Raw genomic sequence first — 114,943 nt, forward strand, 5'->3', positions numbered from 1 at the left:
TGCCGATGTTGCAGTGCGGCTTGTTCCGCTCAAATTTAGCCTTCGCCATGGTCCTTAGTCTCCATATCTATCTTCGTCACCGCCAGTTGCACTCGAGAGTCTTACGCCAACTTGGCGCGGACCTCATCGGCGATGGCCTGCGGCACCGGTTCGTAGTGGTCAAATTGCATCGCATGATGCGCGCGGCCCTGGCTGATGGACCGCAGGGTATTCACATAGCCGAACAACTTCGCCAGCGGCGCCATGGCGGTCAGGACCGCCGCATTGCCCCGCTGGTCCATCGCCTCGATCCGTCCGCGCCGGCTCCGCAGGTCGTTGACGACGCTACCCGAGAAGTCCTCGGGGGTAACGACTTCGACGCTCATGATCGGTTCCAGCAGGACGGGCCGGGCCTTTACCAGACCTTCCCGAAACGCGGAAGCAGCCGCCAGCTCGAAAGCCTGCGCCGTGCTGTCTACGTCGTGGGCATCGCCATCCACCAGGGCTACCGTCAGGTCGGTAACCGGAAACCCTGCCAGCGCCCCGGTCTCCCGAGCCGCCTCGATGCCCGCGGAAACCGCCTGGACGAAGTCCTTGGACAGGACGCCGGCGGCAAGGCGGTTTTCGAACTTCAGCCCCGCACCGGAGCCGAGGGGCTCGAGCGCGAGCTTCACCCGGGCGAACTGGCTAGCGGAACCAACCTGCTTCCGGTGCGTGTAATCGACTTCGACCGGCTGCCCGATGGTTTCCCGGTAAGCCACGCGCGGAGCGCCGAACTTGGCATCGACCCGAAACTCGCGCTTCAGGCGATCCGCAAGGATCTCCAGCTGAAGCTCACCGATACCCTTGATCACGGTAGGGCTGGCATCTCCGGCCACGACGACGCGGAAAGCCGGGTCTTCCTGTCCCATGCGCAGAAGCGCGGAGGCCAGCTTTTCCTGATCGGCCTTGCTTGCCGGCTCGACGGCGATCTCGATCACCGGCTCCGGAAACTCGATCCGCTCCAGCACGATCGGGTTGGCGACGTCGCACAGCGTGTCGCCCGTGGCGGTATGCTTGAGCCCGACGAAGGCGACGATGTCGCCGGCATGGGCCTGCCGGACATCCTCACGGGCGTTGGCCTGCATCTGCAACATCCGGCTGATACGCTCACGCTCGCCCTTGATCGGGTTGAGCACGGTCGCACCGGCCGCCAGTGTCCCCGAGTAGATGCGCCCGAACGAGAGGGAACCGACGACCGGGTCCGACATGACCTTGAAGACCAATGCCGAAAACGGCGCGGTATCCACGGCCGCGCGGGTCGCATCCGCCGGATGATCGCCCTGCTCGCCTACCTCGACCCCGTGAACGTCGCCGACATCTGCCGGAGACGGCAGATAACCGACGATGGCATCCAGCATCGGTTGAATGCCCTTGTTCCGGAAAGCCGAACCGCAAAGCACCGGAACGAAGTTCAGGTTGCAGGTACCCTTGCGGATCAGGCCCCTCAGCGCATCTTCCGACGGCACCGTTCCCGACAGGAAAGCCTCGGTCGCATCGGCGTCCTGCTCGACCGCAGCCTCGATCAGAGCGGCCCGGTACCTGGCCGCCTCATCCGCGACCTCGACCGGAACGTCGGTCTCGGAGAAGACCGCACCCAAACCTTCGTCCTTCCAGACGACAGCCTTGTTCCGTACGAGGTCCACGACACCGGTAAAGGTGCCGTCGCTGCCGATCGGCAACTGGACGATCAGCGGCCGCGCACCGATCCGGTCCGACAGCATGCCGACGATCCGGTGGAAGTCCGCCCCGGGCCGGTCCATCTTGTTGATGAAGCACAGCCGCGGGACATGGTGCTTGTCGGCCTGACGCCACGCCGTTTCCGACTGCGGCTCGACCCCGATCGTCGCATCGAACACCGCGACCGCACCATCGATGACCCGCAGGGCACGCTCGACTTCCACCAGGAAATCGATGTGGCTCGGGGTGTCGATGATGTTGATGAGATGGTCGTTCCAGAAGCAGGCGGTAGCCGCCGACGTAATCGTGATGCCCCGCTCCTCGTCCTCTTCCGACAGATCGGCGAACGCGGAGTCATCGGAGGACTCCGCGGCCTTGCCGCGTCCGGTGTAGAAGAGGATACGCTCGGTCGTGGTCGTGCGACCGGCATCGATGTGAGCCATGATGCCGATGTTGCGATACCGGTCGAGCGGTGTGGAGCGTGACATATTGCTGTTCTCGAACTTCTCTCTGGTCAGGTCGCCGTGGCGCTTACCAGCGGTAGTGCGAGAAGGCCTTGTTGGCCTCCGCCATGCGGTGCGTGTCTTCACGCTTCTTGACCGCCGAGCCGCGCTGGTTTGCGGCGTCGAGCAACTCGCCCGACAGGCGTTCCGTCATCGTGTTTTCAGACCGCGCACGCGCGCTGTTGATCAGCCACCGGATCGCCAGGGCCTGGGCGCGGTCCGAACGGACCTCGACCGGAACCTGATATGTGGCACCACCGACGCGGCGCGACCGAACTTCCAGGTGCGGTTTCACGTTGCCGAGGGCATCGTGGAACACCTGGACCGGGTCCGCCTTGGCACGGCCTTCGACGCGCTCCAGCGCGCCGTAGACGATCGCTTCCGCGACCGACTTCTTGCCGTCCAGCATCAGACAATTCATGAACTTTGTGAGGACGCGGTCGCCATACTTGGCATCCGGCAGAACCTCGCGCTTCTCCGCGCGACGACGACGAGACATCTTTCAGGATCTCCTTACTTCGGACGCTTCGCGCCGTACTTCGACCGGCGCTGCCGACGGTCCTTCACGCCCTGGGTATCGAGCGAGCCGCGGATGATGTGATAGCGCACGCCGGGAAGGTCCTTCACACGGCCGCCGCGGATCATCACCACCGAGTGTTCCTGAAGGTTGTGGCCTTCACCCGGGATGTAGCTGGTAACTTCGAAGCCGTTGGTCAGACGCACGCGGGCAACCTTACGAAGGGCCGAGTTCGGCTTCTTCGGGGTGGTCGTGTACACACGGGTGCAGACACCACGCTTCTGCGGGCACTCTTCCAGTGCCGGCACCTTGTTGCGCGCTGCCACTGGCTGGCGCGGCTTACGGATCAATTGACTGATCGTCGGCATCAGAGCCCTTCTTCCATTCAATCTCGTCGTCGGCAAACCAGATGCCAGACGATGCAAAAACCCGCCGTCGAAGCGTAAACACCGCCTCGTGCGGGTAAATCGTCAAACGCCGTCCGAAAAAGCTCGGGTGCGGCTATGTAGGGTCGGAGCCTTTTAGGCAACAGTGTCTAGTCCGCGAACGGCCTACTACCTGTCCCCCAAAAAGGTTCGCGGATAATATGGATGCGACCCCTCATCGTCAAGCGTCGTATCAGTTATTTTAAACGGTGGTCGTATGACGGACGGCGCTGCGGCGGGCAAGTGCCCGATACGGTTGTCCACGCCAGCCGTCTTTATCCGCCGTCGAGAATGCCGCACCTGCGAAGGCACTCTTTTGCCCTTCCGTGCTGACGATTGGTAAGGAATACGGAGTACCAGAGCATGCGGCATGTCGTTCGCATCGAGCCGAAGGGTACAGCAAGGGGGTAACGCCCACAGCCTGCGGCTTCCCGCCCGATCAACCTCTTGCAGACCTGGATTTATGCCGGAATGACCATGGCGGAACTGTACGTCGAGCGGACATTATTGTTTGGTACGGTCATTCCCCGGCCGTTGGCCCGGCAGAACGGCATGTGGTCCTGAATTCTTGACTGGTGAAAAGGGATGGCGAGGAACATGCGACTTCTCATTGCTGAAGACGATGAGCTCGTCGTCCTGGGTCTTACCCTCGTCATCGAGCAGTTCGGGTATGATGTATGCGGCATCGCCCGGACCGCTTCCGAAGCCGTAAGTCTCGCCGAGATCCACCGCCCGGACCTTGCGCTGATGGATGTAGCCCTTGCCGACGGATCGAGCGGCCTCCTGGCGGCCAGCGAGATCTCGGGCCGGCTCGGCATCCCGGTGGTCGTTTGCAGCGCCCATGCAACCGCCGCCGACGCATACGCGGCCGGAGCGTCGGGTTTCCTGATAAAGCCTTTCGGCATCGATGCCCTAGCCAAGGCGGTGCTTGCCGCTTTCCGGTCCAGCGGGTCCTGCACACCGCTGGCGGCGGCCTGAAGAAGCGGACGCGGCATTCACCGGCTCCACTCCGGCCTTGCTTGCCTCCCCTGCTTCAGACACCACATTGACGTCATCTCCGGCTTCTTCCAAGCTCCGGGTGCCGGACCGCACCGCGCATGCAAGCCAGAGGCACGATGTTCACCCTTCCCCTTTCGGATGACAATCCGACCCGGCAGCTGCCGGTCGTTACCTGGACTGTCATCGCCGGCTGCATCGCTGTCTTCCTTTGGCAAACCTCATTGGGCATCCGCGCGGGGAATGCGATCGTCTACTCGCTCGGCCTGATACCCGCGGTGCTCTTCGGCTCGGCGCAATTGCCGCCGGACTTGCGGCTGGTCCCGGCGCCGGTGAGCATCGTGACCTCGATGTTCCTGCATGGCGGGTGGATGCACCTGCTCGGCAACATGCTCTATCTATGGATCTTTGGGAACAACGTGGAAGACAGCATGGGACGGGGCCGTTTCGTCGTCTTCTACCTGCTGTGCGGGACGGCGGCGGCGCTGGTCCAGTCGTTCACGGCGCCGGGATCGGAGGTTCCGATGATCGGAGCCAGCGGCGCCATTGGGGGCGTTCTGGGCGCGTATCTGGTGCTCCATCCCCGTGCCAATGTCAGAATGCTGTTCGTCATCCTCTTCTTCATAAGGGTCATCAGCGTACCGGCCGCGGTCGTGCTCGGTCTCTGGTTCGTGATGCAGTTCATCAGCGGCGCCACCACGCCGACTTCCGGCGGCGACGGCGGAGTCGCCTTCTGGGCGCATGTCGGCGGTTTCGTCGCCGGTGCCGTTCTGGTTCCCTTTTTCAAAAAGCGGGATGTCAGGCTGTTCGAAGGGCCGCACAGCAGGGCTTTCCAGGTCAGTTCCGCCACCGCGCCCAGGAGGCGAGGCAGCGTTCCCCCATCGGGCCGGCGCTGGTAACGAAAAAACCTGTATTCAAAATCCATCTTCTTGAATGCCGGGAAGGACACCCCATATCAGGTGTCGCCCCCGAAAACCGTTTCCCCAATCAACTCCACTTCAATGCCTTGAAGGATGAGAGCGTGGAAACCTGTCTCTATCGGCGGGGGCACCTAAGGGTTTTGGAGGTTCGCTTTGAGCATTCATACCGACGACGCCGTCACCCCGTTCATCGAAGAGTCCCGCCGCTTTGCAATGCTGGGCGCGGATGAGGAACTGGATCTCGGCCGCCGCTGGCGGGACCATGGAGACCGGGACGCGATGCGTCAGCTGGTCGGCAGCCATCTGCGTCTGGTCATCAAGATGGCGCGGGATTTTGCCGGTTACGGCTTGCCGCTGGCCGACCTGATCGCGGAGGGCAACGTAGGCCTGATGCAGGCCGTCGAAAAATTCGATCCGGAACGCGGTTTCCGGTTCAACACATACGCGCTGTGGTGGATTCGTGCCGCCATGCAGAGCCACGTGCTGCACAACTGGTCGCTCGTCAAGCTGGGCACCACGGCCGCACAGAAGAAGCTTTTCTTCAACCTGCGCCGCGTCAAGCGCGAGATGCAGGAACTGGAGTCGGGCGATCTTTCGCCGGAAACCGTGTCGGCCATCGCTACCAAGCTGGAGGTGAACGAGGCGGACGTGGTGGATATGAACCGGCGCCTTGCGGCTGCCGACAGTTCGCTCAATGCCGTCACCGCGGCCGAAGGCGATATGGAGTGGCAGGACATGCTGGTCGACCAGCGGCCCGATCAGGAGACCATCGTGGTCGAGGCGGACGAATTGGCGTCCCGCCGGCGCCTGCTGGCACTCGGCATGGAAAAGCTCAACGATCGTGAGCGCCGCATCCTGGTCGAGCGCCGCATGAAGGACGAACCGGCGACGCTTGAAGAGCTGAGCAAGCAGTATGCGGTTTCCCGGGAGCGTGTCCGGCAGATCGAGATGCGCGCCTTCGAGAAGCTGCAGAAAGCGATGCTGACGGCGGCACCGGCGGGACGTGAACTGCTGCCGGCCGCCGCTTGATCGGATGGCGGCACGTCAGGCCCGGTGCGACGGAAGCATCGTCGTGAAACAAACATCCCGGCAGGACGCTCAGTTCGGCCGGGATGAAATCGTCTTGTGGATGGGGAACGGGATAACGTCGGCGGTGCGGCCGTGCCGGGCAGACGGCATGGATGTCATCGAAACGCCGATCCTGCCGTTCTTTTCATCGAGCGCGCCAAGATAGGCTTCCATGGAAGAATTGATGCACCTGCACATGGCAAGACTCATTTCCGCGCCACAAGTCCAGAAGGTTGCATAGGCATAGGCCTGATGCGCCATGATCGAAAACAGCAGCATGATTATGTTCGTCCTCCCGACTTACATGCGTCAATTCGCCCTCATGGTTGCTTGAAGGCAGATCCGGCGAGACAGCTTCAGTCCAGTCGCTAACAGCCTATTCTGATCTTCGTTGCCAAATCGGTAATTCCACCCGCGGCCGGACTTTCTTTCGAACAGGCCGCCGAATTGGCGCGAACGCCGTGTCGCCTTTGCGCTTCATTCGCGGGTGCGACACCGCAGTCACCCCTGAATGCCGCCCGGCGTGGGACAGTGAAGCGATCCTTTCCCAACGGCGAGCAAGATCCATGTCCGACGGCCTGTTTCAAACCACCCCGATCGTGACCGGCATTTCCGCCGTCGCGAACGACTACGACGGCTTCGTCATCGACACCGCGGGCGTACTTCATGATGGATCGGCGCTTTATCCCGGTGCGGCCGATGCCTTGCGCCACCTGAAGGCTCGCGGCAAGAAGATTTGCCTCCTGACCAACCAGGCGAGACGCGCCGCATCGGCCGCGAAACTGCTCGACGACATGGGATTGGAGCGGGATCTCTACGACCACCTGCTGACGTCGGGCGAACTCGCTCACCAGTGGCTGCGCCACCGGCCAGAGGAGTGGCTGCGGGACCTTGGCACCGCCTGCCTGCATTTCGGTCCGATCCGCGACGCCGAACTGATCCATGGATTGGACATGGAAGCGGTGGACCAGCCCTATCTGGCGCAGTTCGTCCTTTGCACCGGCTTCAACGAGGTCGAGGACGTCCTTGCCGACTACGAAGAGGTTTTCCGGATCTGCATCTCCAAGGATTTGCCGCTTCTGTGCGCCGATCCGGAGCGTTGGCGCCTTGCCGGCGGCGAGCGGCTTCATGCAGCCGGCGCCATGGCGAGGCGCTATGGCAAACTCGGCGGCGACGTCGAGTACTGCGGCTTGCCCTTCGCGGACTTGTACGAGCGCTGCTTCGACGTCCTGAAGATCGCCGACCGTTCCCGCATCCTCGCGATCGGCGACAACCTGACGACGGACATTGCGGGCGCGGGTGGCGTCGGGATCGACTCCGTACTGGTCACCGGAGGGATCCACCGGGAAGAGTTCGGGACCGTCTGGGGCGAGCCGCCGACGGAGGAGCGGCTGCATTGCATCGTCGCAGCTACGCCGAAGCCCCCCTGCGCGGCTCTCGCCGCATTCGTCTGGTAGAAAACCCGCCTTGCGTCCGGCCTACATCAGGATCAAGGCCGCCAGCCCCAGGAAGGCGAAGAAGCCGACCACGTCGGTAACGGTGGTGAGGAAGACGGTGCTCGCCACCGCCGGATCGATCTTCAGTCTGGCCAGCCCGAGCGGGATCAGCGTGCCGCACAGACCTGCGATGAACAGGTTGACGATCATCGCGATGCCGATGACGATCCCGATCAGGCGGTCTTCGAACCACAGCCCGGCCACGACTCCGACGATCACGGCGAAAAGCGCACCGTTGATCGTCCCGATCAGTGCCTCCTTGGCGACCACGCGCATGGCATTGGCCTCGGACAGCTCGCGCATCGCCAATGCCCTGACCGCAACCGTCAGCGTCTGGGTGCCGGCATTGCCGCCCATGGATGCGACGATGGGCATCAGGACGGCCAGCGCCACGATGTGCTGGATCGTCGTTTCGAACATCGAGATCACGCCCGATGCCAGGATCGCCGTCAGCAGATTGACGAACAGCCAGGAAAAGCGGGAGCGGGTCGTATCCAGGACGGCCCGGTAGATATCGGTATCGGGAACGCCGCTCAGCTTCAGCAGGTCGTCCTCGGCTTCCTCGTCGATCACGTCCACCACGTCGTCGACGGTGATCACGCCCAGCAGCCGACCGGCGGAATCCACGACGGGAGCAGATACCAGCCCGTACTGACGGAACAGGAAAGCCACTTCCTCCTGGTCGGTGATCGCCTGGACCGTCCGGATGTCCTCCGTCAGGATGTCAGCCAGCCGGACCGACCGCTTCTGGCGCATGACCCGGCTGACCGGCACCGCCCCCACCACGCGCCGCATCGAATCGACGATGAAGACGTCGTAGAAGTCTTCCGGCAAAGCATCGGCTTCGGTGCGCAGGTAGTCCAGCGTCTTGCCGACGGTCCAAAACTGTGGCACCGACACCAGATCGCGGGACATCAGGCGGCCGGCGCTGTCTTCGGGGAAGGTCAGGCCTTCCTCGACGACCGCGCGGGTTTCGGGCGGCAGGTTGTCCAGGATCTCGCGCTGCTGATGGGCATCGAGATCCTCGATCAGGTCGATCGCGTCGTCGCTTTCCAGTTCGGCGACGGCCGCAGCCAGTTCCTTCGGCTCGAGCTGGTCCAGCACCACTTCGCGAAGCGACTGGCTGAGATAGGCGAAGATCTCGGCATCGAAGGACGGCCGGAGAAGATCGATCAGTGGGCCGCGCAAGTCCGGCCCGATCTGCTCGATCAGGTCGGCAAGGTCGGCGGCATGAAGGCCGGCGATCTTGCCGCCCGCCTCCGAAATCCGCCCCTGGTCGAGGCAGTCGCGCACTTCGGAGACGAGTTCGTGCGAGACGCCGAACTCGTAATCCACCCTGCCGTCCCGGTCGGGTTCGACCGGCGGGGGCCGCCCGATATCAGGAGCCGCTTCGGTCACCCCGCCCTCACCACCCTGCCGCAGGTATGTAATCGCCGGGTAGAATTCCCCGGATCGTCTTTACGCCTTGGCGGCCGCTTCCGAAGCCGAGACCTGAGCGTCCACCGTGGCAAGGGCCGACATGTTGACGATGCCGCGCACCGTGACCGACGGCGTCAGGATGTGCGCCGGCTTGTCGACGCCCAGCAGCACCGGACCGACCGACAACCCGTCGCCCATCACCTTGGTCATGTTGAAGGCGATGTTGGCCGCATCCAGGTCGGGCATGACCAGCAGGTTGGCCTGCCCCTTCAGCCGCGAGTTCGGGAAGATCCGTGCCCGGATCTCCTCCGATAGAGCGCTGTCGGCGTGCATCTCGCCTTCGACTTCCAGATCGGGGCAACGCCGCGTGATCTCGACCAGTGCCTCGCGCATCTTCACGGCCGACGGGCTGTCATGGCTGCCGAAATTGCTGTGCGACAGCAAGGCAACCTTCGGGGTCAGGCCGAATCGCTTGATCTCCTCGGCCGCCAGGGCGGTCATCTCGGAGATCTCCGCGACGGTCGGGTCCGGCGACACATAGGTGTCGCACATGAAGAAGGTGCCCTTGTTCATGATCAGCAGGTTGAGCGCCGCCGGGGTCCGGACGCCGGGGCGAAGTCCGACGACGTTCTTGATGTCGGACAGATGCGTCCGGTACTTGCCGATCGTGCCGCAGATCATGGCGTCGGCATCGCCCCGGCGCACCATCAGCGCACCGATCACCGTGGTGTTGGTGCGCACCACCGTCCGCGCCACATCGGGCGAAATGCCGCTGCGTTCCATCAGGCGGTGGTAGAGCGTCCAGTAGTCGTTGTAGCGGTGGTCGTTCTCGGGATCGACCAGCTCGACGTTGTCGCCCAGGCGTATACGGAGGCCGAGCTTCTCGATGCGGCGGCTCACGACGTCCCGGCGGCCGATCAGGATCGGCTTGGCGAGCCGGTCGTCGAGCACGACCTGGACGGCGCGGAGCACCCGCTCCTCCTCGCCCTCGGCATAGACAACGCGGCGCGGGTCCTGCTTGGCGCGGATGAACACCGGGCGCATGACCAGCCCGGAGCGGAAGACGAACTCGTTCAGCTTGTCGACATAGGCCGGGAAGTCGGTGATCGGACGGGTAGCGACACCGCTGTCCATCGCCGCCTTGGCGACGGCCGGAGCGATCTGGAGGATCAGGCGCGGGTCGAACGGCTTGGGGATCAGGTGATCCGGACCGAAGCCCGAGACCTGATCGCCATAGGCCGACGCCACGATGTCGCTCGCCTCGGCCATCGCCAGGTCGGCGATCGCGCGCACTGCGGCGATCTTCATCGCTTCGTTGATCGTGGTCGCACCGACGTCCAGCGCGCCGCGGAAGATGAAGGGGAAGCAAAGGACGTTGTTGACCTGATTGGGATAGTCCGACCGTCCGGTCGCCAGGATCGCGTCGGGCCGCACCGCTTTCGCCTCTTCCGGCATGATCTCCGGCGTCGGGTTGGCCAGCGCCAGGATCAGCGGGTTGGGAGCCATCTTCTCGACCATGGCGGCCTTCAGGACGCCCGGAGCCGACAGTCCCAGGAAGATATCGGCGCCGGCGATGACCTCGCCCAGGTTTCGGGCATCTGTTTCCTGCGCGAAGCGCTCCTTGCGCGGATCCATCAGTTCGTTGCGGCCCTTGTAGACCACGCCGACGATGTCGGTGACAGTGATGTTGCCGACCGGCATGCCCATGTCGACCAGCAGGTCCAGGCAAGCCAGCGATGCGGCGCCGGCGCCGGACGCGACCAGACGCACGTCCTCGATCTTCTTGCCGACGACCCGCAGGCCGTTCAGGATGGCGGCGCCGACGATGATGGCGGTGCCGTGCTGGTCATCGTGGAAGACGGGGATCTTCATCCGGGCACGAAGCTTCTCTTCGATGTAGAAGCATTCCGGCGCCTTGATGTCTTCCAGGTTGATGCCGCCGAAGGTCGGCTCCATCGCGGCGATAATTTCGACGAGTTTGTCCGGGTCGTTCTGGTCCAGTTCGATGTCGAAGACGTCGATGCCGGCGAACTTCTTGAACAGGACGCCTTTGCCTTCCATTACCGGTTTGGCGGCGAGCGGGCCGATCGATCCCAGTCCCAGAACAGCCGTACCGTTGGTGATGACCGCGACAAGGTTGGCGCGGCTGGTGACGGTGCTGGCTTCGGCCGGGTCGGCGACGATCGCTTCGCAAGCCGCGGCGACTCCCGGCGAATAGGCAAGTGCCAGATCGCGCTGGGTCGCCAGCGGCTTGGTTGGCGCTACGGCTATCTTTCCGGGTGTCGGATGGCGATGGTAATCCAGTGCCGCGTCCCGCAGATTTTCAGCCATAGTTTCCCCCGGCCCCCTTTGAAAATTTAGTACGGCAATATCCGCACCTGATTTCGGGACGGTCTATATGCGATATCCACCGTTGTCCAGAATAGAGTGCATCGCCGGGCGCGGGTCAGATGGCCCTGAAATGAATGGATTTATGACAATCATCCGGCGATGCCGGATCGGTCGCCGAGGATCAGTTCGGCAACTTCCATCGGCAGGCCGCCACGCGCCGCCAGCACCTGTGCCTTGAGCACGGCGGTAACCGTCATCGCATCCGTTATGGTGCCGTCGAGCACATAGTCGAGCACTTGCCCAAAAGGCGTGCGGACCACCGTCAGGGCTTCGGTATCTTCCGGCTCCGACTCCGTATGCTCCAGGTCCCAGGCGAGATAGATGACGCCATGTTCGTCGCAGATGCTGTTGGACGTATGTAGGCGCAGCAGTTCCGACCATCGATGCGCGATGACGCCGGTTTCCTCCCGCAGTTCACGCTTGGCTTCCTCGATCGGTTCGACTTCCAGCCCACCGCCGCCTTCCGGCATTTCCCAGCTGTAGGCATTCAGCGAATACCGGAACTGTCCGACCAGTTGGACGCAGCCGTCCGCGTCGATCGGCAGGACGCCGATGGCTTTGCTCTTCATATGGACGACGCCGTAGATGCCCGGCTTGCCGGCGGGATTGATGACGTCGTGTTCGGTTACCCTGATCCACTTGTTCTCGTACCGGATCTCTCCGGTCAGGGTCTTCCAGGGGCTTTCCTGGGATACGGCGGGCAGTGTCGAGGATATGGGATGCGGCGCCCGCGAGTTGGGCCGGGAAGTCGGCATAATCGCTCCAGAGGGATGCTTGATCGGAACAACTTGAACAACCGGGCCGGAATACCGGAGCAGGCTCGGCTGGAAAATCCGGCCCGGTCAGGCGATCGGCGAAGCCAGGGCCGCCACGATCTTCCCCCACCGCGCCAGGTTGGTGGTGAATTCGGACAGCGGCACAGGTCTGCCGAGCAGGTATCCCTGGATCATGCTGCATTTGCGTTCCCGCAGGAAGGCCAATTGCGCCACCGTCTCGACTCCCTCGGCGACCACGGAATGGCCAAGCTGGGCCGCGAGATTGATGATCGCGGATACCACCGTCGCGCTGTTGCCATCGTGCCCGCAGTGCTGGATGAAGCTGCGGTCGATCTTCAAGGTGTCGATGGGCAGTTTCGTCAGATAGCTCAGGCTGGAATAGCCGGTGCCGAAATCGTCGATCGACAGCGCCACGCCAAGGCGCTTGATCTGGTTGAACGCCTCGATGCTTTGCGTCGCCTCGGTCATGATGATGGTTTCGGTCAGCTCCAGTTCCAGCCATTCCGGCGCCAGTCCTGTTTCGGCAAGGATGCCGGCGATCCGGGCGACCAGGTCGGGATCGCGGAACTGCTGCATTGACAGGTTGACCGACAGGTGGAGCCGCTGCCCGGCGGCATGCAGACCCATGGCATCCCGGCATGCCGTCCGCAGGACCCATTCGCCGATCGGCACGATCATGCCGATCTCCTCCGCCAGCGGGATGAACTCGTCCGGCGGGACCATCCCGCGGATCGGGTGGCGCCAGCGCAGCAGCGCTTCCATGCCGTATATGTCGCCAGCGGTGATATCGGCCTTCGGCTGGTAATAGACCTCCAGTTCGGCATGATCGATCGAGCGGCGCAGATCGCTCTCCAACTCCAGCCGGCGCATCATCTTGTGCGTCATGTCGGCGGTGAAGAAGCTGATGGTGTTCCGGCTCCGCCGCTTCGATTCGTACATCGCTATGTCGGCGTGCTTGAGCAGCGTTTCGGCGTCGCCGCCGTCCTCGGGAAACTGGCTGATGCCGATGCTGCCCGTGACCACTTCGACCTCGGGCTCGCTGAAATGCTGCCGGAGGCTTTTCAGTATACGATGGCAGACGTGAGAAACGCTCTCCGGCAGGCTGGTGTCTCCGATCACGATTATGAATTCGTCGCCACCCAGCCGGGCCACCGTGTCGGAATCTCGCACGCAGGACTTCAGCCGCCGCGCCACCTCGATCAGCAGCTTGTCGCCCATGTCGTGGCCGAAACAGTCGTTGATCGTCTTGAAGTGGTCGAGATCGATGAACAGCAGGGCAATGCCGTGGCCGTTCCGCCGGGCGACGGCGATGGCCTGCTCGATGCGCTTGGACAGCAGCAGGCGGTTGGGCAATCCGGTCAATGCGTCGTGATAGGCCTGATGCTTGATCTGCTCGTCCTTGCGGTGAAGATCGGTGATGTCGTTGAAGATCGCCACATAGCGGCTGGGCCGCCCCTGGGCATCGAGAACCTGGGTGATCGTCGCCCATTCAAGGAATATCTCGCCGTTCTTGCGCCGGTTCCAGATCTGGCCCTGCCAGCTTCCCTCCTTCTTGAGGCTTTCCCATAGGATTCCCGGAAAATCGTCGCCTTGCAGGCCGGACCGCAGCAGGCGCGGCGACTGGCCGACGGCTTCCTGCTCGTCGTAGCCGGTGATCCGGGTGAAGGCGGGATTGACCGAGACGATGATGCCCCGTGCGTCGGTGACGAAGATACCCTCGACCGTGTGCCGGAAGACGCTGGCGGCCATTTCGAGTTCCGCCTGGTTTCGCTCCCGTTCGGTGACGTCTTCCGACAGGCAGGCGATCTCTCCGGTCGGCAGCCGGATGAAATGCGTGTTCCGGCAATCGAGCGCCTTGCCGCCCTCGTCATGCTGGATGCTGAACCGCGATTCCGGCCTGCCGGTCCGCCAGACGCGCCGGACCGCATCCAGCGTCGCGAGCGCGGTCTCCGTGGAGACGGGACCGGCCGTGGCGAGCGGCGCCGCCGATGCCGCATCCCGCAACGGCTTGCCGACCATCTGGTCCCGATCCGTGAGGCACGCTGCCTCCGCCGCGGGATTCATGTCGGCGACGACGAATTCGGTGCCCTCGTCTTGCGGCTGGAGGATGACGACGCTGTCGCTCATCGTTTCGAACAGGTCGCGGAAACGTCGCTCGCTTGCAAGGAATGCCATTTCCGCGAGCTTCCGGTCGGTGACGTCCTGAAGCGTTTCGACCGCGCCGACGATAGTGCCGTTCTTGTCGAACAGGGGGGCCGCGGTGAAGAACAGCCAGTGTGGACCGCCCTGAAAAACCGGAAAGAGGTCCTCGGCTTCGTATGCGCCGCTGATCAGGGCCGACTTGCGGTATTTTCCGCCGTAGTATCGCTCATAGGCCTCTTCCCCGGCCTGATCGACAATCAAGTCGGCCAGGCAGGGCCGGTCCTTGCCGTAGAAGATTTCACGTTGCCTGCGTGTCCCTATTATGGTTGCCGCCGGAACGGAAAATATCGCCTCGCATGCCCGGTTCCAGTGGGTAACGACATGGTTCTCGTCGATGACGAAGGTGGGTACGGGGCTGCCCTCGATGATTTGTGACAAACAGTCGCGCTCGCTGCCGTGCTCCACCTTGATCCGACGGCGTTCGGTCAACGCATCGCACTCCCGGTGGTCACGTCTGTTGGCCGGAGCCGCGCTGCGACCGTTATCGGTCATTATTGTAGCTCCCCCCTTCGGATGCGAAGGGAAACAGATCTTCCCCGGCGCAAGCCATGTCTGACGTACCCAATTTACGTGCACGGACGACTTATGCATTTTAAACGATTTTGAACTTTGATCGGGATGATCCATATCAAAACCGGATATCGATTCTCGATGGATTTTTGCCTTTGGTTTCAACCGTCGAGCATACTCTTATATTAGGAGCGAAAGCTTCCTGATTTGCTCGCAATAGGCATTGTCTCATGCTATATCCCCCGCCGCCTGAGAACCGTTCCGCATGGATGCGCGTTCTTCAGGGTGCACTGGCCCGATGGTGTTTGATTCCGATTCTCTAAATTTGCCGTGACGCCAATCCAAAGAAGCTGCCGGCAAGAGGAAGATTTTGATGTGGTCAATGCTCAGAAGTACCTGGGCTTTTCGGTACTTCATCGTTTCGTCGATCAAAACTGAGTTTATGAGCCGTTTCATCAGAAGCCGGATCGGCGGTATCTGGATGATCATCAATCCGTTGGTCCAAGTTTGTATCTATGCCCTGATATTATCATCCCTGCTATCGGCCCGACTTCCGGAACTGGCCGATCAGACCTACGGATATGCGATCTACCTGACGGCGGGCATCCTGTGCTGGTCCCTTTTCTCCGATGTCGTCACACGCTGCCTGACGATCTTCATCGAGAACGGCAACATCCTGAAGAAGATGGTTTTTCCCAAGATCTGCCTGCCGCTGATCACGACCGGGACCGCTCTCGTCAACAATGGGTTGCTGCTGCTGGCGATCATCGCGGTCTTCGCCGTGCTGGGTCACGGCGTGTCCCCGTCGATCCTGCTGCTGCCCGTCCTCACGGCACTTACCCTGGCGCTGGCGCTCGGTTTCGGGATCGTGCTCGGCATCCTCAACGTGTTCATCCGGGACATCGGACAAGTCATTCCCCTGGTGCTTCAGATCGGCTTCTGGTTCACCCCGGTGGTCTATGTCCCCAGCGTCCTCCCCGACGGACTGCGGGCGATGCTGTTCCTCAACCCGCTCTATCCGCTGGTCTCGGCCTATCACGAGGTGCTGGTATTCGGCAGGACGCCGGATCTCTCGGCGCTGACCGGCACAGCCCTGCTGGCTTTCGGGTTGATGGCTGCCGGCATGTTCATGTTCCGGCGTGCCGGCGCCGAGATGGTCGACGTGCTATGACCGCGACCGTTCTGCATGTCGACGGATTGGGCAAGGCGTTCCGCACCTATCGGAGCGAATGGTCCCGGGTGCTCTCCTGGTTCGGCGGAAAGCCCGATATCCTCAAGGAACAGTGGGTGCTGCGAAACATCGGCTTTCGCGTGGCTCCGGGAGAAGCGATCGGTCTGGTCGGTCAGAACGGCGCCGGCAAGAGCACGCTGCTGAAGCTGATCACCGGAACCCTTCGCCCGACCGCGGGCCGAGTGGATGTCCACGGCCGGATCGCCGCGATCCTGGAACTCGGCATGGGCATGAACCCGGAGTTCACCGGCCGCCAGAACGTCTACAACGTCGCCGGCCTGATGGGTTTCACCCGCGATCGGATCGACACGCTGATGCCCGAAATCAAGGACTTCGCCGAGATCGGCGACTACTTCGACCAGCCCTTGCGGATCTATTCGAGCGGCATGCAGATGCGGGTCGCGTTCAGCGTCGCGACGGCGGTAAAGCCCGACATCCTGATCGTGGACGAGGCGCTGTCGGTCGGCGACGCCTATTTCCAGCACAAGAGCTTCGACCGCATCCGCGAATTCCGCGAGCACGGCACGACGCTGCTGATCGTTTCGCACGACCGATCCGCCATCCAGACGCTGTGCGACAGGGCGATCCTGCTGGAGCGTGGCGCACAGATCAAGGACGGCACCCCGGAAGAGGTCATGGACCTCTACAACGCCCTGCTGGCGGAGCGGCAGGAGCAGACGGTCGAGGTAAGGCGGCACGATACCGGCAGGACGCAGACCGTTTCCGGCACTTTGGAAGCTGTGGTCCAGGATATCGGGCTGTTCAACGGCCGCGACGAACCCGTGGAGTTCGTGAATGTCGGCGATCCCGTGACATTGCGCATCCGGGTTCGGATCGATCGGTCCCTGCCGCGTCTGGTCCTCGGCTACATGATAAAGGACCGGCTGGGACAGACGATGTTCGGGACCAACACCTTCCACACCGAACAGATACTGGAAGACTTGGAAGCCGGCAGTGTCGTCACCTACACCGCTGCGTTCCACGCAAACCTTGGGCCGGGCAGCTATTCGATCGCGACCGCTCTGGTCAGTTCCGACACGCACCTGATCAACAACTATGAATGGCGAGACTTGGCGCTGATGTTCACCGTCAGCAACCATGACAAGCCTTACTTCATTGGAACCGCCTGGGTCCCGCCCTCCATCAGGATCGAGCGCTGATGCCGTTCATCTCCTTTGCCCAAAATCTGGAAGATGTCGTTCTCCATCGAGCCCTATGCGATGTTACGCAAGGATTCTACGTGGATGTCGGCGCAAATAGTCCGGATGAGCAATCCGTCACGAGGGCGTTCTATGAACGGGGGTGGCGGGGCATCAACATCGAACCGGCGCAGGGCTTCCACGATGAACTCGTGGCGGCGCGGCCCCATGACATAAATCTGGCCGTCGCCGCCGGTGACAGCATAGGTACCGTCACCTTCTACGACATCCCCGGCAGCGAGCTATCGACCGGCGACCCGGACCTGGCCCGGCGCCATCAATATTCAGGATTGAATGCGGTCCAGCGCCAGGTGCCGCTGGATACGCTAGACAACATCTTCGAAACTCACGGGGTGACGGTCGTCCATTTCCTGAAGATCGATGTCGAGGGCATGGAAACGGCGGTGCTTCGCGGCCTGTCGTTGCGTACGATACGGCCGTGGATCATCCTGGTCGAAGCGACGGTCGCCCGGACTCAGATCCCCAACCATCAGGACTGGGATCCGCTCCTTACCGGCCGGGGCTATCGTTTCGCCCATTTCGACGGGTTGAACCGCTTCTACGTCGCCGAAGAGAAAACAGAGCTGATCCCCCGCCTCGAGATCCAGCCGAATATCTTCGACGATTGGTTCCGTGCCCACGATTGGGTCGCCCGCCAGCAGGCAGCCGCCTTGAGCAGGCAGATCGCGAACGATCACGCGTGGCTGGATACCGAGCGGGAGGTGCGGCGCGCCGAAGCCGAAGCCCGTACGCACGAAGCCGAAGCACGCAGACAGGAACTCGAAACCCGCAGGCACGAAGCCGGGGTTCGGACCCGTGAAACGGATATTCGGACAGAAGAGGCCGAAGCACGCATAGAGGAAGCCGAACTCAGGGCGCGCGAGATCGAAGCCCGGGCCGATGAAGCCGCCATCCGCCGATTGGAAGCCGCTACGCGCCATCAGGAGCTCGGAATCCGCCAGGAAGAAGCCGACCTGCGCGAGCGAGAGGCCGAACTCCGACGTGAAGAGTTGCAGGTGCACGACCACGAGATCGCGCAAAGGCAGGCCGAGCTGGCGGCATGGCGGGCAGACGTCGATGCCCGTCTGGCGGAGTGGCAGCGCGTCGGACATGAGAACGCGGCGCTGCACCAGCACATCGCCGAACAGCAAGCCATGATCGCCTCGCTGAACGGGTACATCGAGGCTGTCCGGGTCAGCGTCTCGTGGCGGCTGACCTCTCCGGTCCGGGCACTGAAGCGGGCGATCGTGGCGGCCAGATCGGTGACTATCATGACACTGGCCCGCAAGGCCCGCCCGCCCGCCGTGCGGGCCGCGCGGAAGGCAGCCCGCTGGGCAGCCGACCGGCCGCTCATCAAGAAGGCAGCGTTGCCGATCCTACTCCGTCATCCATGGCTGGAGCGTAAGGCGCGTGCACTGCTCGCCCGCCCGGTGTTTGCGCCGGAAGCGGCGGCCCCTCAAGTGCAGGCCGTCGGGGCCGTGGAAGCCTTGCCGGCCCCGGCTGTCGCGCATGGCGGCATCCCGGGCGCGGGCTTCCTGGATGCCCAACCCCTTATCAGCCGGCAAATGTCGGCCACAGAACGCAATTTCGAGGCGACGCTCAGGCGCGCACTCGCGCGGACACGCTGAGCAGGAGATTTTCCATGCGTATCGTCCTGGACCTCCAGGCCTGCCAGTCGCCCAGCAGGCTACGTGGGATCGGCCGCTATTCCCTGGAACTGGCGAAGGCCATGGCGTGCCGACCGCGCGGCCACGAGATCGTCGTCACGATGAACGGTGCGCTGAGCGACACCGTCGAACCGATACGAACCGCTTTCGACGGACTGGTTCCGTGGGAGAATATGGTGGTTTGGTCGCAGCCGGCCGGTGTCAGCTTCCTGACCGGCGAGAGCTGGTGGCGCATACAGGCGGCCGAAGCTGTCCGGGAGCGTTTCCTGCAAGGCCTGCGTCCCGACATCGTCCATGTGACGAGCCTGTTCGAGGGAATGTACCATGACGTGACGACCTCGGTCGGCGCCACCGTGAGCAGCCTGCCTACCGCCATCACCCTTTACGATCTGATCCCTCTGGCCAACCCCGAGGTTCTGCCGGAAGATCCGCGCAGCCTGGAGTGGTACTCGCGCAAGCTGCTTTCGTTGCGCCGTGCCAATCTGCTGCTGGCGATCTCGGATCACTCGGCCCGGGAAGCGCTCCAGATGCTCGACCTTGGCGGCGATCATGTCAGGACGATCTATTCCGCAGCCGACCCCAAGTTCTGTCCCGCCGATCTGTCGCGACCCGAAAACGATGCCGCAAGGTCGCTGAAGAAGCGACTCGGCATCACACGCCCCTTCGTGCTGTTCGTCGGGACGGTAGACGCCCACAAGAACCTCGCCGGCATGCTGGAGGCCTATGCCAGATTGCCGCGCGACATGAGGAAGAGCCATCAGCTCGTCCTGGTCTGCGTTGTCAACCCGCCCGACCGCGTCCGGGTGCCGATCATGGCGCGAGAAGCCGGCCTGTCCGAGAACGATTACGTGCTGACGGGTCAAGTCCCCGATACCGATCTTGTGGAACTCTACCGCCAATGCCGCCTGTTCGTCTGCCCGTCGCTCCGCGAGGGCTTTGGGCTGCCGGCCCTTGAGGCAATGGCTTGCGGAACGCCGGCCATCACGTCGGACACTACAAGCTTCCCCGAGGTGGTCGGCCGCGCAGACGCGATGTTCGATCCTCGCTCCGCGGAGGCGATCTCCTCCAGGATGACCAAGGTGCTGGGCGATCCGGGGCTGCTGGCGGAGCTGTCGCGGCATGGTCTGGAGCGCGCCAAGCATTACAGTTGGGAAGCTACCGCCAGCAAGACGCTGGATGCCTTCGAGGAACTGCACGAGCGCCGCAACCGAGCAGCTACGGGCAACAGGGTGCAGGCCATACTGCCGACGAGACGTCCCCGTCTTGCTCTGGTAGGGCAGCTGCCGCCCGCGCCTTCTCGCGTCGCCGAATGGTCCGCAACTATGCTGGCCGATCTGGTCCGGCACTACGACGTCGAATGCGTTACGCCCCAGCAAACCATCCTTCGTCCGTCCGGCGGCGGCGGCACGCCGGTCAGGACGCCGGAATGGCTCGTCATGAACGCTTCGGCCTTCGATCGTGTGGTCTACGCGTTGGGAGACGATGCGACCTGCCTGCCCTGGATGCTCGACACGCTACAGCGGGTTCCGGGAACCGTCGTTCTGCATGACAGAGGCATCGCACGATCGCTGGCGACGCTGGAGGCCGAAACCGGCGAACCGCTCCTGCTGCGACAGGTATATCTTTCCTACGGCTGGACCGCGGCAGCGGAGGCGGCGCGCTCGGGCGACATCTTGGCCACGGCGGAAAAGTACGCGTGCCTGACCGGGATCGCCGCGATCGCCACCGGAGTCATCCGCCTTTCCGACGGAGCGCGGCAGAAGCCGGACCAGGACATCGCCGACCTGATCGAACTGGAACGAGCAGCCACCGCGGCCGTGATCGTCGAAGCGATCGAGAGACAATCACAGAACGCACGGCTGTCGATCCTGCAACGCCTGAGCGAGGACATCGTCGCCATCGAAGCCCCCGAGGTTCCCGGCGGAGCGGATTGGGAAACGATCGTGCGCTGTGGCGCCGAGAACCTGCCCGGTGTCGGCCGACTGCGCCAGATCCTGGTCGACGTTTCGGAGGTCAGCCTGCGCGATGCCGGAACCGGCATCCAGCGCGTTGCCAAGAATATCCTGATCGAGCTTATCAAAAAGCCACCCGTCGGCTTCAGGGTCGAGCCCGTGATGGACGACGGCAGCGGAACGCTGCGCTATACCCGCGCCTTCGCGGCCCGAATCATGGGCATACCCGACCTGGGGCTGCCCGAGGATCTGGTGGATACACGAGTCGGCGATATCTTTGTCGGCCTCGACCTTGCCTCCCACCTGATCGAGGGGCGGACGGCGCTGAATCGGAGTCTGCTGCTGCGCGGCATCCGCAGCTATTTCGTCGTCTACGACCTGCTGCCGCTGATCCAGCCGGACTGGTTCGTCCCCTTCCACCATTTCCGCATTTGGGTGGAACAGATCGCGACGCATTGCGAAGGCTTGCTCTGCATCTCGCGCTCGGTTGCCGACCAGCTTTTCGACTGGTTGCCGAACCTCGACGTTCAGCGTTCGACCCCGCTCCGGATCGGACATTTCCATCTCGGCGCCGATATCGGAAACGCCTCTCCTCATGCCGAAGCGGAGGAACCCGGAGCCGACGTGACGCGGGTGTTGCGCAGCCGCCATCCGGTATTCCTGACTGTCGGCACCATAGAACCGCGCAAGGGTCATGCCCAGGCGCTTGCCGCATTCGAACAGCTCTGGTCGGACGGATGCGAAGCCGAACTCGTTATCATCGGCAAACAGGGCTGGAAGGTCGAAAAACTCGTCGAACGGATAAGTAGCCATCCACAACTCGGAAAGCGGCTTCACTGGTTCGCTCGGGCGTCGGACGCCGACCTCAATGCGCTCTACGACGGATGCACGGCTCTGTTGGCGGTGTCGCTGGATGAAGGTTTCGGCCTGCCGCTGATCGAGGCGGCGAAGCACGGGCAGGCCATCCTTGCTCGGGACATCCCAGTGTTCCACGAGATAGCCGGTAAACACGCGACATATTTCTCCGGCACCAGCGGGCGAGATCTGGCCGACGCGCTCCGTCTGTGGATGCGCCGCGATGCCGAAGGCGGCACACCGACCACCGCCGACATGCCATGGCTTACTTGGGAGCAATCGGCGGCGCGTTTTACCGAAGTAATCTTCGACGGCCGCTGGGACGCGGCATATCACGCCGACCGGCAAGGTTCCGACCGGAAGCAGCTACCTGCATCGTCCAAACCTGCAGGATCCGAGATAAAAATGAATGAAACGAAGGTCGCGGAGGAAGTAGATTAAATTGGAGCGATATACACATAAGGAATATGTCATAACCCCAATGAACCTATAACTGCCCATCTCCATCACAGAGATCAAAAGCGTAATCGCCTTAACCCCATGAACCGGCGCAACCGTATCGTGTTTATGGCACTGTCGCGCCGATTCGGTTTTTTGCGAACGCTTCTGTGAGAGAGTCATTGACGGCCCAAGTTGATAGTTACCGTCTGCCGCGTACAGCAATGAGGATCCTCCGCGGTCCCTTCATGAAGAATGTCGCGGTTCTGGCGTCTGGCACCGCCATGGCCCAGGTTCTGACGGTCCTGGCCTATCCAATTCTGATGCGCCTGTACAATCCGGACGACTTCGGCCTGTTCGCGCTGTTCGGCGCACTCAACATGACCTTCGTCGCCGTCGCCAGCGGCCGCTACGAGCTTGCCATCGTCATGGCGAAGACGGAGGAGGATGCCGCCAACCTTCTGGCGCTGACCCTGGCCATCGTCGGAGTGGTCAGCGTCGCCTCCGGCTTCGCGGTATGGGGTTTCGGCGACGATATGCTCGCCCTGATGGGCTACCAGGAGTTGGGTGCGCTGCTGTGGTTCCTGCCGCTGATGATCCTGACGACGACGATCGCCCAGGTGCTGAGCGTCTGGGCGACGCGCCATAAAGCCTACAAACGAATCTCGATGTCCACCATCAGCCGGTCGGTCGGGGTGGCGGCGGCACAGATCGCCGCCGGCCTCGTCGGCATGGGTGTCGACGGGCTGGTGCTCGGCATGATCTTCGGCACGGTGGTCAGTGCCGTCATTGTCGCGTGGCAGCTCATCCGGTACGACCTGCCGTCGCTCCGGCTGGTAATCAACTGGCCGGCCATGAAGCGGCTGGCGAAGACGCATTTGGATTTTCCGCTCTACAGCATGCCGCAGGCGCTGCTGTCCACCACGACGGTAACCGTGCCGTCGATCCTGCTGACGGCCCTGTTCAATCCCTACGTGGCGGGCCTCTACTGGTTCACCTATCGCCTGTTCGAGATGCCGATCACCCTGCTGGGCGACGCGACCCGCCGGGTCTTCTATCAGCGGGCGGCCGAGATGTACCACAAGGGCGAGGACCTGACGGATATCTTCATCCGGACCACCGGCGGACTGGCGGCCATGGTCGCCTTGCCGGTTGTCATCATGTTCGTGGCCGGCCCCTGGATCTACGCGGTGGCGTTCGGCGACGCTTGGCGGGAGGCCGGTGTCTTCGCGCAGTGGATCGTGATCTGGTGGGCCATGCGCTTCATCAGCCTGCCCGCCCTGATGCTGGTGCCTGTCCTGAACATCCAGCGCAAGTTCCTGATCCTGGAGGTCGTGACGCTGGTGCCCCGCTTCCTGGTGCTGCCGGCAGCAGCCTGGGTTTCCAACGTCGATGTCGCCATCGCCGCCTATTCCATAGTGGGCTTCCTGTTCCACTTCTTCTCGGTGATGCTGGTCTGGCGGGCGGTCAGGGATCACCGCGCCGCCCTGGTACAAGCCGCGACCTCCTGACGAGACTTCCTGACTGGGGATGCCCGGGCCGTCCGCGACCCGGGCGCTCATCCAACTTCAGGAAATTCGACTTTCGGAAATCCAATTTTCGGAAACTTGGGCATAAAAAAAGCGCCGCAACGTTGAGGTCGTTGCAGCGCTTTTTTTCGTATGGCCGTTACCTGATGGAGGGATGGTGCGGTCGAGAAGACTCGAACTTCCACGGGGGTTAGCCCACAGCGACCTCAACGCTGCGCGTCTACCAATTCCGCCACGACCGCATGTCTCATCCGCTTCCACAAGCCGGGGCTTGCTTCAGGCGTGCGGGGGGAATACCAAATCCCGGTGCCCCGATCAAGCGAATGAAGCAGCTTTTTCTAAGAAAACAGGATCACCCATGACAGCCTCCCTTCACCCGGCCCGGTTGCCGGAGGGAACAGCCCCAGATAGCCGCCCGTCCGATCGCCTCCCTGTCGAGTGGCGGATCAGCGACGAACCCGTCCCCTATCCGGAGGCGGTCGCCGAGATGGAAGCGCGGGCCACGGCGATCCGGGAGGGCACGGCGCCGGAACTGGTCTGGCTGCTGGAGCACCCACCCCTCTACACGGCGGGCACCAGCGCGCGCCCGGCGGATCTCCTGGAGCCGGAGCGGTTCCCGACCTACCAGTCGGGCCGGGGTGGCCAGTACACCTACCACGGGCCGGGCCAGCGGGTGGCCTATGTGATGATCGATCTGAAACGTCCCCGGCGGGGACTGGAGGGGCCGGATATCCGCGCCTACGTCAACCGGCTGGAGGAGTGGCTGATCCAGACTTTGGCCCAGTTCAACGTCAAGGGCGAGCGGCGCGACGGTCGGGTCGGCATCTGGGTCGATCGCGGGCCGTATGGGGGGATCAAAGGGCACGAGGACAAGATCGCGGCGCTGGGCGTGCGGGTCCGCCGCTGGGTGACGCTGCACGGCGTCGCGCTGAACGTCGATCCGGATCTGAGTCATTTCGCAGGCATCGTACCCTGCGGCATTAGCGAGCACGGCGTCACCAGCCTGCATGCGCTGGGGCATCTCGTCACGCTGCCCGAAGTCGATCTGGCGCTTCGGGCGGCGTGGGAGGACGTCTTCGGGGAGTGATCCTCCCCGGTCTTTCTGTCGGACTCAGTCGCGGAACGGGTCGGTCACCAGAATGGTGTCGTCGCGCTCGGGGCTGGTCGAGACCATCGCCACCGGCGCTTCGATCAGTTCCTCGATGCGGCGAATGTACTTGACCGCCGTGGCCGGCAGATCGGCCCAGCTCCGGGCGCCCTGGGTGCTCTCGTTCCAGCCTGGCATCGTCTCGTAGACCGGCTCGACACCGGCTTGCGCGGACTGGCCGGCGGGGAAGTGGCTCAGCTCCCGCCCTTCGTAGCGGTAGCCGACGCACACCTTCAGCTCGGAGAAGCCGTCCAGCACGTCCAGCTTAGTCAGGGCGATGCCGTTGATGCCGCCGACCTTGACCGCCTGCCGGACCATCACGGCGTCGAACCAGCCGCAGCGGCGCTTGCGCCCCGTCACGGTGCCGAACTCGCGGCCCCGTTCGCCCAGCCGCTCGCCATCGGCATTGAGCTGCTCGGACGGGAACGGGCCGGAGCCGACGCGGGTGGTGTACGCCTTGGTGATCCCCAGCACGTACCCCACGGCTCCCGGCCCCATACCCGAACCGGTCGCGGCGTTGCCGGACACGGTGTTGGAAGAGGTGACGTACGGGTATGTGCCGTGATCAACGTCGAGCATGGCGCCCTGAGCGCCTTCGAACAGGATGCGTTTGCCAGCGCGCCGCAGCTCGTCCAGCTTTTCCCACACGACGGCGGCATAGGGGCGGACCAGAGGGGCGACTTCACGCAGGCTGTCCAGCAGCTGGGTGCGGCCGACCTCTTCCGAGCCCAGGCCGCGCAGCAGCGCGTTGTGGTGGAACAGCAGCTTGTCGACCTTCTCCTCCAGCACGGCCTCGTCCGCCAGATCGCACAGGCGGATCGCCCGGCGGGCGACCTTGTCCTCATAAGCCGGGCCGATGCCGCGACCCGTCGTTCCGATCTTGAGGGTGCCGAGCGCCTCTTCCCGCGCGCGGTCGACGGCGCCGTGGATCGGGAGGATCAGCGTGGCGTTCTCGGCGATCAGCAGGTTCTCGGGCGAGATCTCGACGCCCTTCTGCCGGATCGCGTCGATCTCGCGCAGCAGCGCCCAGGGATCGACCACCACGCCGTTGCCGATGACCGACAGCTTGCCCGGCCGCACCACGCCCGACGGCAGCAGGCTCAACTTGTACTCGATGCCGTTGATCACCAGCGTGTGGCCGGCATTATGGCCGCCCTGGTAGCGCACCACCACATCGGCCCGGCTGGACAGCCAGTCGACGATCTTGCCCTTGCCTTCGTCGCCCCACTGGGAGCCGACCACCGCTACGTTTGCCATCGTGTCTCTCCACGCGTATCAGCGGAGAAGGCGCAAGACCTCCTCCGGCATCCCGGCCGGGCGGCGTGAGCCGCCTCCCGGCCACCTAAACTACATCAAGCGGCCGGAAGAATCCCGCCGCCGGTGAAAATATGGGTGCAGTGCAGCCGGCGCGCCTCGGCCGCCGGTTCGTCGAAGCTTTCCAGAGCACGGACCGTCACCCAGCCTTCCGACCGCAGCCTTGCGCCGTCGGATTCCTGCGTGTCGAGCGGCAGGAAGACCCTCGGGCTTGGCGCCGGATCGGGGACGGCGCGCAGGACGGTGTCCAGATACAGGGTGAAGCCGGTCGCCGGTTCGCCCTGGGAACCCGGCTTCCGGGCACCCGCGCGATAACGTCCGCCGCGCCCCAGTTCACCGCTGACCCCGCGCGAGAACAGGGTGAAGCTGATGCCGGTCTGGTACTCGAAGCCCCGGTGCTCGACCGGATCGACCGTCAGCATCAGGCGGGGAGCACCGGCGCGGATCAGCCGGACGACCTCGGTCAGCCTTTGCCGGTCGCCTTCGGCGGCCTCCGGCAGGTCGAGTGCCGCCAGCAGTTCCACCGCCCGGTCGGCGGGACCGGAGGCCCGCATCAGGCTTGCCAACAGGTCGGCCGCCTTGCCGCCGACGGCCGCGACTTCGGCCGCATCCTTGCGGTCGAGGGCTTGGCGCAGCCGGGCCGTCTCGTCGTCCGGCAGGTCGAGCGCGCGGCAGACCGCCGGCACCAGGGTCGGCACGTTGAGATCGACCGAGATGTTGTTGACACCGACGGCGTCGAGGGCGCGGTAGGCCAGCAGCACCACTTCGGCGTCGGCGGTCGGAAGCAGGGTCCCGATCAGCTCGACGCCGACCTGACCGAACTGCCGCTCGGGACGAAGCTGCGACCCTTTGACCCGGAGCACCTGTCCGCCATAGCTCAGCCGCAGGGGACGCGGCTCGTTGGCGAGCCTCGTCGTCGCGATGCGCGCCACCTGGAGCGTCATGTCGGGGCGAAGCGCCAGCATGCGCTGGGACACCGGGTCCATCAGCCGGAAGGTCTGGGTCGCCATCGCGGCGCCCGGTCCCGACAGCAGGCTGGCTTCGAATTCGATAAGCGGCGGCTTGACCCGGTCGAAACCGTTCAGCGCGAATTCCGCCATCAGTTTTTCCACGATGGTAGCCTCGAACGCGGCTTCACGCGGAAGCACGTCATGGAGGCCGGCGGGCAGCAGCGCTCTGTTGATCGGGTCGGTCATGCCGGTTACGGGGTCCTGGGGTCCTGATTGAGATTTGGACATACCGGGGCCGCTAAGTATCGGAATCGGTCCCGCCGGGCAAACGGAAAAGGGTCGCGGCAGCCATGGCCTCCGCGCGGCACCGCTCGGACTCCAGCCGCGGGATCGCGTGAACCATTGGACAAGTGAGGCACTTCGTCCTAAGACTCCGGCGCTTCAATGAGGCATTGTCCTTCCAGGGGCAAGGTCCAGCCCGCATCCCGCATAATCCCGCTTCGCCGCAGGCCTGCCGGTCATGCGCTCCATCACGAGGACGAAGTGACATCGCCGGAAATGGTTCGGCCGGTTTTCCATATAATCGGCATATTGCTGGCTGTGCTGGGAGTCGGCATGCTCGTCCCGGCACTCTTGGACAGCGCGATCGGACATTCCGACTGGATCGTCTTCGTGACTTCCAGCGCCATCACCATCGGCGCGGCAGGCGCCTTGTACCTGGGCACCAGCGGACCGATCGAGCGCTTCGGAGTCAAGCAGACATTCCTGCTGACCACCATGGCCTGGGTCGTCCTTGCGGTATTCGGCGCACTGCCTTTCATGATGTCCACGACGCAGCTCGATTTCACCGACGCCTTCTATGAAGCGATGTCAGGGCTGAGCACGACCGGGGGCACCGTGATCGTCGGGCTGGACAACGCGCCGCCGGGCGTCCTGCTCTGGCGGGCCCTGCTCAACTGGTTCGGCGGCATCGGCATCATCGTGATGGCCATCGCGATCCTGCCGGTCCTGCGGGTCGGCGGCATGCAGCTCTTCCGCACCGAGTCGTCGGATCGCGGCGACAAGCCGTTCGCCACGGTCAGGGACACCGCCAACGGCATCACGCTGACGTATCTGGGCCTGACGGTGTTCTCGACCGTTCTGTTCAATCTCGCCGGGATGGACTGGTTCGACGCCGTCTGCCACGCGATGGCGGCGGTCTCGACAGGCGGCTTTTCGACCAAGGACGCGTCCCTGGGATACTTCGAGTCGATCCCGATCCTGTGGGTCGCAGTCGTCAGCATGATTTCCGGCGCGGTGCCGCTCACCTACTATATCAGGCTGCTGCGCAATTTCGGCGGTGCCGCGCTGGCGGACAGCCAGGTATGGACGCTGATGGGCATCCTGGTCGTATCGGTCGGCGCCATGACCGGCTGGGCCTATTTCGAAGTCGGATTGGAGTTCGTTCCGGCGCTCAGTCACAGCGCCGTCAACGTGGTATCGATCATCACCGACACGGGCTTCGTTTCGACCGACTACAGCACCTGGGGCGGTTTCCCCATGGTCACCTTCTTTTTCTTCTTCTTCATCGGCGGCTGCACCGGATCGACCTCCGGCTCGATCAAGATCTTCCGCTGGCAGATCCTGTTCGGGTCGATGCAGGCGCAGATGATCCGGATGCTTCAGCCGCACCGGGTCGTCGTGCGCACCTATAACGGCAAGCCCGTGCAGCCGGACGTGGTCGACGGCGTCATCAACTTCGTCTTCGCCTATATTCTCTCCTACGTGATCCTGACGCTGATGATCGCCGCGACGGGATTGGACATGCTGACGGCCTCAAGCTCCGTCGCCTCGGCACTGGCCGGTGCCGGACCCGGCCTGGGCCCCGTCGTCGGACCGGCGGGCACCTTCGCGCCGCTGCCCGACGCAGCCAAATGGGTGCTGTGCCTCGCGATGCTGCTGGGTCGGCTGGAGGTCTTCACCGTGATCGTCCTGTTCACCCGCACCTTCTGGAGAAGCTGACCTCTTCGCGAAACGCACTGTTTGTGCTTCATGGGGTCGCAGCCCCCCCAAGACCCTGAAGAAGGCTCTCACTGATGTCCAAGGCACCGACCATCGCAGCACTGGCCGCCGATCTGGCCGGCGGCCGCACCACCAGCGTCGCCCTGACCGAAGCGGCGCTCGACCGGATCGCCGACCCGGCCGGCGAGGGCGTCAGGACCTTCACCCATGTGGACAGGGCGACGTCACTGGCTCAGGCCGAGGCCAGCGACCGCCTCCGCGCCCATGGGATCGTCCCCTCGCCGCTCGCCGGCCTTCCGGTCTCGGTCAAGGACCTGTTCGACCTCGCCGGTCAGGTCACGACCGCCGGTTCGGTCGTCCTCAAGGACAGCGCCCCGGCAAAAGTGGACGCGCCGGCCATGGCACGCCTGCGGGCCGCGGGAGCGGTGCTGATCGGGCGCACCAACATGACCGAGTTCGCGTTTTCCGGGTTGGGGATCAATCCGCATTACGGCACCCCCGGCAACCCGTTCGACCGCAAGCGCATCCCCGGCGGATCGTCGTCCGGTGCCGCCGTTTCGGTCGCCGACGGCATGGCGGTCGCCGCGATCGGTTCGGACACCGGCGGATCGGTCCGCATTCCTGCCGCCCTGTGCGGCCTTGCCGGGTTCAAGCCGACCCAGTCGCGGGTGCCGCGCGACGGTGCGGTCCCGCTGTCATGGACGCTCGACAGCATCGGTCCGCTTGCCGCCTCGATCGCCTGCTGCGCCGTGGTCGATGCCGTGATGGCCGGTGAACCGGCCCATGCTCCCGAAGCGCTGCCGCTGGCCGGCTTGAGGATCGGCGTTCCGGAGCAGATCGTGCTGGATGGCCTGGACGCCACGGTTTCCGCCGCCTTCTCCCGCACGCTGACCCGCCTGTCGCAGGCCGGCGCCCATTTGAGCGACCTGGACATGCCGGCCCTGATCCGGATCGCCGAGGTCGGCGGCAGGGGCGGTTTCGCCGCCCCCGAGGCACTCGCCTGGCACAAGAGCCTGCTGGAGCACCGCGGCTCGGAATACGATCCGCGCGTATCGGTCCGCATCCGGCGCGGCGCCGAGCAGTCGGCCGTGGACTACATCGAACTACTGGCGGCCCGTAAGGCGATCATGGCGGAAGCGGTCGAGCAGACCCGCGACTTCGACGCCCTGCTGCTGCCGACGACCCCTATCGTCGCACCCCGGTTCGACGAAGTGGCCGACGATGCCGGATACACCAGGCTCAACATCATGGTGCTCCGCAACCCGTCGCTCTTCAACTTCCTCGACCGGCCGGCGGTCACCCTGCCCTGCACCACCGACGGCTTGCCGGTCGGCGCGATGCTGGTCGGCAAGCGCCACCACGACCGGCGCCTGCTGGCCATCGCCCGCGCGGTGGAGCCGGTGATCGCCGGTTGACCATCGGAAGGGCGCGGCGGTCATATCAACGTCCGCCGCGCCCTTCCGCCGACGACTCAGGCCGGGATTACCTTATCCCGCTTCAAACGATCGAACAGGTCGGTGAAGCTGTCCGGTGTGCTCTGATAGTCGAGGAAGCCGGCCTTGCGGCTCTTGGTCATGTCGGTGACGACTTCCATCGGCCGGCCGAGGTCGGCGTCGGTGTGCCACCAGGACGCCAGCCGGCCCAGGTCGCTCTCGATCAGCCCATGGCGCTCGGCGATCTTCTTCCAGACCGGTGCCGTATCCGCCATCGTCCGCTCCAGCGGCTGGGCGCTTCCGCCATAGGGCGCGGGTTCGACGCCGAAATAGCCCGCGATCCGGGGCCACAGCCATTTCCAGCGGAAGACGTCGCCGTTGACGACGTTGAAGTCCTGGTTGCGGCCGGCCTCATTTGTCGTCGCCCATTCCAAATGACGGGCGAGCAGCCGCGCGTCGGTGATGTCGGTCAGGGCGTTCCACTGGGTCGGCGAACCGGGGAAGGCGAAGGGGATGCCGGTCTCCCGGCAGATATTGGCATAGACCGCCAGCGTCACGCCCATGTTCATCGCGTTCCCGAGGGCATAGCCGATGATGGTATGGGGGCGATGGACGCTCCAGGTGAAGCCCCGCCGCGAAGAGGCGGCGAACACTTCGTCTTCCTGGGTGTAGTAGAAGTTCTCGACGTCCTGGCGCCCCTGCTCCTCGCGGAACGGAGTTTCCGGCACGGCGCCAGCGCCATAGGCCTCGAACGGGCCGAGATAGTGCTTCAACCCGGTCACCAGGGCGACGTGCGACAGGCTCGGCGCGTTCCCGACGGCATCCAGCAGGTTGCGCACCATCCCGCCGTTGACCCGGCAGTTCTCCGCTTCGGTCGCTTGGCGCGCCCAGGCGGAGATGAAGACATGGCTGACGTCCAACCCGTCCAGGGCCGTCCTGGTCGCCTCGGCGTCGGTCAGGTCGGCCGCGATCGGCTTGAGGTCGGCTTGGCGGAACGAGGGCCGCCGGGCCAGACCGTGGACGGTCCAGCCCTGCGCCAGCAGGCGTTCGGCCAAGTTGCCGCCGACGATACCGCCAGCGCCGACGATGAGTGCCGCCTTGGACATGGAATTCACTCCAACTTACTTCGGTATGGATATTGATCGTGATCTGGGGATCGGGTTTTCGGCCTGCGTTCAAAGGCTCGTTGACGGGAGAACACGCGCCGGTCGCTTAGGTGCCGGAATGGCAGCCATTCAGCCAAGACCGCGAAGAACCGTTTCTTGCGGGTCGATGGCGGAGTGACGCTGGCCATTGCGTAAAGCCTAGCCGTGTAAAGCCACGCTTTCTCTTCATGGCTGATCAACCACAGCATGAGGAAACCTAGCAGCCTCGGTATCGTTACCGGAACGACATCAGAAGGTCCCCCTCCGAAGACTCCGAGGTGACAACATGCGTGGCAAGCGGCGGCGTCCCATCCTAATCATGACGGGATTGCTCAATCTCCTCATGGGCTTGGCCCTGGCTGTCGGAGGCGTCTGGCTGATCGCCCTGGGCGGCTCCTGGTACTATGCGATCGCGGCAGCGGCCTTCCTGCTGACCGGTTTCCTGCTGATAAAGGGCCGCCCGGCGGCGCTCCTCGTCTACGCCCTGCTCGGCATCGGGACGCTGGCCTGGTCCGTGTGGGAGGTCGGTCTGGATTGGTGGCCGCTGGCGGCGCGCGGCGCCGTGATCTTCGTCGTCGGCCTGTGGCTCCTGACCCCCTGGGTCACCCGCGCGCTCGACGCCGGCCAAGGCCGCGTCTCGGCGTTGCGCGGTGCGGGACTGCCGCTGACGGCGACCATCGCCGTCGCGGTGGTGCTGGCGGTCGTTTCCTGGTTCGGCGAACCTCACCGGATCGAGGGCAACGCTCCCGGCATCCGCGCCGAGGTGCCGGCCGATCCGTCCGATGTTCCGCCCGGCGAATGGCATGCCTACGGACGGACCGGCCATGCCCAGCGCTACTCGCCGCTGGACCAGATCACGCCGGAGAACGTCTCCAAGCTCGACGTCGCCTGGACCTATCATACCGGAGACGTCAGGGGCCGCCCTGGCGATCCGGAGGAGACGACCTTCGAGGTCACGCCACTCAAGATCGGCAACCGGCTGTTCCTGTGCACGCCGCACCAGAACGTCATCGCGCTGGATGCCACGACCGGGTCCGAGATCTGGCGCTACGACCCGAAGATCCGCAGCGAGCTGGCGCTCCAGCACCTGACCTGCCGGGGCCTGTCCTATCACGCCGCCGCTCCCGCCGCCGCCGCAGGAAGGGATGGTGCCGAGCCTGCCCCCGAGACGGCGGAACAGACGGCGCCGGGAACGACGGCGGCGCCTGGAGGCTCGACCGTCCTGGACCTGCCGGTCGCATCAGCCGAAGCCGCGACGGCGGACGATTGCCCGGCGAGGCTTTTCATGCCGACGGCCGACGGCCGCATCATCGCCCTGAACCCGGAAAACGGCGCGGTCTGCACCGGTTTCGGCGGTGGGACCGGCCAGATCAACCTCTGGCGGAACATGCCGAACGTCAATCCGGGCTCTTATTACTCCACCTCGCCGGTGGTTGTGACCAAGGACCTCATCGTCGTCGGCGGCACGGTGCTTGACAACGTTTCGACCAACGAGACGTCGGGCGTGATCCGGGCCTTCGACGTCGATACCGGAGACCTCGTCTGGAACTGGGATTCTGGCAATCCGGACGAGACGGCCCCGATCGGCCCTGACCAGAGCTACACACCGAACTCGCCGAACAGCTGGTCGATCCTGAGCGTCGATGAAAATCTGGGCATGGTCTATATCCCACTCGGCAACCAGCCGCCGGACCAGTGGGGCGGGAACCGCAGCCCCGCCGTCGAGAAGTTTTCGTCCTCGGTCGTCGCGCTCGACCTTGCCACCGGTCAGGTGCGCTGGAACTTCCAGACCGTCCATCACGACCTCTGGGACTACGACGTGCCGGCGCAGCCGAGCCTGATCGACCTGACCGTGGACGGGCAGACCGTCCCGGCATTGGTCCAGCCGACCAAGCAGGGCGAGCTCTTCGTCCTTGACCGCCGGACCGGCGACCCGGTCCTGCCGGTCACCGAGAAGCCGGCTCCGCAAGGGGCGGCGGAAGGCGACCACACTGCGCCGACGCAGCCGGTCTCCGCCCTGTCCTACGACCCGCCGCCGCTCGCGGGACGGGACATGTGGGGCGCCACGATGTTCGACCAGCTGGCGTGCCGGATCTCGCTGAAGAAGTTGCGGTACGAAGGCCGCTTCACGCCACCCTCGACGCAGGGCTCCCTCATCTATCCCGGCAATTTCGGCGTCTTCAACTGGGGCAGCGTCGCGGTCGATCCGAGACGGCAGATCGCCTTCACGACCCCCACTTATCTCGCCTTCGTCTCCCAGCTCATCCCCCGCGCGGACGACAAGACGCTGTACGTCCAGGGAGAGAACCGTCCGGAACAGAGCCTGCCCGCCCTCAACGAGAACTTCGGCGCGCCGTTCGCGATCAAGCTGGGACCGTTCGTCTCGGTGCTGGGACTGCCGTGCCAAGCTCCCCCCTGGGGCTATGTCGCTGCGGCGGACCTGACGACCGGCAAGGTGGTCTGGCAGCATAAGAACGGCACCGTCCGCGACGCCTCGCCGCTTCCGCTGCCGTTCACGATGGGCGTGCCCAACCTCGGCGGACCGATCATGACAGCGGGCGGCGTGGCGTTCCTGTCCGGCACGATCGACTACTATGTGCGGGGATACGACGTCACGACCGGCGAGCAACTGTGGGAGAGCCGCCTGCCGGCCGGCGGTCAGGCGACGCCGATGACCTATCTGGGAGAAGACGGCCGCCAGTTCGTGTTGGTGGCGGCCGGCGGTCACGGCTCTCTCGGCACCAAGGCCGGCGACGCCGTCATCGCCTATGCCCTGCCGAAGCAGTAGCAGTCCCATGTACCCGCTGGGTGCGATCGCACCCAGCGGGCCTGAGCGGTCAAAGCGGCTTCAGGTTCGCCTCGATCTGCTTGCGCCGTCCTTCCAGGAACGGCGGCAGCGAAAGCTTCTCGCCCAGCGCATCCATCGCCTCGTCGGTCGCGAAACCGGGACCGTCGGTGGCGATCTCGAACAGGACGCCGTTCGGCTCCCTGAAGTAGAGGCTGCGGAAGTAGAACCGGTCGACCGGACCGCTGGACGGCAGCCGGACCTGGTTCAGCCGGTCGGCCCAGGCCTCGTAGTCGGCATCGGGGATGCGGAACGCCACGTGATGGACGGCGCCCGCCCCCTGACCCGCCGGCTCCAGGTCCGGCTGAACCGCGACGTGAAGCTCGGCCGCGGCACCGCCCTGTCCCATCTGGTAAACGACGGTCCGCGAGTCGGCGGTATCGGGCGTCCGGTATTCCCGCACCTGTTCCATGTTCAGCACCCGGCGCACGACCAGATCGGTCGGCTTCAGGTCGGGAACGCTCATGGTGATCGGTCCGAGGCCCCGGATCTGGTATTCCGCCGGGATCGGGCTGCGGTCCCACGGATGCGCCGCACCGGCGCCGCCGTCGTCCACCAGACTGAGCCGTTGGCCTTCGAAGTCTTCGAAGTCGAGCACCAGCCTGGTGTCGCGCTCGACGATGTCGGCGTGCCGGACGCCTTCTGCCTCGAAGCGCTTCTTCCACCATTCCAGGGTGCCATCGCCGGCGACCCGCAGCGCCGTGCGGGTGATGCTGTGGGTGCCCCGCCGCTCGCGTCCGACCGGCCAGTCGAAGAAGGTGATGTCGCTGCCGGGAGAAGCCAGGGCATCGGCGTAGAACAGATGGTAGGCGCTGACGTCGTCCTGGTTGACCGTCTTCTTGACCAGACGCATGCCCAGCGTCTTCGTGTAGAAGGCATGGTTGCCCGAGGCATCGGCGGAAACGGCGGTCAGGTGATGGATGCCGGTGAGTTGCATGATCAGATTTCCTTCGCTGAATTACTGTCGAGCCATGCCTTGGCGAGCGTCACGTCCGCCTGGGACAAGCCATGGCCGACCGGCAAGATCCTATGTTCCACGGCGGCTCCGGCCCCTTTCAGGATGGCAGCCAGCCGCCCGGCGTTCTCGGTGGGCACGATGGGGTCGCCGGAGCCCGAGAGCAGCAGCACGCCCTTGCCGGCAAGGTCCGCCGCCGGTGGTTCGCTCAGCGGCACCATCGCCCGCAGCAGCACGGCCCCGGCCAGCGCTTCGGGCCGCAGCATCAGGACGGCGGCCGCGATATTCGCCCCGTTGGAGAAACCGACGGCTATGGGTGCTGCCAGTCCATAGGCTTCGCGGGCCTCGGTGATGAAGTCGGCAAGCTCGTGAGCGCGGCGCCGCACGTCGGCCTCGTCGAAGACGCCCTCCGCCAGCCGGCGGAAGAACCGGGGCATGCCGCCTTCCAGGACCTTGCCGCGCGGCGACAGTAGGGCCGAGCCTTCCGCTATCATGCGGCCGAGCGGCAGCAGGTCGTTCTCGTCGCCGCCGGTGCCGTGAAGCAGCAGGAGCGGCGGACGGCCGGCGCCGGGCGCCGGCTCGAACCGATGGACGAAGGACAGGCGGGTGTCAGTCATATCAAGTCTCCAGTCGGCCGGTTCCCTGGCCGGAAAAGCTCAGGAAGAGACGGCTCAAGCGAGGGCGGGCAGAACCGCCTCGATCTCTTCGCGCCGACGCTCAAGGAACTTCGGCAGTTTCAGATCCCGTCCCAGCGACGCCTGCGGCTCGTCGACCGCGAAGCCGGGCTCGTCGGTGGCGATCTCGAACAGGATGCCGCCCGGCTCCCGGAAATAGACGGACCGGAAGTAGTTGCGGTCCTTCTGCTCCGTGGGTTGGATACCGTGGTTCTCGCGCAGCTTCTTGACCATTTCCGCCTGAGCCCGATCGTCGGCGGCGCGGAAGGCCACGTGATGGACCGATCCCTTGCCCATCCGGGCCGGCAGGAAGCCGCCAGCGCTCCGGATATCGACGATCCCGCCGATGGTGGTATCTGCGACCTTGTAGCGGGTAACGCCATTCTCGGTAGCGCCCTGCGTGAACCCGAAGACATCGGTCAGGATCGCACCGGTGCGTTCGCCGTTCTCCAGCAGCAGGCTGATGCCCTGGAAGCCCCGGATCGCGTTCTCCACCGGGATCTCGCCGGCCGTCCAGGCGGCTTCGCCCTCGATGCCGGGAGACGCCACCAGAGCCAGCCTCATGCCGTCCGGATCGCGGAAGGGAAGCACGGTTTCGCCGAACCGCTTTTCCGGAGTCTCGTGGCGGACGCCCTTCTCAAGGAAACGATGGGTCCAGTAGCCGAGCGAGCCGGCCGGGACGCGGAACACCGTTTCCTGCGTTTCTCCGATGCCGAGCCGGCCGGGCGCCGCATGTTCCCACGGGAAGAAGGTCAGGATCGTGCCGGGGCTGCCCGCCTCGTCGCCATAGTACAGGTGATATGTTCCGGGATCGTCGAAGTTGACGGTCTTCTTGACCAGCCGAAGTCCGAGCATACCGGTGTAGAAGTCCAGGTTGCGATGGGTCGAACCCGAAATGGCCGTTACGTGATGGATGCCGTTTCCGCGCATTGTCTTTCCCTCCACGGGGTGGGGAGCGACGGGGCCGCCCCTTGCATGAGTCGAAGATAGGCGCGCGGACGCCGCAAACCTATGGCTTGCCCATTGCACTGGCGCAATGATATCTATGCGATTATGCTATAAGCGTTGCATCCAGGGAATTTCGGAAGAGGAAACGCGTGGGAGAGCCGTTCAAGGATCTGGCCTGGGACGACTTCAGGCTGGTCAAGGCCATCGCCGACGCCAAGGGTCTGCCGGCTGCCGCCGCGCGCCTGGGCATCAACCACTCGACCGTTTTCCGCCGCCTGCGCCAGATAGAGGCGGCGCTTGGCGTCGCCCTTTTCGAACGGCACCGGCTGGGCTATGTCGCGACCGCGGCAGGCGAGGAGATGGTCGCCCTGGCGGACCGGCTGGACGAGGACATTACCGCCTTCACCCGCAAGGTCTCGGGACGGGAGCTATCGCCGGCGGGCGAATTGAGGGTGACGACCAACGACACGCTGCTGGTCCATCTGCTGACGCCGCTGTTCGCCGCCTTCCTGCGGCAATGTCCGGAGATGCGTCTGGATGTCGTGCTCAGCAACCAACCGCTCAACCTGTCGAAACGCGACGCCGACGTCGCGATTCGGGCGACCGACAATCCGCCGGAAACCCTGGTCGGACGCCGTGCCGCCCGCATCGCATGGGCGCTCTATGGCCGTGCCGCCGACTTCCCCGACCCCGGCGCAATCCCGATCGAGCGCCTGTTCGACCGCCCCTGGGTCGCCCTGGGTGAAGATCTGGCAGCCATGAAAGCCGTCCGCTTCGTCCGCGAACATGTGCCTCCGGAGCGGATCGCGTACCGGACGAACACCGTCCTTGGCCTGGGCGAGGCGGTGGAGGCCGGGATTGGGATCGGCCACCTGCCCTGCTTCATCGCCGATGCCCGCCCCGGTCTGGTCCGCCTTGCCGAACCCGATCCTGAGCTTGCGGCTGATCTATGGCTGCTGACGCACCCCGACCTTCGCCATGCGCCGCGCGTCCGCATCTTCCTCGACTTCCTGGCGGCGGAGATCGCCCGTCAGCGCCGGCTGATCGAAGGCTCGCTCGGCGGATCGTCCGGCCTATCGCTGCCGAGCGTCATTTCACCGGAGCCGTCGGCAGGATAGTCAACTCGTGGACGTCGACATGAGGCGGCTGCGACAACGCGTAGACGACGCTGCGGGCAACGTCTTCTGGCCGTAGCGCATCCGACGGCGGAGCGTCGAAGAAAGGCGTGTCCACCATTCCGGGCTCGATCAGGGTGACCCGAACGCCCGTTCCGCGCAACTCCTCCCGCAGGCCGTAGCCGATGGCGGAAACGGCCCATTTGGTCGCCGCATACATGGAACCGGCCAGCACCCGCCGGCCCGCAACCGAACCGGTGATCACGACATGGCCGCGCGCCGTCTTCAGGTGCTCCAGTGTAACCTGGAGCGTGTAGGCGACTCCCAGGATATTGACGTCAACCATCTTGCGCCAGCTCTCCGGCGCCGCCGCGGAGAAACCGCCGGGCTGACCGCCGGTACCGGCATTCGCGAAGACGGCATCGATCCGGCCGAAGCGCTCGAGGGCGGCTTTTGCCATACGCCGCTGGTCTTCGTAGTCGGTAACGTCGCAGGCGACGGCGACGGCGCGGTCTTCCCCGATCTCCCCGACCAGCGCCTCGAGCTTGTCGGCGGAACGGGCGACGAGAACGAGGTTCCATCCCTCGCCGGACGCCGCGCGGGCCGTAGCGGCGCCGATGCCGCTCGATGCGCCGGTGATGAGCAGAACCTTGGCGTCGGCCATTACGTAAATCCTTAATCTGGTTGTGCCGGCTATTTGGTAATGCCGGGGACGGGAGGCCCCCGACGCCCGGTCGCTGCCGCGGAGCGATCGTCATGGGTCCTCGTTCAGAACGCAGGTCTCGCGCCCCGGTTCCGCTCGAAGCGCCGCGTTGCACATGCTCCAGCGCGATCTTCGCGCTCCGGCCACCGGCGCCACGTCTCTATTGGATATCCTGCTGATAAGTTTGCAGGGAAACGGGTGTACGGAAGACCTAAGATTTTAAATCCAGTGTTATGTCGTTGCGGCGACAAATACGAGTTATTATGACGAACGACTGGCTTTCTGCCAGATGGCAGTAACGATCTCGTTGCACCACCTTCACAAAATATTGATTCTATTGCTTCCTATGATCCACTCCTGACTTCTAGATAAATTACAAACGACGGCAGAGCACAAAGAACAATTTAAACGAGCAAAACAGTGGATGGTAGTGTGACAATTCCAAAAATTCTTCATTATTGTTGGTTCGGGCGATCCCCCCTCAGCGAGCTAAGTGTTAGATGCTTGGAAAGCTGGCGGGAAGTAATGCCCGAGTATTCGATCGTACAATGGAATGAGGACAATCTATATTCCGAAAGCCCCTACGTGAAAGCCGCTTATCAAAAGAAGAGATATGCCTTCGTCGCGGATTATATGCGCCTCTGGGCGCTCTACAACGAGGGTGGGATCTACATGGACACCGATGTCGAGATGGTAAAGCCATTCGACGATCTGCTTGGCGAGAAGATTTTCCTCGGCCGTCAATCGCCGACCAGCGTCGGCGTCGGCGTGATCGGTGCGACCAAGGGGCACCCTTTCCTGAAACGGATCATGGACAGCCTGGACGCGGAAGCGATGTCGGGAAGGATCACCTTCATGCCCCTCCCGGAACTGGTCGATAGTCTTCTGGCATCCTCCGGGAACGAGGACATCACGATCCTTCCGGAAGACTGCTGCTATCCCTACAATCCCTATAGCCCCGAGGTCATCCGGCGGAAGCCCCTGCTGTCCAACATGTCGGACAAGACCATCTGCGTTCACCATTGGGAAGGAAGCTGGCTGGGCGAAATCTCCCTCAAGACCATGCTTCACCTGCGGATCAGGCACACGATCGGCAAGGCAAAGGCAAAGGTCAGGACGCTGTCCTTCCGCCGGTCCACCTGAGATGGTCAGGGCGCGTCCGGGTGCATTCGGCTCTGGCGGATGACGTATACCGTCCCGACGGCGACCATCAGCGCCAAGCCGTACCAGGTGAGCGCGTAGACCAGATGATTATTGTGGAACTTGATGACGGTGAGGCCACCGACCGGCCAACCCGGTCCATCTGATGCGGCATCGGCATCGATGAAATACGGCGCTACATCGGTCAGGCCCCGTGCGGCGGCGATGGCCTCGACGTCGCGCGAAAACCAACGTTCGGCGGCGGGGTCGTTTGACCGAAGCAGCATTCCGCCCGGCTCGGTTATCCGGAGCAGGCCGGTGACCGTCGTTTCGCCAGCGACCATTGCCGCCTGACGGGACGCCGGCTCGCGCCGGTCGGGCGGGACGAAGCCGCGATTCACCAGCACGATAGATCCGTCATCCAGCCGCAGCGGGGTCAGTACCCAGAAGCCGGGGCCGAGTTCCGTCGAAGCCGTCACCAGCGTTTCGCGGTCGTTCAGGAAAGTCCCGCTGACGCTGACGTGCCGGTACTCGTGGTCGGCAGCGGTAACCCCAGTCCATTCCTCCCGGCCCGGCGCCGCGACCGGCGGTGCATGAACGCGCGTTTCGATCCGCTGGATCAGGTCGAGCTTCCATGACCGCCGCTCCACCTGCCATGTCCCCAGCGAAACCAGCACGCAGAAGACCAAGACCGCGGCGACGCCGAGGCGGATCAACGACGCTTTGGAGGGCCGGCGGTCCCCGGCGGCATCCGGCCCGAAATCGTCGAGGTCTGCCGGTTTCCTTGCCGGTTGCATGGAGGACCGCCGCGCGGACGTGCTACGGATGTCCGCCCGTCAGGGCATGCTGCGCATATGCGCAGGCGACATCGGCATCATGTTGGCATCCAGGTGCGACATCACCCACAGCGAACCGGCCAGGGTGATGACGACGAGAATGGAGGTGAAGATCAGCGCCAGCACCGTCCAGCCGCCCTCCGACTTCGAGTTCAGGTGCAGGAAGTAGACCATGTGGACCACGATCTGCACGAAGGCGAAGATCAGGATGACGACCGCGCCGACCATGGGGTTCCGGAAGACGTCGTAGATCACGATCCAGAACGGGATCGCGGTCAGGACAGCCGACAGAAAGAAGCCGATCAGGTAATCCTTGAACGAACCATGATGGGCACCGGCATCGTCGTGGTCGTCCGTGTCGTGATGCTCCACGGTATTCTGCCGCTCGCTCTGCGCGCTCATGCGAGAAGGACTCCCATCAGGTAAACGAAGGTGAACACGCCGATCCAGATCACGTCCAGGAAGTGCCAGAACATGCCCAGGCACAGCAGCCTCCGGCGGTTCTCCGGGATGAACCCGCGTTTCGGCAACTGGAACATCAGCGTGACCAGCCAGATGATGCCGAACGTCACGTGCAGCCCGTGGGTGCCCACAAGGGCGAAGAAGGCGGACAGGAAGGCGCTCCGTTGCGGTCCTGCGCCCTGTTCGATCAGGTGGTGGAACTCATAGAGTTCGATGCCAAGAAAGCCGAGGCCGAAAAGGCCGGTGACGCCGAGCCAGAACAGCGTCAGCCCCATCCGCCGCTTTTCCACTTCCAGCATCGCCACGCCATAGGTGATCGAGGAGAACAGGAGCAGCGCCGTGTTGAGCGCGATCAACGGGAGGTCGAACAGATCAGCCGGCGACGGGCCGGCGGCATAGTTTCGGCCGAGGACGCCATAGGTCGCGAACAGGACCGCGAAGATGAGCGCATCGCTCATGAGGTAGATCCAGAAGCCGAGCATCGTGCTGCTTTCGGCATGATGCTCTTTGGTCTCGTAAAAGACCGGGGCTTCCGTGCCGCCTGCCGAGGCGTGTGCGGGGACGTCTTGCGGCACGATTTTGGCCGCAGTGTCCGCGGTTCCGGGATGGGCTGTCATGTTCGTCCGCCTACTCCGCCGCGAGCGCTTGGTTGCGCCTGTTTTCGGACCTCATGACCTCCTCGGCCGGAATGTAGAAGTCGCGCTTGTAGTTGAAGGTATGGGCGATCGCGACCACCAGCAGACCGATGAAGGAGGCGGCGGCCAGCCACCAGATGTACCAGATCAACGCGAAGGCGAGCACGGTGCTGAGGCCGGACAGGAAAATCCCCGTGCTGGTGTTCTTCGGCATATGGATGGGTCGGTAGCCCTCGGTCGGCCGGCTGTGGCCCCGCCGCTTCATGTCCCACCAGGCATCCAGGTCGTGAATGACCGGCGTGAACGCGAAGTTGTAGTCGGGCGGCGGCGACGACGTGGACCATTCCAGCGTCCGCCCCTGCCAGGGATCGCCGGTGACGTCGCGCAGTTCGTGCCGCCTCATGAAGCTGACCACCATCTGGATGATGAAGGTGGCGATGCCCAGTGCTATCAGGCAGGCGCCGAAGGTCGAGATCATGAACCAGATCTGAAGCGACGGATCGTCGAAGTGGTTCAGCCGGCGTGTCACGCCCATCAGCCCCAGCACGTACATAGGCATGAAGGTGAAGTAGAAGCCGGTCAACCAGAACCAGAACGACGTGGCTCCCCAGAAATGGTCGAGCTTGTAGCCGAAGGCTTTCGGCCACCAGTAATTGATGCCAGCCATCAGGCCGAACACGACACCGCCGATTATGACGTTGTGGAAGTGGGCGATCAGGAACAGGCCGTTGTGCAGCACGAAGTCGGCCGGAGGCACGGCCAGCAGCACGCCGGTCATTCCACCGATCACGAAGGTCACCATGAAGCCAATCGTCCACAGCATCGGGACCTCGTACCGGATGCGCCCGCGATACATCGTGAACAGCCAGTTGAAGATCTTGGCGCCGGTCGGGATCGAGATGATCATCGTCGTGATGCCGAAGAAGGCGTTCACGCTGGCGCCGGACCCCATCGTGAAGAAGTGGTGCAGCCAGACCAGATACGACAGGATGGTGATGACCACGGTCGCGTAGACCATGGACGCGTAGCCGAACAGACGCTTGCCGCAGAAGGTGGAAACGACTTCCGAAAAGATGCCGAAGGCGGGCAGGATCAGGATGTAGACTTCCGGGTGGCCCCAGATCCAGATCAGGTTGATGTACATCATCGGATTGCCGCCGAGATCGTTCGTGAAGAAATGGGTCCCCACGTAACGGTCGAGCGTCAGCAAAGTCAGGGTGGCGGTCAGCACCGGGAATGCGGCGACGATCAGGATGTTGGTGCAGAGCGTCGTCCAGGTGAACACGGGCAGCTTCATCATCGTCATGCCCGGCGCCCGCATCTTCACGATCGTCGCGATCAGGTTGATGCCCGACAGCGTCGTGCCGACGCCGGCCACCTGCAATCCCCAGATGTAGTAATCGACCCCCACTCCGGGACTGTACGCCGCCCCCGACAGCGGCGGATAAGCCAGCCAGCCGGTCCGGGCGAACTCGCCGACGAACAGGGACAGCATGGTGATCGCGGCGCCGCCGGCGGTCATCCAGAAACTGAAATTGTTCAGGAACGGGAAAGCGACGTCGCGCGCACCGATCTGCAACGGCATGACGAAGTTCATCACGGCCGTCACGAGCGGCATCGCGAAGAAGAAGATCATGATCACGCCGTGGGCGGTGAACACCTGATCGAAATGGTGCGGCGGCAGGTAGCCCTCGTTCGGGCCGAACGCGATGGCTTTCTGCGTCAGCATCATGATCGCGTCGGCAAAGCCGCGCAGCAGCATCACGATCGCCAGGATGCCGTACATGATGCCGATCTTCTTATGATCGACGCTGGTGAACCACTCGTTCCAGAGATAGCCCCATTTGCCGAAATACGTCACGGCACCCAGCAGGGCGATGCCGCCCAATGCCACCGCGACGAAAGTCATCAGCAGAATGGGGTCGTGATAAGGGATCGCCTCCCAGGTCAGCCGTCCGAAGATGAACTGCTGGACATCAGGATCTGAGAACATTCAATCTGCCCATTCCGATTACTGCGAGACCAAGTTTTGCAAGGCTAAGTGTTGTAGGGCCGCTTTCTTGCGGCTTCTCTTGGTTGAGCTTGTCGTTAGTTAGGCTTGTCGTTCAACTGCGCCGGAGCCGGAGTATCGGGCGAGCCCGGAACGCCGTGTCCCTGGTGCGCGTCCGGTTCGGACTGCGGCTGGTTTGCCTCGGGAGCCACCGCATCGGGCTTCATGCCTTCCGGCTGGACGTCGCCGCTGCGGGGAGGACGTCCGGATGCCGGAAACGTCGCACCCGACGCTTCGTCGCCGTGCTCCGCCCGGTGGTTGTCATATTGCAGCCGCTCCCGGTTCTCGTGGCTTTCCGTGCCGGCGCCGCCCATGGCGTCGATGTGATGCATCTCGCTCATGCACATCTTGCCGGGAGCGACGCACATGTTCAGGACAGCGTCGTAGAGGCCGTTTTCCACGGTGGCGAAGTACTGCACCGGCGCCTGCTCGCTCGGCTTTTCGAGCCACATGAAAGCGGCGCGGTCGAGGTTCTTACCCTCCCTCTTGACCTTCGCCACCCACTGGTCGAAGCCTTCCTGCGACATCCCGTGGAATGCGAAGTTCATGCGGGAAAAACCGGAGCCGCTGTAGTTGGCCGAAAAGCCGTTGTAGACGCCTTCCTCGTTGATCACGGCATGCAGCTGCGTCTGCATACCCGCCATGGCGTATACCTGACCTGCAAGAGCCGGAATGAAGAAGGAGTTCATGACGGTCGCCGACGTGATCTTGAATGAGACCGGCACGTCCACGGGCGCCGCCAGTTCGTTGACCGACGCGATGCCCAGTTCCGGGTAGAAGAACAGCCATTTCCAGTCGAGCGCCACAACCTGGATGTCGAGGTGCTTCGCATCCGCCGGGAGCGCCTGTTCGCCGTCGATCCGGGTCAGCGGCCGATACGGGTCGAGCGTGTGGGTGGCGAGCCAGGTGATGGCGCCGAGGGCGATGATGATCAGCAGCGGAGCCGTCCAGATCACCACTTCCAGCTGGGTCGAATGGTGCCAGTCCGGATCGTAGACGGCGTCCTTGTTGTCGGCGCGGTAGCGCCGGGCAAAGATCAACGTAAGGGCTATGACGGGTACGATGATCAGAAGCATCAGTATCGTCGATACGATGATCAGGTTGCGCTGCTGAAGTGCGACGTACCCCGATGGGTTCAGGATGACGGTGTCACACCCTGCAAGGATAACAGCGAAAAGCAGTACTCCGCCCGTTCGTAGTATATTCGACAGGCGCCGTGATGGCGGCGCTGGCGTCCTTGGTAGTTTCCCATAAGAATTCACGGCAGGGCTTCCAACGATCGATCCTTGACACATTGCGCAGTATTGGGGCACCTGGACCGCTCCACGTGCGTTTCGTTTCCATCAGTCGAAGGCGGAGGAACCTTTGAGACACTTAATCTGACAGAAAGCGGTGATCGTCCTCTCACGTCTTCGCGCGGCATCTTGATGGGCTTTGTTGAGGGAGGCAAGTGTGTTATCGTACTATCATATGCAGAGCTGGTGCCCGGGGCGCCCCCGGCACCAGGCGACGGGCGGAGCAAAGCATCCTCTATGAGTGTTAATGATAGTGTGTCGACTTCGACGCAGCTTGAGCGCGATGCGCGGCTGGTGTCGACCGATCATAAAGTAGCGCCGGAAGAAATCGCGCTCGGCGTTGTGATCGGACGCAGTGCGGAGTTCTTCGATTTCTTCGTCTATGGAATCGGTTCCGTTCTGGTATTCCCTCATGTGTTCTTTCCTTTTGTCGACCCACTGACGGGAACACTTTATTCCTTTATGGTCTTTTCGCTTGCGTTCATCGCGCGGCCAATCGGATCGATGATTTTCATGACCGTGGACCGCCTGTACGGGCGCGGCGTCAAGCTGACGGCAGCCATGCTGCTGCTGGGCTTCTCCACGGCGGTCATCAGTTTCCTGCCCGGATACGAGCAGATCGGTGCGGCCAGCATCTTCCTGCTGGGCGTATGCCGCGTAAGCCAGGGCTTGGCGCTCGGCGGTGCCTGGGACGGTCTGGCGTCGCTGCTGTCGCTGAACGCTCCGCGCAACCGTCGCGGCTGGTATGCGATGATGCCGCAGCTCGGCGCACCGTTCGGCTTCCTCCTGGCGAACGGTCTGTTCGCATATTTCGTGATCAACCTGTCGGAAGAGGATTTCCTGAGCTGGGGCTGGCGTTTCCCCTTCTACGTCGCGTTCACCATCAACGTCGTGGCGCTGTTCGCCAGGCTTCGGCTGGTCGTTACGGACGAGTTCGTCAAGCAGCTCGAAACCCGTGAACTGGAGCCGACCAGCGTCGCCGACATGTTCGCGGCGCAGGGCAAGTTCGTGCTGATCGGCGCCTTCGTGCCGCTCGCCAGCTTCGCGCTGTTCCATCTGGTCACGATCTTCCCGCTGAGCTGGGTGACCCTGTTCTCCGACCGGTCGGCCGGTAGCTTCCTGCTGGTCCAATGCGCCGGAGCCGTCGTGGGCGCCGTGGCGATCGTCCTGTCCGGCCTGATCGCCGACCGAATCGGCCGCCGGCCCTTGCTGGCGATCTCCGCGGGGCTGATCGCCCTGTTCAGCGCCGTGACGCCGTTCCTGCTGGGCGGCAACTCTTTCGGGCAGACGGCGTTCATCGTGTTGGGCTTCGGTCTGCTGGGCCTGTCGTTCGGCCAAGCGGCCGGCGCCGTCTCGTCCAATTTCGCCAGCCAGTACCGTTACACGGGTGCCGCCCTCAGTTCGGACTTGTCATGGCTGACCGGCGCCGGTTTCGCGCCGCTCGTGGCGCTCGGACTTTCCAGCAATTTCGGACTGGGCTGGGTCAGCGTGTACCTTCTGTCGGGCGCCGTCTGCACCCTGGCGGCGCTCCTGTTCAACAAGCTGGAGATCCATGAAGGGTCTTCCAAACCTCCGGCGCCGGTAGCCGGTAGTGGATCGCGCGCCGGTGCGCCGGTGCATCGCTGATCTCAGCGCGGCTCGACAGGGATGGCCGGGCGGAACACCCGGCCATTGCCATGATCGGGGCATCGGATTGCTGCCGGCAATGGCTTGAGGCTTTTCCCTTCACGAAGCTCGACTACCGCGACGCCAACGCGACATAGGCCGGGGCAAGCTCGGCCTGCTGGCCGCCATTCGGCTGCATGTACTGGATTTAGCCGGACGGATAGGTTTTCAGTACATCCTTTCGCCGTTCCTCGATCCACCGAAGTAGAGCGAACAGTAAATCTACCTCGACTTTGCGAGATTGCAGGTCGAGGATGCGCTGCAACATAAAAGATTCTGTAGATGGGAACCACAATCTCCTCTTGAAACCATTCCGGAAACCATGTTTAGCTTTAGTACGAAAACAATCGGAATGTGGCACGTCGAGAATGCGCAACGATTGATACAGCGTCTTTTCGCTTCATCCCGTAACGATTGTCGTTGTCCCAGGTCAGATTCCTAGCTCTGGAGGGGACGTTGGCAGCACATGGTATCGTTCGACCGGGTGGATCGAGATCCCCCTTCTCACTGCTTCATAGCCTGAACGGCTCCGTCGGGCCGCCTTTCCCCTATCCGTGACGCATCTCAGGCCGATCGCCAGATGCAAATCGGTTTCGTTCGTTCGCCCAAGTAGTTCTTTGCATCGAAATGCCGGAGTACTTCCTGCATGGCTGGGTACGGCCATGTCCAGCGTCGATCGATGAAGAGCAGGCGTGGACGAATTCTTGAAAAATATTGCATGCATACCGGAAACGGCGGCGCAGAAAGCACCGCCGCTGCAAGACCGACTCTAAAAAACGGGCCGCAGAGCCCTTTGGGGAGGAAACATGAACAGGCTTAAAGGGGCTGCTTGGCGCATGGCGCCGGCAGCGATGACTCTTGCCGTGACCCTGGCTTTGGGAACCAGCCTCGTTCCGGTACAGGCCCTGGCCGGCGACGTCACGCAGGAACGTCTGCTCAAGGCGCGGGACGCGGAGCCGCAGAACTGGCTTCACCACCATGAGTCCTACAACGGCCAGCGTTTCTCGAAGCTGGACGAGATCAATCTCGGCAACGTCAAGAACATGAAGGTCGCCTGGACCTTCGCGCTTGGCGGCATCGAGAAAGGCGGCATCTGGCCCCATGGCGGCCTGGAAGGCACGCCCATCGTCGAAGACGGCATGATGTATGTCACCGACGGATGGGGCAGCGTCTACAAACTGGACGTGCATGGCGGGGCCGGCAAGCTGATCTGGCGCATGGATCCCAAGACCGACAAGGAATGGTCCGGCGCCGTCGCCTGCTGCGGCGTCAACAATCGGGGCGTGGCGCTCTGGAAGGACAAGGTGATCTCGCACACCCTGGACGGACGCCTGATCGCCACGAACAAGGAAACCGGCGAAATCGCCTGGGAACGCAAGGTCGCCGATCCCGGCATTGCCGAAACGATCACGGGTGCGCCGCTGATCGTCAAGGACATGGCCATCACCGGGGTCGGCGGAGCCGAATACGGCATCCGCGGCTGGATCGCGGCGACCAACCTCAGCGACGGCAAGGAAGTCTGGCGCCGCCACACCATTCCCGCCCCCGGCGAACCCGGCCACGACACCTGGAAGGACGATTACGAAGCCTGGAAGACGGGCGGCGGCTCGACCTGGGTGACCGGCACGTACGACCCGCAGCTCGACGTCATCTACTGGGGAGTCGGCAATCCCGGACCGGACTGGGACAACCAGTACCGTCCCGGCGATAACCTCTACACCAACAGCGCGGTGGCGCTGGACCCCGCTACCGGCCAGATCAAGTGGCACTACCAGTACACCCCCAACGACCCGTACGACTACGACGCCGTCGCCGAGCACGTGCTGGTCGACGAGACGGTCCGTGGCAAGGCGCGTAAGCTTGCGCTCCACGCCAACCGCAACGGCTTCGGCTACGCGCTCGACCGCGAGAACGGCGATTTCGTCTGGGGGACCCAGTTCGTCGACAAGCTGACCTGGACGCCGGGCCTGGACGAGGAAACCGGCAGGCCGGTCAACTACGATCCCAACACTCAGGTCCAGCTCTACGCCGAGGGCACAGCACCCAGCCGCGACAACCCGGTCGGCACCTCCTGCCCCGGCAACATGGGCGGCAAGAACTGGCCGCCGACAGCTTACAACCCGCAGCTCAAGCTCTGGTACATACCGGTCATCGAGAGCTGCAACCAGATGGTCAACGAGGAAATGACTCCCGGCGACAGCTATAAGCCGAGAGAATGGTTCACCGGCGGCGGTCCCCGCCAGCACGAGCAAATCACCGGCAGCGTGACCGCCATCGACGTCACGACCGGGAAGATCGCCGGCAAGTTCAAGACGCATTACCCACTGCTCGGCGGGATGCTCGCCACGGCCGGCGGCGTCGTCTTCACCGGACATCCCTCCGGCGAAATCTACGGACTCGACGCCAAGACCCTCGAACCGCTGTGGACGTTCAACACGGGGTCCGGCGTCAACGCCCCGCCGATGACCTACTCGGTGGACGGCAAGCAGTACGTCGCCATCCTCGTCGGGCTGGGCGGCGCCTGGCCGAAATGGTTCGTCGATGGGACCAAGGGCCTGGAGAAGGTCCAGCCGAGCAGCATGCTCTACGTCTTCTCCCTGTAGAAACCTCCGGGCGGCGTTCCTGCGCCGCCCGTCTCTTATGGGAATGCCTCGGCATTCCGGTTCGTCGCGGAAAATCACTCAAGATGCATATGAGAATCTTCAAGGGCGCAGTTCTGAGTTCCCTGACCGCCGCCGTCCTGACGCTGCCGCTATTGGGCGGCCCGGCATGGGGAGCGGAGGACGGCAAGGCGATCTACGAGAGAGCCAATTGCGTCGGGTGCCACAAGTGGCACGGCGGCGGCGGCGGCGGGTATGGCGGTGCCGCCCTGTCGCTGCGCGACACGCACATGGACCGCGACCAGCTCATCGAAGTGGTCCGGTGCGGCAGGCCTGGGACCCGCATGCCGTTCCACGACAAGAATGCCTGGTCGACCGTCCAGTGCTACGGCGTGGACGCGAAGGCCGGCAGCGCCGAGGCGGCGCCCCAGGCGGCGGAGTTTCTGACCGCGAGCGAAATAGCGACCGTCGCCGATTACGTCATGGGCAACCTCAAGGGCAAGGGAAAGCCTGACCGGGCGGACTGCGTCGCCTTCTGGGGAGAAGGAGCCAAGCAATGCCTGACTTACAAGTGATGCGCTCTCGGATGGTGCGCTGTTCGTTCCTGCTGGCGGCCTGCGTCGCAGTCGCCTTGCCGGCGGCGGCGCAGGCCGCCGACTTGCGGCAAAGCGACATCCGGCAGATCCGGGTCGGCCTGCCGCTTGACGAGAAATCCGCCGCCGGCCTGAAAGGGTTCGCCTGCGCCGGCCCGGATGCCCCAGCGATCTCCGGCTGGTCCGACTACCGGCAATGCCCGGCCAATGCCGCCGGTCTGCGGGACATCCGGTTCGAGTTCGAGGAAGACAAGCAGCTTGTCCAGTTCGCCGACCGCTGGGAAGGCACCAAGATAGCCGGACACCCCGTCGTCCTGACGATGGCGGTGACCGACGACGGCACGATCGACGCCTTGCGCATCGTGACCGACGCCGAAGCCAGCCCCTACCTCAAGAAGAAGGCCTATCTGCTGTCCTTGCGCGTCCGGGAACACTACGGGACGGAAGGCTGGACCTGCGCCGACCTGCCGCGCGATCCGGGAGAAAGCGAGATCGGCGGCATGTTCGTCAAGCAGCAATGCAGCAAGACGATCGAGGGCCGCAGCCTGAAGATGCTGACGAAGCTCTTCAGGGGCGCCGGGCAGGAAGGCAAGACTTACGAGGATTCGGTGAGCGTCGTGGTGACGCGGGCATCGGCGTCATGACGGGGCCGGGAAGATCCTGGACGTGCGCGGCGTCCTTGGGAGCGGTAGCGGCGCTCCTCCTGTCCGGTCAGGCTGTCCTGGCCCATAACAATCCTCAGTTCGAGGAAACCCTGATCCAGACCGTGGCGGTCGAAGCGCCCGCCGCCGCGGAAACCGCCAACAGCCGGCCCTTTGAACTCAGCTATCCACCGCGCACCGCCGAACTGGTCTGGAAAATCTCGGGCGACAAGGCGGACGCCGTCCGGTTCGCCGTCGAGGCCGACGGCAAGACGGTCGCGGCGGATGTTCACCATGGGCAGGTGACTCCCCGTGTCAAGGCGGGACAGTTCCGCCTCGTCGACATCAAGGGCGCGAGCTTTCCCCTGACGGTCGAGGTGTTCGCGAACGTGATAGCGAAGAAATAACCGCCGGCTTCACGGGAGTTTGGAGGCCGGCTCCGATCGCTTCTGCTTAGCGCAACCAGAACAATAAAGGAGACGCTCCATGGCGGTTACCCTCACCGTGAACGGGAAACAGCATCAGGTGGATGTCCCGCCGGACACGCCGCTGCTCTGGGTCATCCGCGACGTGATCGGATTGACCGGCACCAAGTTCGGCTGCGGCATCGCGGCCTGCGGCGCCTGCACCGTCCATGTCGGCGGACAGGCCGTGCGGTCCTGCATCACGTCGGTCGGCGATGTCGGCGACCCGGTCACCACGATCGAAGGGCTCGACCCCGACGGCAACCACCCGGTCCAGCGGGCCTGGCGCGATGCCAACGTGCCCCAATGCGGCTTCTGTCAGTCAGGACAGATCATGCAGGCGGCGGCCTTCGTGGCATCGACCCGCAACCCGGACGACCGGCAGATCACGGAAGCGATGTCCGGCAACATCTGCCGGTGCGGCTGCTACCAGAGAATCCACGCCGCCGTCAAAGCAGCCAGCACCGGAGCCTGACGCCATGTCCGCACACGCTCTTATCCAGAACGTCAGCCGCCGCAATTTCCTCAAGGGGGCCGGTTCGGCCGCCGGCCTCGTCGTGGCCCTGCAATTCATGCCCGCTGGCAAGGCATTGGCGGCGGTCGGCTACGCCACCGGCGCCGGCGAAATGCCGCACGGCACAGTCAACGACCCCCATGTCTTCATAACCATCGATCCGTCGGGCGCGGTCACCATCGTCACCCACCGCTCGGAGATGGGAACGGGCATTCGCACCAGCCTGCCCATGGTGATCGCCGACGAAATGGAAGCCGACTGGTCGCGGGTCAAGCTGGTCCAGGCCCCCGCCGACGAACCGCGCTACGGCAACCAGGACACCGACGGCTCACGCAGCATGCGGCACTTCCTCCAGCCGATGCGCCAGTGCGGCGCCGCGATGCGGCAGATGCTGGAGCAGGCCGCCGCCAAGCAGTGGAACGTCCCGGCCGGCGAGGTCCGTGCCCTGAACCACGAGGTCGTCCATCAGGCCTCCGGCCGCAAGCTGGGCTACGGCGACCTTGCGACGGCGGCCAGGGATATCCCCGTGCCTCCGGTCGAGCAGCTCAATCTCAAGAAGGACGCCGACTTCCGCTACATGGGGAAGGGAAACGTCCAGATCTTCGACCTGCACGATATCACGACGGGTAAGGCGCAGTACGGTCAGGACATCGCGCGGCCGGGCATGAAGTTCGCGGTGATCGCAAGGCCGCCGGTGGTCGGCGGCCGGGTGAAGTCGTTCGACCCGGCGGAAACGCTGAAAGTCCCCGGCGTCGAACGGATCGTCGAGATCCCGACCCAGCCCGACCGGACCAAGTACACGCCGCTGGGCGGCATCGCCGTCATCGCCACCAATACCCACGCCGCGATCAAGGGGCGCGAAGCCCTCAAGATCGAGTGGGAAGACGGACCCAACGCCTCCTACGACAGCAAGGCCTATAAGGCGCAGATGGAAGAAGCGGGCCGCAACGCCGCCAAGATCGTCCGCAACGAGGGCGATCCGGAAAAGGCTTTCGCCGGCGCCGCCCGCAAGTTGTCGGCGGAATACTATGTCCCGCATCTCGCCTGCGCACCGATGGAGCCGATGGTCGCGACCGCCGTGGTGGCCGACGGCCAGTGCGAGGTCTGGGCGCCGTTGCAGTATCCCTACGGTGCCCGCGAGGACATCGCCAAGATGCTCGGCCTGCCGATCGAGAAGGTCACGGTCCACGTGACGCTGCTGGGCGGCGGTTTCGGCCGCAAGTCGCAGTCCGATTACGCCCAGGAAGCCGTCATCGTGTCCAAGGCCCTGGGCGGAACGCCGGTCAAGGTGTCCTGGACCCGCGAGGACGACATCCGGCACAGCTTCTATCACACCGTCTGCTTCAACCGCCTGGAAGCCGCCCTCGACAAGGACGGCAAGGTGACGGGCTGGCTCCATCGCACGGTGGCGCCCAGCCTGATGTCGACCTTCATGCCCGACCCGAAGCACGAGCATTCGCTGGAACTCGCCATGGGCGTGGTCGACATGCCCTTCGCGATCCCGAACGTCCGGTGCGAGAACGGCGAGGCGGCGGCGCATACTCGGATCGGGTGGTTCCGCTCCGTCTCCAACATCCCGCACGCTTTCGCGATCCAGTCCTTCGTAGCCGAGATCGCGCATGAACTGGGCCGGGACCCCAAGGACTACCTGCTGGAACTGATCGGTCCGGCCCGGAAGATCGACATCTCCAAGGCCGGCGTCGTGGATGCGTTCTGGAACTACGGGGACCCCTATGAAACCTATCCGATCGACACGGGGCGACTTTCCAACGTCCTCAACGTCGCGGCGGAAAAGATCGAGTGGGGCCGCAAGCTGCCCAAGGGGCACGGCCTGGGCATCGCCGTCCACCGGAGCTTCCTGACCTATGTGGCGACCGCGATCGAAGTCGCTGTCGACGACCAGGGCAACCTGACGATCCCGCGCGTCGATACCGCGATCGACTGCGGCTTCGCGGTCAACCCGGAACGCATCCGGTCGCAGATGGAGGGAGCCGCCGTGATGGGCATGAGTTCCACCATGTTCAGCGAGATCACTTTCGAGAAAGGCCGGGCGGTCCAGGGCAACTACGACACCTTCGAAGTGGCGCACATGGATACGTCGCCGCTGAACGTCCGGACCCACATCGTCCCGCACGGCTACGACGTGCCGGCCAGCGGCGTGGGCGAACCGGGCGTACCGCCGTTCGCGCCGGCGCTGTGCAACGCGATCTTCGCGGCGACCGGCAAGCGCATCCGGACCTTGCCGATCGGCCGTCAGGACTTGCGGCCGGCTTGACCGATCCGGTGACCATCCAGGCATCTCCAGCAAACCGATGCCCGCCGTCCGGCGGGCATCGGACATGGCCTCATAGCTTGGCCCCATGACAAGGAACCATCATGTCGCACCGTCCGGGCTTGCTTCCGTCCACCGTCGCACTTGCTCTGGCGATCAGCGCCGGATCGGCGGCCGCGCAGACCCAACCCACCACGATGACCGACAAGGATGCGCAGCCGATCACGGTTCAGGGCGAGATCGCCAGCATCGAGTCCAACCACATCACCGTCAAGACCAGCAAGGGCGAAACCAAGCTGATGCTCGGTCCCGATGCGAAGATCCTCAGCCTCGCTCCGTCCAACGCCGAAGCGGTAGCGTCCGAGGCTTTCATCGGCGCCGCTGGATCGGCGGAGAAGGAGGAAACGATCAAGGCTACGGTAGTCGTCATATACCCGAAAAGCTCGTCCGCCAGCAAAGAGAGCGAGGACTACCTGACCTGGGACCTGAAGCCCGACAGCAAGATGCGGAACGGCACGGTGAGGAGCATCGAAAACGGACCCGACGGGCGGATCGTCGGGCTGTCCTATCCGCAGGGAGGCTCCACCGTCGTCATTCCCCCCGGCGCCGCCGTCATGGCCGCGACCCCGGCCGACCAGAAGATGCTTAAGAAAGGTGCGCACATCTTCGTACCCTCGGCGGAGAAAGCCGATGACGGCTCCCTGACGGCCGACATGGTGGCGGTCGGCGCCGACGGTTTCGATCCGCCGCTTTGATCTCCGGCAGTGTTGGGCCACGGCCCAACCTACGAAGCAGGAGCCTGTAGGTTGGGCCGTGGCCCAACGAACACTGTCCACACGGGTCGATGTCTTCGACTCCTGGTATCAGTCCGGCGGACGGCCATGAAAGGCGTTCTCGATCAGCCTCCGGATGTCGGAACGGTCGAAGCTGCGCGGGTTCCAGTACGGGTTGGCGACCGCAAGGTCCGCCGCCTGGTCGATCCCGTTCTCCGGCATGCCGATGTCCTTGAGCGCCATCGGCGCTCCGATGGACGCGGCATAGCCATGCAGCCCCTGCCCGGCCCGTTCCGTGCCGAGCGCCTGCGCCAGGGGCTTGAGCAGGTCCGGCACCGCCGCCTCGTTGAAGGCGACCGCGTGGGGCAGGATCACGGCATGGGTTTCGGCATGAGGCAGATCGAAGGTGCCGCCGAGGACGTGACAGAGCTTGTGATGAAGCGCCATGCCGACCGACCCCAGCACCGTCCCGCATAGCCACGCGCCGTAGAGCGCGCCGGAGCGCCCCTCCGGATCGGCGGGCTCGTCGCGCAGCACGGGCAGGGCCGCGACCAGGACGCGGAGGCCTTCCGCCGCCATCAGCGACGAGATCGGATTGCGGTCGCGGGCATACAGGGCCTCGGCTGCATGGGCCATGGCGTTGAGCGCGCTCGTCACGGTCAGGCCGGCGGGGAGACCATAGGTCAGCTCGGGATCGTAGATCACGACCTCCGGCAGGATCCTGGCGTCGGACACCGTGGTCTTCCGCCCGCCTTCCGTCTGCCCCAGGATCGGCGTGACCTCCGATCCCGCATAGGTCGTGGGGATCGCGATCTGCGGCACGTCCGTGCGGTAGGCCAGCGCCTTGCCCAGCCCGGTCGTAGACCCGCCCCCAAAGGCGACGGTGCAATCGGCCCCCGTCGCGCGCAGGACAGCCAGCGCCTTTTCGGTCACGTCGACCGGCGTGTGCATCGTGGCTCCGGTGAAAACCCCGGCCGCGAGGTCTCCAAGGCCGGCGGCGAGGGTCTCGGCTGCGCCCTTCTGATTCGGCGTCGACAGGACGAGTGCTCGGGAGCAGCCGAGTTCGCGGATCATATCGCCGGTCCGCCCGAGCGTGCCCGGTCCGAAGACGATCCGCGCCGGGCTCACCTTGAGTTCGAACGATTTCATTGCAGTCCTCAACTTTACTTCAGGGCCGGGCGTCTCGGTCCGTCACCGGACTTCTCCGCCATCGTCGCCTGAAACCGGCCCCGTCTCTATCACCATCCCAGCGAATCCGGCGCGTCGGGCTTGTCTTGACCTTGCACGCGCTGGCGGCGACGATCCGGGCAGGGTTTCCAGCTTGCCGGCGGGAGTGACCTGCATCTGACATTACCGACTTGCGAGCCCTTCAGGATGAATATCGTTACCGCATGGTTCCGCCGGAACTTCGCCAACCCCCAGGTGGTGCTGCTCGCCATCCTTCTGATAGCCGGCTTCGGCATCCTCGCGGTCGCCGCCGACACCCTGGCGCCGCTGATCGCCAGCATCGTCATCGCCTATCTCCTGGACGGCGCGATCACCCTGCTGGAGCGCTGCCGGGTACCGCGCGGACTGGCGGTCGGCCTGATCTTCTCGCTGTTCGTCGCCGCCTTGCTGGCGATCTTCCTGATCCTGTTGCCCCTGCTGCTGACCCAGATCGCCCAGCTCGTCCAGCAGCTCCCGGCGATCCTCACCCTGACGCAGGACCTGATCCTGGAACTGCCCGAGCGGTATCCCGACCTGTTCGAAGACCAGCAGATCCGCGAGTTCCTGGCGTCGTTCCGCAACGACCTGATCCTGATGGGGCAGCGGATCCTCAGCGCGTCGGTCGCGTGGCTGCCGGCCGTGGTCAACGTGGTCGTCTATCTGGTCCTGATGCCGATGCTGGTCTTCTTCTTCCTGAAGGACAAGGACCTGATCCTGAACTGGGTCCTCAAGTTCCTGCCGCCGGAGCGGCCTCTGGCCGATCAGGTCTGGCGGGAAGTGGACGCGGAGATCGGCGGCTATGTCCGGGGCAAGATCTACGAGTTCCTGATCGTCGCGGCGGTGACATATCTGGCGTTCGTGCTGCTGGACCTTCAGTTCAGCGCCTTGCTGGCGATCGTGACCGGCGTGTCGACCTTCATCCCCTATATCGGCGTGGCGCTCGCCGCCTTGCCGGTCGCGGTGATCGCCTACGCGCAATGGGGAATGGGGCCGGATTTCCTCTGGGTGATGGGCGCCTATGCGGTGATCCAGCTGATCGACGGCAACGTCCTGGCCCCGCTCCTGCTGTCGGAGGTCGTCAACCTGCACCCGACCGCCGTCATCGTGGCATTGCTGGTGTTCGGCAGCATCTGGGGGTTCTGGGGCATCTTCTTCGCCATCCCGCTGGCGACACTCGTCCATGCGGTTCTCAACGCATGGCCGCGGGGAAAATGACGGGACCGCACGAAAGGGCAAGATGGTGGGGAAGGCCGAAGCCCTCCCTCAGTCGCTCCGGATCTCGCCCGAGACGGGATCTATCCTGATTTCGCGATCGCCGCCGTTCCGGGTCCGGTATTCGACTTCGTAGTAACCGTCATCGTCCCAGTCGACATCCTCGATATAGGCCACGTCGTCGTTCTGCTCGACGATGGCGATCAGTTGGGACAGCGGCCGGGCGTTCTGGGGCGGCGCGTCGGCCAGTGCCGGTATGGCCGCACACATCGTCCCGGCGGCCAGGATCGCGGCAAGTCCTCTCGACATCGACTACTCCTGCGGTTTGCGTCACGACATCTTCGTCTTCAGGGATCAGTTGGAGTCCCGGCGCGCCTGACCGGCCTTGACGGCCTGTGACACCCGGCCGATCTCGCGGGGATCGACGCTGACCGTCGGTTCCGGGTTCTCGACCATCGTCATGGATCGATTGGCGGTCCGCCCCGAACTGGGGTGATGGCGCACCCGGTTTTCGCGTTTCAATTCCAGCGCACGGCGGGCGTAGTCACCCTGACCATTGGGTTTTTCCGCTTTCCTGATCCGCGCCAACTCCCGGTTGACGCGCTTCAACGCACCGGAAAGGATCTCGCCCTTGCGCTCGGTGCCGGTGTTGTCGCTGGCGGCGACCGTTCCGCGAGGTTCGGCCTTGCCGCGCATCTCGCGGCGCTGCTGCTGGGCACGATCCCGCGCCTTCCTGCGGTATTCGCGGAGCAATTTAAGACTGTCGCTCAAAGCTTCCCTGGAGAGCTCGCAAATCGCCGGATAGTGGGTTTGCTCGACGACCTCGAACTCCTTTGCGGTCAGCGCCCGCTTTTCAGTAGAGATGGGTACACTCATGAACATCCTCCCTGGTCTTCCGATCGGTGTCCTCAGTTAGACTCTCGTCAGGATTTTTCAGGTCTTGATTTCCATGTTTTTTAACTCAGATCTTCCGCCGACCCGTCCTCTCGAACCCAATACCAAGTGCCTTGATGCGGGATGAAAGTGTCGTCGGCCGCATGCCCAGCAGATCCGCGGCCCCTCCTGCGCCCGACACCTTTCCGCCGGCTGCATCCAGCGCCGCGAGGATGCTCGCGCGCTCCCGCTCGCGAAGGTCGTTTCGCGTTTCGATCTGCCGCGTCCCGATCCGCGATACGGCTCCCTCCTCCGCATCGGCGCGAGGCTCCTCCGTCCGGACCGGAGGCGCCGGCAGGTCGATGTGGATGCGGCCCTGCCGTGCCAGGATCGCGGCCCGCTCGATCACGTTCTGAAGCTCGCGGACATTGCCGGGCCAAGTGTAGGCCATCAGCCTGCGGACATCGCCTTCGCTCAGCGTCAGGTCGCCCGAGTTCAGCTTGCCGCTGACGTCGCGCAGGAAATGCGTGGCCAATATCGGAATGTCCTCGGCCCGGCTGCGCAACGACGGAGATTCGATCGGGAAGACGTTCAGGCGGAAATACAGGTCCTGCCGGAAACGCCCCTGCTCGACCTCGGCGCGCAGATCCCGGTTGGTCGCGGCGACGATGCGGACATCGACCTTCCGCGTCCTCTCCTCCCCGACCCGCTCGAACTGCCCTTCCTGGAGCACACGCAGCAGCTTGCCTTGGAGCGCCAGCGGGATCTCGCCGACTTCGTCCAGGAACAGCGTGCCGCCGTCGGCCAGCTCGAACCGCCCGACCCGGTCGCGCATCGCCCCGGTGAAGGCGCCGCGCGCATGGCCGAAGAACTCGCTCTCGAACAGCTCACGCGGGATGGCAGCACAGTTCACCCGTATCAGCGGACGCTCGCTGCGCCGGCTCGCGTCGTGGATCGCCCGCGCGATCAGTTCCTTGCCGGTTCCGGACTCGCCTGTCACCAGCACGCTGGCATCGGTCGGGGCGACCAGTTCGACCTGCCGGAGGATGTGCTGGATGGCGCCGCTCCGGCCGATGATGCCCCGGTGCTTGCCGGTGATCCGGATTTCTTCCTGGAGATAGGCGTTCTCCAGTTCGAGCCGCTCGCGCAGCCGGTCGACCTCGGCCAGGGCCGCGCGCAGGCGCTCGTCGGCCTCCCGCCGCTGCGTTATGTCACGGAACACCACGACCGCTCCGATGACCCGCGCGCCACTGCGGATCGGCGTGCTGGTGTACTCGACCCAGACCGGCCGGCCATCGCGCCGCCAGAACACCTCGTCGGACACCCGCCGGACGCGCCCCTCACGGAACGCCATGTAGATCGGGCAGTCTTCCTCCGGATAGTGCGTGCCGTCGGGCCGGTGGTGGTGGACGATCGCGTGGACGTTCTGTCCGAGCAGGTCTTCCGCGGACCATCCCAGGATGCGTTCCGCCGCCGGGTTGACGAAGGTCGTCTTGCCCTCCGCGTCGATGCCGTAGATCCCCTCGCCCGCGGCCTGGAGGATGAGCTGGCTTTCCCGCTCGATGTTCTGGAACACCCGCTGGACACGCCGCCATTCGCCGATGCCGTCGCGCATGTAAAGCTCGGCCTCGGCATCGATCTCGCGCCGCCGGTGACCGTCCAGATCGTACAGCGTCAGCAGGATCGCCGGCCCTTCCTGGCCACCCTCGGCCAGCAGCACCCCGGAATACTCCAGCCGCAGTTCGGCTTCCCCCGCATGGAGGGGCGCCAGCCCGCGCGACCAGTAGGAGCCCCGGTTCAGCACCGCCTCGGTGAAGACGACGAGTTGCGCCTCCTGCCCCCGGTGCAGATCCGTGACCGGCGTGACGCGCAACCGCTGGCGATCCTGACCGAGCAGGCGGCAAGCGGCGGGATTGGCGTCCAGGATGCGGCCGGAGGCCGGATCGACGATCAGCGTCGCCTCGATCCCACAGTCGAACGCAACGCCCCAATTGACGAAATCTCGTGAATCCATCCACGAGTTTTCGTCATTCACGAGTTCTCGTCAACTCCTCTTCCTCACGAAAGGGCGGAATTCCGCCGATTTTCCGCAAAAGACAGATTGGTACACCGCTTGCTGAACACCTCCACAGGCGCCCGACAACGTTCCGATTCCGCCACTTAAAGGAAGATCCGCCATGAAGCGCGAAGCCGTCACCGAAAAGATCCTCAGTAAGAAGCGCCTCAAGGGCCTGTCCTGGGCCGAGATCAACGGCCGTATCGGCGGCTGCTCGCCGGTGCTGATCACCGCGGCCCTGCTGGGCCAGATGAAGCTGACCCGGGAGCAGGCAGCCGTCGCCGCAGACATCTTCGAACTCGACGACGAGGAAACCCTGCTCCTCCAGGAGATCCCCTATCGCGGTTCCCTGCCGACCGCCGTCCCGACCGATCCGCTGATCTACCGTTTCTACGAGCTCGTGTCGGTCTATGGAACGACCTGGAAGGAGTTGATCCAGGAGGAATACGGCGACGGCATCATGAGTGCCATCGACTTCGACATGGTGATGGAGCGGAAGCCGGATCCCAAGGGCGACCGTGTCCAGATCACGATGTCGGGCAAGTTCCTGCCTTACAAGTCCTACTGAGAAGGTATCGGGCGATGGCCGCCCGATCGAGGAACCATGCGCCTGTCACGAGAACCATATCGCCATGCGGTTCCCGTACGAGCACCGGCACGCCATCGGCGCATGGTTCCGGATCTGGCTAACCTTCGTTCAATGCGCTGAAATTTTTGGCAAGTCATGCTTTTAAAACGAGCATTCTTGCACAAGAAATTCTTTCACCTTCAGAGAGTCTGGATTGGCATTTGCTCTTCTTTCACTAATACAGACGGTTCTGATCAGCGGAGCGATTTATCTCTTGATCGCAAACTCAGTTTCGGAGTAGAAGAATTTTGTCAGAATTTACTTCGATCCAGAGAGCTTTCTCCTGGGATAACAGAAGTAATGATGCCGCAACGGCGCGGCGCATCCTGACATCATCGCCCATCGGGCGGACAGCAACGGTGCTGTGTGATCGCGACACTGCTTCCTTGGGAAGCGGGATCGCGGGAACGCGGCGCCATGCCTCGTTCCACAGCACGACCATCGAAGAAGGCGCTCCTCGCGGGGCGCCCAGCATTCCGCGTGCCCTGTTCTGCGGGTGAGCGGTACCGACCGAACCTTATCCGATCTCCGCCGGATACGATCCTCCAGGAAGGACCAAGCAATGTCTTATCTCGCCCCCGCCGAATTCGTCACCAAGATGGTGGACGCCGGTGAGTCCAAGATCTTCATGTCGACCCGCGACACGCTGATCCGCGCCTATATGGCCGGAGCGATCCTGGCGCTCGCCGCGGTCTTCGCGGTGACGGTGGCCGTGCAGACCGGCATTCCGATCGTCGGCGCGATCCTGTTTCCGGTCGGTTTCTGCATGCTCTACCTGCTGGGCTTCGACCTGCTGACGGGCGTCTTCACCCTGACGCCGCTGGCCCTTCTCGACAAGCGGCCGGGTGTCACCGTGGCCGGCGTGCTGCGCAACTGGGGGCTCGTGTTCGTCGGCAACTTCGCCGGTGCGCTGACCGTGGCGCTGATGATGGCGATCGTCTTCACCAACGGCTTCACGACGGCGCCGGACGCCGTCGGCCAGAAGATCGGATCGATCGGCGAATCCCGCACCGTCGGCTACGCCGCCCATGGCGCCGCCGGCATGCTCACGCTCTTCATCCGCGGCGTGCTGTGCAACTGGATGGTCTCGACCGGTGTCGTGGGGGCCATGCTATCGACCTCCGTTCCCGGCAAGGTCATCGCGATGTGGATGCCCATCATGCTGTTCTTCGGCATGGCCTTCGAGCACTCGGTCGTCAACATGTTCCTGTTCCCGTCGGGCCTGATGCTGGGCGGCAACTTCTCGATCATGGACTACATGATCTGGAACGAGATCCCGACCGTCCTGGGCAACTTGGTCGGCGGACTGGCCTTCGTCGGCCTCACCCTCTATTCCACCCATATCAAGACGGGCGCCAAGCGCACCGTCGACCGGCGCCCGCTGCGCGTAGCGGCCGAGTAGGTCCAGTCGCTCGGATGTCCGGCCCAACTGGGCCGGGCTTCCGCCATGGGGTGCGCATGTCAGGCAAACTGGCCGTTTCGATCGGGCAGCATTCCGATCCGGGCCGCAAGGACCGGAACCAGGACTTCCACGGGGCACTGCTCCCGGAAGGACGCGTCCTCGCGTCCAAAGGCATCGCGCTGGCGCTCGCCGACGGCATCTCCTCCAGCGCGGTCGGCGGGATCGCCTCGGAATCGGCGGTCAAGAGTTTCCTCACCGACTACTACTGCACATCAGACGCCTGGTCGGTCAAGACGTCGGCCCAACGCGTCATCGATGCGGCCAATTCCTGGCTCCATGCGGAAACCAGGCGCGGCCGGCATGCCCATGACCCCGACCGGGGCTATGTCTGCACGCTGAGCGCCCTGGTGCTGAAGTCGCGCAGCGCGCACCTCTTCCACATCGGCGACTGCCGGGTCTTCCGCGTCGTGGGCGAGACGCTCGAGCAGCTGACCGAGGATCACCGGGTCGTGATTTCCTCGCAGGAAAACTATCTCGGGCGGGCGCTGGGCGCGGCGCCTAGCGTCGAGATCGACTACCGCCTCCTCGACCTCAGTCCGGGCGACGTATTCGTGCTCGCCACCGACGGCGTCTACGAGCATGTCCCGCCGCGCAGCATCACGCAGGCCATCGCGGCATCCAGCGGCGATCTCGACCTTGCCGCCCGGCGGGTCGTCGAAGAAGCGCTGGCCCGGGGCAGCCCCGACAACCTCACGATCCAGATCGCGCGCATCGACACCCTGCCGGACGGAGACGTCGGCGATCTGCTCGGCCGCACCGATACCCTCCCCGCCTCACCCTTGCCGGAAGCACCCGGCGACTTCGACGGCTACCGCCTCCTGCGGCAGCTCCATTCCAGCAGTCGCAGCCACATCTTCCTGGCGACCAACGGGGAAACGGGCGGGGAAACGGGCGGGGAAACCGGCGAGAAGGTCGCGCTCAAGCTTCCCTCGATCGACCTGCGTGAAAACGAAGCCTATCTCCGGCGCTTCATGATGGAGGAGTGGATAGCGCGGCGCATCGGCAGTCCGCACGTGCTCAAGGCCGCGGCCCCCGGACGCCGGCAAAACTTCCTCTACACGGCTACCGAATACGTCGAAGGCCGGACCTTGCGGCAATGGATGTTCGACAATCCCCATCCCGATCTCGAGACGGTGCGCGGCATCGTCGAGCAGATCGGCAAAGGTCTGCGGGCTTTCCATCGTCTGGAAATGGTTCACCAGGACCTGCGCCCCGAGAACATCATGATCGACCGCGACGGCGCCGTGAAGATCATCGATTTCGGCTCGACCACGGTAGCCGGCGTCCGCGAAGCAGCACCCGAGTTCGACGATGACGAGATACTCGGGACGGTACAGTACGCAGCACCCGAATATTTCCTGGGCCATCCGGGAACGGAGCGGTCCGACCTCTTCTCGCTCGGGGTCGTGACCTACGAGATGCTGACCGGCAGGCTCCCCTACGGCGCGGAGGTCGCGAAGGCCCGCAGCCGCAAGGCACAGGGCCGGCTCCGCTATGCGACGGCGCGGAACGGGTCACGCCGCATTCCCGACTGGCTGGACGATGCCCTGCGCCGCGCGGTCCATCCCGATCCGCTGAAGCGCCACGAAGCGGTCTCCGAGTTCATCGCCGACCTGCGCCGGCCGAACCCGGACTACCTGCCGGACCGCAGCGCTCCCCTGATCGAGCGCGACCCACTGGCATTCTGGCAGACGCTGTCGCTGATCCTCGCTGTCGTCATCGTCTTCCTCGTCGTCAGGCGATAACTGAGGAATGACAGGCTTCTGGGCGAGATCCACCGGCCGTGACGGACGGCCGGCGTCTCATGCCGCGTCAGGACTGCCGGACGGTTACTGCGTCGGCCAGGGCATCGCCGCATTGACCGTCGTAACGGCGCCGACCCCCTTGTTGACGAACTTTTGCAGGCGTTTCCCGGTATAGGTCTCGGTCGTGTAGATGTTCCCCTTGCTGTCCGTGGCGATGCTGTGGACGCCCAGGAACATGCCGGGCTGGCGGCCGCCATAGCCGAAGTTGTACAGCTCTTCCATGGACTGCCGGTCGAACACCCGGACGTGCTCGTTCACGCCGTCGGCGATGTAGAGATACTTCTGCTCCGGGTCCTTCGAGAAGTCGATGTCCCAGACCGATCCATCCGCCAGAGTATCCTTGGCGACGAAGATCTCTTTGACGAAGGCGCCGTCCGACTTGAATATCTGGACGCGGTCGTTGGGCCGGTCGCAGACATAGACGAAGCCGTCGTTCGACAGCATCGCGCAGTGGACGGGGTTGCGGAACTGCTGTGCTACCGGAGCGGCCGGATCGTAGGGCGGCAGGACTTCGTCGGTCGGCGGCTTGCCGTAGGCGCCCCACATGCGCTTGATCTTGCCGGTGTCGAGATCGATCACTGCGACGCGGTGGTTCAGGTATCCGTCGGCGACGTAGCCTTCGTTGGCCTTGGGATCGATCATGATCTTGGCGACGCGGCCGAAGTTGTTCATGTCGGTGCTGTCGGCCTTGAACGCCGGCTTGTCAGCCGGAGATGAGGCGTCCTTGCGCGCATCGGCCTTGCCGTACTGGGCGACGAACTTGCCGTCGCGGGTGAACTTCAGGATTTGGGCGTCGCCGGGTCCATTGCCCCCAATCCAGACGAAGCCCTTGTGATCGACGACGATGCTGTGATTGGACGCCGGCCACTCGTACTCGCCGGTCTTGGACGGGCCGCCCCAGGCGTTGGCGACGTTACCCGCCGGATCGAACTCCAGAACAGCCGGAGCGGGATTGCAGCATTCGCCGACGCGCAGCCCGTTGCGTGCGGGTGGGAATGCCAGTTCGGTGTTGTCGAGAGCACCGGGGTCGCTGCCGCGATGGACGATCCAGACGTGATCGCGTTCATCGACGCTGACGCCGATCGCCTGCCCCAGCACCCAGTTGTTGGGCATCGGCTTCGGCCAGTACGGATCGACTTCGAAACGCGGAGCCTGCTTCCCCTGGGCTACGGCTTCCTGCAAATACAACTGGGCGCCGCCGAGTGCCATCATGACCGCCAGTAGACTGGCACCGACATACGCCTTGCGATTCTTTAAAAGTCGCTTCATCGTTGTCCCTCCCCAGCTAACCGCGCGGGCGCTTTCTGCGCTCTTGACTGCGGCTGACTGCCTATTGGAGCCTACTACTGCTCCCTTGCCGAGTCGAGGCCTCATGATGTGCGTTAGATACTTGATGCTTATTGCACTTAGTGCGGCATCGATTTTGGGCTGGGCGATCGGTTCGAAAGCTCATGAGGTCCCGGATCAGGTCACGGTCCTCACCTTCCTGAAACCGGAGGGGAAGACCCTGACCCTGCTGGTGCGGGCGCCGATGAAGTCGCTGCGCGACGTGGACGTTCCCCTCAAGGCGAACGGGTTCCTGGACCTGTCGCGCGTGGACGCACCCCTGGAACATGCGGCACAGCTTTGGATCAGCGACTTCGTCGAGCTGTACGAGAACGACGCTCGCCTTGCCAAGCCGCGCCTGCTGGGTGCGCGGGTATCCCTGCCGTCCGACCGCTCCTTCGCCGAATACGATCAGGCGCTTGCCCATATCGGGAGCGGGCCGCTGCCGGCGGATACCGAGATCTACTGGGAGCAGGGCCTGCTCGATGTCGCCTATGAGTACCCGATCGCGTCAGATGGATCGAGTTTCGCGATCCGGCCGGGGCTGACGCGCCTCGGGCTTCAGGTCAATGTCTCGATGCGGTTCCTGCCTCCCGGCGGCGCCGAGCGGGCCTTCGACGTCCATGCCGACGTCGGCGTCGTCCATCTCGATCCGAGCTGGCGGCAAGCCTTCGGCTTGTTCGCATGGCAAGGTTTCCTGCACATCCTCGACGGGATCGATCACCTGCTTTTCCTGTTCGCCCTGGTCATTCCCTTCCGCAGGCTCAAGCCGCTGGTCGGTATCGTCACCGCCTTCACCGTCGCGCATTCGATCACGCTGATCGCATCGGCCTATGGGCTGGCGCCGGATGCCTTGTGGTTCCCGCCGTTGATCGAGACGCTGATAGCGGTGTCGATCCTCTACATGGCGCTGGAGAACATCGTAGGCGCCCGCTTCGAGCAGCGTTGGGCCGTCACATTCGCCTTCGGTCTGGTACACGGCTTCGGCTTCTCGTTCCTGCTCAGCGAACGGCTGCAATTCGCCGGATCGCACCTCGTCACGTCGCTCCTGGCTTTCAATATCGGGGTCGAGCTTGGCCAGCTTCTGGTCCTGATCGTTGCCCTTCCGGCCTTGGGCTTTCTCTTCAGGCATATCGTGGAGAAGCGGATCGGGACGATCATCCTGTCGGCGCTGGTGGCGCATACCGCATGGCATTGGATGGTCGATCGTGGCGGGCAGCTCAGCCAATACCCATGGCCGAAGATGGATGCCATCGCACTGTCTGCCGCGCTCTGGTGGGCAATGGCGGCCGTTGCCCTGGCGGGGCTGATCTGGCTTCTCTCCGGCTTCATCGCCCGATGGGAGCGAACCGGGCTTGACGCAAGCGAGCCTTCGCTACCTCACACGCCCCTGCTCTCGAAACGCTGCGCCAGTCGCTGGAACATGGGGCGGGCCCGCAGGAAAGCGATATAGGCCCGTTCCAGCCCCGCCAGCACATATCCGTTGCGGGCGGCGAGGCCCAGCGGACGTAGCAGCGGGATCGCGCGCCACATCGCGGCGAAGGCGGCGGCGCCGGACAGCAGCCGGCCGTCTTCCCGTGCGTGGAAGCGGGCAAGCAGTGCGGCGCGATCGATCGGACATGACGCGTCGTCGCTGGCGGCATCGATGAAGCGGATGGCGCCCCGCCGGTCCAGCCGGCGCATCAAGGCGATCTCGCGCCGGCAGAGCGGACAGGCGCCATCGTGCCAGACGGTCAGTTCAGCCATGGTTCGATCACCTGGTTCCTTCATGCTTCAATCGGCGTCCTGATCCCCGGGCGCTGGCCGCAATGGCAAGACCGAGGCGCCGTTCCTGCGCCATCGGACCACCGTGATCAACACGCCGGTCAGTCCCATGACCGCCGAGAGCGCAAGGATAACGCCGCCGGCGCCGGACAGTCCGGCGAAGACCCCGACAAGCAACCCCGCCAGCGGCTGCGACAGGTTGTTCAGCATGACGATCAAGCCGGTGGTCTTGCCGTAGTCCTGGCGGGGAATGATCCTTTGGCGGAGGCTCCGGATATAGACGTTGAACATCTTGTCGAAGCCGACGACCACGACGAAACCAGTCGCGTAGAGGAACGGCCCCGTCCCCGCTCCGGTCATGACCGCACCCAGGAAGATCATCGTGAAGGAGACGGAGCCCAGGACACCGAGCGGCACGGTCGTCTGAGCGATCCCGAACAGGATGACGACGGTGGCGACCGCGCCGGCCGCCTGGAGGACGGCGTAGAAGAACTCGGTCTGGCCGTGGATTCCCGTGACCATGGCGGCGGATGTCGCCAGCGTGACGCCGATGATCAGGTTGACGGCGGCGGCAAGGACGACCACGTCGATCAGTCCGGGAAGCCGGACGATGTGCCGGGCAGCCGTGACGAGCGACGCCGCCCAATGGCCGCTGGCCGCCTCCGGTTCCGCCAGTCGCGGCCGGGCGGCACGCTCCCACAGGATGACGGCGGCATCGGCGGCCAGAAAGAGTGCCGCCGCAAGCAGGACGACGTATTCCCAGGGCCAGATGCTTAGAAGGAAACCGGCGACCAGCGGTCCGAGCACCATGCCCAACTGGTCGGCGATCTGGGTATAGGACAGCACCTTTTCGAATCGCTGGCCGCTGAAGACCTGCGGCAGCATGACTTCGCGCGCCATGATCCCCTGGGACGTCAGGACGCCGCAGACTGCCGAAATGGCGATCAGCCAGAAGATCCCGCCCAGCGCGGCATAAGCCGCCATCCCGGCGAAGCAGGCGGCCGCCCTGCACACCTGACTGGTGTGCAGGAGCCGCAGGGGCGATATCCGGTCGCACAAGGCGCCGCAGATCGGGAACGAGGCGTAGCGCGGCAGAGTCTCAAGGAAGAACGCCACGCCTGACCAGCCCACGCTCCCGGTGATCTGGAAGATCACGAGCGGGACCAGGAACAGGAGGATCTGGTCGGCCAGCCGCGAGATGAAGAGAGACTGGAAGAACGCCTGATGCTCCAACTTCATCCATCGGCGCCCATGCGATTTCTCCACCAAGTTACATTAGAACCTGAAATTTCCGGCCTGTCGTACGACTTTCCCTCATGGCAGAGGTGTTGGGCCACGGGCCAACCTACGAAGCAGGAGCTTGTAGGTTGGCCCGTGGCCCAACACCAACGCGCTGACAAGTCGGAACTTTCCAGTTCTGGTATTACAGCAAGTCTCATGCGGGATCGGTGCCGTCAAAGGCTCGCTTCAGCGCTGCGATATCCAGCTTGACCATGCCCATCACCGCCTGCATGGCTCGGGCGGCACGGGTCCGGTCGGGGTCACCCAGCATGGCGCCGATCCCGCTCGGCATGATCTGCCACGCGATGCCGTAGCGATCCCGCAGCCAGCCGCACTGTTCCTCGGTGCCGCCTGCCAGAAGAGCGTCCCAGACACGGTCCAGTTCCTCCTGATCGTCGCACTCGTAGGCGAGCGAGATGGCGTGGCCGAACTCCTGACGCATGCCGCCGTTCAGGGCCGCCACACGCTGGCCCGCGAGGGTGAACTCGACCACCGCCACGCTGCCGGCCGGTCCACCGGGGGTATCCGTCGGGTAATCGACCACGCGGTCGATCCGGGAGTCGGGCAGGATCGAGACATAGTATTCGGCTGCTTCAAGCGCCTCGTGGGCAAACCACAGCCAAGGAGTGAGTTTCGCCATTCTCATTTTCTCCGTCTCGGGGGAACGATGAGTCAGCCTTCGAACAGGATGTCGAAGCCGCCATAGATCATCCGCTTCCCGTCGAAGGGCATGTCGGCGCCGGTCTGCATGCGGGGATCCTTCACGACCTCCGGGTGGCCCGCGTCGCGGACCGCTTTCGACGGCCATACGATCCACGAGAAGACCACCGTCTCGCCCGCCTCGGCCTTCACGGCGCCCTTGAAGTCGGTGACCTTGCCGTCGGGTACGTCGTCGCCCCAGCATTCGACCAGCTTGATCGCGCCATGCTCCTTGAATACTTCAGCAGCCCTGGCGCACATTTCCCGGTATTCTTCCTTCTTGTGGGTCGGCACCGGAACGACGAATCCGTCGATGTAGCTCATGGCTCTTCTCCCTTGATGTCCTGGTTTTGCTTACGCGCCGGTGGCTCCGCCGCCCATCGCTTCCGCAGCGGCGGCGACGTCCATCCACATGATTTCCCAGATGTGGCCGTCCGGGTCCTCGAAGCTGCGTCCGTACATGAAGCCATAATCCTGCTTCGGACCGGGATCGACGACGCCTCCCGCAGCGCCCGCCTTGTTCGTCATGTCGTCGACCGCCTCGCGGCTGTCGGCGGAAAGGCAGATCAGCACCTCGCTGGTCGTCTTCGCATCGGCGATCGCCTTGGGCGTGAACTGGCGGAACTTGTCGTGTGTCAGCAGCATCACGCTGATGGTTTCCGAAAACACCATGCAGGTGGCGGTGTGGTCGCTGAACTGCTCGTTCTTGCGGGCACCGATGGCTTCGTAGAAGGCGTTGGAGCGCGCCAGATCGGCGACGGGCAGATTGACGAAGATCAGCCTGGACATTGGATCGTCCTCCCGGTTGGCTGGTTGTCGGTTGATTGTTTGACCATCATGCACGGTTCTGTTATAAAAATGAACTATGAAGTTAGAAAAAATAACTGAACCGTCGGAGACCCGGCAGCGCCGTACCTATGACGACGCCTGCGCCGCCGCACACGCGCTCGACCTCGTCGGGGAACGCTGGGCGCTGCTGGTGATGCGCGAGCTGATGATGGGGCCGAAGCGGTTCAGCGACCTGCGCGCCAGCCTTCCCGGCATCAGCGCCAATGTCCTGACCCAGCGGCTCGAAGGGCTGGAGACAGCCGGCGTCCTGACTAAGCGAAAGCTGCCGCCGCCCGCCTCCGCCCAGGTCTACGAACTGACGCCCTGGGGCTACGAGAGCGAGCCGATCTTCCAGGCGCTCGGCCGCTGGGCGGCGCGCTCGCCGTCCCATGACCCGACCCTGCCCTTCAGCGCCGCGTCCCTGCTGCTGTCGCTCCGCACGATGCTCGACCCGATACGCGCGGCTGATATCGACGCCAGGATCGGGCTGATCCTCGGCGAGGAGACGTTCGTCGGCCATCTGGCCGGCGGCGAAATAGAGATCGCACGGGCGGACCCCGCCGGCGCCGACGTGATCTTCGAGGGAGAGCCGCGCGTCATCGCCGGGGCGATCTATGGCGGCCAGCCGTTGGACGTTCTGGAAACCGCCAACGTGCTGCGGGTCTCCGGCGACCGGGAATTTGCCGAACGGTTCGTCACCCTGTTTCCGCTGCCGCCGAAAGCCGGGACGTGACAAGGCCGCTCAGGGCGGGATGCCGATGCGGGGACCGGTCCGGCGGATGAGATCGGCCACCGATGGCCGCAGCGTGCGGAACGCCAGGAGGAAGTCGGCGCAGCGGTAGGAGGGGGTCGTCTGCCTGATCCTGTGGGCATAGGCCCGCGCTTCGTCCTGCCGGTCCGCCAGCGCGTCGCAGAAGGCGGCGATGGCGTGGATATGGACATGGGCGTTGGGGCGGCCGGCTGCCCGCTCGCCCCACACCGCCGCCTGAGCATATTCCCCCAGGTTGAGGCATGCCAGAGCCCGCACGCCCAGCATGCCGAACAGCAGCGGATCGATCGGGCTCAGCCTCTGCGCCAGATCGACGGCGCGGAGCGCCGTGGGGGTGTCGCCACCCTGTGCCTGGACGAAGGCGATCGTGTAGTGGCCGAGCGCGAAGTTAGGGTTGAAATCGACCGCGAGGTTAAGTTCCTCGACCGCGTCTTCCTGCCGCTTCAGAAGCCACAGCGCGCGTCCCAGGACCCAGTGAGCCGTCGGGTCCCGTTCGTCCAGGGCGACGCTTTGCTCGGCGAAGCGGTAGGCGCGGTCTGTTTCGACCGCATGGTCGGCGGTGCGGTGAAGGAAGGCGTCCTGGAAATGGGTGAACGACAGGCCGGCGTGCGCCCGAGCACAGAGCGGGTCGAGACCGACCGCCTGCTGGAAGAAACCGCGCGCCGTCTCGTTGTCGTCGCGGGTGAAGCGGAACATGTGCCAGAGGCCGCGATGGTAGGCTCCCCAGGCGTCGAGCGAGGCGGGCTGGCGCATCAGGGCGCGCCGGATCTCCGCCGTCTCGATCTCAGCCTCCAGCGAGGCGGCGACGCGTGCGGTCAATTCATCCTGGATTGCGAAGACGTCGTCAAGCCTCCTGTCAAGCACGTCGCTCCAGACCACGGCCTCGGTCTCGGCCTCCACCAGTTCCACCGTCAGCCGAAGCCGCCCGTATTGGGTGCGGACCGTGCCGGTCACCAGATAGCGGACGCCGAGCGTGCGTCCGATCGTGCGGGGATCGGCGGACGCATCCCTGAAGCGGAAGGACGAACCGTGGGAAATCACGAACAGCGAGCGCAGCCGCGCCAACCGCAGCAGGATGTCGTGAGCGAGAGCGTCGGCTAAGCCGCCACCCTCGGCCGGACCCTCCAGGATACCGAAGGGCAACACGGCAAGCGACGGTCTGGCGGGCACCGCCCGCGTTTCCGGCTCCCGGACGTTGCCGACCATCGCAGCAGGGGGTACGGCACCGTCGCTGTTGCGGATGCGGCGCAAAAGAGCCTTGGTTTCCTCCTCCGGTTCCGCATCGAGGTGGCGGCGCACGGCTTCCGCACAGTTCCGGTACTGGCGGAGGGCGTCCGAGCGCCGCCCCGTGCTGATGTGGGCGCGCATCAAGGCGCGGTGCGCCTCCTCGCAGGCTGGATCGAAGGTCAGCCAGCGCTCGGCGGCCGAACCGACGCCGCCCCAGTCGCCTTGCGCCTCGCACATTGCCGTCAGGCGGGAAAAGACGTTGGCGGCGATCCGGGCGAAGCGCGCTCGCTCTCCGGCAAGCCACGTGTCGAAATCCTCCAGGCCAGCTTCCGCCTCAGGCAGCACCATGCCTGAGCACATCTCGGTGGCGGCGCGAAGGCTGCCGGGTGTAGCCTCGTGAGCCAGACGCTGGACCGTCAAGGCGTCCACGCATCCGGGTGGGAGCGCGAGCGCCACCGCCTCCCTGTCCGAATGGAGCAGGTCGCCCCCTGCCCGCTCACCAAGGCGGCGCAGTTCCAGCAGGCATTGACGCAGGGAGTGAAGTGCCTGCCGATCGCCGCCGTCGCCCCACAACAGGCCCGCCAATCGCTCGCGGGACACCGGCCGGGGAGCATTCAACGCAACGAAGGCCAGAAGCATCCGCGCCTTGCGGCTCGGCAATTCCAGCACCTGCCCGTCCGCGCGGGCAAGTTCGAAGCCGCCCAGCACGCGAAGCGTCGGTCCGTTCATCTCGCGCCGAAGAGAAGGGTGCATGGCACGCGGATCATAGCAGAGCCGGCGTCGGTTGTCAGACGCCCTTCGGCCTGAGGGAGGTAACTCCGAAAGAGAGGGACGGCGTTTTGACGCCCCAATGACGCGCCGACCGACACCGGGTTGACGGTCCCCGGCGATCCTCTGCGCCGGAAACCGGCAAGGACCGGATCTTTCTTCGAGCAAGGAGAACGTTATGGACGACCAGATCAGCACTGCGCAGATCAGCACCATGCCTGCCATCCAGCCGCACAACGAGCGCGCGGCATTGGTGTGGAGTTCGGGCGGGCGGGACTACGAGGAAATCATTCGCGGGGTCTATGACGGCATCGACACGACCGTCGCCCGGCTGAACCCCCATCCGGGCGAGCGCATCCTGGATGTCGCGACTGGCACCGGTATTACGGCGCGGGCCTGTGCCCGGCGCGGCGCGGATGTCACCGCGATGGACATTGCCGCCGGCCTGCTCGATGCCGCGCGCGAACTATCCGGCAGCCTCGCCATCGACTACCGCTTGGGCGATGCGGAAGCACTGCCCGTAGCGGATGCCAGCTTCGATGCCGTGGTCTCGACGTTCGGTGTCATGTTCGTCAGCCGCCCGGAGGCGGCGGCGGCCGAACTCGCCCGCGTCTGCAAACCCGGCGGCAGGCTGGGCCTTGCCACCTGGACGCCCGACGGCACCATTGCCGAAATGTTCGGCGTGATGCGCCCGTACATGGCCGCACCGCCGGCGGTATCGCCGTTCGACTGGGGTCGCCGCGAACGGCTGGAGGCCTTGCTGGGCGAGGCGTTCGACCTGACGATCACGACGGAGACCAGCCACTATGTCGAGACCGGAGGCGAAGCGGCCTGGAACACCTTCGTCAACGGCTACGGTCCGACCCGCATGCTGGCCGCCAGCCTGGACGACGACCGGCGAGCGGCGCTGAAACGGGACTTCGTCGCCTTCCACGAGCGGTTCCGCGAAGGTCAGGGCATCCATGTGCCGCGTACCTACGTGGTTACAACAGGCACCCGCCGATAGTAGCCCAAGCTTGGGGAACGGAAAGCCATCCGGCGCGGTTGAGCGGAGGGTCCGCTTGAAACCACCGGAGGCTTTCCATATCTGCGTCGATTTCCGTAGGCGCTAACGGGGATCGCGGATGTCCCATTATCGCCGCTTCGGGAGGAAGTTTTACAGTGACGGGAGTCACTTTAGCCCCGCAATCCACACATGCGTCCTCGTCAAACGCCCCGCTGCTTGACCATTGGCACTGGGCACCCCTACATTTCAGTAGACACCAGGGTGCCGCTTGCCGTCCATGACGGACAACAGGCCGCCGCACCAGTTATGATGATGAGGTAACATGAGCACCACCAAGATCACCGACGCCAGCTTCGACGCAGACGTTCTCAAGGCGACTGGCCCGGTTCTGGTCGATTTCTGGGCTGAATGGTGCGGACCCTGCAAGCAGATCGCACCGGCCCTGGAAGACCTCGCCACCGAGTTCGGTGAGAAGGTCACCGTTGCGAAGCTGAACATCGACGAAAATCCCAAGATACCCGGCCAGTTCGGCGTGCGTGGCATTCCCACGCTGATGCTGTTCAAGGACGGCAAGGTCGCGGCCACCAAGATCGGCGCTCTGCCGAAGGGCGCGCTGTTTCAGTGGGTCGAATCGGTCCTGTAAGATCGGGACATAGTTGTCGCGCCATGGCCCGGAGGCATCAGCCATTCCGGGCCAGGACGGCTCCCGCGAGATAAAGCGAGCCGCAGATCATCACGCGAGTCGGGCTTGGATCGCGCCGGATCAGGGCATCCAGCGCCGTATCCACGTTTTCCACCGCTTCGGCATCCTCGAATCCGACTGCCTGCGCGGCAGACGCCGCATTGTCCGGCGACAGCGACGCTTCCTCGCCGGGGATCGCGACGGCGCGTAACGTCGAGGCGAAGCCGCTCAGCGGGCGGAGGAAGTCCCTCGGCTCCTTGGTCGCCAGCATCCCGAAGATCAGCTTGAGCGGCAATCCATCGGCTTCGCGCCAACGCGCCGCCTGTGCGCCCAGCACTTCACCGGCGGAGTCGTTATGCCCGCCGTCCAGCCACAGATCCCAGCCCGGCGGCAGCCGGTCCACCAGCGGACCGCGCGTCAGCCGTTGCAGGCGGCCGGGCCAGCGGACTTCGACCAACCCCTTGCGGACAGCTTCATCCGAAACCGCGATTCCCGGCAGATGGTCCAGGCAGGCCAGCGCCACACCCGCATTGACGATCTGGTGAGCGCCGGGCAGAGCCGGCAGCGGCAGGTCAACGTTCCGCAACGGGCTTTCGAAGCGAAAGCCCTCCCCGTTCGCAAACGAGCGCCATGCTTCGCCCGCTTCGAACAGCGGTGCTCCGATGGCGGCGGCGCGCTCTCGGAACGCTGCGGTCACTTCAGCCGACGACTGCGGCGCGACGACGGATGGAACGCCCAGCCGCATGATGCCGGCCTTCTCTCCCGCGATCGCCGTCAGCGTCTCGCCTAGGAACTGCATATGGTCGTAAGAAATCCGCGTCAGGGCAGTGACGGCCGGGCGCTCGATCACGTTGGTGCTGTCCAGCCGTCCGCCCAGCCCGGTTTCCAGTAAAACCACGTCGGCGGGCGTGCGCGAGAACGCCAGCAAGGCGGCAACGGTTGTGATCTCGAAATATGTGATCGGCTCGCCCCGGTTCGCCTGCTCGCACTCCTCCAGGATTTCCGCCAGATAATCGTCGTCGATCAGATCTCCGGCTAAGCGGATGCGCTCGTGGAAGCGGACCAGATGGGGAGAAGTGTAGACGTGGACTCGCTTACCCGCCGCCTCCAGGAAGGCGCGCAGGAAGGCGATGGTCGATCCCTTGCCGTTGGTGCCCGCGACATGGACGACCGGCGGCAGCCTGGTGTGCGGGCTACCGACGGCTTCCAGCATCCGGAAGGTGCGGCCAAGGGAAAGATCGATGACCTTGGGATGAAGGTGTTTCAGCCGGTCCAGGACCGGATCGGCACGGTCAGCGGTCGGGACGGTCGCCGGCAGGCTCAAGGGGTTCACCGCTTTGTGTCTGTGCGGAAGTCGGGGTGACAGTCTCGTCCGCGTCCGGATCGATCAGGTCGGCCTCGGACGGCGGCGTCACGGTTTCCGGCTCGGCGGTCGGAAGAGTCACGATCTCGGCGGACGGGTTCGGCCGGCCCAGCAGGTCGAGAACCCGGATCAGGGTGGCGCGCAGGTCCTTGCGGTGGATGACCATGTCCACCATGCCGTGCTCCATCAGGTATTCGGAGCGCTGGAAGCCTTCCGGCAGGGTCTCGCGGATGGTGTCCTCGATCACGCGGGCGCCGGCGAAGCCGATCTGAGCACCCTTCTCCGCGATATGCAGGTCGCCCAGCATCGCGAAGGACGCCGTGACTCCCCCCGTGGTCGGGTCGGTCAGGACGACGATGTAGGGCAACCCAGCTTCCTTGACCATCTGCACGGCGATCGTGCTGCGCGGCATCTGCATCAGCGACAGGATGCCTTCCTGCATGCGGGCGCCGCCGGAAGACGGCACCACGATCAGCGGCGCTTCCTGAAGCACGGCCAGTCGGGCTGCGGCCAGCAGCCCCTCTCCCACCGCGATGCCCATGGAACCGCCCATGAAGCCGAAGTCGAACGCGGCGATGACGGTCTGCATGCCGCCCATCTTGCCGTGGGCGACGCGGATCGCATCGTTCTTGCCGGTCTTGGTCTGAGCTTCCTTCAGGCGATCGCTGTAGCGCTTCTGGTCACGGAACTTCAGCGGATCGACCGGCACCTTGGGCAGTTCGATGACCTGGAACTCGTCCTCGTCGAACAGCATCTTCAGCCGGCTTTCGGCATCAAGGCGCATATGGAAGCCGCAGTGCTGGCAAACGCGCAGGTTGTCTTCCATGTCGCGGTGGAAGATCATCGCCTCGCAATTGGGGCACTTATGCCAAAGATTGTCCGGCACTTCCTTCTTGGTGTAGAGGGCGCGGATCTTGGGCCGGACAAAATTGGTGAGCCAGTTCATGGGGGCGGGTCTTCGTCGATGTCTTGAGTTCAGCCGCGCGCGGCGCGCACGCCGTCGGCCAGGGTGCGCACGAAGGCCAGCACGTCGTCAACCAACCCAGCGCTGGCCAAGCCATTTTCGTCCAGGTTGGCGGCGATGCGGTTGACGATGGCGGAGCCGACCACGGCGGCATCGGCCAGACGCGCCACCGCTGCGGCGGCATCCGGAGTCGTGATGCCGAAGCCGACGGCGACCGGCAGATCGGTATGCCGGCGAAGCCGCTCGACCGCGAAGCTGATCGCGTCCTCGGTCGCGGAGCCTGCCCCGGTGATGCCGGCGACGGAGACGTAATAGACGAAGCCGCTGGTGTTCTGAAGCACCGTCGGCATGCGCTTGTCGTCGGTCGTCGGCGTCGCCAGCCGGATGAAGTTGACGCCGGCGTTCAGCGCCGGGACGCACAGCTCGACATCCTCTTCCGGCGGCAGATCGACCACGATCAGCCCATCGACCCCGGCAGCCTTGGCGTCGGTCAGGAACCGCTCGACGCCGTAGGAATAGATCGGGTTGTAATAGCCCATCAGGATGACCGGGGTCGTGGCGTCGGTCGCCCGGAATTCCTGGACGAGCTGGATCGTCCGGCGCAGCGACATGCCCGATTTCAGCGCCCGCAGCGACGATGCCTGGATCGACGGGCCGTCGGCCATCGGATCGGTAAACGGCATGCCGATCTCGATCACGTCGGCGCCGGCAGCCGGCAGGCCTTGGATCAGCTTCAGCGAGGTCGCGTAGTCGGGATCGCCAGCGGAGACGAAGGTCACCAGACCGCCCCGCCCTTCCTGCTTCAGCGCACCGAACTTGGCGGCCAACCGGCCGCTGTCGGCGGCGCGGGCGGCCTGCCCGGCTTCAAAACCTTCGTGGACCCCGGACTGAACGGCGGCTGCACTCATATTTGCACTCCAAGGGCTTCCGCCACGGTGAAGATGTCCTTGTCGCCACGGCCGCACAGGTTCATGACCAGCAGGTGGTCCTTGGGCAGGCTCGGCGCGATCCGGATGACGCCGGCCAGCGCGTGCGCCGGTTCCAGCGCCGGGATGATGCCCTCCATCCGGGAGCACATCTGGAAGGCGTCCAGGGCCTCGTTGTCGGTGGCGGAGATGTATTCGACCCGGCCGACATCGTGCAGCCAGGAGTGCTCCGGCCCGATGCCGGGATAGTCCAGCCCGGCGGAGATCGAGTGACCCTCGGTGATCTGGCCGTCGTCGTCCTGGAGCAGATAGGTCCGGTTGCCGTGGAGCACGCCGGGCCGTCCGCCGGTCAGGGACGCCGCATGGGCGCCGGTCTCGATGCCGTGCCCTGCCGCTTCCACCGCGACCATCTTGACGGAGGGTTCGTCCAGGAACGGGTAGAACAGGCCGATTGCGTTGGAGCCGCCGCCGATGCAGGCGACGAGGCTGTCGGGCAGACGCCCTTCCGCCGCGATCATCTGCTCCCGCACTTCCTCGCCGATCACGGACTGAAAGTCGCGGACCATGGCGGGATAGGGGTGCGGGCCGGCGGCCGTGCCGATGATGTAGAAGGTGTCCTCGACATTGGTCACCCAGTCGCGCAACGCCTCGTTCATGGCGTCCTTGAGGGTGCGCGAGCCGGACTTGACCGGCTTGACCTCGGCGCCCAGCAACTTCATGCGGAAGACGTTGGGCTTCTGCCGCTCGATGTCGGTCTCGCCCATGTAGATCGTGCAGGGCAGGTCGAACAGCGCGCAGACGGTCGCGGTGGCGACGCCGTGCTGGCCGGCCCCCGTCTCCGCGATGATGCGGCGCTTGCCCATCCGTCGGGCCAGCAGGATCTGGCCGATGCAGTTGTTGATCTTGTGGGCGCCGGTGTGGTTCAGCTCGTCCCGCTTGAAGTAGATCTTGGCGCCGCCGAGGTTCGCCGTCAGCCGTTCCGCGTGGTAGAGCGGACTGGGCCGGCCGACGTAATGCGTCAGGTAGTGGCGCAGTTCGGCCTTGAAGGCGGGATCGACCTTGGCGGCGTTGTACGCCTGCTCGACCTCAAGGATGAGCGGCATCAGCGTCTCGGCGACGAAACGTCCGCCATAGATGCCGAAGTGCCCCTGCTCGTCGGGACCCGAGCGGTAGGTATTGAGCTGCTGCATGATGCTCTGCGGCATATCGCCGGGTGCCCTGTTCGTGGTCGGAGATGTCACTGTGCCAACTCTCGTGCCTTCCGGAAGGGGCCAACATAGCGGCCGGTGAGTCGATTTTAAAGGACGATACGCATGAAATCCCGTCGATGCAGGGCAGCCTTGCCCTTGGGCGCCGGATTTCCCACATATGGGCATGGCGGCGCCGGAAGGGGCCGCCGCCACGGGCGCCGGGTTCGGGCCCATGTCGCTACTCGCCCAGACTGCTACTCGCTCAGTGGAGGAGGATGCCGCGTGACCACGAGATTGTCTTTGTTCAATAGCCCGCTACTTTTAGGCTTCGATCAGTTCGAGCGCACACTCGACCGGATCTCGAAGAACTCGGCCGAAGGGTACCCGCCGTACAATATCGAACAGATAGGGGAAGATGGTCTGCGGATCACACTTGCGGTAGCCGGCTTCACGATGGATGATCTGACGGTGCAGACCGAAGACAACCAGCTGGTGATCCGTGGCCGCCAAGTCGACGACAAGACCAGGATATATTTGCATCGCGGTATCGCCGCCCGTCAGTTCCAGCGCAGCTTCGTTCTGGCGGAAGGGATCGAAGTGGTCGGAGCGACGTTGGATAATGGATTGCTCCACGTGGACCTGAAGCGCCCGATCCCGGAGCCGAAGGTGCGCACCATCGCAATCCAGCAGCCGGCAGGCGGCCCGGATGGGGCTGACGCCCGCACGATCGACGTAACGCCGGAGATCGGCGGCTGATGCCGGCGGATTTCCACCGGGATCCCGGTCTTTAGCCTCGGTTCCAAAGCGCCGGTCCGGAAACGTACCGCTATTCGTTACAGAAAGACTGAGATCATGAACACCAGCCAGAACACATTGCGGCAGATTTCCAGCCAGGACTTCGTGGCCTTCGGCGTGAACGACCTTGCCTATATCAAGGTCGTCGATGTGGACGGCTCGACCGGCTACGCCATCCACGCCGCCGACGGCACTCCCCTGACGGTGATGCAGGAACGCGAAGCCGCCTTCGCGGCGGTGCGCCAGCACGAGCTGGAGCCGGTCAGCGTCCACTGAGACGCCTTTCCGACGACTGCGAGACGGTGTCCGTCACCTCCTGTTGAGATGACCATCCAACCGGAGGTGACCCATGCCAGAAAACGACAAGAACGATCGGAAGCCGCAGGCCGGAACCGACGACAAGCGGGATAAGACGCTGACGGAAAAAGAGGAAGACCAGGCCGGTGGCGAGAACAAGAAGACGCCAGGCCCGGTCCACGACGTCTGAACCGGGAATCCACCACTCCGGAATCGGCCCGGCGGTCGAAGTAACATCAAAGGGTTCCAGCCTTGAGCCGGGACCCTTGATTTTTTCGGTCCCCGGTTTTGGCCTTCAGGTCTTGACTGCTATCGGGTCGATGCTGCCGCAGGCAGAGAAGCCCGCGCCGGCTGCGCCGCCTTCGACCTCTTGAAGAAGCGCAGCAGCGGAAGTTCGACCAGATAATACACCGTGATGCCGACGACGACGCTGACGGCGATCGAGGCCACAAGATAGACGCAAGCGGAGTCGAGTTCTCGCTCTACCAGTCCCAGCCGGCTCCAGACCGTACGCACCACGCCCAGCGTGAGGATATGCGTCAGGTAGATGGAGTACGAAGCGTCCCCCATCAGCTTCAGAAACCTGTTGGAGGCGAACCGGCCGCGCAGGTCCAGCGACAGCGACGCCGTCACGATCAGAATGGCCGGCACGCCCCATACCAGCATCCGGGTCTCGGGAGCCTCGAAGGGAGCCAGGACGACCAGCGCCGCGACCGCCACGGGGATGACGGCCAGCGCCGGCAGCGTCGGCATCTTGAGGCGCCCATGGAGCCAGAAATGCCCGAGCATCATCCCGGCGACGAACTCCAGGATCAGGGACTCGGTGTAGAACAATCCTGCCGCGCTGTCGAAATCGAAGATGAAGCCGGCGGCTACCGCGGTGACGAACAGGCTCGCGATCAGGGGGATCATCAAGCGGCGCGGCAACAGCAAGGCCACGGCGAACACCAGGTAAAAGACCATCTCGTAGTTCAGCGTCCAGCCCGGCAGCAGGAGCGGCCAGATGCGCGTCGGCAGACCGGGGTAGAAACTGGGGATGAAGAACAGCGATTTGACGACATGCTCAGGGGTCAACATTACGCCCCGGAACAGGTGCGGCGCCAACAGGCAAGCACCCGCCACCGTCAGCGTGAGCAGCCAGTAGAGCGGTACGATGCGCACGATCCGGTTGGTCATGAACCGAAGCGGCGTAGTCCGCCGTTTATGCGTCGTCACCCACATGATGAAGCCGCTGATCACGAAGAAGATATCGACGCCGGCCTGGCCGAACTGCCAGATCTCTCCATGGAAAAAGACTTCGAATTCCGGGATCTGGTAGCGGGCATGATGGAAGACCACAAGCAGAGCCGCAAAAGCCCTGAGTATTTGAATCGAAATAATTGTGAATTTCATTGCAGGCTTTGATGCTTTTTCGGATGTGGATCTACGGATTATAACATCCGGCACGCTGCCACGTTACTTTTCTGGCCGGTGGCGTTAACACTAATCCATTTGAACGGCCAATTCGACAACGGGCTAATCAGGCATATGTCAGCTAAGCCAACCTGTAGCGTTGCAGACCAAGGTCCGGATTTATTCCGGTTCCCCTGGACAACGCGCGGCGCGGCCATTAACAGGTTAACCGGACCGGCAGCAGGCAGGTTCGCGCAGGTTGCAAAAGCCCCTTGCAGAAGGCAAAGAGCAAATTCACATGGCAAAAGACTACCGGCCGGTTTCCGCGGAAGCACAGGTCGAAGCCCTGCGTACGCTGGTCGCCGCCGTCACCGCGACCCGCGAGGGCGCTTCCCCGGAAGAAAACCTGGCGCCCGGCCTGCTCGATGTCCTGGACGGGCTGGAACCGCGTGAGTCAGCACTGGTGTCCGAACTGCTGATGAGCATCGCCTTCCGCGCCGGCAGTCAGGTATCGGAACGCTACCCCTTCATCGAATTCGCCATCCATCTCGGCCGCGCCGCCCTGGGCGACGACGAAGCAGGCAGCGACCCCTCCGGCTTCCTGAAGGACCGCCTGCCCGCTTGGGACGTCATGGAACCGGCACTCCGCACCATGCGCCGCCACGGCCGCCGCTGGTGGCAACGCAACTCCGATGGCGACCCGGTCGAACTCCTCCAGGCCTACGCCCTGGGAGCAGCCCAACTCGCCTGCCTCAGCCACGCCGACCAGGAAGAAGGCCGCCTGACCGCATCAGGGCTGCTGTTCACAGCGGCGGCGCAGATACTGACGCTGCGCAAGATCGAGGATTTGTCGGGGAGCGACGACGCCCCTTAACGCACAAGCCGCAAGTTTGGCTGTTCTAAGCCATCAAGAATTCGGCCTGCAGCTAGCATGCTGCTGGGTTTTCGGTCGAGCCAGAGCTAACGCCAGCCGAAGACGGCATAGCCTGACTCAACCGACAACATGTAAGTAAAGGCTAAGGTTAAGATTTCGCCAAATGACTTTCCAGTCGCCGCAGACGTTCAGCCGAAAGCCTTGACCCTACGCTTCTGTTTTTTTCCGTAGGTTCTTGCACCTATTCTAGCCTTACCAAACGTGTTCTTTTCCTTTTTCTGAACACCTTCAGCAGCCAACTCATGAGCTTCGACTTGGATAGCTTTAAGTGCACCAATGAGCGGCGCAAAGTACATCCGCGGAGTCTGCCAAGCGGCTAAGCGAAACTCTTTCAGGAAGCTGGTCACTTCAGCATCTCCTTAACAGCTTTAATGCCGGTTATAAACAAATCTACCACAAAAAGGGTCGCATCAAAGATCAGAATGACGTACTCCACCGCTGTGATGACCGTTATGGAAAAAGCTGAAACGTTAAGGCTTTCAAGGTAGTGCACCAGGAGCGACAACGAAACCGATGCCCCGGCAATGATGACAAAAATCATCGTACCGACCACCGTTTGGGCCAAAAAATGAACGATCGGGCTCCACCAGGGCTTGCTTAAACTGCTCAACCTCTGCCCCCCTCAAACCTTCTACACAGGGGTTCTATAGTTTCACATGATTATGACATATGATATATGTCAAAAAGCAGATAGCTTGTCTCTGTCATTCGATGGATCGAGTTAATGCAATGCGTCGAACTCCTCAGAGGAAGCACCAACTGCTCGCATGAACAACTCCTGCCAGCCTCTCACTCGGAGCGGGCACTGTAGAACAACCAAGCATCGCACTTCAATCGGTCCACTCCAATCAAGTTAATGCAGGATCTCCAGAACCAGAAATTTACCAGAAGGATTTCCAATGCAGCAAATGCGAAGATATAGAGGTGTGCATTTACTGCGTCGGATCTGGCAGATTATGCCTTGTCTGGCAGAAGATACCAAAAATCAAACATCGATGTCCTGGACGAACTTGGCGTTTTCCTGGATGAACTGGAAGCGCAGTTCCGGCTTGCGGCCCATCAGGCTTTCGACCAGTGACTTCGTCTCCTCCACCTGACCGCGCATTTCCGGGTCGTGGGTGTCGGGCACGACGACGCGGAGCAGGGTCCGCTTGGTCGGGTCCATGGTGGTTTCCTTGAGCTGCGCCGGCTGCATCTCGCCCAGGCCTTTGAAGCGGCTCAGCTCGACCTTCTTGCCGGCGAAGACTGTTTTGATCAGTTCGTCCTTGTGGGCATCGTCGCGGGCGTAGATCGATTTGCCGCCGTGGGTGACGCGGTAGAGCGGCGGCAGGGCCAGATACAGGTGGCCGTTCTGGATCAACCCGGCCATCTCACGATAGAAGAACGTCATCAGCAGCGAAGCGATGTGGGCGCCGTCCACGTCGGCGTCGGTCATGATGATGACGCGCTCGTAGCGCAGCTTTTCCGACGAGAACTCGCGGCCGGTGCCGCAGCCGAGCGCCTGGATCAGGTCGCTCAGTTCCTGGTTCCCACGCATCTTGTCGGCGCTGGCGCTCGCGACGTTCAGGATCTTGCCGCGCAGCGGCAGGATCGCCTGGGTCTCGCGGCTGCGGGCCTGCTTGGCGGAGCCGCCGGCGCTGTCGCCCTCGACCAGGAAGATCTCCGTCCCCTCCGGTGTGGTGCGGCTGCAATCGGCAAGCTTGCCGGGCAGACGGAGCCGCCGGGTCGCTGTCTTGCGCGACATCTCCTTGGCCTGGCGCTTACGCTGCCGCTCCTCCGCCTTCTCGATCAGGTAGTCGAGCAGGGCGTTGGCAGAGGCCGGATTGCCGGAAAGCCAGTGGTCGAAGTGGTCCTTGACGGCGGTGTCGACCAGCTTGGCCGCCTCCGCCGTGGCCAGCTTTTCCTTGGTTTGGCCCTGGAAAGACGGGTCGCGAATGAAGATCGACAGCAGGATCGTGGCGCCGCCGAACACGTCGTCGGCCGTGATCTGCCCCGCTCGCTTGTTGCCGACCAACTCGCCGAACGCCTTGATGCCGCGCGTCAGCGCCGTCCGCAGACCCATCTCGTGGCTGCCGCCCTGCGGAGTCGGCACGGTGTTGCAGTAGGAATGGATGAAGCCTTCCTCGTCCTCCGGCCAAGCAATCGCCCATTCCGCCCGCCCGGCATCGCCGGGGAACGGCGCCTCGCCCGCGAATGGGCCGGGAGTGACGCCCTTGCGGTCCTTCAGCGCCGCCGTCAGGTAGTCGTTCAAGCCGCCGGGGAAATGCAGCGTTTCCGAGGCCGGAGTGATCGCGTCGGCGCTCAGCAGTTCGGGATCGCAGGCCCAGCGGATCTCGACACCCTTGTAGAGATAGGCCTTGGAGCGGGCCATGCGGTAGAGCCGCTCCGGCTTGAAGGTCGCCGCCTCGCCGAAGATCATCGCGTCGGGGTGGAACTTGACCGTCGTGCCGCGCCGGTTATGCACCGGCCCCAGCCCGACCAGCCCGCCGACGGCAAGGCCCCGGCTGTAGCTTTGGGTGTAGAGCTGGCGGTCGCGCGCGATCTCCACCGTCAGGCGGTCCGACAGCGCGTTCACCACCGACATGCCGACGCCGTGCAGGCCGCCGGAGGTCGCATAGGCCTTGCCGCTGAATTTGCCGCCGGAGTGCAGCGTCGTCATGATGACTTCGAGCGCCGATTTACCGGGATATTTCGGGTGCTCGTCCACCGGGATGCCGCGCCCGTTGTCGCGAATCGTCACCGTCGAGTCGGCGGCCAGTTCCAGATCGATTCGGCTGGCGTGCCCGGCCACCGCCTCGTCCATGGCGTTGTCGAGAATTTCCGCCACCAGATGATGCAGGGCGCGCTCGTCCACGCCGCCGATATACATCCCGGGCCGGCGGCGCACGGGTTCCAACCCCTCCAGGACCTCGATATCCTGGGCGGAGTAGCTGTCGTCCTTGCGTACGGTATTCTGAAAAAGGTCGGTCATGGCCACTAATATAGGAATTAGATCACCATCCACGCAAGCGCGTGCGGTGTCGCGGGACGAATTGATTACAATATTTGGTATTAGGATTCTCACCTGAACTCAAGAGGAAGCATCGATGGCGGACAACGAACCGGATCTGGAAGGCGGCCCCGCCCTTCGGACGATCGCGATGCCGGCCGATACCAACCCCAACGGCGACATCTTCGGCGGCTGGCTGCTGGCCCAGATGGACGTGGCGGGCGGCATGGTCGCGGCGCGGCGAGCCCATGGCCGCGTCGCCACCGTCGGCATCGAGGCGATGAAGTTCCACCAGCCGGTCCTGATCGGCGACGAGGTGAGCTGCTACTGCACGATCCTGCGGATCGGCCGCACTTCCATGGCGATCAAAGTCGACACCTGGGTCCGGCGCGGCACGGCGAAGGGCGCCGTCAAGGTGACCGAGGGCGTCTTCACCTATGTCGCGATCGGAGACGACAGGCGGTCCAGGCCGGTGCCCGCCGAAGGAGATGCCTGAACCGGCAAAGGCCGAAGCCAAGCCGGAGCTGGAGCTGGAGCCAAAGTTTGTTACGCGTTGCGCCCCCGGTCCTTCGTTATAAGTAATGACGGACACGAGGAAAGTAACGACAATGCCGGAACTCCAGCCTACGGCCTGCGCTTCGCCTCCCTGTTACGCCGGCGAAGTCGATCCTGCCTATAACGGCGCCGTCTCCGACGCCGAGTTGGCGGAACTGCTGAACGCCATGCTGGAAGTCGGCCGGGCCAGCGCCAAGGCGCTGACCGCCGTCGGCGCCGAGTTCGACCAGACGGAGGTAACGGACCTCCTCACCTCCGTCCAGCGCAATCAGGCGCGCTTCTGCGGGGTGCTGACGCGCGTGCTCGTGCAGTTGGGAGCCAGCCCGTCCAACGCCACCAGCACCTTCCATGACGAGGTCGTCGGCCTCGGGGAAGTCGCAGAGCGTCTGGCCCTGCTGAACAGCGGCATGGCCTGGGTAATCGGCCAGTTCGACGCCACGCTGCCGAAGATTGCCGACGATCAGCTTCACGGCGTCCTCTCGGAATGGCGGGAGATCCACCGGAACGACCTGAAGGACTGCTCGGAACTGCTGGACTGGCTGGCCAGGCAGAAAGCAGAGAGGTCCTAAGCCGGAGCCCGGCTCGGCCTTGTCAGGATGTAGACGGCCACGGCCGTTACGATAGCGATATGAACAGCCGGCAGCACCCAGTCGGTCGCGACGAACACGATTACCAGCACGACGCTGCCATACATGCTGACGACCGAGATGAACTTCGCGGTCAGCGGGATCACGCCATGGCGGTTCCAGGCGACCAGCGGCGGTCCGAAATGCGGATGGCTGTAGATCCAGGTATGGAAGCGTTCCGAACTGCGTGAGAACGCCCAGGCGGCCACGATCAGGAAAGGCACGGTCGGCAATACCGGAAGAAAGATCCCCAGCGTGCCCAGGCCGACCATCAGGAAGCCGAGTGCCAGCAGGCAATGGCGGACGACTGGGTTCGCCGGGGCATGGCGGAACTTCTCGAAGGCTGCGGGGTGGCCGGGCGCCTGATCCGCTGGAGTCTGGTCGGGTGGAGTGGCCGTCATGGTGTCCTGAACGGGAGCAATACCAGAGCCGGGAAGTTCCGCCCTGCCGTGCGACTTTTGAAGATGGCGGAGTTGTTGGGCCACCGCCCAACCTACCAAGCAGGAGCCTGTAGGTTGGGCGGTGGCCCAACACCGGCGCGCTGACATGCCAGAACTTTCCAGCTCTCGTATAAGCCCGCACGTTCCATCCATGTAGTGATGGAACGCGGTAAAACCATCCGGCAACCCGTCATCCGGTGACGCCGGGGAACCGGTAATCCCGGAACTGCTCGCGCAGCTTCGTCTTCAAAAGCTTTCCAGTGGCGGTATGGGGCAGTTCATCCACGAAGACGACATCGTCGGGCAGCCACCATTTCGCGATCCGGCCCTCGAAGAAGGCGAGCAGCGCTTCCCGGTCCAGGCCGCTTTCGGGCCGCCGGACGACGACGAGCAAGGGCCGCTCGTCCCATTTCGGGTGCGCTATGCCGATGGCCGCCGCCTCGATTACATCGGGATGGGCGACCGCCGTGTTCTCCAGTTCGATCGAGCTGATCCACTCGCCCCCCGACTTGATCACGTCCTTGCTGCGGTCGGTGATCTGCATGTAGCCGTCGGCATCGATGGTCGCGACGTCGCCGGTTGAAAACCAGCCCTCGTCGTCATGGGCCGGCCCCGGCGGCTCGTTGTAGTATTGCGCGCAGACCCAGGGGCCGGAAACCTTCAGATGCCCGAACGCGACGCCGTCGCGGGGCAGCGGCTTGCCCTCGTCGTCGGCGATGGTCATGCGGACGCCGTAGATCGGCCGGCCCTGCTTGGCCCGGACCACCATCTTTTCGTCATCGGAAAGACCGTCCATGCGCGGCATTAGGCGGGATACCGCCCCGATCGGCGACGTCTCGGTCATTCCCCAGGCATGCACCAGTTCCACGCCGAACTCGTCCTGGAACGTCTCGATCATGGCGCGCGGCGCCGCCGAGCCGCCGACGATGGTGCGGTTAAGGGTGCTGAACCGCTTGCCGTTGTCCTGCATATGGCGGATCAGGCCGGCCCAGATGGTCGGCACGCCGGCGCTGACGGTGACGCCGCCCAGTTCCATCAGCTCATACAGGCTGGCCCCATCCATCTTCGCACCCGGAAAGACCAGCTTGGCTCCGGTCATCGGAGCCGCGTAGGGCAGGCCCCAGGCATTGACATGGAACATCGGAACCACCGGCATCACGGTATCGCGCGACGACAGGCTCAACGCGTCCGGCATGGAGATGCTGAAGCTGTGCAGCACGGTGGAGCGGTGGCAGTAGAGCACGCCCTTGGGGTTGCCGGTCGTGCCCGAGGTGTAGCACAGCGACGATGCCGTCCATTCGTCGAACTCCGGCCACTCGTAGCGGTCGGAATGGCCGTGGACCAGATCCTCGTAGCACAGCAGGTTGGGCAGCTTCGACGGGGGCATGTGGTCCCGGTCGGTTAGCACCACCACGCCCTTGACCTTGGCAAGGCTTTCCCTGATCCCTTCCAGGAGCGGAATGAACGTCAGGTCGACGAACAGATAGGTGTCTTCCGCGTGGTTGATGATGTAGGAGATCTGGGGCGGGAACAGCCGGGGGTTGATCGTATGGCAGACAGCACCCATACCCGAAACCGCGTAGTAGGTCTCGAAATGGCGATAGCCGTTCCACGCAAGCGTCCCGATCCGGTCGCCCGGCCGGACGCCGAGCGAGACCAGGGCGTTGACGAGCTGGCGGGCACGCTTGGCAGCCTCGGCATAGGTGTAGGTGTGGATGGGGCCTTCGACCGTGCGCGAAACGATCTCCGTGGCGCCGTGGTAGTCTTCCGCATGCTGGATCAGGGATGAGATCAGCAGCGGCTTGTCCATCATCAGTCCGCGCATCTGTACGTCGCCTCCCGGGCTGTTTGGTTTTGGGCTGTTTGTCCGGCCGTTCGATTTTTGCTTGGGAGCGATCATACGAAATCGTGGAGGAGTTGGACAGGCCGGCGGTTTCGGCAAGATCCGCTCACACGGTCCGCTCAGCGCGCCGACGGCAGCAGTCCTTCGTCCATGAAACGGTGCCAGACGCCGCCGGAGATCGTCCGGGATGCCGCTTCGATGTCCGGTGCGAAGTAGCGGTCGCGATCGTAGAACGGCACATCACCGCGTACGATGCTCAGCGCGTCGCGCAGGCAGGGTGAGGTTTCCAGCGGGCGGTGGAAGTCGATGCCCTGGCAGGCGGACAGCAGCTCGATCGCGACGATACCCGTCGTGTTCTCCGCCATGTCGCCTAGCCGCCGTGCCGCATGGGTCGCCATGCTGACATGGTCCTCCTGGTTGGCGGAGGTCGGCAGGCTGTCGACGCTGGCGGGATGGGCAAGCAGCTTGTTTTCCGACGCCAATGCCGCCGCCGTCACCTGGACGATCATGAAGCCGGAATTGAGGCCGCCTTCCGCCACAAGGAAGGGCGGCAGCCCGCTGAGATGGGTATCCATCAGCAAGGCGATCCGGCGCTCCGACAGCGCGCCCGTCTCTGCCAGCACCAGCGCCAGCAGGTCCGACGCAAGGGCGACCGGTTCCGCATGGAAGTTGCCGCCGGACAGGATGTCGCCGCTCTCGGGGAAGACCAGCGGGTTGTCGGTGACGGCATTGGCCTCCCGCTCCAGCACTCCGGCAGCGAACCGCAGGTGGTCCAGGCAGGCACCCATCACCTGTGGCTGGCAGCGGAGCGAGTACGGATCCTGGACCCGTTCGTCGCCGGTCAGGTGCGACTGGCGGATGGCGCTGCCCGACAGCAGGCGCCGCAGCAGCCGGGCGATGTCGATCTGACCGGGCTGCCCGCGCAGCTCATGGATGCGGGGGTCGAACGGCACGTCGCTGCCCCGGGCGGCATCGACGGACAGCCCGCCGGCGACCAGGGCCGCCGCCATGCAGTCTTCCGCCGCGAACAATCCCTGGAGCGCCAGTGCCGTCGAGACCTGGGTGCCGTTCAGCAGGGCAAGACCTTCCTTGGCCTCCAGCACCAGGGGCCGAAGGCCGGCGGCAGCCAGTCCTTCCGCTGCCGGAACGGTCCTGCCTCCGGCCGTGACCTCCCCTACCCCGATCAGCGCCGCCGTCAGGTGGGCCAGCGGCGCCAGATCGCCCGAGGCGCCGACGGAGCCCTTGGACGGGATCACCGGCAGAACGCCGTGGTTGACCAGATCCAGCAGCGACTCGATCACGACAGGCCTGACGCCGGAATGGCCGCGCGCCAGGCTGGCCGCCTTGAGGACAAGGATCAGGCGTACCGTGGCTTCGGACAAAGGCGCTCCCGTTCCGGCGGCATGGGAGAGCACCAGGCGCGACTGAAGTTCGCGCAGGCTGTCGTTCGGAATGCGCTTCCGGGCCAGCAGGCCGAATCCGGTATTGATGCCATAGGCGGCGTCGCCGCGCGCGATGACGTCGGCAACGGTCCTCGCCGCCGCTTCGACGGGCTTTTCCCAGCCGGGTTCAAGTACCACCGACAAAGTGGATGAGCGGGCGATGCGCCGCAGGAGGGACAGTGTCAGCCCGGCCGGCCGGATATGCTGAAGTTCGCTCATGCTTCGGTGCTCCCCCAGGATTGAGTCCCGGCCCCGGATCGAGCCCCGGCGCGAGCGGCGGACCGTAGCGGTCAGGCACCCAGGCGGCGGACGGCGAGATCCAGCGCGATGCGCAATTGTACCGCCGAATAAGGCTTCTGCACAAAGCCCAGAGGATACGTGGATGTGATCCGGCTCATGGTCTGGTGATCGGTATAGGCCGAAAGATAGACCGACCGGATGCCGAACTCCGCCCTCAACCGCCGGGCGGTATCTATGCCGTCCGTCGGACCGCGCAGCCGGATATCCATCAAGGCCAGTTCCGGCTTGGTGCGGCCGGCAAGTGCCAGCGCTTCCGGTTCGGACGCGGCCACACCGCAGACTTCGTAGCCCAATTCGTCCAGAGTGCAGCGAATGCCCAACGCCACCAGGGCGTCGTCCTCGACGATCATGATTCGAATCCGCTTGGCTTTCGCAGGTTCCGAATTTTCAATCATCAGGGTCTCGCGTGGCACATTCCTGAATATTCAAAGCCTGAGTAATGCAGGCCTCCATGGTCCGGCATGGATCGGAACCGGTTTCGGTGAGCAGACGCCAATCCGGCATTTCAAACAACATGTCGACCCGCAAGTCGCCGCCTGAGCATAATTTTCCGGTATTTCTTCGGCATATTTCACAGAGTCGCTACGGTGATGAATCATATCGGAAGTGGTTGGGCGGATACCTCGCAACCCGAGATTATAACGAATTTTGAGTGAGGCAAGACGTATCACCATTTCGGCGGGACAGGGCGCGAAATATAAATCCTGGCCGGTAGGATATGACCCTTCATCCTCGGTCTCTCGCCTTTCGATACATTTTAAGTTGCTTGCCAAAGGTCCTATGCTGAGTCTTAACCTTTGGTGGAAGGGCAACGAGCCAAGCCACTGAAATGGAATTCTTAATTTATTAACCAATGGTGCCTAATGGTGGTACAGCAGTGCCCTCCAGGAACCATCATGTTTCGCCGTACAAACATTATGCTCTCGCGCATCACATTGTTCGCAGCGTTCGCCTGCGCCCTGATGTTCTTCACCACGGCGGCGCGCGCCGCGCCGCCCTACGCGGAATTCCTGCTCGACCCCGCCACGGGTGCGGTCCTGCACGCGGTCAACGCCGATTCCCCGACCCAGCCGGCGTCGCTGACCAAGATGATGACCCTGTTCCTGGCATTCGACGCCCTGGACAAGGGCGATCTGGTGCTCGACCAGATGATCCCCGTGTCACGGCGCGCGCAGAACATGGCGCCGTCCAAGCTCGGCCTCGTGGCCGGCACGTCGATCCGGGTCGAGGACGCGATCCTGGGACTGGTCACCCGGTCCGCCAACGATGCCTCGGTCGTCCTGGCCGAAGCGATCGGCGGGACCGAAGAGCAGTTCGCCGAAATGATGACGATGAAGGCGCGGATGCTGGGCATGCGCAATACGAGCTTTCACAATGCTTCCGGCTTGCCCAACAGCCGGCAGATCACGACGGCGCGCGACATCGCGGCGCTTTCCCAGGCGCTCATCAAGGGCCATGCCCGGCACTATCCGTATTTCAGCCGCACCAGCTTCACCTATAATGGCGCTCCGGTTCAGACGCACAACCGCCTGATGAGCCGGTACGACGGCATGGACGGCATCAAGACCGGCTTCGTCAATGCCTCGGGCTTCAATCTGGCGGGAACGGCAGTTCGCAACGGCCGCCGGCTGATCGCCGTCGTGCTGGGCGGCCGGACCTCCAAGGAGCGCGACAACCGTGTCGCCGCCTTGCTCGACCATGGTTTCGGCGTCGCCCCGCTCCGGCCGAACGTCTCCACCATCGAAGTCGCGGCGGCGGTCCCCGCGGTCCGGTCGGCGATCAAGGCCGCGGTGCAGCCGCCGGTCCGTCAACAGGCGCAGAAGCCGCTCCGCGAACAGCCGAAGCCGGTCGCCAAGACCAAGGCGGCACCGGCCAAGCCGGGTTCCTGGACGATCCAGGTGGGCAGCTTCAAGAGCCAGAAGGCCGGACAGGCCGGGCTGGACACGACCGGCAAGGTCATCCCAGCACAGTTGAAGGGTGCGGGCAGCACGGTGGTGAAGGGCAGGAACGGCTCTTTCCAGGCGCGCTTCACGGGCTTGACCAAGACTGCCGCCGAACAGGCGTGTTCCCGCCTGGAAGCCAAAGGTCAGGATTGCCTGGTGCTGGCGCCTCGCAACTGAGCCTTCTCCCCTGACAGGGCCTGCAAAGGGCCGGGTGCCCCAGCGGCACCCGGCCCTTTTTGCGTCACAGCCCGAAGGTACGCGAATCCAGATCCAGGATCCTGGCCACTTCCAGGGCCGCGTCGCGCTCCGGCGGTGTCAGGTCGCCGTCATGGCAGGCGCGGGCGACATGCAGGGCGGCGTTCAGCACGGTGGCTTTCTGATCGTCCGGCGCATCGGACGCAAAATCGGCGAGTACCGCCAGGGCCCGGTCATGGCCGTACTCCGCGTCGCGGTCGAAGTTCGACATATGCAGGCCGACGACGCGATGGATATCGTCGGCCGTAGCCGGATCGCCCATCAGGCATTTCAGCGCCTCGTCGTCGATTTCCTTAAGTTCCTTGGGTTCCACCGCCCCGTCGGCGAAAGCGATCATCGCGCCCGCCGCGATCACCGCCGGCACGAGAGCCGGCAGCGCATCGGCTTCGATATCGATGTCGCCGAGATGGCTCACCAAGCTGTCGATGAATGACATGATCGTTCCCCTGCCCTGAATTACGGTGCCGTCGGCGGCATCCTGACCGCTATCCGCGTCATGCTGCCGGTGATTGCCGGCCACCAGTCATGGTTAGAAGCTCGCGGGCGGTCAATACCACGATCGGCAGTTCATCCCGGCAGGACAGCAGATGCGCGTCAGCGCTTACTACGACGGCACCGGCCGCGGCAGCCAGTGCGGCGAACTTGCGGTCTTCCGGGTCTTCGATCCGGCTGAACCGATCCGGTCTCGTCTCGCCCCGGTATTCCCCCGCGGAGTCGAACAGACCTCGAAACCCTTCCCAGTCAAGGCGCGGGATGCGCCGAAGCACGGCCTCGTTTTCCCGCCGCGTCTCCTCGTTCCAGACCAGACGGAAGTCTCCGCGGCGGACCACCTCGACAAGCCTGCCGGCGGCGCTCGTAGCTCTGAACCCGGCGGCGACGAGGACATTCGTATCGAGGATCACGCGCGGCGGAGCGATGACTTCGGCATCGGTCACCGCGAGCACGGCTCCATCACGGGTTTGCTCTTGTTGTGACCGCTCCCGTGTGGACGGTGGACTCCGGCTCCATGATGAGGACGATCATGATTGTGGTTGTGGCTATGTCCGTGGCCGGCATGATCGTCACTGTGGATCCTGAGCTTGCGTTCCGCCGCCTCCCTGAAGGCATGCTTGACCGACTCCGGCCGCCTGACCCAGGCTACGCCCGTCCGGTCGCTTTCCTCATAAAGCCTTTGCGCCAGTTCCTCGCGCAGCTTGACATCGATTCTCATCGCGTCCGTCTCCTTGCACTTGGCCAACACAGGGGCAACACGTGCCCGATGACGCCGTTGCGTCCCAAGCGGTCACCCATGCGATTTCGAGGCATGTTGTCCCAGTACCGCAGAACCGATCCTTGAAGGATGGTTTCGTCGTCCAGGATACGCCACTGATGTAGGTGCCGGGACATCGGCGATCAGGCTGACCGCGCAATTTCCCAGGCGGTGTGATCGCAGAGTCCCATAAGCGCCCGTTCCATCCGGAGCGGTCGACATATTGACCTTCCAGCCGCGGAAAGGTTTAGCCTCATGCCCGCGCAAGCTCCTTTGCGGCAGTTCCGGAGATCGACGACCATGAAACCACTGGCAAGCATTCCCGTCCTGGCGGCACTCCTTGGATGCACGGTCCTGGCAGGACCGGCTTTCGCCCAGCAGGCTCCCGCGATGGACCATTCGGCTCATGAAATGCCGGCTTCGGGCAATCCGGTGATCGACGAGTTCCGCATGGCCAACGAGAAGATGCACAAGGACATGGGCGTCGCCCTGAGCGGCGATGCGGACCGCGACTTCGCCCTGAGCATGATCCCGCACCATCAGGGCGCCATCGAAATGGCGCGGATCGCGCTGAAGCATGGCAAGGACCCGGAGATCCGAAAACTGGCTGAAGACGTCGTCAGCGCCCAGGAAGGTGAAATCGCGCAGCTCAAGGAATGGCTGGCCCGTCACCCCAAATAGGGCCGGTCAGACCCGGTGCTTCCCCGGGTGTGCCTGCTCCTCCGCTGCCTCCGCGGAGGAAGCGCCAGCGGGCCGTGACAGCAAGCCATCGTCGTCCCAGGCATCGTCGGCATCGTTGTCGTCACGCTGGGCGAACAGCAGTGCGTTGGAATGTGCCGGCGCCTGGAACGGATCGGGTGCCGCGTCCTCGAGCTGTGCGAATCTCTCCTGATCCGCCGCCATGCGCTTGGTCAGCCGGTTGACGACTTCCAGGGCGCTCAAGGCGTGGCCCTGCTTGTCGTGGAACAGGTTCCGGTTGGCGGCGGCGGCCGACGGCAGCACGTCACGGGCGGCGGTGCCCGGCGTCTTTTCGGACGCGCTGATCAGGCGGGCAGCTCCGCTCGGTCCCATGATGTATGCGATCCGCCCTTCTATCGTGGACGCGGGTCGCCCGAGCATCTTGCCCAAGCGCTCCTTGCCTTCGCCGAGATAACGGGCGGCCATGCCCGCGGAAATATTGGGATCTTCCCGCAATGCAAGGATCTGCTTCCGCAACGCCGGATCGCGCACGGTCGGGACGCCCTTCACGACCGTGATCTTCTCGGCCGTATCCCCAAGCCCGAATGCGGAACCATGGCGGCGGACAAGGTCGAGCCAAGTCCGCTCGATGAACTGGAAAGGTCCCGTCGCCGTGCTCTTGCGGTTGCGTGCCTTGACGTCCAGCCCGCTTTCCTGCTGGGCCTGCGACAGAAGCGCCGCGAAGCTGTGACCCGACAGGCCCGCAACGGAGCGAATCGCCCCGATAACGGGCTCCTCCGAAGAGGCGGAAGAAGCGGCGGCCATGGGCTTGCGGCCAGGGACCGGATTGCTCGTCGCCTTCAGCGTCGAGGCGAAATCGGTGCCGGGCTTGCGGTCCGGTACCGGCGGCTGCCAGCTGGCGGCCGGCGTCACGGGCTTCTTGCCGGGAAGCGGCGTCAATCGCGGATCAGCGGCCATCGTTCAGCATCTGTTGGACATCATGTCTGCCAGACTAGTCTAAAGGGGTAAACAGTTCGTGAGAAGCACATTCACGCCCGCCCTGCACCGATCCTCAGGTTTCCGGTTCCATGCGCGCGGCGAATTGGCACATCTAAAGTGGGAGGGCTTCAACCCGTCTGGCTAAAGCACCCGATCCAACATATACCAGCGGTCAGGATTCCTGTTGCATTGCAGCATCGACGCGACGGGAGATCCGACATTTTCCCGACTGGTGAGAATCCCTCATGAATGCTCTCTTTTCCCGCTTCAAGATCGGTTTCCGCATCTACTTCGGATTCGCGCTCGTCCTAGGTTTACTGGGCATCGTGGGAGGCTATGGCATTTACGAGCTGTCGGAGACGAAGAACCATTTCGAGGAATATGGCTCGACGTCGGCCGACACCGGCCGGGTACTGACCATCAGCATGAACTTCGCGGAGCTTCGCCGGGCGGTGCTGCTGCATATCAGCGACGGCGGAGCCGCTTCGTCCAGCTATGCCGAGCATGAGTTGGGGCTGATCGCCAGCGGCCTCGATCACATGCTGTCCGTCACGCAGGATCCCGCCAGCCGGGCGCGCCTCGAAAGGATGCTCCGGCTTGCCAAGGAATATGGCGATGGCTTCGCCAAGGTGAAGCGGGCTCGAAGCACTCGGGAATCGCTGGTCGAACAAAAGCTGAGGCCTGCGGGCGACAAGCTGGTTTCCAACCTGTCCAACCTGATCGCTGGCGCCACCGCCGAAGGCGAACTGGAACTTGCCGGTCTCGCAGGCGTGGCGCAGGAGCATTTCATGTATGCCCGGTTGAGCGCCACCCAGTTCCTGAGCGCTCCCGACACGGCCCTGGTGGAAGCGGTGACCAAGCGGATCGAGGCATTCAAGCCGGCGGCGGAACGGCTCGCCGCGTGGCTGGAGGAGCCGAGGCGGCAAGCCGCCGTCAAGGAAGCGCAGGAGCTTTCTGAAGTCTATCTCGCGACCTTTGCCGAGATGGCGGGCACGGCGCTGGAAATGAACCGCCTCGCCTTCGTTGCGATGCCCGAACTGGCGGCGGAGTTCGATGGCTTGGCGAAGGAGACGGTCCGGATGTGGACCACCACCCTGGAACAGACCGAGCGGGAAACGCTGAACCGCATCGACACGACGATCCAGGGAAGCATGGCGCTCAGCGCATTGTCGCTCATCCTGGGCATGGCCCTCGCCTCGCTGATCGCACGCAGCATCGTGGCCCCCGTCAAGAACATGACCGGCACCATGACCCGCCTGGCCGCAGGCGACCGGAGCGTCGAGGTCGAGGGCCGCACCTTCGCCGACGAGGTCGGCGAGATGGCCCGCGCCGTCCAGATCTTCAAGGACAACGCGATCCGCACCGAAGCCCTTCAGGCGGAGCAGCAGTTTCAGGAACAGCGCTCGGTGGAAGAGCGGCGCAAGGCCATGCTGGATCTGGCCGACGACTTCGAAAACCACGTCAACGGCGTGGTGACACATGTCGCGACGTCGTCGGGCGACATGACGGCCACCGCCACCACCATGTCCTCGGCGGCTCAACAAGCGACCCAGCAGGCCAACGCCGTCGCCAACGCCGCCGACCACGCTTCCTCCAACGTACAGACCGTGGCGGCGGCGGCCGAGGAACTGGCGGCTTCCATCGCGGAGATTGGCCGTCAGGTCGAGCAGTCTTCGCGGACGATCCAGCATGCCGTGGAAAAGGCCCGGCGCACCAACGAGATCGTCGGCAGCCTGTCGGACGCCGCGCAGAAGATCGGCGAAGTCGTGGGCCTGATCAACACGATCGCCGGCCAGACCAACCTGCTGGCGCTGAACGCGACGATCGAGGCGGCGCGCGCCGGCGATGCCGGCAAGGGCTTCGCGGTGGTGGCGAGCGAGGTCAAGAACCTCGCCAACCAGACGGCCAAGGCAACCGACGACATCTCGATGCAGATCGCCGCCGTGCAGGCGGCGACCGGCCAGGCCGTGGACGCGATCCAGGATATCCTGCACACCATCGACGAGGTCAGCAGCACGTCGGCCGCCATCGCCGCATCGGTCGAGCAGCAGCAGTCCGCCACCGGCGAGATCGCCCGCAATGTCGAGCAGGCCGCCGCCGGCACCAGCGAGGTTGCGGCCAACATCGCCGGCGTCACCGCCGCCGCCGACGCCTCGCGCGCAACCGCCGAGCAGGTCCTGCGTGAATCGTCGGAACTGACGCGCCAGTCCGGGGTCCTGCGGCAGGCGGTGGACGAGTTCATCACCAAGGTCCGCGTCGCCTGAACCGGGCGAGATCGGGAGCGGGACGTGAAAATTCCTGAGACTGTGGCGCGCTTCGTCTCCGATGGGGGTTAATCGCGGGAGACGAAGCACGCTTTTCAGGGAGGAACCGCGATGATCGACCTTTACACCTGGACCACGCCCAACGGGCGCAAGGCCTCCATCATGCTGGAGGAAACCGGGCTGCCCTATACGGTCCATCCGATCGATATCACCAAGGACGAGCAGTTCGCCCCCGATTTCCTGAAGATCAGCCCCAACAACAAGATCCCGGCGATCGTCGATCACGACACCGGAGCATCGCTGATGGAATCCGGCGCCATCCTCCTGTACCTCGCGGAGAAGACGGGAAAGTTCATCCCGCAGGACGGACCCGGCCGCTGGAAGGCATGGCAGTGGCTGATGTTCCAGATGGGCGGCGCCGGTCCGATGCTCGGACAGGCTCACTATTTCCTTCAGTTCAATCCCGGCAAGGCACCCCACGCGGAGGAACGGTTCGGGAAGGAAGCCCGACGGCTCTACACAGTCATGGATAAGCGACTGGGCGAGGCGGAATATCTGGCGGGCGACGACTACACGATTGCCGATATCGCGACCTGGCCCTGGGTTTCCCGGTTCGAATGGCAGCGGATCGATCTCACGCAATTCCCAAATGTGAAGCGCTGGTATCTCACAATCGCGGGTCGACCCGGCGTCCAGCGCGGCTATGATGTCCCGAAGAAGGGCCACGAAATCCCGCTGGTCTGACCGTTCGATCGAGCCTATCCCCATCCCATGCCGGTCATGCCGCTGCCTCTGCGCCTGTCGCTGTTCTACACGGCCTATTTCCTGGTTATCGGCATCCAGCTTCCGTTCTGGCCGCTTTGGCTGGAAAGCCGTGGCCTGACGGCGGCGGAGATCGGGCTGATCCTGTCCGTGTCGCTCTGGGTGCGGATCGTGACCATTCCCGTGGCAGGCGTCGTGGTCGACAGGACGGGCAACAGGCGCGGAGCGCTGATCGTGCTCAGCGCCTGTTCGCTGGCGGCATCGCTGATGTATCCGCCCATCGACGGCTTTTGGCCGATCCTGCTGGTGACGGTGCTGGTCAGCGCCTGCTTCAGCCCGGTCATGAACTTAGGCGACAACCTGACCCTGCTGATAGCCAGGGCCAACCGGCTCGACTACGGCAGGATGCGCCTGTGGGGTTCCGTCAGCTTCATCGCCGCCGCCGGCCTGGGCGGGGTGACCGCCGCCGACCAGGGGCCGGAGGCGGTGCTTTACCTGCTGATCGGCGGCATCGCGCTGACCGCCGCGGCGGCCTGCCTGTTGCCGAAGCCTCCGCCGAGGGCGACATCGCCCAGCCCAGCCGGGATCGCTGGACGCGGGCGCGTCACGATACTGATGACGGACCCGGCCTTCCTGCTGTTCCTGGGGGCTACCGCCGCGATCCAGTCGAGCCATGCGGTCTACTATGTCTTCGGCACCCTGCACTGGCGCGAACTGGGGCATTCGGAAGCCGTGATCGGCTGGCTTTGGGCGGAGGGCGTGATCGCCGAGGTCCTGCTGTTCGCCTTCGGCACGGCTCTGGGTGCCCGGCTCAGCCCGGCGCGCCTGCTGATGGTCGCCGGCATCGGAGCGTTGGTGCGCTGGACCGGGACAGCGATGGCGGAGACGGTTCCGGCGCTGGCGGTGCTCCAGGTCCTGCACGCCCTGACCTTCGGCGCCGCCCATCTGGCTGCGATGCAATACATTGCCCGCGCGATCCCGATCGAGCGTTCCGCCACCGCGCAGGCGCTCTACGGTGCGCTGGCGACCGGCATGTGCACGGCGCTGGCGATGATGGTGGCGGGGGCCGCCTATGAAAGGCTGCACGCGGGAGCCTACTTCGCCATGGCGGCGATGGCGCTGGCGGGCACGGGACTGGCGCTGCTGCTGGCAGGCCGGGAGCGAACGGAGCCGTTGCCGGCGGACGCGTAATACCCAGGGGCCGAAGACATTGATCTGTGCGGACAATGTTTGTTGGGCCACGGCCCAACCTACAGGCTCCTGCTTCGTAGGTTTAGCCGTGGCCCATCACTTCCGCAGTTCCTACCGATCCAGGATCGTGCCGGTCACCACGGCTTCGTGAAGGTCGCAGCCGGTCATGTCGGCATTGGTCAGGTCGCAGCCATGCAGGATCGCCTTCCGCAGCCGGGCGCCCGCCATGCGTGCCCTGACCAGCGACGTGCGCAGCAACCGGTCCGCGCCGATCCGAAGCGATGCCAGATTGGCTTCCTCAAGGCAGCCGTCGATCAGGATCGCACGGTCGAGCTTGGCGCCCCGGAGGTCAGCCGACCGCAGGTTGGCCGACCGCAGGTCGGCGCCGTCCAACTGGATCGACTGCATCTGGGCGCCTTCGAGGTTGGCGCCCCGCAGGCGGACGCGCGACGCGATGCCCAGGCTCAGCACTCGGCTCCGGAGGTCGGCGCCGTCCAGGTCCATCCCGACCAGATTGAGCTGAGTGCCGTCCTTGCCGCCGCTCTTCAGCCATTTGACATGGGCGACGAGCATGCCCTCCAGATCGAGCGCCGGAGCCGGCTTGGCTACAGCCTCGGGCTCCATCGGTTCGGCTGGAAGCGGCAGCGGGTTGACCTGCGCCGCCACCGCCTCGGCATCGGTACGGATCGCGGTCCGGAGCACGGTACCCGTCGTCACGGCGCCGGTCATATCCGCGCCGCGCAGATCGGCCCCGGAGAAATCGGCGCCGCTCAGGTTGGCGCCGACGAACTTCGAATTCCGCAGGTCGGTGCGGACGAGCCGGGCATCGGAAAGCTTGCTGTGCGAGAAATCCGCGCCCGACGCGAACGAGCCGGACAGCTTGGCCCTCGCCATGTCGGCCCGCACCAGCACGGTCGAGCACATGTCGGCCGGTCCCGGTTCGAACCCGATCACCTTCAGTTCGCCGTCGCTGCCCTTGTTCGCCATGGCGCCGTCGCGCAGATCTACCTCGATCATGACGGCGTCCTGCATCACGGCGCCGCGCAGGTTGGCTCCCCGCAGGTCGGTCCGGTACAGGTGGCTTTTCGACAGGTTGGCACCACGCAGGTCGGCGCCGAACAGGTCGGCATGGTCGAGAACCGTCTCCATCATCCGCGCATCACGCAGGATGGCCCCCGAGAGATGCGCGCCGGTCAGGTTCTTGCCGGTGAAGTCCAGACCGGAAAGATCGAAGAAAGGCATATTGGCGCGGGAGCCGTTGGGCCGGCCCTCCATGAATCTCTTGTGGCGCTCACAGACACGATCCAACTGCTCCTGAGTCAGTTTGATCTTGGCCTTGCGCTCTTCCTCGATGGCCATGCCTTATCCGAATAGCTTGTCGATATCGTCTTGATTGATCTCCATGCTGCCGTTCATCGCCGGCGGCGGAGGGGGTGGAGCTGCCGGGGGAGGCGGTGGTGCTGGCGGAGGAGGTGCCGGCTGCGCCGCGGCGGGGGCCGGCGAATCGAAGGAGATGCTGTCGAACAGCGCGTCGATGGTCGCCTGATCGACGCCGTCGCCCAAAGCCGGCCCGTTGAGCAGATGGGCATCGGGCCGGTCGTCGTTCATCTTGCGGTGAGAGGTCGAGGCGTCGGCGGAACTCAGGACGTCGCGGTCGACACCCCAGATCTCGATCATCGTGTTCACGCGCTGCTCGATGTAGCGCAGGGTGTTGACCACCTTGGTGGTGCGCTGGCCGGTGATGTCCTGGAACGAGCAGGCGGTCATGATCTCCATGACCTGGATCTCGATGTCGTTGGCGATCTCGCCCAGTTCGACCTGGGTGCCGGCCTTTTCCGCCCGGTGCATCTGGCTGGCGAATTCCTGTATGCGCTCCGCCGCGTTCAGGATCTCCGTGGTGGCCCGCTCGGTCGCTGTCACGATGGCGTCCAATTCGCCGGTCGCCGCCATGATGCGGTTGGCGCCGGCATCGGCCGGCCGCAACGCCGCGATCTCGCTGCGGGTCTGCTGGATATAGCTGCTCATCTCCTGCAATTCCTGGCGGAGGATGCGCAGATGGGTCGGGCGGTCGACGCCCGGAGCGCCGCCGAAATCAGTCGCCGTTTCCACCTGCTGGGCGATGACGGTGACGCCTTCGACGCCGCGCAGCCGGTCCACCTGTTCTTCCAGCCGGCCCGCGATGCGGCGCCAGTCGTCCACCGTCACCACCCGCGTGCGCCGGTCCCTCATGCGCAGGAAGGCGCGTCCCCGCGCCGACGACGACAGGGCTTCCTCCATACTGAGGTAATCGAGTTCGGTGAGGTCGAGCAACTCAGGCACGGTCATCTTCGGACTTCTGACCAATCGGGGTGGTGCGGAATTCAGCGGCTACCTTGCACCATGCCGATATCCCCTTAAGCTACCCCTAACGAATGCCTGGGCCCGTTGACGGTTTTTCAGATATTCGTCGATCTGTCGGCCCACTTCTCAGCTCTCAGGGCATCGTCCCGTGCTTCGCACCAGCCGTTCTCCCAAGCCAGATGCATCACCCGATCACGCTCGTAGGGGTTGGCCTGCAAGCCGATCCCCTGCTGGAACGCGGCGTAGCCCTGGTCGAACTCGATGATGCGGGGGTCGTCGTCGCCCGCATTGTCCTTGGACCCGATCCGCTTCACTGGCCTCCCCGCCTCCGCCTCGATGAAGGCGCGGAATTCCGGGAAGTTCATCAGGACGCTGTCGTCGATTCCGCCGGGATGATCGCTGAGCGCCTGCACCCCTCGGGGCGTGATCGTGAAACGGCCGTCCCCGAGCGGCGCCAGCAGGACGGCATGGACAAGACGGTCCCGTGCACGGGTGAGATATATCTGGAACTCTCGATCCGGAACCGGCGACGACAGCCCGACCGACTCGAGATTGCGCTTCAGCCGTTCGGCGGCGTCATCGATCGTTGCCGGTCCCTCGGTCGCCACCTTCAGCAAGGTCAGCATCAGGTCGACCTCGTGAAGCAGCGGATATTCGGTAAGTTCCATTATCTCCCCCAGCCCTGTGTCGGTTTTCCAACGCCAAGTATGGGCGTGAGGTTCCTGAAAACGACGCAGGTGCAAAAGGATCAACGAAAAAGCCGCTCTTTCGAGCGGCTTTTTCAAGTCCTTAGATCCTTATCGGAACAGGGCGACCGGCTCAGCCGGCGGACCCCACCCGCTGGCGCAAGGTATCGAGCAGGGCTTCGATCTGTCCGCCGCCGCGCTGGATGACGGACGAGAATTCCGATCGCTGGGTGACGCTCATGCTGACGCCCTCGACCGCCACGTCGATCACCTTCTGCTTGCCGTCACGAGTGCGGATACGCCAGTCCACCGCGACCGGCGGAGCGTCCGGCCGGATGATCTGGGAATTCACGATGGAGTCGGTGTCGCCCTCGGGCCGGCTGCCGGTGATCTTCAGGGTTTCGTTGACGTCCAGGTTCTTGCCGGAATACTGGGCGAAGCGGTCGGCGTAGACCTGGACGATCAGCCGCTCGAACAGCGTGCCGTATTCCTGCTGCTGCTGCTGCGTGGCCGTCCGCCAATTCGGGCCCAGGACGAAGCGGCTGATATAGGGCACGTCGAAGCCCTCGTTCAGCAGGACGCGGAAGCGTCTCATCGATTCGTCGCGGGCGAGCTGCGGCTTGACCAGCACGTCGATCGCTCGCGCGCCGAGATCCTGGACGAACTTGGCGGCCGCGTCAGAACGGGCATCGGCGCGGCCGGCGGAGGGAAGCGCTACGGTACCCGCAAAGGCGAGCAGCGCGGCGCAGGCTAAAATAAAACGGCGTCTGTTCATGGCTTGCTGGACTTAGCGGTTCCGTTGGAATTGTCAACGGGCGCCGGTGCGGGTGCGGCATCGTCTTCCGGGAATTCGGGAAACTCCGGATAGGATTCAGAGCCTGCCGGCACTTGGCCGTTGTTGATTTCGGAAATCCGGTTCTGCCGGTACAGGCTGCGCAGCGACGCGTAATAATCCAGCGAGTTGCGGCGCAAGTCGTCGATCGGCTCGATCAGGCCGGACCGCGTGTCGATCCCGCCGACGATGCCCCGAACCACCGGGATCTCGTCGCGGTCGGTGTTGGTCGCCCACAGGTTGATCGGATCGCCATAGGCCTCGCCCGCAACACCGGCGGCATCGCGGAAGTTGGACGGTCCCAGCAGCGGCAGCATTAGAAAGGGACCTTCGGGGACACCCCAGACCGCCAGGGTCTGGCCAAGATCCTCCGAACGGTATGGCAGGCCATTGTCGGCCGCGATGTCCATCACGCCGCCGACGCCGGCGGTCGTGTTGATCAGGAACCGCTTGGTCGCCACCTCCGCCCCGGCCAAGTCGCCCTGGAGCAGGTTGTTGGCGATATCCAGCGGGCTGCGCAGGTTGCGCAGGAAGTTGCGGATGCCGTTACGGACGGGGTTCGGCAGGACGGTGCGGTAGATCTCCGCCGCCGGGCGGAACAGCAGGATGTCGGTGCCTTCGTTGAAGCCGAAGATCGCCCGGTTGAAGCCTTCCAGCGGGTCGTTCGCTTCCTTGTAAGCCGCGAGCGCCGCGGGATCGTCGCGCGGCGGCAGGACACATCCTGAAACGGTGATGGCCGACAGCGACAGGGCAATGGCGGCGGCGGCGCCGCGCGAGCGGAAGAAGCCAGGAAGTTTCATGGATAAGGCGCTCATCCAGCAGAAGAAGTCCGGGAGGCTGGTGCCGCCTCGGTTTGGGCACCGCGATAATCGGACGAAAACCGGGTGCATCGTGTGACGTAACATAAGGAAGCGTTTTTGACCAGATAGCACAAAGCGACTGCGGCATCGGCTGATCGACACTTTTCCGTGAAAAGGCGTTTACCTCGCATAAAGATATGTTTATATATCAATCGGAGAGATGGGCAGCGAACCGCCCCGGTTCGGCTCATGACGAGGATATCAGGGAACGCGGATGGATTTTCTGCTCACGGCACTGAAAGCGGCGGCGGAACCGACACGGTTACGGCTGCTGGCGCTCTGCGCCCACGGTGAGCTGACGGTGAGCGAACTGACCCAAATCCTGGGACAGAGCCAGCCGCGCGTGTCCCGCCATCTCAAGCTGCTGTGCGACGCCGGGCTGCTCGACCGCTTCCGGGAGGGCACCTGGGCCTTCTACCGCCTGGGCGAACGCAGCGCGTTCTCCAGCCTCGCCCGCACCCTGATCGACGCCATCCCCGCCGACGACCAGACCCTGGCGCTCGACCTGGAGCGACTGAACGCGATCAAGCGGGCGCGGGCGGAAGCGGCGTCGGAGTATTTCCGCGAGAACGCCGCCCGCTGGCACGAGATCCGCTCGCTCCACGTGCCGGAACGGGACGTGGAAGCGGCGCTGCTCAAGCTTCTGCCATCTTCCGGCATACAGGACCTGCTCGACCTCGGCACCGGCACCGGCCGCATGCTGGAACTGCTCGGACCGAAGGTCGAACGGGCGCTCGGTGTCGATCTGTCGCGCGAGATGCTGGCCGTCGCACGCTCCAACCTGGAGCGCGCCGGTCTCCGCAACTGTCAGGTCCGTCAGTCCGACATGTACCAGTTGCCGCTGCCCACCGCCTCGTTCGACGCAGTGCTGGTCCATCAGGTGCTCCACTACGCCGAGGAACCCGCCGAGGTGCTGGCGGAAGCCGCCCGCGTGCTGCGCCCCGGCGGCAGTCTGGTGATCGTCGATTTCGCCCGCCACGACCACGAATCGCTGAGGACCGACCATGCCCACCGGCGGCTGGGCTTCGGCGACGAGGAGATCGCGGGCTGGCTACGCGCGTCCGGCATGACCCCCGGTCCCGTCGTCCACCTGCCGGGCGACCCGCTGACCGTCAACCTCTGGCCCGCCGTCCGTGACGGCGCCGCCGATACTATCAATGCCATGCCCAACGCTTCGCAGGTTCCCGCCCCTGCCCTTTCGACTTCGGAGTGACCTGAATGAGCCTCGCCGCACTGGGCCTTGCCCCCGACTCCAGCACGATCGCCCGCACCGGATTGCGGCTCGGCACCCCGCTGCCGGCTGATCTTGCCGTCAGCTTCGAGTTCTTCCCGCCCAAGACCGAGAAGATGGAACAGACGCTGTGGCAGGCGGTCCATAAGCTGGCCCCCCTCCAGCCGGAGTTCGTCTCGGTCACCTATGGCGCTGGAGGCTCGACGCGCGAGCGCACCCACGCGACCGTCTGCCGGCTCCAGAAGGAAACCGGCCTGCGGGCTGCCGCCCACCTGACCTGCGTCGGCGCCACCCGCGACGAGATCGACGCCATCGCCCGGACCTATTGGGACAGCGGCATCCGCCACATCGTGGCGCTGCGCGGCGATCCGCCGACGGGAGTTGGCACCGCGTACGAGCCCTATCCCGGCGGCTACGCCTATGCCGCCGATCTGGTGGAGGGCCTGAAACGCGTCGCCGATTTCGAGATCAGCGTGGCGGCCTATCCGGAAAGCCACCCGCAGGCGACCAGTCCGCAGCACGACCTGGACAATCTGAAGCGCAAGATCGACGCCGGGGCCACCCGCGCGATCAGCCAGTTCTTCTTCGACAGCGAAGCCTATCTGCGCTTCGTCGAGCGCGCCGCCGCCGCCGGCATCACCGTGCCGATCGTGCCCGGCATACTGCCGATCACCAACTTCACCCGCGCTATCGAGTTCTCCGCAAGCTGCGGCGCCAGCATACCAGCCTGGATGGCGGAGCTGTTCTCCGGCCTGGACTCGGACCCCGATACGCGCCATCTGGTGGCGGCGACCGTCGCGGTGGAGCAGTGCCGGCAGCTCCATGCCGAAGGCGTCAAGAACTTCCACTTCTACACGCTCAACCGGGCGGAACTGACTGTCGGCATCTGCCACATGCTGGGCGTCCGCCCGAAGCAGCCGGCCGAAGCCACCGCCGGTTGACGGCTTAACCGGCACCCGGCCATTTCCCGCCGCCCCATCATTTTTTCGAATTTACCGAGATCGAACACACCATGGCCCATCTCCTCGACCTCCTCAAAGAACGCGTGCTGCTGTGCGACGGCGGCATGGGCAGCAGGGTCCAGATGCTCGACCTGGACGTGGAGCGCGACTACTGGGGCATGGAAAACTGCACCGACGTGCTGGTCCTGTCCCGGCCCGATCTCGTCCGCGAGATCCATCGCGGCTACTACGAGGCCGGGGCAGACATGGTGGAGACGAACACGTTCGGCGCGTCGCCGATCACGCTCGGCGAGTTCGACATCTCCGACAAGGCGTTCGAGATCAACAAGCAGGCCGGCGAACTGGCGCGCGAAGCGGCGGAGAGCTTCAAGGACGGCCGCCAGCGCTTCGTGCTCGGCTCGGTCGGTCCCGGCACCCGGCTGCCCAGCCTGGGTCACGTCGCCTATCAGCCGCTCGAGGACGCCCTCACCGTCCAGGCGCGCGGCCTGATCGCCGGCGGCGTCGATGCGATCCTGATCGAGACCTGCCAGGACCCCTTGCAGATCAAGGCTGCCGTCAACGGCGTCAAGGTCGCACGGGCGGAGGCCGGTACCGACACCCCCATCTTCGTCCAGGTGACGGTCGAGACCACCGGCACGCTGCTGGTCGGCAGCGATATCGCGGCGGCCGCCACCGTCATCCACGCGTTGGACGTGCCGTTGATCGGCCTGAACTGCGCCACCGGCCCGGCCGAGATGTCCGAGCACGTCAAATGGCTGGCGGAGAACTGGCCTGGCCTGATCTCCGTCCAGCCCAACGCCGGCTTGCCCGAACTGGTCGATGGCGCCACCCGCTATCCCCTGCTGGCCGACGAACTGGCTGGCTGGCTGGAGCGCTTCGTCCGCGACGACGGCCTCAACCTCGTCGGCGGCTGCTGCGGCACCAACATCCCCCACATCCAGGCAACCGACGCCATGCTGCGCCGGCTAGCCGGCGCTGGACAGATCCGCCCGTCGGTCAAGGCACGCACGCACCACTGGATTCCGTCGGTCGCAAGCCTCTACAGCCAGGTCTCGCTGCGCCAGGAAAACGCCTATCTGTCGATCGGCGAGCGCTGCAATGCCAACGGTTCCAAGAAGTGGCGCGAACTTCAGGAAAAGCACGACTGGGACGGCTGCGTCGAGATGGCGCGCGATCAGGTCAAGGAAGGCAGCCACACGCTGGATGTCTGCACCGCCTTCGTCGGCCGCGACGAAGTGGCCGAAATGAACGAGGTCATTACCCGCTTCACCGGCTCGGTCACCGCCCCGCTCGTGATCGATTCGACCGAATACACCGTGCTGGAGCAGGCGCTCGCCCGCCACGGCGGTAAGCCGATCATCAACTCGATCAACTTCGAGGACGGCGAGGAGCCGGCGTCCAAGCGCCTCAAGCTCGCCAAGAAGTTCGGCGCGGCCGTGATCGCGCTGACCATCGATGAAGAGGGCATGGCGAAGACGGCGGAAAAGAAGCTGGAGATCGCAAAGCGGCTCTACGATTTCGCGGTCAACCAGCATGGCCTCCGCCCGGAAGACTTGCTGTTCGACCCGCTGACCTTCACCGTCGCCACCGGCAGCGAGGACGACCGCAAGCTCGGCCAGTGGACGCTGGAGGGCATCGAGTCCATCTCCCGCGAGATGCCCGGCTGCCAGATCATCCTGGGCTTGTCGAACATCTCGTTCGGCCTGAACCCGGCCGCGCGGCACGTGCTGAACTCCGTCTTCCTGGACCATGCGGTGAAGCGCGGCATGACCGGCGCCATCGTCCACGTCTCCAAGATCATGCCGCTGCACAAGATCCCGGAAGCCGAGGTCCAGGCGGCGGAAGACCTGATCTTCGACCGCCGCCGCGAAGGCTACGACCCGCTGCACGCCTTCATAGCCTTGTTCGAGGGCCGCAAGGCGGCGTCATCGGTCAAGAAGGAGCGGCCTGCCAATATCGAGGACCGCCTGAAGCAGCGCATCGTCGACGGCGACCGCACCGATTTGAACGTCGATCTGGCGAAGGCGATGGAGAGCTACACGCCGCTCGACATCATCAACACCTTCCTGCTGGACGGCATGAAGGTGGTCGGCGAGCTGTTCGGCTCCGGCAAGATGCAGTTGCCCTTCGTGCTCCAGTCGGCGGAAACCATGAAGGCGGCAGTGGCCTATCTAGAGCCGTTCATGGAGAAGATCGAGGGCCAGGAGAAAGGCACGATCGTCCTCGCCACGGTCAAGGGCGACGTCCACGACATCGGCAAGAACTTGGTCGACATCATCCTGACCAATAACGGCTACCGCGTCGTCAACCTCGGCATCAAGCAGCCGATCACCAACATCCTGAACGCGGCTAAGGAGCACAAGGCCGACGCCATCGGCATGTCCGGCCTGCTGGTCAAATCGACCGTCGTGATGCGCGAGAACCTGGAAGAACTGAGCCGGGGCGGCATCGAAGTCCCGGTTCTGCTGGGGGGAGCCGCCTTGACGCGCGGCTATGTCGAGGACGACTGCGTCCGCGCCTATGAAGGCGGCCGCGTCGCCTACGCCAAGGACGCCTTCGACGGCCTGTCCCTGATGGACAAGGTCGTCAACGGCCAGTTCGACACGCTGCTGGCGGCCAACCAGGCCAAGCGGGCGGGACGCGCCACCAACCAGCGCCGCAAGCTGGGCCAACCGGTCGAGCAGGACAGCACACCGGTCGATGTCGAGGCGGTCCGTATCCGGCGCGAGCGCCTGTCGGAAGGCGTCGCGGTGCCGACACCGCCGTTCTGGGGTCCGCGCGTGATCGGCCACGTCCCGCTGAAGACCCTCGTTCCCTACCTGAATGAGCGGACGCTGTACCAGCTTCAGTGGGGCTACCGGAAGGACGGCAAGCGGTTCGAGGAGTTCAAGGACTGGGCGAAGAAGGAACTCCGCCCGATCCTGAACCGCATGCTTCAGACGGCGGCGGAGCAGGAAATCCTGATCCCGCAGGCGGTCTACGGCTACTGGAAGGCGGCGGCGGAAGGCAACGACGTGATCCTGTACCAGGAAGACGGCGAAACCGAAGCCGCCCGCTTCACCCTGCCGCGCCAGCGCAAGGAAGACGGCGAATGCATCGCCGACTTCTTCCGCGACGTCTCGCACGGCCCGTCCGACCGCGACGTGATCGGCCTTCAGGTCGTCACAATGGGCCAGCGCGCCAGCGACGTTGCGCGGGAGTGGTTCGCCGAGAACCGGTACCAGGACTACCTGTACCTGCACGGCCTGGGCGTCGAGATGGCCGAAGCGATGGCCGAATACGTCCACAAGCGCATCCGCGCCGACTTGGGCTTCTCGGCCGAGGACGACCGCGACATGGAAAAGATGCTCCAGCAGAACTACCACGGCAGCCGTTACAGCTTCGGCTATCCCGCCTGCCCCAAGCTGGAGGACCAGGACCAGTTGCTGCGCCTGCTCGACGCCAAGCAGATCGGCATCGAACTCAGCGACGAGTCACAGCTCCACCCGGAACAAAGCACCAGCGCCATCGTGGTGCATCACCCGAGGGCGAAGTACTTCTCGGTCTGAGGTTCGTTACCGGAGGAGTGAACGATCACTCCTCCCCCTGCTCCGCCCCATCTGCCGTGACACCCTCCATAATCCGGCTGCGGGCCATGATGTAGAGCCTCAGCGCCTCGGCTTTACCCGCCCAAAGGCGGCTTCCTTGGCGTAGACGATGGCCTGCTGCCGGCCTTTCAGAACATCCGGGTTCGACTCCACGATAGCCTTGCGCTCGGCCTGCGGCATCTTCTCGGCAGCGGCGATCAGCCGTTCATACTGAACGGCCGCGCGATGGTTGTTATTGGTGTTCTGGTAATCCGCCCTGGCCTTGGCGAGGATGGAATTGCGCCGGGCGGCATTGAACCGCACGATCAAGGCTTCGATCGTAGCGCCGGAAAGCTCCGCTTCGGTAAATCCCTCCGCAACAGCGTTAGCGTCGTCCTCCATGCCACTCCACTCGTTCTCGCCGCCAATAAGGGCGGGATCATGCCGGAGCGGCGCACCCTGAAAAAAGCCGCCATACGCGCCTGTGTCAATTTACCACCGGAACCCGGCGCATTGGTCAATTCGGCTTGGCCTGACCGAAGACCATGTCCAAGGATCGTGCATCGAGAATGTTGTCGGCCCACTCATTCAATTCATCATCAGAGGCGTCTCGCACCTTCCTCATGACGGTCTCGGGCAGCGAATCGAAGCGCCGCCTCAGCAGGCGCAGCAGCATTTCAGCTTTGCCTTCTGCCCTGCCTTCGGCTTTCCCTTCCGCCTTACCCATGGCCTGCCCGATCTGGATGCCTTCGGCTTTCCACTCTTCCGCTGCGATCGACATGATCCTCGCCTCCTGATCTGGAACGATTTCTTTAAGGACACCCCGAAGCATGGCCGCTTCGACCTCGTTGGATTCCAGGAGAATGTAATGCACCAGCGCCACCAAGTCATCAAACCCGAGAGATAGCGCCGCCCGGCCGAGTTCTAGCAACGTCTCGCGCAGGTCGCCGTCGCCGCTGCCGCGCTTCAGGATCAGCAGGCCGATCCGCAGCCTCTTCTCGCGCGACAGCCGGGCATTGTCGATCCGACCTAGATCGGCCAGCGAGTAACGGAAGTCGAGCAAATAGGGGCGGAGCGCGGCGTCGGCGTGGTCGATTCCGCTGGCGAAATCCAGCGGTATCCGCCACGCGGCCTCGCCATGGTAGATCACCAGCGGAAAGATCGCCGGCAGACGACGACGGCCGCCTTCCTCCCGCCCCTGCCCCTGATGCTCCACCCACCACTGCCAGACCCGCGTTTGATAAATCAGGAGTTGAAGGCCGATGCCTGGATCGGGCGACGACTTATGCTCGACCAGCGCATAGATGAAAGCGGCTTCTCCATCCACCGTGCGGACGCGATAAAGCCGGTCGGTATGGTATTCCCGCAGCTCGTTGTCCACAAACGAGCCCGACACCAGTTCGGGAGCATCCGGAGCCAGACGCTCCGCCACTTCCCAAGGCAAACGTTCCCGAATCAGCACGCCCGCCGTACCGGCATGATCGAGCAGACGCTTGAAGAACTGGTCATGCCGCTTGATCAGCCGGGAGGGCATCGGAGTGTCGCCATACAATGGGAGGAAATCAGCGCCCCGTTGATGGCATGGAAACCCTAGCCTGACCTATGGAAACCGACTATCGCCGGCTGCGTCAAATTCATCCCCATGTATGCCAAAAGCCGGTAACATAGCTGATCCCGCACTTATTTCCCCCTTGTTCCTCAGGCGGCACGGCTTTCTATCCGTTCGAACGGATTAATGAGACTCCAGTGTCCACTCATAAGATACGCCCAAACCAAGGCACAGGATCGCCCTGCTGTGTCTCGGAGGGATGATTCTTCAGTGGAGGAGCAACTTTGTTCCGACATCAATGCCTTCAAGGCGAAGGTTCGTTCCGCACTGGATGCTGATTGCCGCATCATGATCCGAAGCTTGATGTCAGCGTTCAAGAAATAACGTTCGACCAGACCACGTTCAGGATTTTGCTTTTACAAAGTGCCGACGCGACTGCGGCGAATTCCGTCCTCGCTTACAAGATTTTCATTTTGATGGCGAAGCTGGATCCACGTTTACTGCCTCAGAAAGTCAAAGATCAACTTGGAAGATCATTTTCAAATTCGGATTTTGCCTCCTCTCAGTTGACCACCAATTTGTTGACCGCCAACCTGTTGACCGCAGCATATGGTGAGATGGGACGATGCGGGAGAGGCATAAGACTTTTTGCTCGACTGATCGGCTGCCTATAGCGCCTCTCCACGTCACGACGCAGCCACCACCACCAACGGCGCTATCGCGCGCCTGAACGCAGCCTGATCCTCCACACTACGCCCTGCCGCGTAAGCCTCAAGGCGGGCACCCGCACCGCCAAGCCTCAGCTCCGGCAATGCGTCCTTCAGCGCCGCCAGCATCGCCGGATTCAGGGCGTCCAGTTTCGGCCGGATCACCGTCTTTAAGTCCGGTACGTCGGTGAAAGGCGCGTGGCCCTCCGACTTCCAGGCGGCGATACGCTCCGACTGGATCATCTTGGACGCGTCGATCTGCGCCTGGAAGAACTTCGCCGCCACGTCCTTGTCCAAACCGGCCTCCACGGCCTGGGCGGTCACGGCTTCGATCACCTGAGCTTCGCGGGGAAGGTCTTCGACCGCAGCGCCGGAGTTGTACTTGTGCCGGGCGACGCCCGGCATTACGGCAAGCCGTTCCCCGATCAGGCTCAGCAGCGTATCCAGCGCGGTCCCGGCGGCCAGGACGAAGCCGGGCCTCGTGCTCAGGCATGCAACGCCAGCAGCGGCTGCCAAAAAAGTCAGCGCTCCGCGCCGGCTAATTGTAAAGTTCAGGTTCATTTCCAGCCCGCGTCAGCTCAGCATGCTCGTCATCAGCGAGCGTAGCTGAGCCGGCTTTACCGGCTTGTTAAGAAGCTGGAAGCCGTTGGCGTTGACCTCTTCCTGAACCTCCGGCAGGCGGTCGGCGGTGATGATCAGGCTGGGGATGTTCACCCCGCAGTGGTCCAGCACGGCGCGCAGCGCGCAGACGCCGGTGGCGCCGTGTTCCAGATGGTAGTCGGCAATCGCGATGTCGGGCGGGCGCTCCAAGCTCTCGATCACGCGCACAGCCTCCTCCCCCGAGGCGGCAGTCACCACGGCGCAGCGCCAGCCTTCCAGCAGGGCCGTCATGCCGGACAGGATGCTGCGTTCGTTGTCGATCACCAGCACCAGCGATCCGGCCAGCCGGTTGAGCGAGGCGGCCGGCACCGGTTCCGGCGGGCGGACCTGGCGGCGGCGGTCGCCGATCGGGACGGTCACCGAGAACACCGACCCCTCACCTTGGACCGAGCGGACGCCGATCCTGTGGTCCAGCATCCGGGCGACGCGCTCGACGATGGCAAGCCCCAGGCCCATGCCCCGGTCGCGGCCACTCTGGTCGTTGCCCAGGCGGCGGAACTCCTCGAAGATCTCGACCAGCTTGTCTTCCGGGATGCCGGGACCCGTGTCCCAGACCTCTATCCGCAACCGGCTGCCGTCGCGCCGGCAGCCCAGCAGCACCCGGCCCGACCGGGTGTAGCGCATGGCGTTGCTGAGGAAGTTCTGGATGATCCGCCGCAGCAGGCGGATGTCGCTGTAGACGACGGCGCTGCTCGACACGACGCGCAGTTCCAGGCTCCGTTCGCGCGCCTGCGCCGCGTACTCGGTCGCCATCGCACCCAGCAGGGATTCGATCGGGAAGTCGCCCGGTTCGGCCTGCACGACGCCGGCGTCCAGCTTGCTGATGTCGAGCAAGGCCCCCAGCAAATCCTCGACCGCCGCCAGTGCCACGTCGGTATTCTCGATCAGGACGCCGTTCTGCGGGATCTGTTCCAGGTCGCTCAGCGCAGACACGAACAGCCGGGCCGCGTTCAGCGGTTGCAGCAGGTCGTGGCTGGGCGCCGCCAGGAACTTCGTCTTGGACAGGTTGGCCTGCTCGGCCTCCACCTTGGCGACCCGCAAGGCTTCCTCGATCTGCTTGCGCTCGGCGATCTCCTGGTGAAGCTTGCCGTTCAGCGCCATCAAGGCGGCGGTGCGCTCATCGACCCGGCGCTCCAGGCTTTCCTTCGACTCCTTCAGCGCCTCCGCGACCATACGGCGCTCGGTGATGTCCTGGATCAGGGCGTAATAGCCCAGCACCTCGCCGGTCTCGCCGAAATGCGGGATATAAGTCGCCAGCGCGTAGCGCACGGCGCCGTTCTCCGCCGGAAGTTCCATCTCGAAGGTGACTTCGTTGCCGGCCAGCGCCGCCAGGACGTTTTCTCGGCGCTGCTCGTAATGCTCGGCGCCGAGGGCGACCCACATCGGCTGCCCATCGATCTCCTCGCGCGGGCGGTTGAACCAGTCCTCGTAGGGCTTGTTGACGAAACGGAAGCGCTGCTCGCTGTCGACATAGGCGATCAGGGCCGGCATCGCGTCGGTGATCGTCCGGATGCGGCGCTCGCTGTCGCGCAGGGCTTCCTCGTTGCGCTTGCGCTCCGTGATGTCGGTATAGGTGTTGACGAAGCCGCCGCCGGGCAT

103 protein-coding genes and 1 tRNA gene (1 of these 104 cut by a window edge) are annotated in these 114,943 nt (G+C 64.2%); 46 read left to right on the forward strand and 58 right to left on the reverse strand.

Features of this window, described 5'->3' with window-relative positions:
• Positions 1-101 precede the first annotated feature (101 nt).
• The 3 genes from fusA to rpsL are packed head-to-tail and all read right to left on the reverse strand — an operon-like array spanning position 102 to position 3,086.
• On the reverse strand, positions 102-2,186 hold the full coding sequence (fusA, locus tag N826_RS13185) for an elongation factor G (RefSeq protein ID WP_044429466.1): 2,085 nt from the start codon (positions 2,184-2,186) through the stop codon (positions 102-104).
• Between the two features lie 43 nt (positions 2,187-2,229).
• On the reverse strand, positions 2,230-2,700 hold the full coding sequence (gene rpsG / locus N826_RS13190) for a 30S ribosomal protein S7 (protein WP_037461345.1): 471 nt from the start codon (positions 2,698-2,700) through the stop codon (positions 2,230-2,232).
• 14 nt (positions 2,701-2,714) lie between these two features.
• Complete coding sequence (gene rpsL, locus N826_RS13195; RefSeq protein WP_044429470.1) at positions 2,715-3,086, reverse strand: 30S ribosomal protein S12; 372 nt, start codon at positions 3,084-3,086, stop codon at positions 2,715-2,717.
• 654 nt (positions 3,087-3,740) lie between these two features.
• Here rpsL and N826_RS13200 point away from each other — a divergent pair.
• From N826_RS13200 to rpoH, 3 genes are all read left to right on the forward strand, one after another.
• A complete protein-coding gene (locus N826_RS13200) occupies positions 3,741-4,121 on the forward strand; it encodes a response regulator (protein WP_169789343.1) in 381 nt (126 codons plus the stop codon).
• A gap of 137 nt (positions 4,122-4,258) precedes the next feature.
• Entirely contained in the window at positions 4,259-5,038 is a 780-nt protein-coding gene (locus N826_RS13205; RefSeq protein WP_044429474.1) for a rhomboid family intramembrane serine protease, read from the forward strand.
• Between the two features lie 174 nt (positions 5,039-5,212).
• Entirely contained in the window at positions 5,213-6,088 is an 876-nt protein-coding gene (gene rpoH / locus N826_RS13210) for an RNA polymerase sigma factor RpoH (protein ID WP_044429476.1), read from the forward strand.
• A gap of 69 nt (positions 6,089-6,157) precedes the next feature.
• Here rpoH and N826_RS13215 read toward each other — a convergent pair whose 3' ends face one another.
• The gene (locus N826_RS13215) at positions 6,158-6,406 is read right to left on the reverse strand and encodes a hypothetical protein (RefSeq protein WP_044429478.1); all 249 of its coding nucleotides are present in this window, start codon (positions 6,404-6,406) and stop codon (positions 6,158-6,160) included.
• A 287-nt stretch (positions 6,407-6,693) separates the two neighbouring features.
• On the opposite strand from N826_RS13215, the gene N826_RS13220 reads away from it, so the two are divergent.
• Complete coding sequence (locus N826_RS13220; protein WP_044429480.1) at positions 6,694-7,584, forward strand: TIGR01459 family HAD-type hydrolase; 891 nt, start codon at positions 6,694-6,696, stop codon at positions 7,582-7,584.
• Between the two features lie 21 nt (positions 7,585-7,605).
• Here N826_RS13220 and mgtE read toward each other — a convergent pair whose 3' ends face one another.
• The 5 genes from mgtE to N826_RS44175 form a co-directional block, all read right to left on the reverse strand.
• Positions 7,606-9,021 carry a magnesium transporter gene (gene mgtE / locus N826_RS13225; RefSeq protein ID WP_044429482.1) on the reverse strand — a complete coding sequence of 472 codons (1,416 nt, stop codon included), beginning with the start codon at positions 9,019-9,021 and terminating at the stop codon, positions 7,606-7,608.
• Positions 9,022-9,081: 60 nt separating this feature from the next.
• Positions 9,082-11,373, reverse strand: coding sequence for an NADP-dependent malic enzyme (locus N826_RS13230; protein WP_044429484.1), 2,292 nt, complete (start codon positions 11,371-11,373; stop codon positions 9,082-9,084).
• Positions 11,374-11,522: 149 nt separating this feature from the next.
• Positions 11,523-12,188 (reverse strand): NUDIX domain-containing protein, encoded by a 666-nt coding sequence (locus N826_RS13235; protein WP_084720725.1) that lies wholly within the window; start codon positions 12,186-12,188, stop codon positions 11,523-11,525.
• An 87-nt stretch (positions 12,189-12,275) separates the two neighbouring features.
• The gene (locus N826_RS13240; RefSeq protein WP_052831183.1) at positions 12,276-14,903 is read right to left on the reverse strand and encodes a sensor domain-containing protein; all 2,628 of its coding nucleotides are present in this window, start codon (positions 14,901-14,903) and stop codon (positions 12,276-12,278) included.
• 246 nt (positions 14,904-15,149) lie between these two features.
• Entirely contained in the window at positions 15,150-15,410 is a 261-nt protein-coding gene (locus N826_RS44175; RefSeq protein ID WP_169789342.1) for a hypothetical protein, read from the reverse strand.
• On the opposite strand from N826_RS44175, the gene N826_RS13245 reads away from it, so the two are divergent.
• The 5 genes from N826_RS13245 to N826_RS13265 all read left to right on the forward strand — a co-directional run bounded on the left by N826_RS13245 (position 15,403) and on the right by N826_RS13265 (position 23,774).
• Positions 15,403-16,092, forward strand: a complete 690-nt coding sequence (locus N826_RS13245) for an ABC transporter permease (RefSeq protein ID WP_244619605.1) — start codon at positions 15,403-15,405, stop codon at positions 16,090-16,092. The two genes, N826_RS44175 and N826_RS13245, sit on opposite strands and share 8 nt — an antisense overlap.
• A complete protein-coding gene (locus N826_RS13250; protein ID WP_044429488.1) occupies positions 16,089-17,312 on the forward strand; it encodes an ABC transporter ATP-binding protein in 1,224 nt (407 codons plus the stop codon). The genes N826_RS13245 and N826_RS13250 overlap by 4 nt, the downstream gene beginning before the upstream one ends.
• A gap of 80 nt (positions 17,313-17,392) precedes the next feature.
• The gene (locus tag N826_RS39950; protein ID WP_169789344.1) at positions 17,393-18,979 is read left to right on the forward strand and encodes an FkbM family methyltransferase; all 1,587 of its coding nucleotides are present in this window, start codon (positions 17,393-17,395) and stop codon (positions 18,977-18,979) included.
• A 14-nt stretch (positions 18,980-18,993) separates the two neighbouring features.
• Positions 18,994-22,266 carry a glycosyltransferase family 4 protein gene (locus tag N826_RS39955; RefSeq protein WP_052831186.1) on the forward strand — a complete coding sequence of 1,091 codons (3,273 nt, stop codon included), beginning with the start codon at positions 18,994-18,996 and terminating at the stop codon, positions 22,264-22,266.
• A 245-nt stretch (positions 22,267-22,511) separates the two neighbouring features.
• Positions 22,512-23,774, forward strand: a complete 1,263-nt coding sequence (locus N826_RS13265) for an oligosaccharide flippase family protein (RefSeq protein WP_169789345.1) — start codon at positions 22,512-22,514, stop codon at positions 23,772-23,774.
• A 173-nt stretch (positions 23,775-23,947) separates the two neighbouring features.
• Here N826_RS13265 and N826_RS13270 read toward each other — a convergent pair.
• Positions 23,948-24,034: transfer RNA gene (locus tag N826_RS13270), tRNA-Leu, on the reverse strand.
• Positions 24,035-24,150: 116 nt separating this feature from the next.
• On the opposite strand from N826_RS13270, the gene lipB reads away from it, so the two are divergent.
• Entirely contained in the window at positions 24,151-24,879 is a 729-nt protein-coding gene (lipB, locus tag N826_RS13275) for a lipoyl(octanoyl) transferase LipB (RefSeq protein WP_044429491.1), read from the forward strand.
• A gap of 24 nt (positions 24,880-24,903) precedes the next feature.
• Here the strand turns inward: lipB and N826_RS13280 are convergent, their stop codons facing one another.
• Positions 24,904-26,196 carry an adenylosuccinate synthase gene (locus N826_RS13280; protein WP_044429493.1) on the reverse strand — a complete coding sequence of 431 codons (1,293 nt, stop codon included), beginning with the start codon at positions 26,194-26,196 and terminating at the stop codon, positions 24,904-24,906.
• 95 nt (positions 26,197-26,291) lie between these two features.
• On the reverse strand, positions 26,292-27,449 hold the full coding sequence (locus N826_RS13285) for an ATP phosphoribosyltransferase regulatory subunit (protein ID WP_044429495.1): 1,158 nt from the start codon (positions 27,447-27,449) through the stop codon (positions 26,292-26,294).
• Positions 27,450-27,818: 369 nt separating this feature from the next.
• On the opposite strand from N826_RS13285, the gene N826_RS13290 reads away from it, so the two are divergent.
• Both N826_RS13290 and N826_RS13295 read left to right on the forward strand, forming a co-directional pair.
• Positions 27,819-29,204, forward strand: a complete 1,386-nt coding sequence (locus N826_RS13290; RefSeq protein ID WP_052831230.1) for a TrkH family potassium uptake protein — start codon at positions 27,819-27,821, stop codon at positions 29,202-29,204.
• Positions 29,205-29,278: 74 nt separating this feature from the next.
• The gene (locus N826_RS13295; protein WP_044429498.1) at positions 29,279-30,619 is read left to right on the forward strand and encodes an amidase; all 1,341 of its coding nucleotides are present in this window, start codon (positions 29,279-29,281) and stop codon (positions 30,617-30,619) included.
• 56 nt (positions 30,620-30,675) lie between these two features.
• Here the strand turns inward: N826_RS13295 and N826_RS13300 are convergent, their stop codons facing one another.
• Positions 30,676-31,743 (reverse strand): SDR family oxidoreductase, encoded by a 1,068-nt coding sequence (locus tag N826_RS13300; protein WP_044429499.1) that lies wholly within the window; start codon positions 31,741-31,743, stop codon positions 30,676-30,678.
• Positions 31,744-32,068: 325 nt separating this feature from the next.
• Here N826_RS13300 and N826_RS13305 point away from each other — a divergent pair, with 325 nt between their 5' ends.
• A complete protein-coding gene (locus N826_RS13305) occupies positions 32,069-34,570 on the forward strand; it encodes a glucose/quinate/shikimate family membrane-bound PQQ-dependent dehydrogenase (RefSeq protein WP_044429501.1) in 2,502 nt (833 codons plus the stop codon).
• Positions 34,571-34,619: 49 nt separating this feature from the next.
• Here the strand turns inward: N826_RS13305 and N826_RS13310 are convergent, their stop codons facing one another.
• The 3 genes from N826_RS13310 to N826_RS13320 are packed head-to-tail and all read right to left on the reverse strand — an operon-like array spanning position 34,620 to position 37,186.
• Positions 34,620-35,564, reverse strand: coding sequence for a ring-cleaving dioxygenase (locus N826_RS13310; protein ID WP_147040738.1), 945 nt, complete (start codon positions 35,562-35,564; stop codon positions 34,620-34,622).
• Positions 35,565-35,566: 2 nt separating this feature from the next.
• Positions 35,567-36,199, reverse strand: a complete 633-nt coding sequence (locus tag N826_RS13315) for an alpha/beta hydrolase (RefSeq protein ID WP_044429505.1) — start codon at positions 36,197-36,199, stop codon at positions 35,567-35,569.
• A 54-nt stretch (positions 36,200-36,253) separates the two neighbouring features.
• On the reverse strand, positions 36,254-37,186 hold the full coding sequence (locus N826_RS13320; RefSeq protein WP_044429507.1) for a ring-cleaving dioxygenase: 933 nt from the start codon (positions 37,184-37,186) through the stop codon (positions 36,254-36,256).
• A 167-nt stretch (positions 37,187-37,353) separates the two neighbouring features.
• Here N826_RS13320 and N826_RS13325 point away from each other — a divergent pair, with 167 nt between their 5' ends.
• A complete protein-coding gene (locus N826_RS13325; protein WP_044429509.1) occupies positions 37,354-38,322 on the forward strand; it encodes a LysR family transcriptional regulator in 969 nt (322 codons plus the stop codon).
• Here N826_RS13325 and N826_RS13330 read toward each other — a convergent pair.
• A complete protein-coding gene (locus tag N826_RS13330) occupies positions 38,294-38,983 on the reverse strand; it encodes an SDR family oxidoreductase (protein WP_044429510.1) in 690 nt (229 codons plus the stop codon). The genes N826_RS13325 and N826_RS13330 overlap by 29 nt on opposite strands.
• Before the next feature lie 471 nt (positions 38,984-39,454).
• Between N826_RS13330 and N826_RS13335 the strand changes: the two genes are divergently transcribed.
• Complete coding sequence (locus tag N826_RS13335) at positions 39,455-40,165, forward strand: glycosyltransferase family 32 protein (protein ID WP_280178470.1); 711 nt, start codon at positions 39,455-39,457, stop codon at positions 40,163-40,165.
• Positions 40,166-40,170: 5 nt separating this feature from the next.
• Here the strand turns inward: N826_RS13335 and N826_RS13340 are convergent, their stop codons facing one another.
• The 5 genes from N826_RS13340 to cyoA all read right to left on the reverse strand — a co-directional run bounded on the left by N826_RS13340 (position 40,171) and on the right by cyoA (position 45,407).
• Complete coding sequence (locus N826_RS13340; protein ID WP_044429514.1) at positions 40,171-40,959, reverse strand: SURF1 family protein; 789 nt, start codon at positions 40,957-40,959, stop codon at positions 40,171-40,173.
• Between the two features lie 39 nt (positions 40,960-40,998).
• Positions 40,999-41,400, reverse strand: coding sequence for a cytochrome o ubiquinol oxidase subunit IV (cyoD, locus tag N826_RS13345; protein WP_044429516.1), 402 nt, complete (start codon positions 41,398-41,400; stop codon positions 40,999-41,001).
• Positions 41,397-42,077, reverse strand: coding sequence for a cytochrome o ubiquinol oxidase subunit III (gene cyoC / locus N826_RS13350; protein WP_084720727.1), 681 nt, complete (start codon positions 42,075-42,077; stop codon positions 41,397-41,399). Before cyoC ends, cyoD begins: the two co-directional genes overlap by 4 nt.
• Positions 42,078-42,087: 10 nt before the next feature.
• Positions 42,088-44,088: a cytochrome o ubiquinol oxidase subunit I gene (cyoB, locus tag N826_RS13355; protein WP_044429519.1), complete on the reverse strand. Its 2,001-nt coding sequence runs from the start codon at positions 44,086-44,088 to the stop codon at positions 42,088-42,090.
• A 95-nt stretch (positions 44,089-44,183) separates the two neighbouring features.
• Positions 44,184-45,407 (reverse strand): ubiquinol oxidase subunit II, encoded by a 1,224-nt coding sequence (gene cyoA, locus N826_RS13360; RefSeq protein WP_308518244.1) that lies wholly within the window; start codon positions 45,405-45,407, stop codon positions 44,184-44,186.
• 270 nt (positions 45,408-45,677) lie between these two features.
• On the opposite strand from cyoA, the gene N826_RS13365 reads away from it, so the two are divergent.
• From N826_RS13365 to N826_RS13400, 8 genes are all read left to right on the forward strand, one after another.
• Positions 45,678-47,066, forward strand: coding sequence for an MFS transporter (locus N826_RS13365; RefSeq protein ID WP_084720729.1), 1,389 nt, complete (start codon positions 45,678-45,680; stop codon positions 47,064-47,066).
• A gap of 845 nt (positions 47,067-47,911) precedes the next feature.
• Positions 47,912-49,708: a PQQ-dependent dehydrogenase, methanol/ethanol family gene (locus N826_RS13370; RefSeq protein WP_211099274.1), complete on the forward strand. Its 1,797-nt coding sequence runs from the start codon at positions 47,912-47,914 to the stop codon at positions 49,706-49,708.
• An 83-nt stretch (positions 49,709-49,791) separates the two neighbouring features.
• The gene (locus N826_RS13375; protein ID WP_044429520.1) at positions 49,792-50,280 is read left to right on the forward strand and encodes a c-type cytochrome; all 489 of its coding nucleotides are present in this window, start codon (positions 49,792-49,794) and stop codon (positions 50,278-50,280) included.
• Positions 50,262-50,942 (forward strand): hypothetical protein, encoded by a 681-nt coding sequence (locus tag N826_RS13380; RefSeq protein ID WP_147040736.1) that lies wholly within the window; start codon positions 50,262-50,264, stop codon positions 50,940-50,942. The genes N826_RS13375 and N826_RS13380 overlap by 19 nt, the downstream gene beginning before the upstream one ends.
• Complete coding sequence (locus N826_RS13385; protein WP_147040734.1) at positions 50,939-51,346, forward strand: hypothetical protein; 408 nt, start codon at positions 50,939-50,941, stop codon at positions 51,344-51,346. Before N826_RS13380 ends, N826_RS13385 begins: the two co-directional genes overlap by 4 nt.
• A 79-nt stretch (positions 51,347-51,425) precedes the next feature.
• Entirely contained in the window at positions 51,426-51,878 is a 453-nt protein-coding gene (locus tag N826_RS13390) for a (2Fe-2S)-binding protein (protein WP_044429524.1), read from the forward strand.
• Positions 51,879-51,882: 4 nt separating this feature from the next.
• The gene (locus N826_RS13395) at positions 51,883-54,192 is read left to right on the forward strand and encodes a xanthine dehydrogenase family protein molybdopterin-binding subunit (protein ID WP_044429525.1); all 2,310 of its coding nucleotides are present in this window, start codon (positions 51,883-51,885) and stop codon (positions 54,190-54,192) included.
• A 101-nt stretch (positions 54,193-54,293) separates the two neighbouring features.
• Positions 54,294-54,944, forward strand: coding sequence for a hypothetical protein (locus tag N826_RS13400; protein WP_044429527.1), 651 nt, complete (start codon positions 54,294-54,296; stop codon positions 54,942-54,944).
• Positions 54,945-55,052: 108 nt separating this feature from the next.
• Here N826_RS13400 and N826_RS13405 read toward each other — a convergent pair whose 3' ends face one another.
• Positions 55,053-56,111: a maleylacetate reductase gene (locus tag N826_RS13405; RefSeq protein WP_044429528.1), complete on the reverse strand. Its 1,059-nt coding sequence runs from the start codon at positions 56,109-56,111 to the stop codon at positions 55,053-55,055.
• A gap of 225 nt (positions 56,112-56,336) precedes the next feature.
• Here N826_RS13405 and N826_RS13410 point away from each other — a divergent pair, with 225 nt between their 5' ends.
• Positions 56,337-57,383, forward strand: a complete 1,047-nt coding sequence (locus N826_RS13410) for an AI-2E family transporter (protein WP_044429529.1) — start codon at positions 56,337-56,339, stop codon at positions 57,381-57,383.
• Positions 57,384-57,431: 48 nt separating this feature from the next.
• Here N826_RS13410 and N826_RS43015 read toward each other — a convergent pair whose 3' ends face one another.
• The 3 genes from N826_RS43015 to N826_RS13425 form a co-directional block, all read right to left on the reverse strand.
• Positions 57,432-57,689: a PepSY domain-containing protein gene (locus N826_RS43015; protein WP_044429531.1), complete on the reverse strand. Its 258-nt coding sequence runs from the start codon at positions 57,687-57,689 to the stop codon at positions 57,432-57,434.
• Positions 57,690-57,734: 45 nt separating this feature from the next.
• Entirely contained in the window at positions 57,735-58,256 is a 522-nt protein-coding gene (locus N826_RS13420; protein ID WP_044429756.1) for a hypothetical protein, read from the reverse strand.
• Between the two features lie 85 nt (positions 58,257-58,341).
• Positions 58,342-60,267: a sigma 54-interacting transcriptional regulator gene (locus tag N826_RS13425; protein ID WP_044429533.1), complete on the reverse strand. Its 1,926-nt coding sequence runs from the start codon at positions 60,265-60,267 to the stop codon at positions 58,342-58,344.
• A gap of 163 nt (positions 60,268-60,430) precedes the next feature.
• Here N826_RS13425 and cynS point away from each other — a divergent pair, with 163 nt between their 5' ends.
• From cynS to N826_RS13440, 3 genes are all read left to right on the forward strand, one after another.
• Positions 60,431-60,877 (forward strand): cyanase, encoded by a 447-nt coding sequence (cynS, locus tag N826_RS13430; protein ID WP_044429534.1) that lies wholly within the window; start codon positions 60,431-60,433, stop codon positions 60,875-60,877.
• 622 nt (positions 60,878-61,499) lie between these two features.
• Entirely contained in the window at positions 61,500-62,339 is an 840-nt protein-coding gene (locus N826_RS13435; protein ID WP_044429536.1) for a formate/nitrite transporter family protein, read from the forward strand.
• A gap of 56 nt (positions 62,340-62,395) precedes the next feature.
• Positions 62,396-64,144: a bifunctional protein-serine/threonine kinase/phosphatase gene (locus N826_RS13440; protein ID WP_084720744.1), complete on the forward strand. Its 1,749-nt coding sequence runs from the start codon at positions 62,396-62,398 to the stop codon at positions 64,142-64,144.
• Positions 64,145-64,228: 84 nt separating this feature from the next.
• Here N826_RS13440 and N826_RS13445 read toward each other — a convergent pair whose 3' ends face one another.
• The gene (locus tag N826_RS13445) at positions 64,229-65,473 is read right to left on the reverse strand and encodes an NHL repeat-containing protein (RefSeq protein ID WP_052831188.1); all 1,245 of its coding nucleotides are present in this window, start codon (positions 65,471-65,473) and stop codon (positions 64,229-64,231) included.
• A gap of 124 nt (positions 65,474-65,597) precedes the next feature.
• On the opposite strand from N826_RS13445, the gene N826_RS39960 reads away from it, so the two are divergent.
• A complete protein-coding gene (locus tag N826_RS39960; RefSeq protein WP_169789346.1) occupies positions 65,598-66,983 on the forward strand; it encodes a HupE/UreJ family protein in 1,386 nt (461 codons plus the stop codon).
• Here the strand turns inward: N826_RS39960 and N826_RS13455 are convergent.
• The 5 genes from N826_RS13455 to N826_RS13475 form a co-directional block, all read right to left on the reverse strand.
• The gene (locus tag N826_RS13455; RefSeq protein ID WP_044429542.1) at positions 66,911-67,276 is read right to left on the reverse strand and encodes a thiol-disulfide oxidoreductase DCC family protein; all 366 of its coding nucleotides are present in this window, start codon (positions 67,274-67,276) and stop codon (positions 66,911-66,913) included. The genes N826_RS39960 and N826_RS13455 overlap by 73 nt on opposite strands.
• A gap of 27 nt (positions 67,277-67,303) precedes the next feature.
• Complete coding sequence (locus N826_RS13460) at positions 67,304-68,533, reverse strand: MFS transporter (protein WP_044429544.1); 1,230 nt, start codon at positions 68,531-68,533, stop codon at positions 67,304-67,306.
• Positions 68,534-68,729: 196 nt separating this feature from the next.
• Positions 68,730-69,215: a VOC family protein gene (locus tag N826_RS13465; protein ID WP_044429547.1), complete on the reverse strand. Its 486-nt coding sequence runs from the start codon at positions 69,213-69,215 to the stop codon at positions 68,730-68,732.
• A gap of 32 nt (positions 69,216-69,247) precedes the next feature.
• Entirely contained in the window at positions 69,248-69,598 is a 351-nt protein-coding gene (locus N826_RS13470) for a DUF1428 domain-containing protein (protein WP_044429550.1), read from the reverse strand.
• A 30-nt stretch (positions 69,599-69,628) separates the two neighbouring features.
• The gene (locus tag N826_RS13475) at positions 69,629-70,063 is read right to left on the reverse strand and encodes a VOC family protein (protein ID WP_044429553.1); all 435 of its coding nucleotides are present in this window, start codon (positions 70,061-70,063) and stop codon (positions 69,629-69,631) included.
• A 76-nt stretch (positions 70,064-70,139) separates the two neighbouring features.
• Between N826_RS13475 and N826_RS13480 the strand changes: the two genes are divergently transcribed.
• A complete protein-coding gene (locus N826_RS13480; RefSeq protein ID WP_044429555.1) occupies positions 70,140-70,835 on the forward strand; it encodes a winged helix-turn-helix transcriptional regulator in 696 nt (231 codons plus the stop codon).
• Between the two features lie 9 nt (positions 70,836-70,844).
• Here the strand turns inward: N826_RS13480 and N826_RS13485 are convergent, their stop codons facing one another.
• Positions 70,845-72,851 carry a BTAD domain-containing putative transcriptional regulator gene (locus N826_RS13485; protein ID WP_147040732.1) on the reverse strand — a complete coding sequence of 669 codons (2,007 nt, stop codon included), beginning with the start codon at positions 72,849-72,851 and terminating at the stop codon, positions 70,845-70,847.
• 193 nt (positions 72,852-73,044) lie between these two features.
• Here N826_RS13485 and N826_RS13490 point away from each other — a divergent pair, with 193 nt between their 5' ends.
• The gene (locus N826_RS13490) at positions 73,045-73,872 is read left to right on the forward strand and encodes a class I SAM-dependent methyltransferase (protein ID WP_244619604.1); all 828 of its coding nucleotides are present in this window, start codon (positions 73,045-73,047) and stop codon (positions 73,870-73,872) included.
• A gap of 322 nt (positions 73,873-74,194) precedes the next feature.
• Positions 74,195-74,515, forward strand: a complete 321-nt coding sequence (gene trxA / locus N826_RS13495) for a thioredoxin TrxA (protein WP_044429557.1) — start codon at positions 74,195-74,197, stop codon at positions 74,513-74,515.
• Between the two features lie 37 nt (positions 74,516-74,552).
• On the opposite strand, the gene N826_RS13500 is transcribed toward trxA, so the two are convergent.
• The 4 genes from N826_RS13500 to trpB are packed head-to-tail and all read right to left on the reverse strand — an operon-like array spanning position 74,553 to position 78,997.
• Entirely contained in the window at positions 74,553-75,887 is a 1,335-nt protein-coding gene (locus tag N826_RS13500; protein ID WP_084720732.1) for a bifunctional folylpolyglutamate synthase/dihydrofolate synthase, read from the reverse strand.
• A complete protein-coding gene (gene accD, locus N826_RS13505; protein ID WP_044429558.1) occupies positions 75,847-76,863 on the reverse strand; it encodes an acetyl-CoA carboxylase, carboxyltransferase subunit beta in 1,017 nt (338 codons plus the stop codon). The genes N826_RS13500 and accD overlap by 41 nt, the downstream gene beginning before the upstream one ends.
• Before the next feature lie 29 nt (positions 76,864-76,892).
• On the reverse strand, positions 76,893-77,789 hold the full coding sequence (gene trpA, locus N826_RS13510; protein ID WP_084720733.1) for a tryptophan synthase subunit alpha: 897 nt from the start codon (positions 77,787-77,789) through the stop codon (positions 76,893-76,895).
• Positions 77,786-78,997: a tryptophan synthase subunit beta gene (trpB, locus tag N826_RS13515; RefSeq protein WP_044429769.1), complete on the reverse strand. Its 1,212-nt coding sequence runs from the start codon at positions 78,995-78,997 to the stop codon at positions 77,786-77,788. Before trpB ends, trpA begins: the two co-directional genes overlap by 4 nt.
• A 282-nt stretch (positions 78,998-79,279) precedes the next feature.
• On the opposite strand from trpB, the gene N826_RS13520 reads away from it, so the two are divergent.
• The 3 genes from N826_RS13520 (at position 79,280) to N826_RS43020 (ending at position 80,279) form a co-directional block, all read left to right on the forward strand.
• Positions 79,280-79,753: an Hsp20 family protein gene (locus N826_RS13520; RefSeq protein WP_044429559.1), complete on the forward strand. Its 474-nt coding sequence runs from the start codon at positions 79,280-79,282 to the stop codon at positions 79,751-79,753.
• Positions 79,754-79,849: 96 nt separating this feature from the next.
• Positions 79,850-80,068 (forward strand): DUF1150 family protein, encoded by a 219-nt coding sequence (locus tag N826_RS13525; RefSeq protein ID WP_044429560.1) that lies wholly within the window; start codon positions 79,850-79,852, stop codon positions 80,066-80,068.
• Between the two features lie 73 nt (positions 80,069-80,141).
• Positions 80,142-80,279 (forward strand): hypothetical protein, encoded by a 138-nt coding sequence (locus tag N826_RS43020; protein WP_157599339.1) that lies wholly within the window; start codon positions 80,142-80,144, stop codon positions 80,277-80,279.
• Between the two features lie 119 nt (positions 80,280-80,398).
• Here N826_RS43020 and N826_RS13530 read toward each other — a convergent pair whose 3' ends face one another.
• The gene (locus N826_RS13530; RefSeq protein WP_044429561.1) at positions 80,399-81,481 is read right to left on the reverse strand and encodes an acyltransferase family protein; all 1,083 of its coding nucleotides are present in this window, start codon (positions 81,479-81,481) and stop codon (positions 80,399-80,401) included.
• 298 nt (positions 81,482-81,779) lie between these two features.
• Between N826_RS13530 and N826_RS13535 the strand changes: the two genes are divergently transcribed.
• Complete coding sequence (locus N826_RS13535; RefSeq protein ID WP_044429562.1) at positions 81,780-82,355, forward strand: hypothetical protein; 576 nt, start codon at positions 81,780-81,782, stop codon at positions 82,353-82,355.
• A gap of 188 nt (positions 82,356-82,543) precedes the next feature.
• On the opposite strand, the gene N826_RS13540 is transcribed toward N826_RS13535, so the two are convergent.
• The 3 genes from N826_RS13540 to parE form a co-directional block, all read right to left on the reverse strand.
• The gene (locus N826_RS13540) at positions 82,544-82,762 is read right to left on the reverse strand and encodes a hypothetical protein (protein ID WP_044429563.1); all 219 of its coding nucleotides are present in this window, start codon (positions 82,760-82,762) and stop codon (positions 82,544-82,546) included.
• The gene (locus tag N826_RS13545; RefSeq protein ID WP_044429564.1) at positions 82,759-83,025 is read right to left on the reverse strand and encodes a hypothetical protein; all 267 of its coding nucleotides are present in this window, start codon (positions 83,023-83,025) and stop codon (positions 82,759-82,761) included. Before N826_RS13545 ends, N826_RS13540 begins: the two co-directional genes overlap by 4 nt.
• Positions 83,026-83,400: 375 nt before the next feature.
• Positions 83,401-85,386, reverse strand: coding sequence for a DNA topoisomerase IV subunit B (parE, locus tag N826_RS13550; RefSeq protein WP_044429565.1), 1,986 nt, complete (start codon positions 85,384-85,386; stop codon positions 83,401-83,403).
• A 115-nt stretch (positions 85,387-85,501) separates the two neighbouring features.
• Here parE and N826_RS13555 point away from each other — a divergent pair, with 115 nt between their 5' ends.
• Together N826_RS13555 and N826_RS13560 are read left to right on the forward strand one after the other, a co-directional pair.
• Positions 85,502-85,900 (forward strand): acyl-CoA thioesterase, encoded by a 399-nt coding sequence (locus tag N826_RS13555; protein WP_044429566.1) that lies wholly within the window; start codon positions 85,502-85,504, stop codon positions 85,898-85,900.
• 112 nt (positions 85,901-86,012) lie between these two features.
• Entirely contained in the window at positions 86,013-86,528 is a 516-nt protein-coding gene (locus N826_RS13560) for a DUF6306 domain-containing protein (protein WP_044429568.1), read from the forward strand.
• Here the strand turns inward: N826_RS13560 and N826_RS41675 are convergent.
• From N826_RS41675 to N826_RS13580, 4 genes are all read right to left on the reverse strand, one after another.
• Entirely contained in the window at positions 86,525-86,986 is a 462-nt protein-coding gene (locus N826_RS41675) for a YbaN family protein (RefSeq protein WP_052831194.1), read from the reverse strand. The two genes, N826_RS13560 and N826_RS41675, sit on opposite strands and share 4 nt — an antisense overlap.
• A 229-nt stretch (positions 86,987-87,215) precedes the next feature.
• On the reverse strand, positions 87,216-88,850 hold the full coding sequence (locus tag N826_RS13570; protein ID WP_211099275.1) for a 3-(methylthio)propionyl-CoA ligase: 1,635 nt from the start codon (positions 88,848-88,850) through the stop codon (positions 87,216-87,218).
• A 137-nt stretch (positions 88,851-88,987) separates the two neighbouring features.
• Complete coding sequence (gene hutH / locus N826_RS13575) at positions 88,988-90,529, reverse strand: histidine ammonia-lyase (protein ID WP_044429569.1); 1,542 nt, start codon at positions 90,527-90,529, stop codon at positions 88,988-88,990.
• A 71-nt stretch (positions 90,530-90,600) separates the two neighbouring features.
• The gene (locus tag N826_RS13580; RefSeq protein WP_244619602.1) at positions 90,601-90,960 is read right to left on the reverse strand and encodes a response regulator; all 360 of its coding nucleotides are present in this window, start codon (positions 90,958-90,960) and stop codon (positions 90,601-90,603) included.
• A gap of 546 nt (positions 90,961-91,506) precedes the next feature.
• Between N826_RS13580 and N826_RS13585 the strand changes: the two genes are divergently transcribed.
• Positions 91,507-92,730 (forward strand): serine hydrolase, encoded by a 1,224-nt coding sequence (locus tag N826_RS13585; RefSeq protein WP_063772255.1) that lies wholly within the window; start codon positions 91,507-91,509, stop codon positions 92,728-92,730.
• Positions 92,731-92,794: 64 nt separating this feature from the next.
• Here N826_RS13585 and N826_RS13590 read toward each other — a convergent pair whose 3' ends face one another.
• Genes N826_RS13590 through N826_RS13600 form a run of 3 tightly spaced genes read right to left on the reverse strand, consistent with a single transcriptional unit; the run spans position 92,795 to position 94,018 of the window.
• Complete coding sequence (locus N826_RS13590) at positions 92,795-93,244, reverse strand: TerB family tellurite resistance protein (protein WP_044429573.1); 450 nt, start codon at positions 93,242-93,244, stop codon at positions 92,795-92,797.
• 58 nt (positions 93,245-93,302) lie between these two features.
• The gene (locus tag N826_RS13595) at positions 93,303-93,743 is read right to left on the reverse strand and encodes a PIN domain-containing protein (RefSeq protein WP_169789347.1); all 441 of its coding nucleotides are present in this window, start codon (positions 93,741-93,743) and stop codon (positions 93,303-93,305) included.
• Positions 93,740-94,018: a hypothetical protein gene (locus N826_RS13600; RefSeq protein WP_044429576.1), complete on the reverse strand. Its 279-nt coding sequence runs from the start codon at positions 94,016-94,018 to the stop codon at positions 93,740-93,742. Before N826_RS13600 ends, N826_RS13595 begins: the two co-directional genes overlap by 4 nt.
• A 339-nt stretch (positions 94,019-94,357) precedes the next feature.
• Between N826_RS13600 and copM the strand changes: the two genes are divergently transcribed.
• A complete protein-coding gene (copM, locus tag N826_RS13605; protein WP_044429577.1) occupies positions 94,358-94,738 on the forward strand; it encodes a CopM family metallochaperone in 381 nt (126 codons plus the stop codon).
• A 6-nt stretch (positions 94,739-94,744) separates the two neighbouring features.
• Here copM and N826_RS39965 read toward each other — a convergent pair whose 3' ends face one another.
• On the reverse strand, positions 94,745-95,713 hold the full coding sequence (locus N826_RS39965) for a lytic transglycosylase domain-containing protein (RefSeq protein ID WP_052831197.1): 969 nt from the start codon (positions 95,711-95,713) through the stop codon (positions 94,745-94,747).
• Positions 95,714-95,979: 266 nt separating this feature from the next.
• Here N826_RS39965 and N826_RS13615 point away from each other — a divergent pair, with 266 nt between their 5' ends.
• The 3 genes from N826_RS13615 to N826_RS13625 all read left to right on the forward strand — a co-directional run bounded on the left by N826_RS13615 (position 95,980) and on the right by N826_RS13625 (position 99,951).
• On the forward strand, positions 95,980-97,998 hold the full coding sequence (locus tag N826_RS13615; RefSeq protein ID WP_052831199.1) for a methyl-accepting chemotaxis protein: 2,019 nt from the start codon (positions 95,980-95,982) through the stop codon (positions 97,996-97,998).
• Between the two features lie 111 nt (positions 97,999-98,109).
• The gene (locus N826_RS13620) at positions 98,110-98,742 is read left to right on the forward strand and encodes a glutathione S-transferase family protein (RefSeq protein WP_044429578.1); all 633 of its coding nucleotides are present in this window, start codon (positions 98,110-98,112) and stop codon (positions 98,740-98,742) included.
• A gap of 36 nt (positions 98,743-98,778) precedes the next feature.
• Positions 98,779-99,951: a 3-phenylpropionate MFS transporter gene (locus N826_RS13625; RefSeq protein ID WP_169789348.1), complete on the forward strand. Its 1,173-nt coding sequence runs from the start codon at positions 98,779-98,781 to the stop codon at positions 99,949-99,951.
• Positions 99,952-100,062: 111 nt separating this feature from the next.
• Here the strand turns inward: N826_RS13625 and N826_RS13630 are convergent, their stop codons facing one another.
• The 5 genes from N826_RS13630 to N826_RS13650 all read right to left on the reverse strand — a co-directional run bounded on the left by N826_RS13630 (position 100,063) and on the right by N826_RS13650 (position 104,609).
• Positions 100,063-101,310 (reverse strand): pentapeptide repeat-containing protein, encoded by a 1,248-nt coding sequence (locus N826_RS13630; protein ID WP_044429579.1) that lies wholly within the window; start codon positions 101,308-101,310, stop codon positions 100,063-100,065.
• Positions 101,311-101,313: 3 nt separating this feature from the next.
• Complete coding sequence (locus N826_RS13635; protein WP_044429580.1) at positions 101,314-102,276, reverse strand: protein phosphatase CheZ; 963 nt, start codon at positions 102,274-102,276, stop codon at positions 101,314-101,316.
• Between the two features lie 110 nt (positions 102,277-102,386).
• Positions 102,387-102,959 carry a ribosome modulation factor gene (locus N826_RS39970; RefSeq protein WP_052831202.1) on the reverse strand — a complete coding sequence of 191 codons (573 nt, stop codon included), beginning with the start codon at positions 102,957-102,959 and terminating at the stop codon, positions 102,387-102,389.
• 151 nt (positions 102,960-103,110) lie between these two features.
• Positions 103,111-103,752: an MlaC/ttg2D family ABC transporter substrate-binding protein gene (locus tag N826_RS13645; RefSeq protein ID WP_044429581.1), complete on the reverse strand. Its 642-nt coding sequence runs from the start codon at positions 103,750-103,752 to the stop codon at positions 103,111-103,113.
• Positions 103,749-104,609, reverse strand: a complete 861-nt coding sequence (locus tag N826_RS13650) for an MlaA family lipoprotein (RefSeq protein WP_063772256.1) — start codon at positions 104,607-104,609, stop codon at positions 103,749-103,751. The genes N826_RS13645 and N826_RS13650 overlap by 4 nt, the downstream gene beginning before the upstream one ends.
• A gap of 274 nt (positions 104,610-104,883) precedes the next feature.
• On the opposite strand from N826_RS13650, the gene N826_RS13655 reads away from it, so the two are divergent.
• From N826_RS13655 to metH, 3 genes are all read left to right on the forward strand, one after another.
• Positions 104,884-105,882, forward strand: a complete 999-nt coding sequence (locus tag N826_RS13655) for an ArsR/SmtB family transcription factor (protein WP_044429582.1) — start codon at positions 104,884-104,886, stop codon at positions 105,880-105,882.
• Between the two features lie 134 nt (positions 105,883-106,016).
• The gene (gene metF / locus N826_RS13660) at positions 106,017-106,841 is read left to right on the forward strand and encodes a methylenetetrahydrofolate reductase [NAD(P)H] (RefSeq protein WP_244619607.1); all 825 of its coding nucleotides are present in this window, start codon (positions 106,017-106,019) and stop codon (positions 106,839-106,841) included.
• A gap of 71 nt (positions 106,842-106,912) precedes the next feature.
• Positions 106,913-110,410, forward strand: coding sequence for a methionine synthase (metH, locus tag N826_RS13665; protein WP_044429583.1), 3,498 nt, complete (start codon positions 106,913-106,915; stop codon positions 110,408-110,410).
• A gap of 99 nt (positions 110,411-110,509) precedes the next feature.
• Here metH and N826_RS13670 read toward each other — a convergent pair whose 3' ends face one another.
• Positions 110,510-110,830 carry a hypothetical protein gene (locus tag N826_RS13670; RefSeq protein ID WP_044429584.1) on the reverse strand — a complete coding sequence of 107 codons (321 nt, stop codon included), beginning with the start codon at positions 110,828-110,830 and terminating at the stop codon, positions 110,510-110,512.
• A 115-nt stretch (positions 110,831-110,945) separates the two neighbouring features.
• Positions 110,946-111,962 (reverse strand): Rpn family recombination-promoting nuclease/putative transposase, encoded by a 1,017-nt coding sequence (locus N826_RS13675; protein WP_147040728.1) that lies wholly within the window; start codon positions 111,960-111,962, stop codon positions 110,946-110,948.
• Between the two features lie 353 nt (positions 111,963-112,315).
• Here N826_RS13675 and N826_RS43025 point away from each other — a divergent pair, with 353 nt between their 5' ends.
• Entirely contained in the window at positions 112,316-112,651 is a 336-nt protein-coding gene (locus N826_RS43025; RefSeq protein ID WP_147040726.1) for a hypothetical protein, read from the forward strand.
• Between the two features lie 12 nt (positions 112,652-112,663).
• On the opposite strand, the gene aroQ is transcribed toward N826_RS43025, so the two are convergent.
• Both aroQ and N826_RS45230 read right to left on the reverse strand, forming a co-directional pair.
• Positions 112,664-113,200: a gamma subclass chorismate mutase AroQ gene (aroQ, locus tag N826_RS13680; protein ID WP_052831203.1), complete on the reverse strand. Its 537-nt coding sequence runs from the start codon at positions 113,198-113,200 to the stop codon at positions 112,664-112,666.
• 57 nt (positions 113,201-113,257) lie between these two features.
• Positions 113,258-114,943 carry the 3' portion of a hybrid sensor histidine kinase/response regulator gene (locus tag N826_RS45230; protein WP_044429588.1) on the reverse strand. The gene runs 978 nt beyond the window's last position, so 1,686 of the gene's 2,664 nt are visible here — the last part of the coding sequence; the start codon falls outside the window, past its right edge; the stop codon is at positions 113,258-113,260.

Source organism: Skermanella aerolata KACC 11604 (assembly GCF_000936425.1).
Taxonomy (GTDB): Bacteria; Pseudomonadota; Alphaproteobacteria; order Azospirillales; family Azospirillaceae; genus Skermanella; species Skermanella aerolata.

Excerpts from the sequence above, each read along its gene's own strand:
- N826_RS13590 (WP_044429573.1), bottom strand. The coding sequence starts at position 93,244 with ATGTCATTCATCGACAGCTTGGTGAGCCATCTCGGCGACATCGATATC.
- N826_RS13670 (WP_044429584.1), bottom strand. The coding sequence starts at position 110,830 with ATGGAGGACGACGCTAACGCTGTTGCGGAGGGATTTACCGAAGCGGAG.
- N826_RS13285 (WP_044429495.1), bottom strand. The coding sequence starts at position 27,449 with ATGACCGACCCGATCAACAGAGCGCTGCTGCCCGCCGGCCTCCATGAC.
- cyoB (WP_044429519.1), bottom strand. The coding sequence starts at position 44,088 with ATGTTCTCAGATCCTGATGTCCAGCAGTTCATCTTCGGACGGCTGACC.
- N826_RS13555 (WP_044429566.1), top strand. The coding sequence starts at position 85,502 with ATGGCGGACAACGAACCGGATCTGGAAGGCGGCCCCGCCCTTCGGACG.
- N826_RS13620 (WP_044429578.1), top strand. The coding sequence starts at position 98,110 with ATGATCGACCTTTACACCTGGACCACGCCCAACGGGCGCAAGGCCTCC.
- N826_RS43015 (WP_044429531.1), bottom strand. The coding sequence starts at position 57,689 with ATGTCGAGAGGACTTGCCGCGATCCTGGCCGCCGGGACGATGTGTGCG.
- N826_RS13305 (WP_044429501.1), top strand. The coding sequence starts at position 32,069 with ATGCGTGGCAAGCGGCGGCGTCCCATCCTAATCATGACGGGATTGCTC.
- trxA (WP_044429557.1), top strand. The coding sequence starts at position 74,195 with ATGAGCACCACCAAGATCACCGACGCCAGCTTCGACGCAGACGTTCTC.
- N826_RS39970 (WP_052831202.1), bottom strand. The coding sequence starts at position 102,959 with ATGGAACTTACCGAATATCCGCTGCTTCACGAGGTCGACCTGATGCTG.
- N826_RS13425 (WP_044429533.1), bottom strand. The coding sequence starts at position 60,267 with ATGGATTCACGAGATTTCGTCAATTGGGGCGTTGCGTTCGACTGTGGG.
- N826_RS39960 (WP_169789346.1), top strand. The coding sequence starts at position 65,598 with ATGCTTATTGCACTTAGTGCGGCATCGATTTTGGGCTGGGCGATCGGT.
- N826_RS13230 (WP_044429484.1), bottom strand. The coding sequence starts at position 11,373 with ATGGCTGAAAATCTGCGGGACGCGGCACTGGATTACCATCGCCATCCG.
- N826_RS13240 (WP_052831183.1), bottom strand. The coding sequence starts at position 14,903 with ATGACCGATAACGGTCGCAGCGCGGCTCCGGCCAACAGACGTGACCAC.
- N826_RS13250 (WP_044429488.1), top strand. The coding sequence starts at position 16,089 with ATGACCGCGACCGTTCTGCATGTCGACGGATTGGGCAAGGCGTTCCGC.
- parE (WP_044429565.1), bottom strand. The coding sequence starts at position 85,386 with ATGACCGACCTTTTTCAGAATACCGTACGCAAGGACGACAGCTACTCC.
- N826_RS13655 (WP_044429582.1), top strand. The coding sequence starts at position 104,884 with ATGGATTTTCTGCTCACGGCACTGAAAGCGGCGGCGGAACCGACACGG.
- N826_RS13405 (WP_044429528.1), bottom strand. The coding sequence starts at position 56,111 with ATGAAATCGTTCGAACTCAAGGTGAGCCCGGCGCGGATCGTCTTCGGA.
- N826_RS13365 (WP_084720729.1), top strand. The coding sequence starts at position 45,678 with ATGAGTGTTAATGATAGTGTGTCGACTTCGACGCAGCTTGAGCGCGAT.
- N826_RS13485 (WP_147040732.1), bottom strand. The coding sequence starts at position 72,851 with ATGCACCCTTCTCTTCGGCGCGAGATGAACGGACCGACGCTTCGCGTG.
- N826_RS13465 (WP_044429547.1), bottom strand. The coding sequence starts at position 69,215 with ATGGCGAAACTCACTCCTTGGCTGTGGTTTGCCCACGAGGCGCTTGAA.
- N826_RS13635 (WP_044429580.1), bottom strand. The coding sequence starts at position 102,276 with ATGACCGTGCCTGAGTTGCTCGACCTCACCGAACTCGATTACCTCAGT.
- cynS (WP_044429534.1), top strand. The coding sequence starts at position 60,431 with ATGAAGCGCGAAGCCGTCACCGAAAAGATCCTCAGTAAGAAGCGCCTC.
- N826_RS13630 (WP_044429579.1), bottom strand. The coding sequence starts at position 101,310 with ATGGCCATCGAGGAAGAGCGCAAGGCCAAGATCAAACTGACTCAGGAG.
- cyoC (WP_084720727.1), bottom strand. The coding sequence starts at position 42,077 with ATGACAGCCCATCCCGGAACCGCGGACACTGCGGCCAAAATCGTGCCG.
- N826_RS13675 (WP_147040728.1), bottom strand. The coding sequence starts at position 111,962 with ATGCCCTCCCGGCTGATCAAGCGGCATGACCAGTTCTTCAAGCGTCTG.
- metF (WP_244619607.1), top strand. The coding sequence starts at position 106,017 with ATGGAACAGACGCTGTGGCAGGCGGTCCATAAGCTGGCCCCCCTCCAG.
- hutH (WP_044429569.1), bottom strand. The coding sequence starts at position 90,529 with ATGAGCGAACTTCAGCATATCCGGCCGGCCGGGCTGACACTGTCCCTC.
- N826_RS13615 (WP_052831199.1), top strand. The coding sequence starts at position 95,980 with ATGAATGCTCTCTTTTCCCGCTTCAAGATCGGTTTCCGCATCTACTTC.
- N826_RS13625 (WP_169789348.1), top strand. The coding sequence starts at position 98,779 with ATGCCGCTGCCTCTGCGCCTGTCGCTGTTCTACACGGCCTATTTCCTG.
- N826_RS41675 (WP_052831194.1), bottom strand. The coding sequence starts at position 86,986 with ATGACGGCCACTCCACCCGACCAGACTCCAGCGGATCAGGCGCCCGGC.
- N826_RS13580 (WP_244619602.1), bottom strand. The coding sequence starts at position 90,960 with ATGATCGTCGAGGACGACGCCCTGGTGGCGTTGGGCATTCGCTGCACT.
- metH (WP_044429583.1), top strand. The coding sequence starts at position 106,913 with ATGGCCCATCTCCTCGACCTCCTCAAAGAACGCGTGCTGCTGTGCGAC.
- accD (WP_044429558.1), bottom strand. The coding sequence starts at position 76,863 with ATGAACTGGCTCACCAATTTTGTCCGGCCCAAGATCCGCGCCCTCTAC.
- N826_RS13390 (WP_044429524.1), top strand. The coding sequence starts at position 51,426 with ATGGCGGTTACCCTCACCGTGAACGGGAAACAGCATCAGGTGGATGTC.
- N826_RS13385 (WP_147040734.1), top strand. The coding sequence starts at position 50,939 with ATGACGGGGCCGGGAAGATCCTGGACGTGCGCGGCGTCCTTGGGAGCG.
- N826_RS13215 (WP_044429478.1), bottom strand. The coding sequence starts at position 6,406 with ATGCTGCTGTTTTCGATCATGGCGCATCAGGCCTATGCCTATGCAACC.
- N826_RS13340 (WP_044429514.1), bottom strand. The coding sequence starts at position 40,959 with ATGCAACCGGCAAGGAAACCGGCAGACCTCGACGATTTCGGGCCGGAT.
- N826_RS13205 (WP_044429474.1), top strand. The coding sequence starts at position 4,259 with ATGTTCACCCTTCCCCTTTCGGATGACAATCCGACCCGGCAGCTGCCG.
- N826_RS13370 (WP_211099274.1), top strand. The coding sequence starts at position 47,912 with ATGAACAGGCTTAAAGGGGCTGCTTGGCGCATGGCGCCGGCAGCGATG.
- N826_RS13410 (WP_044429529.1), top strand. The coding sequence starts at position 56,337 with ATGAATATCGTTACCGCATGGTTCCGCCGGAACTTCGCCAACCCCCAG.
- N826_RS13280 (WP_044429493.1), bottom strand. The coding sequence starts at position 26,196 with ATGGCAAACGTAGCGGTGGTCGGCTCCCAGTGGGGCGACGAAGGCAAG.
- rpsG (WP_037461345.1), bottom strand. The coding sequence starts at position 2,700 with ATGTCTCGTCGTCGTCGCGCGGAGAAGCGCGAGGTTCTGCCGGATGCC.
- N826_RS13435 (WP_044429536.1), top strand. The coding sequence starts at position 61,500 with ATGTCTTATCTCGCCCCCGCCGAATTCGTCACCAAGATGGTGGACGCC.
- N826_RS13320 (WP_044429507.1), bottom strand. The coding sequence starts at position 37,186 with ATGCGCGGAAACGGCATCCATCACGTAACGGCCATTTCGGGTTCGACC.
- N826_RS13235 (WP_084720725.1), bottom strand. The coding sequence starts at position 12,188 with ATGCCGACTTCCCGGCCCAACTCGCGGGCGCCGCATCCCATATCCTCG.
- rpsL (WP_044429470.1), bottom strand. The coding sequence starts at position 3,086 with ATGCCGACGATCAGTCAATTGATCCGTAAGCCGCGCCAGCCAGTGGCA.
- N826_RS13290 (WP_052831230.1), top strand. The coding sequence starts at position 27,819 with ATGCTCGTCCCGGCACTCTTGGACAGCGCGATCGGACATTCCGACTGG.
- N826_RS13295 (WP_044429498.1), top strand. The coding sequence starts at position 29,279 with ATGTCCAAGGCACCGACCATCGCAGCACTGGCCGCCGATCTGGCCGGC.
- lipB (WP_044429491.1), top strand. The coding sequence starts at position 24,151 with ATGACAGCCTCCCTTCACCCGGCCCGGTTGCCGGAGGGAACAGCCCCA.
- N826_RS13380 (WP_147040736.1), top strand. The coding sequence starts at position 50,262 with ATGCCTGACTTACAAGTGATGCGCTCTCGGATGGTGCGCTGTTCGTTC.
- N826_RS13400 (WP_044429527.1), top strand. The coding sequence starts at position 54,294 with ATGTCGCACCGTCCGGGCTTGCTTCCGTCCACCGTCGCACTTGCTCTG.
- N826_RS13200 (WP_169789343.1), top strand. The coding sequence starts at position 3,741 with ATGCGACTTCTCATTGCTGAAGACGATGAGCTCGTCGTCCTGGGTCTT.
- N826_RS13330 (WP_044429510.1), bottom strand. The coding sequence starts at position 38,983 with ATGGCCGACGCCAAGGTTCTGCTCATCACCGGCGCATCGAGCGGCATC.
- N826_RS13570 (WP_211099275.1), bottom strand. The coding sequence starts at position 88,850 with ATGCGCGGACTGATGATGGACAAGCCGCTGCTGATCTCATCCCTGATC.
- N826_RS13525 (WP_044429560.1), top strand. The coding sequence starts at position 79,850 with ATGAACACCAGCCAGAACACATTGCGGCAGATTTCCAGCCAGGACTTC.
- N826_RS13375 (WP_044429520.1), top strand. The coding sequence starts at position 49,792 with ATGCATATGAGAATCTTCAAGGGCGCAGTTCTGAGTTCCCTGACCGCC.
- N826_RS13535 (WP_044429562.1), top strand. The coding sequence starts at position 81,780 with ATGGCAAAAGACTACCGGCCGGTTTCCGCGGAAGCACAGGTCGAAGCC.
- N826_RS13245 (WP_244619605.1), top strand. The coding sequence starts at position 15,403 with ATGATCATCAATCCGTTGGTCCAAGTTTGTATCTATGCCCTGATATTA.
- N826_RS39965 (WP_052831197.1), bottom strand. The coding sequence starts at position 95,713 with ATGGCCGCTGATCCGCGATTGACGCCGCTTCCCGGCAAGAAGCCCGTG.
- cyoD (WP_044429516.1), bottom strand. The coding sequence starts at position 41,400 with ATGAGCGCGCAGAGCGAGCGGCAGAATACCGTGGAGCATCACGACACG.
- N826_RS13265 (WP_169789345.1), top strand. The coding sequence starts at position 22,512 with ATGAAGAATGTCGCGGTTCTGGCGTCTGGCACCGCCATGGCCCAGGTT.
- N826_RS13420 (WP_044429756.1), bottom strand. The coding sequence starts at position 58,256 with ATGAGTGTACCCATCTCTACTGAAAAGCGGGCGCTGACCGCAAAGGAG.
- N826_RS13585 (WP_063772255.1), top strand. The coding sequence starts at position 91,507 with ATGTTTCGCCGTACAAACATTATGCTCTCGCGCATCACATTGTTCGCA.
- N826_RS13490 (WP_244619604.1), top strand. The coding sequence starts at position 73,045 with ATGGACGACCAGATCAGCACTGCGCAGATCAGCACCATGCCTGCCATC.
- N826_RS13315 (WP_044429505.1), bottom strand. The coding sequence starts at position 36,199 with ATGACTGACACCCGCCTGTCCTTCGTCCATCGGTTCGAGCCGGCGCCC.
- N826_RS13560 (WP_044429568.1), top strand. The coding sequence starts at position 86,013 with ATGCCGGAACTCCAGCCTACGGCCTGCGCTTCGCCTCCCTGTTACGCC.
- N826_RS13460 (WP_044429544.1), bottom strand. The coding sequence starts at position 68,533 with ATGAAGTTGGAGCATCAGGCGTTCTTCCAGTCTCTCTTCATCTCGCGG.
- N826_RS13220 (WP_044429480.1), top strand. The coding sequence starts at position 6,694 with ATGTCCGACGGCCTGTTTCAAACCACCCCGATCGTGACCGGCATTTCC.
- N826_RS13395 (WP_044429525.1), top strand. The coding sequence starts at position 51,883 with ATGTCCGCACACGCTCTTATCCAGAACGTCAGCCGCCGCAATTTCCTC.
- N826_RS13445 (WP_052831188.1), bottom strand. The coding sequence starts at position 65,473 with ATGAAGCGACTTTTAAAGAATCGCAAGGCGTATGTCGGTGCCAGTCTA.
- N826_RS13470 (WP_044429550.1), bottom strand. The coding sequence starts at position 69,598 with ATGAGCTACATCGACGGATTCGTCGTTCCGGTGCCGACCCACAAGAAG.
- fusA (WP_044429466.1), bottom strand. The coding sequence starts at position 2,186 with ATGTCACGCTCCACACCGCTCGACCGGTATCGCAACATCGGCATCATG.
- N826_RS13650 (WP_063772256.1), bottom strand. The coding sequence starts at position 104,609 with ATGAAACTTCCTGGCTTCTTCCGCTCGCGCGGCGCCGCCGCCGCCATT.
- N826_RS39955 (WP_052831186.1), top strand. The coding sequence starts at position 18,994 with ATGCGTATCGTCCTGGACCTCCAGGCCTGCCAGTCGCCCAGCAGGCTA.
- N826_RS13310 (WP_147040738.1), bottom strand. The coding sequence starts at position 35,564 with ATGCAACTCACCGGCATCCATCACCTGACCGCCGTTTCCGCCGATGCC.
- N826_RS13530 (WP_044429561.1), bottom strand. The coding sequence starts at position 81,481 with ATGAAATTCACAATTATTTCGATTCAAATACTCAGGGCTTTTGCGGCT.
- N826_RS13475 (WP_044429553.1), bottom strand. The coding sequence starts at position 70,063 with ATGTCCAGGCTGATCTTCGTCAATCTGCCCGTCGCCGATCTGGCGCGC.
- N826_RS13600 (WP_044429576.1), bottom strand. The coding sequence starts at position 94,018 with ATGAGAATCGATGTCAAGCTGCGCGAGGAACTGGCGCAAAGGCTTTAT.
- N826_RS13480 (WP_044429555.1), top strand. The coding sequence starts at position 70,140 with ATGAAGTTAGAAAAAATAACTGAACCGTCGGAGACCCGGCAGCGCCGT.
- N826_RS13300 (WP_044429499.1), bottom strand. The coding sequence starts at position 31,743 with ATGTCCAAGGCGGCACTCATCGTCGGCGCTGGCGGTATCGTCGGCGGC.
- N826_RS43020 (WP_157599339.1), top strand. The coding sequence starts at position 80,142 with ATGCCAGAAAACGACAAGAACGATCGGAAGCCGCAGGCCGGAACCGAC.
- trpA (WP_084720733.1), bottom strand. The coding sequence starts at position 77,789 with ATGAGTGCAGCCGCCGTTCAGTCCGGGGTCCACGAAGGTTTTGAAGCC.
- trpB (WP_044429769.1), bottom strand. The coding sequence starts at position 78,997 with ATGCAGCAGCTCAATACCTACCGCTCGGGTCCCGACGAGCAGGGGCAC.
- N826_RS13455 (WP_044429542.1), bottom strand. The coding sequence starts at position 67,276 with ATGGCTGAACTGACCGTCTGGCACGATGGCGCCTGTCCGCTCTGCCGG.
- N826_RS13645 (WP_044429581.1), bottom strand. The coding sequence starts at position 103,752 with ATGAACAGACGCCGTTTTATTTTAGCCTGCGCCGCGCTGCTCGCCTTT.
- copM (WP_044429577.1), top strand. The coding sequence starts at position 94,358 with ATGAAACCACTGGCAAGCATTCCCGTCCTGGCGGCACTCCTTGGATGC.
- N826_RS44175 (WP_169789342.1), bottom strand. The coding sequence starts at position 15,410 with ATGATCATCCAGATACCGCCGATCCGGCTTCTGATGAAACGGCTCATA.
- N826_RS13440 (WP_084720744.1), top strand. The coding sequence starts at position 62,396 with ATGTCAGGCAAACTGGCCGTTTCGATCGGGCAGCATTCCGATCCGGGC.